The 100,745-nt window shown below is 62.1% G+C and carries 94 protein-coding genes and 1 tRNA gene; 52 read left to right on the forward strand and 43 right to left on the reverse strand.

Annotated elements, in window-relative coordinates:
- The 3 genes from FQ668_RS00070 to FQ668_RS00080 all read left to right on the forward strand — a co-directional run.
- Positions 1-4,509, forward strand: a 4,509-nt coding sequence (locus FQ668_RS00070; RefSeq protein ID WP_144179813.1) for an immunoglobulin-like domain-containing protein, incomplete at its 5' end; no start/stop codon positions are given.
- Between the two features lie 145 nt (positions 4,510-4,654).
- A complete protein-coding gene (locus FQ668_RS00075; protein WP_003255921.1) occupies positions 4,655-4,996 on the forward strand; it encodes a hypothetical protein in 342 nt (113 codons plus the stop codon).
- Between the two features lie 31 nt (positions 4,997-5,027).
- Positions 5,028-5,189, forward strand: a complete 162-nt coding sequence (locus FQ668_RS00080) for a hypothetical protein (protein ID WP_019439221.1) — start codon at positions 5,028-5,030, stop codon at positions 5,187-5,189.
- Between the two features lie 187 nt (positions 5,190-5,376).
- On the opposite strand, the gene FQ668_RS00085 is transcribed toward FQ668_RS00080, so the two are convergent.
- Together FQ668_RS00085 and FQ668_RS00090 are read right to left on the reverse strand one after the other, a co-directional pair.
- Positions 5,377-6,321, reverse strand: a complete 945-nt coding sequence (locus tag FQ668_RS00085; protein ID WP_019439222.1) for an RHS repeat-associated core domain-containing protein — start codon at positions 6,319-6,321, stop codon at positions 5,377-5,379.
- Between the two features lie 300 nt (positions 6,322-6,621).
- Positions 6,622-7,182, reverse strand: a complete 561-nt coding sequence (locus FQ668_RS00090; protein ID WP_003255912.1) for a WYL domain-containing protein — start codon at positions 7,180-7,182, stop codon at positions 6,622-6,624.
- 207 nt (positions 7,183-7,389) lie between these two features.
- On the opposite strand from FQ668_RS00090, the gene FQ668_RS00095 reads away from it, so the two are divergent.
- The 7 genes from FQ668_RS00095 to FQ668_RS00125 all read left to right on the forward strand — a co-directional run bounded on the left by FQ668_RS00095 (position 7,390) and on the right by FQ668_RS00125 (position 15,404).
- Positions 7,390-8,184 (forward strand): tetratricopeptide repeat protein, encoded by a 795-nt coding sequence (locus tag FQ668_RS00095; protein ID WP_014589291.1) that lies wholly within the window; start codon positions 7,390-7,392, stop codon positions 8,182-8,184.
- 133 nt (positions 8,185-8,317) lie between these two features.
- On the forward strand, positions 8,318-8,770 hold the full coding sequence (locus FQ668_RS00100) for a MarR family winged helix-turn-helix transcriptional regulator (RefSeq protein WP_026031987.1): 453 nt from the start codon (positions 8,318-8,320) through the stop codon (positions 8,768-8,770).
- A complete protein-coding gene (locus FQ668_RS00105) occupies positions 8,767-10,854 on the forward strand; it encodes an FUSC family protein (protein ID WP_023389980.1) in 2,088 nt (695 codons plus the stop codon). Before FQ668_RS00100 ends, FQ668_RS00105 begins: the two co-directional genes overlap by 4 nt.
- On the forward strand, positions 10,851-11,063 hold the full coding sequence (locus FQ668_RS00110) for a DUF1656 domain-containing protein (protein WP_003255905.1): 213 nt from the start codon (positions 10,851-10,853) through the stop codon (positions 11,061-11,063). The genes FQ668_RS00105 and FQ668_RS00110 overlap by 4 nt, the downstream gene beginning before the upstream one ends.
- Positions 11,060-11,935, forward strand: coding sequence for an HlyD family secretion protein (locus FQ668_RS00115; RefSeq protein ID WP_010951565.1), 876 nt, complete (start codon positions 11,060-11,062; stop codon positions 11,933-11,935). Before FQ668_RS00110 ends, FQ668_RS00115 begins: the two co-directional genes overlap by 4 nt.
- Complete coding sequence (locus tag FQ668_RS00120; protein ID WP_010951566.1) at positions 11,932-13,350, forward strand: efflux transporter outer membrane subunit; 1,419 nt, start codon at positions 11,932-11,934, stop codon at positions 13,348-13,350. The genes FQ668_RS00115 and FQ668_RS00120 overlap by 4 nt, the downstream gene beginning before the upstream one ends.
- Before the next feature lie 110 nt (positions 13,351-13,460).
- The gene (locus tag FQ668_RS00125) at positions 13,461-15,404 is read left to right on the forward strand and encodes an FTR1 family protein (protein WP_119714237.1); all 1,944 of its coding nucleotides are present in this window, start codon (positions 13,461-13,463) and stop codon (positions 15,402-15,404) included.
- Between the two features lie 62 nt (positions 15,405-15,466).
- Here FQ668_RS00125 and FQ668_RS00130 read toward each other — a convergent pair whose 3' ends face one another.
- Together FQ668_RS00130 and FQ668_RS00135 are read right to left on the reverse strand one after the other, a co-directional pair.
- Positions 15,467-15,712, reverse strand: a complete 246-nt coding sequence (locus FQ668_RS00130) for a TIGR02647 family protein (RefSeq protein ID WP_003255900.1) — start codon at positions 15,710-15,712, stop codon at positions 15,467-15,469.
- A gap of 69 nt (positions 15,713-15,781) precedes the next feature.
- Positions 15,782-16,084 (reverse strand): hypothetical protein, encoded by a 303-nt coding sequence (locus tag FQ668_RS00135; RefSeq protein WP_010951568.1) that lies wholly within the window; start codon positions 16,082-16,084, stop codon positions 15,782-15,784.
- Between the two features lie 148 nt (positions 16,085-16,232).
- On the opposite strand from FQ668_RS00135, the gene FQ668_RS00140 reads away from it, so the two are divergent.
- A complete protein-coding gene (locus FQ668_RS00140; protein ID WP_019439226.1) occupies positions 16,233-16,895 on the forward strand; it encodes a glutathione S-transferase in 663 nt (220 codons plus the stop codon).
- Between the two features lie 124 nt (positions 16,896-17,019).
- Here the strand turns inward: FQ668_RS00140 and argH are convergent, their stop codons facing one another.
- Complete coding sequence (gene argH / locus FQ668_RS00145; protein WP_014589296.1) at positions 17,020-18,414, reverse strand: argininosuccinate lyase; 1,395 nt, start codon at positions 18,412-18,414, stop codon at positions 17,020-17,022.
- Between the two features lie 297 nt (positions 18,415-18,711).
- On the opposite strand from argH, the gene FQ668_RS00150 reads away from it, so the two are divergent.
- From FQ668_RS00150 to FQ668_RS00180, 7 genes are all read left to right on the forward strand, one after another.
- Positions 18,712-19,455, forward strand: coding sequence for a LytTR family DNA-binding domain-containing protein (locus tag FQ668_RS00150; RefSeq protein WP_010951571.1), 744 nt, complete (start codon positions 18,712-18,714; stop codon positions 19,453-19,455).
- Between the two features lie 119 nt (positions 19,456-19,574).
- The gene (gene hemC / locus FQ668_RS00155; protein WP_014589297.1) at positions 19,575-20,516 is read left to right on the forward strand and encodes a hydroxymethylbilane synthase; all 942 of its coding nucleotides are present in this window, start codon (positions 19,575-19,577) and stop codon (positions 20,514-20,516) included.
- On the forward strand, positions 20,513-21,280 hold the full coding sequence (locus FQ668_RS00160) for a uroporphyrinogen-III synthase (RefSeq protein WP_144179815.1): 768 nt from the start codon (positions 20,513-20,515) through the stop codon (positions 21,278-21,280). Before hemC ends, FQ668_RS00160 begins: the two co-directional genes overlap by 4 nt.
- 45 nt (positions 21,281-21,325) lie before the next feature.
- Positions 21,326-22,426, forward strand: a complete 1,101-nt coding sequence (locus FQ668_RS00165) for a uroporphyrinogen-III C-methyltransferase (protein WP_003255892.1) — start codon at positions 21,326-21,328, stop codon at positions 22,424-22,426.
- Positions 22,423-23,661 carry a heme biosynthesis protein HemY gene (locus FQ668_RS00170; protein ID WP_014589299.1) on the forward strand — a complete coding sequence of 413 codons (1,239 nt, stop codon included), beginning with the start codon at positions 22,423-22,425 and terminating at the stop codon, positions 23,659-23,661. Before FQ668_RS00165 ends, FQ668_RS00170 begins: the two co-directional genes overlap by 4 nt.
- A 222-nt stretch (positions 23,662-23,883) precedes the next feature.
- The gene (locus FQ668_RS00175) at positions 23,884-24,390 is read left to right on the forward strand and encodes a disulfide bond formation protein B (RefSeq protein ID WP_014589300.1); all 507 of its coding nucleotides are present in this window, start codon (positions 23,884-23,886) and stop codon (positions 24,388-24,390) included.
- A 231-nt stretch (positions 24,391-24,621) separates the two neighbouring features.
- The gene (locus FQ668_RS00180; protein ID WP_014589301.1) at positions 24,622-25,092 is read left to right on the forward strand and encodes an Rsd/AlgQ family anti-sigma factor; all 471 of its coding nucleotides are present in this window, start codon (positions 24,622-24,624) and stop codon (positions 25,090-25,092) included.
- An 8-nt stretch (positions 25,093-25,100) separates the two neighbouring features.
- Here FQ668_RS00180 and FQ668_RS00185 read toward each other — a convergent pair whose 3' ends face one another.
- The gene (locus FQ668_RS00185; protein ID WP_041166816.1) at positions 25,101-25,739 is read right to left on the reverse strand and encodes an FKBP-type peptidyl-prolyl cis-trans isomerase; all 639 of its coding nucleotides are present in this window, start codon (positions 25,737-25,739) and stop codon (positions 25,101-25,103) included.
- A 178-nt stretch (positions 25,740-25,917) separates the two neighbouring features.
- Here FQ668_RS00185 and FQ668_RS00190 point away from each other — a divergent pair, with 178 nt between their 5' ends.
- Positions 25,918-26,853, forward strand: coding sequence for an AlgP family protein (locus FQ668_RS00190; protein WP_144179817.1), 936 nt, complete (start codon positions 25,918-25,920; stop codon positions 26,851-26,853).
- Here FQ668_RS00190 and FQ668_RS00195 read toward each other — a convergent pair.
- On the reverse strand, positions 26,832-27,311 hold the full coding sequence (locus FQ668_RS00195) for a TIGR02444 family protein (RefSeq protein WP_070383348.1): 480 nt from the start codon (positions 27,309-27,311) through the stop codon (positions 26,832-26,834). The two genes, FQ668_RS00190 and FQ668_RS00195, sit on opposite strands and share 22 nt — an antisense overlap.
- A gap of 50 nt (positions 27,312-27,361) precedes the next feature.
- Here FQ668_RS00195 and FQ668_RS00200 point away from each other — a divergent pair, with 50 nt between their 5' ends.
- From FQ668_RS00200 to FQ668_RS00215, 3 genes are all read left to right on the forward strand, one after another.
- On the forward strand, positions 27,362-29,272 hold the full coding sequence (locus tag FQ668_RS00200) for an ATP-binding cassette domain-containing protein (protein WP_023389966.1): 1,911 nt from the start codon (positions 27,362-27,364) through the stop codon (positions 29,270-29,272).
- A complete protein-coding gene (locus tag FQ668_RS00205; protein WP_014589306.1) occupies positions 29,272-29,859 on the forward strand; it encodes a mechanosensitive ion channel family protein in 588 nt (195 codons plus the stop codon). Before FQ668_RS00200 ends, FQ668_RS00205 begins: the two co-directional genes overlap by 1 nt.
- Positions 29,860-30,057: 198 nt before the next feature.
- Positions 30,058-30,690, forward strand: coding sequence for a LysE family transporter (locus FQ668_RS00215; RefSeq protein ID WP_010951582.1), 633 nt, complete (start codon positions 30,058-30,060; stop codon positions 30,688-30,690).
- Positions 30,691-30,738: 48 nt separating this feature from the next.
- Here the strand turns inward: FQ668_RS00215 and FQ668_RS00220 are convergent, their stop codons facing one another.
- Together FQ668_RS00220 and FQ668_RS00225 are read right to left on the reverse strand one after the other, a co-directional pair.
- Positions 30,739-31,491 (reverse strand): slipin family protein, encoded by a 753-nt coding sequence (locus FQ668_RS00220; RefSeq protein ID WP_014589307.1) that lies wholly within the window; start codon positions 31,489-31,491, stop codon positions 30,739-30,741.
- 2 nt (positions 31,492-31,493) lie between these two features.
- Positions 31,494-32,840 (reverse strand): nodulation protein NfeD, encoded by a 1,347-nt coding sequence (locus tag FQ668_RS00225; RefSeq protein ID WP_014589308.1) that lies wholly within the window; start codon positions 32,838-32,840, stop codon positions 31,494-31,496.
- Positions 32,841-32,938: 98 nt separating this feature from the next.
- On the opposite strand from FQ668_RS00225, the gene FQ668_RS00230 reads away from it, so the two are divergent.
- The 3 genes from FQ668_RS00230 (at position 32,939) to FQ668_RS00240 (ending at position 34,409) form a co-directional block, all read left to right on the forward strand.
- Positions 32,939-33,397, forward strand: coding sequence for an aminoacyl-tRNA deacylase (locus FQ668_RS00230; RefSeq protein ID WP_003255874.1), 459 nt, complete (start codon positions 32,939-32,941; stop codon positions 33,395-33,397).
- 61 nt (positions 33,398-33,458) lie between these two features.
- Positions 33,459-33,701, forward strand: coding sequence for a DUF2789 domain-containing protein (locus FQ668_RS00235; protein ID WP_014589309.1), 243 nt, complete (start codon positions 33,459-33,461; stop codon positions 33,699-33,701).
- Positions 33,702-33,770: 69 nt separating this feature from the next.
- On the forward strand, positions 33,771-34,409 hold the full coding sequence (locus FQ668_RS00240) for a hypothetical protein (protein ID WP_003255871.1): 639 nt from the start codon (positions 33,771-33,773) through the stop codon (positions 34,407-34,409).
- A 6-nt stretch (positions 34,410-34,415) separates the two neighbouring features.
- Here FQ668_RS00240 and FQ668_RS00245 read toward each other — a convergent pair whose 3' ends face one another.
- From FQ668_RS00245 to FQ668_RS00255, 3 genes are all read right to left on the reverse strand, one after another.
- Entirely contained in the window at positions 34,416-34,853 is a 438-nt protein-coding gene (locus FQ668_RS00245) for a CBS domain-containing protein (protein WP_014589311.1), read from the reverse strand.
- A gap of 169 nt (positions 34,854-35,022) precedes the next feature.
- Positions 35,023-36,753, reverse strand: coding sequence for a dipeptidase (locus FQ668_RS00250; protein WP_019439231.1), 1,731 nt, complete (start codon positions 36,751-36,753; stop codon positions 35,023-35,025).
- A 162-nt stretch (positions 36,754-36,915) separates the two neighbouring features.
- Positions 36,916-36,992, reverse strand: a tRNA-Arg gene (locus tag FQ668_RS00255).
- A gap of 120 nt (positions 36,993-37,112) precedes the next feature.
- Between FQ668_RS00255 and FQ668_RS00260 the strand changes: the two genes are divergently transcribed.
- The 4 genes from FQ668_RS00260 (at position 37,113) to FQ668_RS00275 (ending at position 41,767) form a co-directional block, all read left to right on the forward strand.
- Positions 37,113-37,238 carry an aryl-sulfate sulfotransferase gene (locus tag FQ668_RS00260; protein WP_014589313.1) on the forward strand — a complete coding sequence of 42 codons (126 nt, stop codon included), beginning with the start codon at positions 37,113-37,115 and terminating at the stop codon, positions 37,236-37,238.
- A 229-nt stretch (positions 37,239-37,467) separates the two neighbouring features.
- Positions 37,468-38,910, forward strand: coding sequence for an NADP-dependent succinate-semialdehyde dehydrogenase (gene gabD / locus FQ668_RS00265; RefSeq protein WP_003255867.1), 1,443 nt, complete (start codon positions 37,468-37,470; stop codon positions 38,908-38,910).
- Between the two features lie 182 nt (positions 38,911-39,092).
- Positions 39,093-40,370, forward strand: coding sequence for a 4-aminobutyrate--2-oxoglutarate transaminase (gabT, locus tag FQ668_RS00270; RefSeq protein ID WP_003255866.1), 1,278 nt, complete (start codon positions 39,093-39,095; stop codon positions 40,368-40,370).
- A 137-nt stretch (positions 40,371-40,507) separates the two neighbouring features.
- The gene (locus FQ668_RS00275; RefSeq protein ID WP_014589314.1) at positions 40,508-41,767 is read left to right on the forward strand and encodes a response regulator; all 1,260 of its coding nucleotides are present in this window, start codon (positions 40,508-40,510) and stop codon (positions 41,765-41,767) included.
- A 90-nt stretch (positions 41,768-41,857) separates the two neighbouring features.
- On the opposite strand, the gene FQ668_RS00280 is transcribed toward FQ668_RS00275, so the two are convergent.
- Together FQ668_RS00280 and desA are read right to left on the reverse strand one after the other, a co-directional pair.
- Positions 41,858-42,886, reverse strand: coding sequence for a sensor domain-containing diguanylate cyclase (locus FQ668_RS00280; protein WP_014589315.1), 1,029 nt, complete (start codon positions 42,884-42,886; stop codon positions 41,858-41,860).
- 99 nt (positions 42,887-42,985) lie between these two features.
- Positions 42,986-44,170: a delta-9 fatty acid desaturase DesA gene (gene desA / locus FQ668_RS00285; protein ID WP_014589316.1), complete on the reverse strand. Its 1,185-nt coding sequence runs from the start codon at positions 44,168-44,170 to the stop codon at positions 42,986-42,988.
- Positions 44,171-44,316: 146 nt separating this feature from the next.
- Between desA and dibA the strand changes: the two genes are divergently transcribed.
- Complete coding sequence (gene dibA, locus FQ668_RS00290; RefSeq protein WP_144179819.1) at positions 44,317-46,212, forward strand: phosphodiesterase DibA; 1,896 nt, start codon at positions 44,317-44,319, stop codon at positions 46,210-46,212.
- 27 nt (positions 46,213-46,239) lie between these two features.
- On the opposite strand, the gene FQ668_RS00295 is transcribed toward dibA, so the two are convergent.
- From FQ668_RS00295 to tcyJ, 9 genes are all read right to left on the reverse strand, one after another.
- Positions 46,240-46,884, reverse strand: a complete 645-nt coding sequence (locus tag FQ668_RS00295; protein WP_014589318.1) for a methionine ABC transporter permease — start codon at positions 46,882-46,884, stop codon at positions 46,240-46,242.
- Positions 46,874-47,983 carry a methionine ABC transporter ATP-binding protein gene (locus FQ668_RS00300; RefSeq protein WP_023389970.1) on the reverse strand — a complete coding sequence of 370 codons (1,110 nt, stop codon included), beginning with the start codon at positions 47,981-47,983 and terminating at the stop codon, positions 46,874-46,876. The genes FQ668_RS00295 and FQ668_RS00300 overlap by 11 nt, the downstream gene beginning before the upstream one ends.
- Position 47,984: 1 nt before the next feature.
- Positions 47,985-48,785, reverse strand: coding sequence for a MetQ/NlpA family ABC transporter substrate-binding protein (locus FQ668_RS00305; RefSeq protein WP_014589320.1), 801 nt, complete (start codon positions 48,783-48,785; stop codon positions 47,985-47,987).
- The gene (locus FQ668_RS00310; RefSeq protein WP_014589321.1) at positions 48,778-50,163 is read right to left on the reverse strand and encodes an LLM class flavin-dependent oxidoreductase; all 1,386 of its coding nucleotides are present in this window, start codon (positions 50,161-50,163) and stop codon (positions 48,778-48,780) included. The genes FQ668_RS00305 and FQ668_RS00310 overlap by 8 nt, the downstream gene beginning before the upstream one ends.
- Complete coding sequence (locus FQ668_RS00315) at positions 50,163-51,344, reverse strand: SfnB family sulfur acquisition oxidoreductase (protein ID WP_011953204.1); 1,182 nt, start codon at positions 51,342-51,344, stop codon at positions 50,163-50,165. The genes FQ668_RS00310 and FQ668_RS00315 overlap by 1 nt, the downstream gene beginning before the upstream one ends.
- A gap of 142 nt (positions 51,345-51,486) precedes the next feature.
- Positions 51,487-52,728 (reverse strand): SfnB family sulfur acquisition oxidoreductase, encoded by a 1,242-nt coding sequence (locus tag FQ668_RS00320; protein WP_019439234.1) that lies wholly within the window; start codon positions 52,726-52,728, stop codon positions 51,487-51,489.
- Positions 52,729-53,041: 313 nt separating this feature from the next.
- The gene (tcyN, locus tag FQ668_RS00325) at positions 53,042-53,800 is read right to left on the reverse strand and encodes an L-cystine ABC transporter ATP-binding protein TcyN (RefSeq protein ID WP_003255850.1); all 759 of its coding nucleotides are present in this window, start codon (positions 53,798-53,800) and stop codon (positions 53,042-53,044) included.
- Positions 53,801-53,802: 2 nt separating this feature from the next.
- A complete protein-coding gene (gene tcyL, locus FQ668_RS00330; protein WP_003255849.1) occupies positions 53,803-54,471 on the reverse strand; it encodes a cystine ABC transporter permease in 669 nt (222 codons plus the stop codon).
- Positions 54,468-55,262, reverse strand: a complete 795-nt coding sequence (tcyJ, locus tag FQ668_RS00335; RefSeq protein WP_014589324.1) for a cystine ABC transporter substrate-binding protein — start codon at positions 55,260-55,262, stop codon at positions 54,468-54,470. The genes tcyL and tcyJ overlap by 4 nt, the downstream gene beginning before the upstream one ends.
- Positions 55,263-55,571: 309 nt before the next feature.
- Here tcyJ and epsC point away from each other — a divergent pair, with 309 nt between their 5' ends.
- Together epsC and betT are read left to right on the forward strand one after the other, a co-directional pair.
- A complete protein-coding gene (epsC, locus tag FQ668_RS00340) occupies positions 55,572-56,504 on the forward strand; it encodes a serine O-acetyltransferase EpsC (RefSeq protein WP_003255846.1) in 933 nt (310 codons plus the stop codon).
- A 270-nt stretch (positions 56,505-56,774) separates the two neighbouring features.
- Positions 56,775-58,778, forward strand: coding sequence for a choline transporter BetT (gene betT, locus FQ668_RS00345; protein ID WP_003255844.1), 2,004 nt, complete (start codon positions 56,775-56,777; stop codon positions 58,776-58,778).
- A 124-nt stretch (positions 58,779-58,902) separates the two neighbouring features.
- On the opposite strand, the gene tauD is transcribed toward betT, so the two are convergent.
- The 4 genes from tauD to tauA are packed head-to-tail and all read right to left on the reverse strand — an operon-like array spanning position 58,903 to position 62,394.
- Positions 58,903-59,736, reverse strand: coding sequence for a taurine dioxygenase (gene tauD, locus FQ668_RS00350; protein ID WP_014589327.1), 834 nt, complete (start codon positions 59,734-59,736; stop codon positions 58,903-58,905).
- Positions 59,737-59,784: 48 nt separating this feature from the next.
- Positions 59,785-60,624 (reverse strand): taurine ABC transporter permease TauC, encoded by an 840-nt coding sequence (tauC, locus tag FQ668_RS00355; RefSeq protein WP_019438892.1) that lies wholly within the window; start codon positions 60,622-60,624, stop codon positions 59,785-59,787.
- Positions 60,621-61,409, reverse strand: a complete 789-nt coding sequence (gene tauB, locus FQ668_RS00360) for a taurine ABC transporter ATP-binding subunit (protein WP_019438891.1) — start codon at positions 61,407-61,409, stop codon at positions 60,621-60,623. The genes tauC and tauB overlap by 4 nt, the downstream gene beginning before the upstream one ends.
- A 13-nt stretch (positions 61,410-61,422) precedes the next feature.
- A complete protein-coding gene (gene tauA / locus FQ668_RS00365; protein WP_020191047.1) occupies positions 61,423-62,394 on the reverse strand; it encodes a taurine ABC transporter substrate-binding protein in 972 nt (323 codons plus the stop codon).
- A 474-nt stretch (positions 62,395-62,868) separates the two neighbouring features.
- On the opposite strand from tauA, the gene FQ668_RS00370 reads away from it, so the two are divergent.
- The 8 genes from FQ668_RS00370 to FQ668_RS00405 all read left to right on the forward strand — a co-directional run bounded on the left by FQ668_RS00370 (position 62,869) and on the right by FQ668_RS00405 (position 69,945).
- A complete protein-coding gene (locus tag FQ668_RS00370; protein ID WP_014589330.1) occupies positions 62,869-64,209 on the forward strand; it encodes an OprD family porin in 1,341 nt (446 codons plus the stop codon).
- A gap of 165 nt (positions 64,210-64,374) precedes the next feature.
- Positions 64,375-65,013 carry a peroxiredoxin gene (locus tag FQ668_RS00375; RefSeq protein WP_003255836.1) on the forward strand — a complete coding sequence of 213 codons (639 nt, stop codon included), beginning with the start codon at positions 64,375-64,377 and terminating at the stop codon, positions 65,011-65,013.
- Between the two features lie 219 nt (positions 65,014-65,232).
- The gene (ssuE, locus tag FQ668_RS00380; protein ID WP_019438890.1) at positions 65,233-65,826 is read left to right on the forward strand and encodes an NADPH-dependent FMN reductase; all 594 of its coding nucleotides are present in this window, start codon (positions 65,233-65,235) and stop codon (positions 65,824-65,826) included.
- A gap of 85 nt (positions 65,827-65,911) precedes the next feature.
- Entirely contained in the window at positions 65,912-66,877 is a 966-nt protein-coding gene (locus FQ668_RS00385; protein WP_019438889.1) for a sulfonate ABC transporter substrate-binding protein, read from the forward strand.
- A 59-nt stretch (positions 66,878-66,936) separates the two neighbouring features.
- Positions 66,937-68,085 (forward strand): FMNH2-dependent alkanesulfonate monooxygenase, encoded by a 1,149-nt coding sequence (gene ssuD / locus FQ668_RS00390; protein ID WP_014589332.1) that lies wholly within the window; start codon positions 66,937-66,939, stop codon positions 68,083-68,085.
- Positions 68,086-68,095: 10 nt separating this feature from the next.
- Positions 68,096-68,893 (forward strand): aliphatic sulfonate ABC transporter permease SsuC, encoded by a 798-nt coding sequence (gene ssuC / locus FQ668_RS00395; protein WP_019438888.1) that lies wholly within the window; start codon positions 68,096-68,098, stop codon positions 68,891-68,893.
- A complete protein-coding gene (gene ssuB / locus FQ668_RS00400) occupies positions 68,890-69,702 on the forward strand; it encodes an aliphatic sulfonates ABC transporter ATP-binding protein (protein ID WP_019438887.1) in 813 nt (270 codons plus the stop codon). Before ssuC ends, ssuB begins: the two co-directional genes overlap by 4 nt.
- A 27-nt stretch (positions 69,703-69,729) precedes the next feature.
- Positions 69,730-69,945 carry a molybdopterin-binding protein gene (locus FQ668_RS00405; protein ID WP_003255829.1) on the forward strand — a complete coding sequence of 72 codons (216 nt, stop codon included), beginning with the start codon at positions 69,730-69,732 and terminating at the stop codon, positions 69,943-69,945.
- A gap of 142 nt (positions 69,946-70,087) precedes the next feature.
- On the opposite strand, the gene FQ668_RS00410 is transcribed toward FQ668_RS00405, so the two are convergent.
- From FQ668_RS00410 to FQ668_RS00425, 4 genes are all read right to left on the reverse strand, one after another.
- Complete coding sequence (locus tag FQ668_RS00410; RefSeq protein WP_010951618.1) at positions 70,088-70,720, reverse strand: TetR/AcrR family transcriptional regulator; 633 nt, start codon at positions 70,718-70,720, stop codon at positions 70,088-70,090.
- Positions 70,720-72,312 carry a glutamate--cysteine ligase gene (gene gshA / locus FQ668_RS00415; RefSeq protein ID WP_144179821.1) on the reverse strand — a complete coding sequence of 531 codons (1,593 nt, stop codon included), beginning with the start codon at positions 72,310-72,312 and terminating at the stop codon, positions 70,720-70,722. The genes FQ668_RS00410 and gshA overlap by 1 nt, the downstream gene beginning before the upstream one ends.
- A gap of 138 nt (positions 72,313-72,450) precedes the next feature.
- On the reverse strand, positions 72,451-72,834 hold the full coding sequence (locus tag FQ668_RS00420; protein ID WP_010951620.1) for a PaaI family thioesterase: 384 nt from the start codon (positions 72,832-72,834) through the stop codon (positions 72,451-72,453).
- The gene (locus FQ668_RS00425) at positions 72,834-75,158 is read right to left on the reverse strand and encodes a Tex family protein (RefSeq protein WP_014589335.1); all 2,325 of its coding nucleotides are present in this window, start codon (positions 75,156-75,158) and stop codon (positions 72,834-72,836) included. Before FQ668_RS00425 ends, FQ668_RS00420 begins: the two co-directional genes overlap by 1 nt.
- Before the next feature lie 217 nt (positions 75,159-75,375).
- Here FQ668_RS00425 and ompR point away from each other — a divergent pair, with 217 nt between their 5' ends.
- Entirely contained in the window at positions 75,376-76,116 is a 741-nt protein-coding gene (gene ompR / locus FQ668_RS00430) for a two-component system response regulator OmpR (protein WP_012270052.1), read from the forward strand.
- Between the two features lie 13 nt (positions 76,117-76,129).
- Positions 76,130-77,443 carry an ATP-binding protein gene (locus FQ668_RS00435; protein ID WP_014589336.1) on the forward strand — a complete coding sequence of 438 codons (1,314 nt, stop codon included), beginning with the start codon at positions 76,130-76,132 and terminating at the stop codon, positions 77,441-77,443.
- Between the two features lie 97 nt (positions 77,444-77,540).
- On the opposite strand, the gene rimK is transcribed toward FQ668_RS00435, so the two are convergent.
- Together rimK and FQ668_RS00445 are read right to left on the reverse strand one after the other, a co-directional pair.
- Entirely contained in the window at positions 77,541-78,446 is a 906-nt protein-coding gene (rimK, locus tag FQ668_RS00440; RefSeq protein WP_003255817.1) for a 30S ribosomal protein S6--L-glutamate ligase, read from the reverse strand.
- Positions 78,443-78,925 carry an ATP-dependent zinc protease gene (locus FQ668_RS00445; protein ID WP_004576370.1) on the reverse strand — a complete coding sequence of 161 codons (483 nt, stop codon included), beginning with the start codon at positions 78,923-78,925 and terminating at the stop codon, positions 78,443-78,445. The genes rimK and FQ668_RS00445 overlap by 4 nt, the downstream gene beginning before the upstream one ends.
- Before the next feature lie 109 nt (positions 78,926-79,034).
- Between FQ668_RS00445 and FQ668_RS00450 the strand changes: the two genes are divergently transcribed.
- Positions 79,035-79,436, forward strand: a complete 402-nt coding sequence (locus FQ668_RS00450) for an RNA-binding S4 domain-containing protein (protein ID WP_003255812.1) — start codon at positions 79,035-79,037, stop codon at positions 79,434-79,436.
- A 27-nt stretch (positions 79,437-79,463) separates the two neighbouring features.
- On the opposite strand, the gene FQ668_RS00455 is transcribed toward FQ668_RS00450, so the two are convergent.
- Positions 79,464-80,258 carry a phosphatase PAP2 family protein gene (locus tag FQ668_RS00455; protein ID WP_019438884.1) on the reverse strand — a complete coding sequence of 265 codons (795 nt, stop codon included), beginning with the start codon at positions 80,256-80,258 and terminating at the stop codon, positions 79,464-79,466.
- Positions 80,259-80,378: 120 nt separating this feature from the next.
- Here FQ668_RS00455 and hslO point away from each other — a divergent pair, with 120 nt between their 5' ends.
- From hslO to FQ668_RS00475, 3 genes are all read left to right on the forward strand, one after another.
- Positions 80,379-81,278 carry an Hsp33 family molecular chaperone HslO gene (hslO, locus tag FQ668_RS00460; RefSeq protein ID WP_019438883.1) on the forward strand — a complete coding sequence of 300 codons (900 nt, stop codon included), beginning with the start codon at positions 80,379-80,381 and terminating at the stop codon, positions 81,276-81,278.
- A gap of 179 nt (positions 81,279-81,457) precedes the next feature.
- Positions 81,458-82,999, forward strand: coding sequence for a phosphoenolpyruvate carboxykinase (locus tag FQ668_RS00470; protein ID WP_019438882.1), 1,542 nt, complete (start codon positions 81,458-81,460; stop codon positions 82,997-82,999).
- A 281-nt stretch (positions 83,000-83,280) separates the two neighbouring features.
- Positions 83,281-83,721 (forward strand): thioesterase family protein, encoded by a 441-nt coding sequence (locus tag FQ668_RS00475; protein ID WP_014589341.1) that lies wholly within the window; start codon positions 83,281-83,283, stop codon positions 83,719-83,721.
- A 56-nt stretch (positions 83,722-83,777) separates the two neighbouring features.
- Here the strand turns inward: FQ668_RS00475 and FQ668_RS00480 are convergent, their stop codons facing one another.
- The 3 genes from FQ668_RS00480 to fdhD form a co-directional block, all read right to left on the reverse strand.
- Complete coding sequence (locus tag FQ668_RS00480; protein ID WP_010951626.1) at positions 83,778-84,260, reverse strand: glycine zipper domain-containing protein; 483 nt, start codon at positions 84,258-84,260, stop codon at positions 83,778-83,780.
- A 196-nt stretch (positions 84,261-84,456) separates the two neighbouring features.
- Positions 84,457-86,802, reverse strand: coding sequence for an FdhF/YdeP family oxidoreductase (locus FQ668_RS00485; RefSeq protein ID WP_019438881.1), 2,346 nt, complete (start codon positions 86,800-86,802; stop codon positions 84,457-84,459).
- A 5-nt stretch (positions 86,803-86,807) separates the two neighbouring features.
- Entirely contained in the window at positions 86,808-87,638 is an 831-nt protein-coding gene (fdhD, locus tag FQ668_RS00490) for a formate dehydrogenase accessory sulfurtransferase FdhD (protein WP_019438880.1), read from the reverse strand.
- 175 nt (positions 87,639-87,813) lie between these two features.
- Here fdhD and lysM point away from each other — a divergent pair, with 175 nt between their 5' ends.
- A complete protein-coding gene (gene lysM / locus FQ668_RS00495) occupies positions 87,814-88,254 on the forward strand; it encodes a peptidoglycan-binding protein LysM (protein WP_014589344.1) in 441 nt (146 codons plus the stop codon).
- A gap of 111 nt (positions 88,255-88,365) precedes the next feature.
- On the opposite strand, the gene yrfG is transcribed toward lysM, so the two are convergent.
- Positions 88,366-89,028, reverse strand: coding sequence for a GMP/IMP nucleotidase (gene yrfG, locus FQ668_RS00500; protein WP_003255795.1), 663 nt, complete (start codon positions 89,026-89,028; stop codon positions 88,366-88,368).
- 64 nt (positions 89,029-89,092) lie between these two features.
- Here yrfG and nudE point away from each other — a divergent pair, with 64 nt between their 5' ends.
- Positions 89,093-89,659, forward strand: a complete 567-nt coding sequence (gene nudE / locus FQ668_RS00505) for an ADP compounds hydrolase NudE (protein ID WP_003255794.1) — start codon at positions 89,093-89,095, stop codon at positions 89,657-89,659.
- A complete protein-coding gene (gene cysQ, locus FQ668_RS00510; RefSeq protein ID WP_019438879.1) occupies positions 89,656-90,474 on the forward strand; it encodes a 3'(2'),5'-bisphosphate nucleotidase CysQ in 819 nt (272 codons plus the stop codon). The genes nudE and cysQ overlap by 4 nt, the downstream gene beginning before the upstream one ends.
- Positions 90,475-90,634: 160 nt before the next feature.
- Here the strand turns inward: cysQ and FQ668_RS00515 are convergent, their stop codons facing one another.
- From FQ668_RS00515 to rfbC, 4 genes are read right to left on the reverse strand one after another with little or no spacing between them, the layout of a single operon-like run.
- Complete coding sequence (locus FQ668_RS00515; protein ID WP_019438878.1) at positions 90,635-91,090, reverse strand: YiiD C-terminal domain-containing protein; 456 nt, start codon at positions 91,088-91,090, stop codon at positions 90,635-90,637.
- Positions 91,090-92,496, reverse strand: a complete 1,407-nt coding sequence (locus FQ668_RS00520) for a sigma-54 dependent transcriptional regulator (protein ID WP_014589347.1) — start codon at positions 92,494-92,496, stop codon at positions 91,090-91,092. Before FQ668_RS00520 ends, FQ668_RS00515 begins: the two co-directional genes overlap by 1 nt.
- The gene (locus FQ668_RS00525) at positions 92,493-94,307 is read right to left on the reverse strand and encodes an ATP-binding protein (protein WP_019438877.1); all 1,815 of its coding nucleotides are present in this window, start codon (positions 94,305-94,307) and stop codon (positions 92,493-92,495) included. Before FQ668_RS00525 ends, FQ668_RS00520 begins: the two co-directional genes overlap by 4 nt.
- A 42-nt stretch (positions 94,308-94,349) precedes the next feature.
- Complete coding sequence (rfbC, locus tag FQ668_RS00530; RefSeq protein ID WP_014589349.1) at positions 94,350-94,895, reverse strand: dTDP-4-dehydrorhamnose 3,5-epimerase; 546 nt, start codon at positions 94,893-94,895, stop codon at positions 94,350-94,352.
- A gap of 277 nt (positions 94,896-95,172) precedes the next feature.
- Here rfbC and aguA point away from each other — a divergent pair, with 277 nt between their 5' ends.
- Both aguA and FQ668_RS28940 read left to right on the forward strand, forming a co-directional pair.
- Positions 95,173-96,279 (forward strand): agmatine deiminase, encoded by a 1,107-nt coding sequence (gene aguA / locus FQ668_RS00540; protein WP_019438876.1) that lies wholly within the window; start codon positions 95,173-95,175, stop codon positions 96,277-96,279.
- Between the two features lie 192 nt (positions 96,280-96,471).
- Positions 96,472-96,669 (forward strand): hypothetical protein, encoded by a 198-nt coding sequence (locus FQ668_RS28940; RefSeq protein ID WP_011953221.1) that lies wholly within the window; start codon positions 96,472-96,474, stop codon positions 96,667-96,669.
- A gap of 66 nt (positions 96,670-96,735) precedes the next feature.
- Here the strand turns inward: FQ668_RS28940 and FQ668_RS00550 are convergent, their stop codons facing one another.
- Positions 96,736-98,805: a TonB-dependent siderophore receptor gene (locus FQ668_RS00550; protein WP_014589351.1), complete on the reverse strand. Its 2,070-nt coding sequence runs from the start codon at positions 98,803-98,805 to the stop codon at positions 96,736-96,738.
- A 473-nt stretch (positions 98,806-99,278) separates the two neighbouring features.
- On the opposite strand from FQ668_RS00550, the gene FQ668_RS00555 reads away from it, so the two are divergent.
- Positions 99,279-100,598: an OprD family porin gene (locus FQ668_RS00555; protein WP_003255784.1), complete on the forward strand. Its 1,320-nt coding sequence runs from the start codon at positions 99,279-99,281 to the stop codon at positions 100,596-100,598.
- The last annotated feature ends 147 nt before the right edge of the window (positions 100,599-100,745 follow it).

Here is a 100,745-nt window from a genome sequence, read left to right on the forward strand (position 1 = left end):
GGCATCAGCTCGGCGGTAGACGCCACTGGTGCGACCTTCGAGAACCTGCAACTGGGCGGCAACGCTTCGGTTCAAGTGACCGACACCACCGACGAAGTGGTGGCCAAGTTGACCGCGACCCCGTCGGTGACCGAAGGCGGCGAGATCACCTACACCATCACGCTGACCAACAAAGACGGTCTGCCGATCGACAAGCATGCGGCGCTGACCTTTACCCTGGACGATGGCAAAACCACCATCACCATCCCGGCTAACGGTACAACCGGCACTGCCACCGTCGCTGCCCCGGACAACGTCTACGTCGGTAGCAACGACCCTGTGATCAAATCGATCGCAACCGTTGAAGGTGCGGATGTCGGCAAGTTCGAGCAACTGACCCTCGACAAGACCCCGGTCAGCACGTCGGTCACCGACGAGCCGGGCACCCCANATGTCGGCAAGTTCGAGCAACTGACCCTCGACAAGACCCCGGTCAGCACGTCGGTCACCGACGAGCCGGGCACCCCAGGCAACGAAGGCGACCTGGTCAAGGTCACCATCACGGCCGACCAGACTTCGGTGGCCGAGAACGTCAAACCGACCTTCACCGTGCACGTCAACCAGCCGCTGGCCCACGACCTGGTCGTGACCCTGAGCAACAATGCCCAGGTCACCATCAAGGCCGGCGAAACCAGCGCGCCGTACACCCACGACGCACAGGGCGATGACGTCTACAACGATGCTGGCCAGATCAGCCTTGGTATCAATTCGGCGGTAGACGCCACCGGCGCAACGTTCGAGAACCTGCAGCTGGGCGGTGCGGCTACTGTCCAAGTGACCGACACCACCGACGAAGTAGTGGCCAAGCTGACCGCGACCCCGTCGGTCACCGAAGGCGGCGAGATCACTTACACCATCACGCTGACCAACAAAGATGGTCTGCCGATCAACAACCACAGTGCATTGACCTTCACGCTGAGCGACGGCAAAACCGTCATAACCGTGCCGGCCAATGGCACCGTGGGCACTGCCACCGTGGCTGCCCCGGACAACGTCTACGTCGGTACCAACGACTCTGTGATCAAATCGATCGCAACCGTTGAAGGTGCGGATGTCGGCAAGTTCGAGCAGCTGACACTGGACAAGACCCCGGTAAGCACCGCCGTGACCGACGAACCCGGTACGGGAACTCCGGGCACCGGCAACCAGGGTGATGTCACTACCGTCGGTATTACCGGCACGACTTCTCTGACCGAGGGTGAAACCGGCCAGTACACCCTGACGCTGAGCAACGCGGCCAAGTCCGAAGTCACTATCACCCTTAGCTACAGCGGTACCGCCAATAACGGTGAGGACTTCACCGGTATCGCGACGGTGAAGATTCCGGCCAACAGCACAGGCACGACCTTCAACATCGCTACCCTCAACGACAAACTGGTCGAAGGTACCGAGAACTTCGTCGTGAAGATCGAAACCGCCACGGGTGGTAACTTCGAGAATCTGCAGGTCGATAGCAGCAAATCGAGCGTGACGACCACCATTCTCGACAATGACCACCTGCCGGTTTCGCCTGGCGGCGCGGTATTTGGCGTGGAGGACACCGATTACGTGTTTGCCTGGAGTGATTTCAAAGTCACTGATGCCGATGGCAACACTGATCTATCCGTGACCATTACCTCGCTCCCGGCCGCCGGCAACTTGCAGTTCTTCAACGGTACTGCATGGGTAAATGTGGCCGTTGGCCAGGTGGTCAGCCAGGCTGATATCACTGCCAAGAACCTGAAGTTCGTCCCGGCCCTCAACCAGTCGGGTGCGGACAACTACGGTGGTAATGGCGTGGGTAACCAGAAGGCTGACTACGCCCAGTTCAAGTTCAAGCCGAACGATGGCACCAACCTGGGCAGCGAAGTGACCATGAAGGTCGATATCAGCCCGGTTGCCGATAAACCGACCCTGAGCTTCGGCAGCGCCGATATCGAGTCCAAAGGGCTGACCAAGGAAGTCTGGGCCAGCCTCAAAGGCCTGGGTACTGGCGGCAACGGCATTACCGGCGAGGATCTGAAGACGGTCTTTGCCAACTCCGGCAGCGCGAACTCCAGCAGCACCACGACCAACGTGCAGTCCGATGGCAGCGTCACCGCTGGCACTGGTTCGAAAACGTCGGGCCTGATCTACCTGGAAGCCGGCAAGGTCTATACCTTCAGCGGTTCGGCCGACGACAGCTTCGTGGTCACCATCGGTGGCAAGACTGTAGTCACGGCCACCTGGGGAGCCGGTGGCGGGGTTTCGGGTACCTTTACCCCGAATACCAGCGGCTACTACCCGATCGAGGTCTACCATGCCAACCAGTCCGGCCCAGGCAGCTATGACCTGAACATCCAGGTAGGCTCCGGTACCGTTACCGACCTGAGCAGCTCGAACGTCAAGATGTACCAGAACGTTACCGAGATGGCGAACGCAGGCCTGGGTGTGTCCGACCTGCACACCGTGAATGGTCAGAGCTACTACGACGGCTACAAGCTCAACGAAGGGCCTGAGGGTGGTTCGGTGAAACTGGTCGGTATTTCCACCGCCCTGACCGACACCGACGGCTCTGAAAGCCTGAACGTGACACTCAGCGGTATCCCGAAAGGTACCGTGTTGAGCGATGGTGCAGGCCACACGGTCACGGTCGGTACTGCCCCGGTCGATGTGACAGGCTGGAAACTCAGCAGCCTGACGCTGACCCCGCCGGCCTATTACAAAGGCTCGTTCGACATCACGGTCACCTCGACTTCCACGGAAAGCCTGGGCGGCTCGGCCATCACCACCGGCAAAATCCCGGTGACGGTGTACGCTGCGACCTACAAGGCCAGTGTGGGTACCTCGGGCAATGACACGATGACCGGTAGTGAAGGCAACGACATCATCGTCGCTGACGTATCCGGGCTGAACGTGGTTCAGGGCAAGAACTACAACATCGCCTTCATGGTCGACAGCTCGGGCAGTATGAGCGACAAGTCGATTGCCGACGCCAAGACGCAGTTGGCCTCGGTGTTCAACACGCTCAAGGCCAGCCTGGGCTCGGACACTTCGGGTACCGTAAACATCTTCCTGGTCGACTTCGATACCCACGTAAACAAGAACGTGGCAGTGAACCTTGCCGACCCGGATGCTTTGAGCAAGTTGCAAGCGGTATTGAACTCGATGGTGGGCGGCTACTACGGTGGCGGTACCAACTATGAAGACGCGTTCAAGACCACGTCCAACTTCTTCAACAGCACCATGGCCACCAGCAACAAAGGTGCGGAGAACCTGACTTACTTCATTACCGACGGTAAGCCAACCTATTATCAGAGCGATGAGTCCACCAACCCTAGCCTGTGGAAGAATGGCAAGAGCCTGGATGATGTAGTCAACGTCAACAACTACAAGATGGGTGACACGTTCAGTGCCTGGGCCGACGCGACTCACAAGGTCGAGATCAGCAGCAATGGGGTGGTCAAAGTGCTGACCTATACCGAGAACCGCCGAGGTGAGTTGGTGCTTGACTCCACCAAGACGGTCGGCACCCTTCATGCGCAAGGTGATGGAACCTATGAGCTCTCCAGCCTGGGCGGTACCGGCTACGCGGATTACTGGAACTTCGTCTACTCGGCCGCAGGTTCTACTGAAAGTTTCGCAGTATTGGGCGGCACCAATGGCTTGAGCAAAGTCCAGGCTATCGGCCTGAACAGCGATGTCACGCTGAACGATCTGAAACCGTACGACAGTGCCGGCAAGCCACAGACCAATATCGACCCGTCCGATTTGGCCAAGGCGATTCTCGGTCACTCCGAAGCAACGGTGCCAGGTGCCGACACCATTGATAGTGGTAATGGCAACGACATCATCTTCGGTGACCTGATCACCCTCAACGGTGTCGTCAGCGAGGGCTACCAGGCCCTGCAGACGTACGTTGCACAGAAGAGCGGTGTTGAAGTCAGTGCGGTAACCACCAGCAATGTTCACCAGTACGTCACCGAGCACTACACCGAGTTCGATATCTCCGGTGCCAAAGACGGCAATGACATCCTGTCGGGCGGCAATGGCAATGACATCCTCTTCGGCCAAGGTGGCAGCGACACGCTCGATGGTGGCAAAGGTAACGACATCCTGCTGGGCGGTACTGGCAATGACACCCTGATCGGTGGCCAGGGCGACGATATCCTGATCGGTGGCAGCGGTGCCGACACCTTCGTATGGAAGGCTGGCGATATCGGTAACGACGTGATCAAGGACTTCAACAAGGCCGAGGGTGACCGTATCGACCTGAAGGACCTGCTGCAGGGCGAGAAGGGCAGCACCATCGACAACTACCTGAAGCTCACCACGGTGGAGGGTACGACCACGTTGCAAGTCAGCAGCGAAGGCAAGCTCAACGCCGAAGGTGGTATCGCCAACGCCGACGTGACCATCAAGCTGGAAGGCGTCAACTGGTCCAACCAGACGATCAACTCGTTGATCAGCGGTGCCGATCCGACCATCATCATCCACAACAAGGACAGCTGACAGACCACCGGGGCCGCACAGCGGCCCCGGCTCTTTCCTGCCACCCGCCAACAGCGCATACTCTGGCGCCGGGCCTGCGCGCCCGGCGATCTTTGCCTATGCTGCTGTCTACCAACAAGGAAACAACGTGACGAGGGACATCGCCATGTTCTACGTGCAACGCAACGCCGCCGGCCAGTTGCTGCGGGTGGAAGCAGCCGCGTTTGATCAGTTCACCGAAATGCTCCCTTCAGACCATGCCGATATCCAGGAATGGTTTGCCGATGATGTCGTGGAAAACAGCCTCAACCAGCTCAAACAAAGCGACCTGGACATGATCCGCGTGCTTGAGGACCTGATCGACGTGCTGACCGCCAAGGGCGTGTTCAAGATCACCGACCTGCCCGCCGGTGCGCAGGCCAAGCTGCTCAACCGTTCCACGGCGCGCAAGGCGCTCAGCAGCCTCAACAACCTGATTGACGAAGAAGAGCAGGGCGGGCTGATCTGACTGCAGGCGGTCCCCGCCGCAGGACAGTTATATGGTTGTACTTCAAGGGAATCTGGTGCTTGCGGCCTTGCCGTCAATCAAGCTGTGTGCCGGGTTGGCGGTGTTGATCCTGATCGGTCTTCTGGCGGAAGGGCTGGTGTTCAATAACCTGGAGGGGTTGACCGTGCTGCGTTGGGAGACGCCGCGTGGATGACCCGCACAAGCACCGAAGCGGTAAATCAAACTTATCAATATACGCCAGCCCCTCGCGCAGGTCCCCGCCACGGAGCAAAAGGTTGAGCTGGTTACATACGTATGCTGAAGCCGTCATCTTCAGAAACATTGAAAATGGATTCTTAAATGCAGCTGTCTAAACTTTATGTGCAAGGATAAGGAAAGATTCATGGCTCTTGCCGGATAACACTTACATTAAATTCGTCGTAATGCATAGAGTCGTGTATGCCAGTCATGTTTTTAATGGTATTTATTGGGGCTTCATTTAGATCGCCTGCCAATTTTTTTATGTGATTAGCATAGGCGGATCTGGACGGTATGCCCGTAACGGTTGTTGTGCCTAAATCGTGTTTGATTGCCATTGCCCACATTGATGCGGCTACAAGGTCTATGTAGTCATTTTGATTTTCTAGCATGCTGTTCTGAATCGAAGTGATTAGCTTTTTATGAGAGTTTATTTGGTTTACGACAGGTTGAAGGTTTGGATATGGCGGGGTGTCAATCGCTTCTGTATTGATCCCTTTTCTTTGTGCGGCAGTCTTTGCTTCGAGGCGGGCCTTCCGTTCATTGTAAGTCTTGAGCTTGTCAGTATCTTTTTTAAGTAATTTTAGTGTGGGGCTAGAGGGACGAGCGCTTTTGTTAGAAACTTTACCGTGCCCGCTCGGGTCCGAGTGGTTTAGTGGGTCATTTTCACAATAAGCGTAGGCATTGAGACCGCCAGCGCCAAAGGGGCTCCAGACATCAGGAGTGAAAAAACGCATTAAAGACGAGCTGAACAATCTGTAACTGCCCAGCAAATAGCAGTTCATCGAGGCTTCGGGCAACTGCCCATTAAATCGCAATCGACCACTGCTCTGAAATCGTTCTTTAGTGTAACCATATGGCGTATAGGCTAGGTTCACTAACGCGTTGGCATTTTTTGTGCAGATGACACTCCCGCTTGAGTCATCACCCGGTAAAATGGCGTAAGGTTCCCTCCCTGGCGGGAGGAGCTGTTCGCTGATGAGCTTTCTGTTGGCACGCAATGCCATCCAGGCTTCGTCTTGCGTCAACAATGTGCACAGCTGTTGGCCTTGATAGAAACGCCTGAGAATCTGGTCGCGACGTGACATTGTTAATCTCCTGTGATTCGGTAGGGCTGTAAAGACAGCATGGATGCAGACGCCATTTCGAACAACTGGTAAAAATACCAGTTTCAATGCGCAGGAGAGTAAAGCTCTTGGTGAGAGTGAATTGCTGCCGAACTTAGATTGTTTGCAGTCTTGTGCTCAAAATATTGAGCAGCTGAAATACGGTAAGATGTAGAGCTAATTTGTAATCCTGTTTACACCTCTTCGTGGGAAAGCCCGCGTCTATAAGAATAGGATCAACTTGTGTAGGCGCGGGTTTACTGGCGAAGAGGCCGGTACAGGCTACAAATTCTGGTACTGAGCTGCCGCATTGCTCAGAATCCTGCCAATCTCTTCCCGCAAGCCGGCAGGCTGCTCTACCACCACCCTGTCCCCATGGCTCAACAGCCACCAGCGTAATGGCCAACCGTCACTTACCGTGCCGCGTAATCGATGCCCATGCTCCAGCGCCGTCAGTTGCATGTCGCTGCTCAACGGCGCATCCCGCAACTGCCGCGCCAGTGCATCGCTGATTCGCGCCACCAGCTCCACGCCCTCACCCTGCGATGGCTGCAATGCATCCCCTCGCAGATGTGTCAGCAAGTCGAAATTGCCGCGCAATTCGCCCACAGCACTGGCCGACCAGTGCCAACCGAACGGAATGCTCTTGTCATTGCGCTCCAGCGGGAATATCAGCGAAAGCTCGTTGAGGTCACGCTCGACAGTGCGTTTGCTGACCGTGAAGCCCACGTCACGCAGGCGCCAGACCAGCTCGGCGCTGGTTATGCCTGGGGAACGGCTGGGCAACTGGCGCAGCAGCGCCCACTGTCGGCTGAGGGTGGCGCGAGTGGTGGCGAACGGCAAAAGATAACGTCCTTGTCTAGGCTTGCCGCAATAGGATGGCGGCATGCGAGGGGCATGGCAATTGGCCACAGCCTGCTCAGATCAAGGAAGTCGCATTTGGTTGCCTCGTGCCGAATCGTTCGCGACAGGTTTTGACGTGACATCACGCAGAATCACGCCTCATCACAGCCGAAGGTTGGGGTTGTGCGTCGTTCAATGAGGATGAACATGTCTGTTGCCAGCAATATCCATTCGCTACTTGCCCGCCTTCTGCCCGAGCGGGTCATCGCCCCTCCTGCCCCGGCAGGAAGGCGACAGCGGCTGTTTTCCGGTGTGGGCTTGCCCAGCCAGCGGTCGCTGCTGGTCAACCGCCTGGATGAGGCCAACGACCTGCAGGCGGTGTATGTCGACCTGCGTCGCCAGGCATTGCAAGGCAGCGTGTCCGCATTGAACGACCTCGGCTGGATCTGGCTCAACGGCAAGTACTGGCGGGCCGATACCGTGCTGGCCGGGCACCTGTTGCGCATGGCGGCCCTGCAGGGCAATGCTGCTGCCTGGTTCAACCTTGGCCAGCAGCACTACTTCGGCAAAGGCATCGACCCTTCCTATGTGCAGGCGGCGGAGTGTTACCGGCAGGCCTTCGACCGCGGCATGCTGCATGCCGCCGCCGCACTGGGTGACCTGTACGAGGAGGAGGTGTGCGACGGTGACCTGGAATGGCAGGTTGACCTGGTGCAAGCCTATCAGTGGTTCTTGCGTGGCGCCGAACAGGGCGAGGCGCGTTGTCGTTTTGAAGTGGGCTACCGGTTGATGCATGGGCTGCACGTAGAGGCCAACCTCAAGGCAGCGCTGTACTGGCTTGAGCTGGCGGCAGCGGCGGGGGTGGTGCAAGCGGCAGAGGAGCTGGCGGTGCATTTCAGCAGCCGTGATGCGGTGCGGTATCAGGAGTGGCGGGACCGGGCGGTGCAGATGGGCAGCACATTGGCCTTGACCATGAAGCTGGAAGACCAGATCCATCCCTGAGTATGTCTCTTCAGTGCTGACTGAAAAATGAACAACATTTAACCCAGGCTATCCGTCGCCCCCTGTTGACGACAGGGGGATGTCGGGGCGTATATTGATAGTTAGCAAACTATGAATATATTTGGTTTTCTTCATGTCCCTTGATTTCCTGCGCCTGCAAGTCAGCAGTGGCCTGGTAGTCGCTGCTCGCCACTGGCGGCGCATCTGTCATACCGCCTTGACCGGCTACGGCATTTCCGAGGCCTGCGCTGCACCGCTGCTGATGATCGTGCGCCTGGGCGACGGCGTGCACCAGGTGGCTGTTGCCCAGGCCGCCGGGCTGGAAAGCCCGTCGCTGGTACGCCTGCTTGACCAATTGTGCAAAGCTGGCCTGGTGTGCCGCAGCGAGGACCCACTGGATCGCCGCGCCAAGGCACTAAGCCTGACCGCCGAAGGCCGTGCCCTGGCCGAAGCCATCGAAGCCGAACTGGTGCGCTTGCGCCGCGATGTGCTCGGCGGTATCGATCAGGCCGACCTGGAAGCTGCCTTGCGCGTGCTTCATGCCTTTGAGGCTGCCGGCCTGGGCAGTGCAGGCGGGGTGGCATGAACGGCTTCTTCAGCTCCGTCCCTCCGGCCCGTGACTGGTTCTACGGCGTGCGCACCTTCGGCGCGTCCATGATTGCCCTGTACATTGCTTTGCTCATGCAGCTGCCGCGCCCCTACTGGGCCATGGCGACGGTGTACATCGTCTCCAGCCCCTTCGTCGGCCCGACCAGCTCCAAGGCGTTGTACCGTGCCGTCGGCACGTTGCTCGGCGCTGGCGGGGCAATCTTCCTGGTGCCGCCGCTGGTGCAGTCACCGTTGCTGCTGAGCATCGCCATTGCCCTGTGGACCGGCACCTTGCTGTTCCTTTCGCTGAACCTGCGCACGGCCAACAATTACGTGCTGATGCTGGCCGGTTATACCCTGCCGATGATTGCCTTGGCTGTGGTGGATAATCCGCTGGCAGTGTTCGATGTGGCTTCTTCTCGCGCGCAGGAAATCTGTTTGGGAATCGTCTGCGCGGCAGTCGTCGGGGCTATCTTCTGGCCACGTCGGCTGGCGCCGGTGGTAGTCGGTGCCACCGGAAACTGGTTCACCGAGGCGATTCGCTACAGCGACACATACCTGGCCCGCGATGCCAGCGCCGACAAGGTCGGCGGTATGCGCGGAGCGATGGTCACCACCTTCAACTCGCTGGAGCTGATGATCGGTCAGCTCGCCCACGAAGGTGCTGGCCCGCATACCCTGAAGAACGCCCGCGAATTGCGCGGGCGGATGATCCATCTGCTGCCGGTGATCGACGCCCTCGGCGACGCACTGGTAGCCCTGGAAGGCCGCGCCCCGGCCCAGTTCGCCCAGCTTCAACCCGTGCTTGAAGCCGCTCGTGAATGGCTCAAAGGCACTGCCGACAGCGCTTCGGTAGCGCACTGGGTTGCGTTGCACGAGCAGATCGGCCGCCTGCAGCCCGCTACAGCCGCCCTCGATCAGCGCGCCGAGCTGCTGTTGTCCAACGCCCTGTACCGCCTGACCGAATGGGCCGACCTGTGGCAGGACTGCTGCACCCTGCAGCACGCCCTGCGTACCGATGATGCCAAGCCTTGGCGTGCGGTGTATCGCCACTGGCGGCTGGGCCGCCTCACAGCGTTTTTCGACCGTGGCCTGATGCTGTACTCGGTAGCCTCCACGGTCCTGGCGATCGTGGTCGCCTGCGGCCTGTGGATCGGCCTGGGCTGGAACGACGGCGCCAGTGCGGTAATCCTCGCGGCAGTTGCGTGCAGCTTCTTCGCCGCCATGGACGACCCGGCACCGCAGATCTACCGGTTCTTTTTCTGGACGCTGATGTCGGTCATCTTCTCCAGTCTGTACCTGTTTTTGGTACTGCCCAACCTGCACGACTTCCCGATGCTGGTACTGGCCTTTGCCGTGCCGTTCATCTGCATAGGTACCCTGACCGTGCAGCCGCGCTTCTACTTGGGCACCTTGCTGACCATCGTCAACACGTCGACCTTCATCAGCATCCAGGGCGCCTACGACGCCGACTTCTTCACCTTCCTCAACTCCAACCTTGCCGGCCCCGCGGGCCTTCTGTTCGCCTTTATCTGGACCCTGGTGATGCGCCCGTTCGGCGTGGAGCTGGCGGCCAAGCGCATGACCCGCTTCGCCTGGCGCGACATCGTCGAAATGACCGAGCCTGCGACCTTGGCCGAACACCGCCAGGTTGGCGTACAGATGCTCGACCGCCTGATGCAGCACCTGCCACGTCTGTCGCAAACCGGCCAGGACAGTGGTGTGGCACTGCGCGACCTGCGCGTGGGGTTGAACCTGCTCGACCTGCTGGCGTACATGCCGCGCGCCGGCCAGCAGGCTCGCGAGCGCCTGAACACTGTGGTCGAGGAAGTCGGTGCGCACTATGCCGCCTGCCTGCGTGCTGGCGAACGCCTGCATGCCCCGGCCGCACTGCTGCGCAACATGGAACGCGCTCGCCTGGCGCTGAACCTGGATGAGCTGTACGAGCGCGGCGATGCCCGCACCCACCTGCTGCATGCCCTGAGCGGCCTGCGCCTGGCGCTACTGCCGGGGGTGGAGGTGATGCTCGAACCCGCCGAACAACCGCAACTGCCCCCCGGGCTCGACGGAGCGCCCTTGTGATTGGTGAACTGGATATCAGCGGGGTGTTCCTGCCCACGCTGCTGGTGATGATGTTTGGCACCTACCTGCTGTTCCTGGGGGTGCACGCGGTGCTGGTGCGCCTGCATTTCTACCGCCTGGTCTGGCACCGGGCGTTATTCAACGTTGCCCTGTATGCCGTGCTGCTCGGCGCGGTGGACCACTTTTGTCGAAACCTGATGCTGCCATGAAAAAACCTTTGCTGACCTTGGGCCGTGTGGTCCTGACCTTGCTGGTAGTGACCTTCGCCGCCGTGCTCGTGTGGCAGATGGTGGTCTACTACATGTTTGCCCCCTGGACCCGTGACGGCCATATCCGCGCTGACGTGATCCAGATCGCCCCCGATGTGTCGGGATTGATCCAGAAGGTCGAGGTGCGCGACAACCAGACCGTCAAACGTGGCGACGTGCTGTTCACCATCGACCAGGACCGCTTCACGCTGGCCCTGCGTCAAGCCAAGGCAACCCTTGGCGAGCGCCAGGAGACCCTGGCCCAGGCTTCCCGCGAAGCACAGCGCAACCGCAAGCTGGGCAACCTGGTGGCCGCCGAGCAACTGGAGGAAAGCCAGTCCCGCGAGGCCCGTGCCCGTTCGGCCGTCAGCGAGGCGCAAGTGGCGGTCGATACCGCCCAGCTCAACCTTGACCGCTCGGTGGTGCGCAGCCCGGTAGACGGCTACCTCAACGACCGCGCGCCGCGTAACCACGAGTTCGTCACCGCTGGCCGCCCGGTGCTTTCGGTGGTCGACAGTGCCTCCTACCACGTCGACGGCTACTTCGAGGAAACCAAGCTGGGGGGTATCCATATTGGTGACGCCGTGGATATCCGCGTGATGGGCGACAATACCCGCCTGCGCGGCCATGTGCAGAGCTTCGCCGCTGGCATCGAAGACCGCGACCGCAGCAGTGGCGCCAACCTGCTGCCCAACGTCAACCCAGCGTTCAGCTGGGTACGCCTGGCCCAGCGCATTCCGGTGCGCATCGCCTTTGACGAAGTGCCGCAAGACTTCCGCATGATCGCCGGGCGTACTGCGACGGTGTCGATCATCGAGGGCCAGCGCCCATGAAACAGCTGATCCTGGCTGGCCTGTGCCTGTCGCTGGGGGCCTGCATGATGGTGGGGCCCGACTATGAGGTGCCTGGGGATGCGGCCGTGCAACGCAATGACCTGAACGGCCCGCTGCGCCAGGATGCCGACAGCGTCGTGTCGGCGCCGGTCCCCGAGGACTGGTGGCAGCTGTATCAGGATCAGCGGCTGAACGAGCTGGTGCGTCAGGCGCTGAGTGCCAACACCGAACTGCGCGTGGCGGCAGCCAACATCGCCAAAGCTCGCGCTCAGGTGGAGGTGGCTGAATCGCAAGGCGGCTTCAACGGTGGCGTCAAACTCGGCGCTCAGCGGTTGCAGGAGTCGGGCGAAGCCTTCCTGCAGCCTGAGAAGGTGCCGGTAGCCAACATCGGTGAGGCCATCATCAGTGCCTCGTACCAGTTCGACCTGTGGGGCACCTTCAAGCGTGGTACCGAGGCTGCCAAGGCAAATGCCGACGCGGTGCAGGCCGCTGCCGACACGGCCCGCATCACGCTTGTGGCGGACGTGGTCAAGGCGTATACCCAGGTGTGCTCGGCCAACGAGGAATACCACATTGCCCGCGAGTCCCTCGATTTGCAGGAGCAAAGCGTGAAACTCAACCAGCGCCTGCGCGATGCTGGGCGTGGCGATGAAACCCAGGTCACCCGCTCGCAGACCCAGTTCAAATCCTTGCGTGCCGAACTGCCACGCTTCAAGGCCGAACGCGAGACGGGCATGTACACCCTGGCCGCGCTGCTGGCCAAGCCGGTCGACCAACTGCCCGCCGGAACCGCCGATTGTGCCGAGTTGCCGCACCTGAACCAGCTGGTTCCTGTGGGCGATGGCGCGGCGCTGCTCAAGCGCCGCCCCGACGTGCGCCAGGCCGAACGCCAGCTGGCTGCCGCCACCGCCTATATTGGCGTGGCTACCGGCGCGTTGTACCCGGACATCAGCATTGGCGCCCAGGTTGGCACCATCGGTATCCTGGAGAACCTTGGCGAGCCTTCGACCAACCGCTGGGGCTTTGGCCCGCAGATCAGCTGGAGCATCCCCACCAACGGCACCCGTGCCCGTATTCGCATGGCCGAGGCCTCGACCCAGGCGGCCCTGGCGCACTTCGATGGCGTGGTGCTGAACGCCATTCGCGAGACCCAGACCCGGCTGGCACAGTACAGCGCCTTGCTCGATCGGCGCGATGCGCTGGCCGAGGCGGAGAAGTCGGCGAAGGAAGCCGCGGACCAGACGCACCGGTATTATCAGGCAGGGCGTGAGTCGTTCCTGGCGGATTTGCAGGCCACGCGGACCTATACCGATATGCGTGCGCAGTTGGCTGCAGCCAATAGTCAAGTGGCGCAGGGACAAATTGCCGTGTTCCTGGCGTTGGGTGGTGGTTGGAAGGGCACCGCCAAGCCCTGATGCGATCCTTGAGGGCTGGTCCTCTATGCCCTCCACTTCATCTGATTTGTAGCAAGATTTTTCATGAAATCTGCCCAGCACCCTTGAGTGAAGCAAAGTGGAAGTGAACAATGTTCTCTTTCGCATTTCCTTCGAGACTGGCCATGAAAACCCGTTCCCGTCTGCTTGCCTGGCTGCCGGCTGCATTGCTCGGCCCGGTGCTGGCGCTGTGCAGCACCTTGGCGCTGGCCGAGTCCCCCGCCAATGCTGCCAAAGCCCAGCACCTGCTGGACTACATTGGCGCCGACTACCCGCCGACCGTGCAGGACGGCAAGGTGATCGACGAGGGCGAATACCGCGAGCAACAGGAGTTCAGCGCGGTATTGGCTGACCTGGTCAAAGGCCTGCCCGCAAATACTGAACAAGCGGCTTTGGAACAGGGCGTCCAGGCGCTGCGCCAGGCCATCGACCAGCGTCAGGAAGGTACTGCGGTCGCCAAACAGGCCCGGCAGTTGGGTGCGCGACTGGCGGTGGCCTACGAGGTCAGCCAGGCCCCGGTGATTACCCCGGACCCCGCCCGCGGCGCTGCGCTGTACGCACAGAACTGCTCGATCTGCCACGGCGACACCGGCGCCGGCGATGGCCCGGCTGGCGTGGGCCTGGAGCCTGCACCCGCCAACCTGCGCGATGTCTCGCGCCTGGATCAGTTAAGCCTGTTCGACCTCTATAACACCCTGGCCCTGGGTATAGACGGCACCGAAATGCCGTCGTTTGCCGACCAGCTGGACGACCGCCAACGCTGGGATGTGGCCGCGTATATCGCCAGCTTCACCGCCAAGCCGGAAGCGGGCAAAGGTGACAAGACCTGGAGCCTCGCCGACCTGGCTCGCCAAACCCCGGCCGAAGTCGCCGTCAACGAAGGCACTGCGGCCGTCGAGGCATTCCGCGCCCAGCGTGCCCAGCCGCCGCAGGTAAAGCGCGGCCCGGCGCAATTGCTCGAATACACTGCCAGCACACTGGACAAGAGCCTGGCGGCCTACCGCGCAGGCGACCACGATCAGGCCTATGACCTGTCAGTGGCGGCCTACCTGGAGGGTTTCGAGCTGGTGGAAAGCTCGCTGGACAACATCGACACCCAGGCGCGCAAGGACACCGAAAAATCGCTGATGGCCTACCGTCAGTCCCTGCAGGACGGCCTGCCCGAGGCCCAGGCCGAACAGCGTCTGGCCGACGCCAAAACCAAGCTCGAGCAGGCGGCCAAGCTGCTGGGCAGCGATGGCCTGAGCTGGACGCTGAGCTATATCTCCGGTTTGCTGATCCTGCTGCGTGAAGGCCTCGAGGCGATTCTGGTGCTGGCGGCGATCCTGGCCTTCCTGCGCAATACCGGGCAGCAGTCGGCAGTACGCAGCGTAAACATCGGTTGGGGTCTGGCGCTGGTTGCCGGCTTCGCCACCTGGGCGCTGGCGGCCTATGTGATCGATGTGGGGGGCGCTCAGCGCGAACTTCTGGAAGGCTGCACGGCGCTGTTCGCCGCGGTAATGGTGCTGTGGCTTGGCGTGTGGATGCATGACCGCCGCCACGCTGCCGCCTGGAAGGACTACATCAAGAGCAGCCTGGTCAGCGGTGGCGGGCGCTTCGGCTTTGCCGTGCTGGCATTCTTCTCGGTATACCGCGAATTGTTCGAAGTGATCCTGTTCTACGAGACCCTGTGGCTGCAGGCAGGCCCCGCCGGGCATCAGGCGGTGCTGGCGGGTGGCGCGACGGCACTGGTGCTGCTGGTGGGCCTGGCCTGGGTGATTCTGCGGGGTTCGGCCAAGCTGCCGCTATCGCTGTTCTTCAGCATCAACGCCGCGCTGCTGTGCGCGCTGTCGGTAGTATTCGCCGGGCATGGCGTGAAGGCGCTGCAAGAGGCCGGTGTGCTGGGCACACGGCCAGTGGCGTTCTTTGAGTTTGACTGGCTGGGGATTCATGCCGATGCCTACTCGCTGTCGGCGCAAGCGGTAGCCTTGCTGGCCATCGTGTTCCTTTACGGCCGCTCGTGGCTGGCGGAAAAGCGCAGTGCTGCGGTCAACTGACTGGAGCCTTCGCGGTCCCACAGGGACCGCGCAGGGTCTCAGATCTTGCGCAAGCCTGATGCTCAGGCCGGCTGTGGCGCCTTGAGAATGTTCTGTAGCAATTGGACACTTTCAACGGCGTCATGACCCAGGCTGGTCAGGTAGCCGCCATCCGGCTGATCGGTCAGCCCCTTCTCATGCAGGCGTTGCGCAGCCGCGATCAGGGCAGGGGATGCGGTGCTGGTTATCTTGATGCCTTCCTGGCTGCTGTCGTGTTTGAACAGCGCGAGTACTTCCATTTCGTCGATCAAATCGGGGGTAAAAGGCATGGCGACTCCTGACTTCCAGACAAGGATTGCGGCACTTTCTACGGTGCCTGATCTTCGAGTGTAGCCGGGTTATTCGTCGTCGCCTTGATCCATCTCAGGCGGCAGCTCCGGCAGTGCCCGCAGAGCGTTCTCATACCACTCGCCGTTGAACGCACGATCCTCTACCAGCATGTTGTCGATTTCGAAGGCCAGCACATGGGCCATCAGGTTCAGAATGTCTTCACGCTCATAGCCGACCAGCGTCAGCTTGTTGAACGTGGCCTTGGCCGCAGGCGGCTCGCCGCTTTCGATCTGGTTTTCGATGGCCTGGGTCAGCGTTGCCTCGGCGAAGGCTTCGTCGTCGTCATTGTCGATGTCGGTGGGCTCGCTCATCGCGGTACTCCTAGGATGGGATGCAACAGTGTGCCATGCCTGTGGCGGCAATGCCCGAGCATTGACGGAGTGCATGACGCTGGTCAGTGGCAGGTGTTCGGTCTATAAAGGCCACGCCAACCCCTTACGGCCTGGAGGCTGTTTCGTCATGCTCAAGCTTTATGGATTCTCGGTCAGCAACTACTACAACATGGTCAAGCTGGCCCTGCTCGAAAAAGGCCTGCCATTCGAAGAAGTCACCTTCTATGGCGGCCAGGCGCCACAGGCGCTGGAAGTGAGCCCGCGGGGCAAGGTGCCGGTGCTTGAAACCGAGCATGGCTTCCTCAGCGAAACCAGTGTGATCCTCGACTATATCGAGCAGACCCAGGGCGGCAAGGCGCTGCTGCCAGCCGACCCGTTCGGCCAAGCCAAGGTGCGGGAGCTGCTCAAGGAAATCGAGTTGTACATCGAGCTGCCTGCGCGTACCTGTTATGCCGAGTCGTTCTTTGGCATGTCGGTCGACCCGCTGATCAAAGAGAAAGCGCGTGCTGACCTGCTGGCCGGGTTTGCCACGCTCAAGCGCAACGGGCGCTTTGCACCTTATGTTGCGGGCGAGCAACTGACACTGGCAGACCTGATGTTCTGCTTCTCGGTCGACCTGGCCAACGCGGTGGGCAAGAAGGTGCTGGACATCGACTTCCTGGCGGACTTCCCGCAGGCCAAGGCGTTGCTGCAACTGATGGGGGAGAACCCGCACATGCCGCGGATCTTGGCGGACAAGGAAGCGTCGATGCCGGCCTTCATGGAGATGATCCGCAGCGGCAAGCGCTGAGTCTGGTGTTGAGCCCTTCGCGGGCATGCCCGCTCCCACAGGTCTGCACCGTTTTTGAAACTTGTGCAATACCTGTGGGAGCGGGCGTGCCCGCGAACGAGGGCGAAGCCCTCGCCTTGGGGGGTTAGCGAGACGCCAACAGGGCCTTGCCACGCACTACGGCAGCACGCACCTGCGCCGGCGCCGTACCACCAATGTGGTCACGCGCATTCACCGAGCCTTCCAGAGTCAGCACGGCAAACACGTCCTGCTCGATCTGGTCGCTGAACTGGCGCAGTTCGTCCAGGCTCATCTCGGCCAGGTCCTTGCCAGTGTCCACACCATACTTCACCGCGTGGCCAACGATCTCGTGGCAGTCACGGAAAGGCAGGCCGCGGCGAACCAGGTAGTCGGCCAGGTCGGTAGCGGTGGAGAAACCGCGCAGGGCCGCTTCACGCATGATGGCGTGCTTGGGCTTGATCGCCGGGATCATGTCAGCGAAGGCCCGCAGCGAGTCGCGCAGGGTATCGGCGGCGTCGAACAGCGGTTCCTTGTCTTCCTGGTTGTCCTTGTTGTAGGCCAGTGGTTGGCCTTTCATCAGGGTCAGCAGACCGGTCAGGGCGCCGAACACGCGGCCGCTCTTGCCACGTACCAGCTCTGGCACGTCCGGGTTCTTTTTCTGCGGCATGATCGAGCTGCCGGTGCAGAAGCGGTCCGGAAGGTCGATGAACTGGAACTGCGCGCTGGTCCACAGCACCAGCTCTTCAGAGAAGCGCGAAAGGTGCATCATCGCCACGCTGGCAGCGGCGCAGAATTCGATGGCGAAATCACGGTCCGACACGCCATCCAGCGAGTTGCCGGCCACGGCTTCAAAGCCCAGCAGCTTGCAGGTCAGTTCACGGTCGATCGGGTAGGTGGTGCCGGCCAGCGCGGCGCTGCCCAGTGGCATGCGGTTGGTGCGCTTGCGGCAGTCGACCAGGCGCTCATAGTCGCGGCTGAGCATTTCGAACCACGCCAGCAGGTGGTGGCCAAAGGTGACCGGCTGCGCCGTCTGCAGGTGGGTGAAACCAGGCATGATGGTTTCGGCTTCACGCTCTGCCTGCTCCAGCAGGCCCTGTTGCAGGCGGGTGATTTCGGCCAGGATCAGGTCGATTTCGTCGCGCAGCCAAAGGCGGATGTCGGTGGCCACCTGGTCGTTGCGGCTACGCCCGGTGTGCAGCTTCTTGCCGGTGATGCCGATGCGGTCGGTCAGGCGTGCTTCGATGTTCATGTGCACGTCTTCGAGGTCGACACGCCAGTCGAAGTTGCCGGCTTCAATCTCGCCCTGGATGGTTTTCAGGCCATCGATGATGGTGTCGCGCTCGGCGTCACTGAGCACGCCGACCTGCGCCAGCATGGTGGCATGGGCAATCGAACCCATGATGTCGTGACGGTACAGGCGCTTGTCGAAATCTACCGAGGCGGTGAAACGGGCGACGAAGGCGTCGACGGGCTCACTGAAGCGGCCGCCCCAGGACTGATTGGTCTTCTCGGTGCTCATGGATTCACTCATTGCAGGCGTGAACGAAAAAGTGGCGTCGATGATAGCAGGGTTGGGCTGGCTGCCGCAGGGCGCCGGTCGAGAGAAATGCCCGGAAAATCGCAGAGAAGGATTTCAAGGAATGAACGGCAGTGTTCCACGGACCGTCTACAGTTGGACAAAGGACTGGCAGTGAATCTGCCGGGCCGAGTGAATCTTTGGCCATCGCACCGGTCTAGAGCGTGACCGCAGTGTCGCTCGAACCACACCTGTCTACGCTATACCTGTGCGAGACTCATTCAGGAATCCAGCGCAATTATGAATGTCCTGATCGTTGATGACGAACCCCAAGGCCGTGAACGCCTCACCCGGCTGCTCGGCGAACTGGAGGGTTACACTGTGCTGGAGCCCAGCGCCACCAACGGCGATGAGGCCTTGGCGCTGATTGAAAGCCTCAAGCCCGATGTGGTCCTGCTGGACATCGGCATGCCAGGCCTGGATGGCCTGCAGGTTGCCGCTCGCCTGTGCGAACGCGAGGCGCCGCCCGCGGTGGTGTTTTGCTCCGGGGATGATGAATACGGTGCAGAGGCATTCAAGGACAGTACCCTCAGCCATGTGACCAAGCCCTTCCAGGCCCACGCCTTGCGTGATGCCCTGCGCAAGGCCGAAAAACCCAACCGCGCCCAATTGGCGGCGCTTACCCGGCCGGCCAATGAAGGCGGCGGCCCACGCAGCCATATCAGCGCCCGCACGCGCAAAGGCATCGAACTGATCCCGTTACCCCAGGTGATCTATTTCATTGCCGACCACAAGTATGTGACCTTGCGTCACGAAGCCGGTGAAGTGCTGCTTGACGAGCCACTAAAAGCCCTGGAAGACGAATTTGGCGAACGCTTCGTGCGCATCCACCGCAATGCGTTGGTCGCCCGCGAGCGCATCGAACGCTTGCAGCGCACCCCACTGGGTCACTTTCAGCTGTATCTGAAAGGCCTGGACGGCGATGCCTTGACCGTCAGCCGTCGCCATGTGGCCGGTGTGCGCAAGATGATGCAGACCCTCTGAGGCCCTTGGACTCGGCCCGCACCTGCACCTGAACTGCGTATGAGCTGTTGATCCGTATCTGCAAGCGATACCGGCGATGCTGTTATGATCGACGGTATTTCTCTGGATCGGGGCGTTTCATGTCCACTCGCGAAATCCGCATTGCCACCCGTAAAAGTGCTTTGGCCCTGTGGCAGGCCGAATACGTCAAGGCCCGCCTCGAGCAGGCTCACACCGGTCTGCAGGTGACCCTGGTACCCATGGTCAGCCGCGGTGACAAGTTGCTCGACGCGCCGCTGGCAAAAATCGGCGGTAAGGGGCTGTTCGTCAAGGAACTGGAAACCGCGCTGCTGGACAACGAAGCCGACATCGCCGTGCATTCGATGAAGGACGTGCCCATGGACTTCCCCGAGGGCCTGGGCCTTTACTGCATCTGCGAGCGTGAAGACCCGCGTGATGCCTTCGTTTCCAATACCTTTGACAGCCTCGAAGCGCTGCCCGCCGGCAGTATCGTCGGCACCTCGAGCCTGCGCCGTCAGGCCCAGTTACTGGCGCGCCGCCCGGACCTGCAAATCCGTTTTCTGCGCGGCAACGTCAACACCCGCCTGGCGAAGCTGGATGCCGGCGAGTACGACGCCATCATCCTCGCCGCCGCGGGCCTGATCCGTCTGGGCTTCGAAGACCGCATCACCTCCACCATCAGCGTCGATGACAGCCTGCCGGCAGGTGGTCAGGGTGCGGTGGGCATCGAGTGCCGCAGTGCGGACGTTGAGATCCATGCACTGCTGGCGCCACTGCACCATGTCGACACCGCTGACCGGGTGATGGCCGAGCGCGCGCTGAACAAACGCCTGAATGGTGGCTGCCAAGTGCCGATCGCCTGCTACGCGGTCCTTGAGGGTGACCAGTTGTGGCTGCGTGGCCTGGTCGGCCAGCCTAGCGGCGGGACCTTGCTGGTGGCCGATGCCCGTGCACCCCGTGCTGCCGCCGAGGCCCTGGGCGTACAGGTGGCCGAAGACCTGCTGGGGCAGGGCGCCGAGGCCATTCTGAAGGAAGTCTACGGCGAGGCCGGTCACCCGTGAGCCAATGGCGCCTGTTGCTGACCCGGCCTGCCGAGGACTGTGCGGCGCTGGCGCAAAGCCTGGCGGCTGCGGGAGTGGGCAGCAGTTGCCTGCCACTGCTGGAAATTGAACCTATTACCGTGCAAGCCCCACAGCGACTGTCGCTGGAGGGCTTGCATGACTTCCAGGCGATCATTGTGGTCAGCAAGCCGGCCGCCCGGCTGTTGCTTGAGCATCTGGCCGAGACCAGCATCCAGCCTCCGCAGCGAGGCTGGTTCACCGTGGGTGAGGCAACCGCCGGGGTGCTGCAGGGTGCTGGGCTGGAGGTTAGCTTTCCGCCGCGTGGCGATGACAGCGAAGCCTTGCTGGCACTGCCGGCCCTGCGCCAGGCACTTACCGAGCTGGCACCGCGTGTCTTGATCGTTCGCGGCGTCGGAGGTCGCGAACTGCTGGCAGAGCGTCTTGCAGAGCAAGGTGCTAGTGTCGATTATCTGGAACTGTATCGTCGCTGCCTGCCGGCCTACCCGGCGGGTACGCTGATGCGCCGCATTGAAGCGGAACGCCTCAATGGCCTGGTGGTCAGCAGTGGGCAGGGTTTTGAACATTTGCAGCAGATGGCCGGTGCCGATTGGCTGCGGTTGGCCCAGTTGCCGCTGTTCGTGCCCAGCCCGCGGGTCGCCGAGCAGGCCAAGGCCGCCGGGGCCCAACAGGTTGTGGATTGCCGTGGCGCCAGTGCCACGGCCTTGCTGGCAGCCGTGCAGCGTAGCGCTGCACCTGCCTCTTAAGGCGCTAAGCTGAATGCGGTGCGCCCCCATGCAAAGGATGGATACGTGAGCGAGACTGTCTTGTCCAATAACGATCAACCGTCGGCGCAGGCGCCTGCGGAACCCGTTACCACCCCACCTGCCAAGCGCTCCGGCAGTGGCCTGGCAGCGCTGGCCTTGCTGCTTGGAGCGGCCGGGGTGGCGGTAGGTGGCTGGGGTGTCTGGCAGGTGCGTCAACTGCAGGGCAGTGAGTTCAACCAGGGCCAGCACATCGAGGCGCTGACCCAGCGCGCCGAGGCGCTGCAGCAACGTGAACAGCAGATCAGTGCGCAACTGGCCAGTCTGCCAGCCGCCAGCGAGCTGGAAGACCGCCGGCGTTTGGTAGCCCAACTGCAGGGCGACCAGCAGCGTCTCAGCCAGCGCCTGGAAACCGTGCTGGGAGAAAGCCGCAAAGAGTGGCGTCTGGCCGAAGCCGAGCACCTCCTGCGGCTGGCTACCCTGCGCCTTTCGGCGTTGCAGGACATCACCAGTGCCAAAGCCCTGGTCGAAGGCGCCGACGAGATCCTGCGCGAGCAGAGCGACCCGGGTGCCTTCGCCGCCCGCGAGCAACTGGCCCGCAGCCTGGCCACGCTCAACAGCACTCAGCAACCGGACCGTACTGGCCTGTTCTTGAAACTGGCTGCACAGCGTGAGCTGGTACAGCAGCTGAGCGCCCAGTCCCCCGAGTTCGACAGTAACGCCGATGCGCTTGGCGCCCTGACCGCCGACGGTGATGGTGCCAGCAGGCTGTCGCAGTGGTGGGCAGAAATATCCAAGTACTTCCAGATCGACTTCAATGCCGATGAAAACGTGCGTCCGTTGCTGGCCGGGCAGCAACTGAACCAGCTGCGTCTGGCCCTGAGCCTTACTATCGAGCAGGCCCAGTGGGCGGCGCTCAATGGTGATGCCAAGGTTTACACGCAGGCGCTGGACGACGCCCGCAGCGTACTGCTGGCCAACTTCAACGCAGACAACCCGCAAAGCAAGGCCATGCTCGACAGCCTCAATGCCCTGGCCGATCAGCCGGTGTCGGTGGTTACCCCTGACCTTAGTGAAAGCCTGGCGGCAGTGCAGGCCTATATTCAGCGCCGTCACCTGCCGGCCGAGGCTGAAGGGGGCAAGCCATGAAGCGTGTCTACTTGTTGGCCGTGCTTGCGATCGTGGTTGCTGCGGCACTGGGCATCGCGGTCGCCAAGCACAGCGGCTATGTACTGATTTCCTATGGTGGCTTCCGTTATCAGTCGGGGCTGTGGGCAGCCTTGGCGGGTATTTTGGCGGTCGTCCTGCTGCTGTGGTTGCTGCGCTATCTGGTCGGCCTGGTGCTGACTTCCAGTGGTGTGGTCAACCCGTGGTCACGGCGTAACCGCAGCCGACGTATCCGCCTGGCGATCGAACAGGGCCAGCTCGATCTTGCCGAAGGCCGCTGGGCCAGTGCCCAACGGCACTTGCACCGTGCCGCCGAGGCTGAGCGCCAACCGTTGCTGTACTACCTTGGTGCCGCGCGTGCTGCCAACGAACAAGGCCGTACCGAAGACAGCGACAACTTGCTGGAGCGTGCCCTGGAGCGCCAGCCGCAAGCGGAGCTGGCCATTGCCCTGACCCATGCCCAGTTGCAAATGGATCGTGGCGAAAACGATGGGGCGCTGGAAACCCTGCTGGCAATGCAGGAACGCCACCCGCACAACGGCCAGGTGCTGCGCTTGCTACAACGCCTTTACGTGGAGCGCGGCGACTGGTCTGCGCTGATCCGCCTGCTGCCCGACCTGCGCAAGGGCAAGGTGCTGCCGGCCGCCGAGTTGGCTGCTCTGGAGCAACGCGCCTGGGGCCAGAACCTGAGCCTGGCGACCACCCGTGGCGAAGATGCGCTCAGTGCACGTCAATCCTTGGAGCGCGCTTGGCAGCAGCTGACCGCAGCCCAGCGCCAGGAGCCACAACTGGTGCTGGCGTACGCCGAGCAACTGCGCCAGGTAGGTGCCCAGAACGAAGCCGAACAAGTACTGCGCACGGCCCTCAAGCGCGACTACGAAAGCCACCTGGCCCGCCTTTACGGCCTGGTGCGTGGTGATGACCCGGTGCGTCAGCTGCAAACCGCCGAAGGTTGGCTCAAGGCTCACCCGCAAGACGCCAGCCTGCTGCTGACATTGGGCCGTCTGAGCCTGCAAAACCGCTTGTGGGGCAAGGCGCGTGACTACCTGGAAAGCAGCCTGCGCATGGAGCGCAACCCCGAGGCCTGTGCTGAGCTGGCCCGCCTGCTCGCGGGGCTGGGCGAGACCGAGCGCAGCAACCAGCTGTTCCAGGAGGGCCTTGGCCTGCTGGACGAGCGCCTGCTGGCGCTGCCTTTGCCAGAAGGCGTGCGCGCCTGACCTACCCCAAGGCCCGCGCAAAGGTGCGGGCATTGGGGGCAGGTAATTTATCTTCCGCTGTCAGTTTGATCTGAAGTCTATTTCTTCCGTCGCCTCCTACGGCATATCTGGAAATTTCCTACGCGTTTCAGTGACTTGTCGTTGCTGTCGTGCCTTGAAACAAAGCGTGTCTTTCCTCTACCGTTTCAAGCCACTACTTTTTCCCCGGGACCTTCACCGCCCATGCTGCCGGCCCGTTTGCGCACCTTTTTTCTTCCTGCCTGCCTGGTCGCACTGGCAGTACTGGTTGCGTCTTTCCGTCTGGAAAACACAGTGGGGCTGATGCCGTGCCCATTGTGCCTCAGCCAACGGTTGCTGCTTGGCGGGTACGCGCTCCTGTGTTTCGCAGCCGTGCTGCAGGCACCGGGCACGCGGGGCATCCTTCGTTATGCTCGGCTGGCGCTGGGCTGCTCGCTGGCCGGCGCATTGCTGGCAGCACGGCATGTCTGGTTGCAGGGGGCTGAGGGGGTCAATGAGGTATGCCCGGTGCCGATCGGGCGAGTGTTCGAACAATCCTGGGGTGAGGCGGCACGGCAACTGTTGCTGGGTGGCCCGGATTGTCGTTCGCTTGCCTGGAGTTTTCTCGATCTGACACTGCCGGAATGGAGCCTGTTAGCCTTCCTGCTGCTGGCGGTGCTGCCCTTGAGTTGCCTGCTGGCGTATCGTTTCCGCACCCTGGCAAGAGCATGACCTGGCGCAAGGTTGTGCCATTAGCGCGACCAATGGTGATGTAACAGGGTATTAAACACTTGTATGAACTTTGTGTGCTGCGTACCTTGAAGGGCAGCACGCGCGGGAATAATCTCCCAGCACGCATACCGGAAAAACAACTGCTCGATGCCGTCCTGCTGATGTCACCTTTGTGCTGCGCGGTCGTGGTGCGAGGTGCAGCGGCATCTACCCAGAAGGGAAGAGATCGCCATGCTCGATAGTTGTCAGAACGCCCAGGAACGCTGGGGTGGGGTTCACAAGCTGATCGACCGTTGGCTGGAGGAGCGCCAGGAACTGGTGCAGGCTTTTCGCGCCCTGCGCGATGTGAGGCCAGCCTTCGCCGACAAGGACACCAACGGGGACTTTTGCGCCCTTCTGGTCGACTACGTTTCGGCGTGGCACTTCGAAGTCTGCGAGCAACTGGTCAGCGAGGCCAAGGCGTTCGGAGACGAGAAGGCGCTGAAGCTGGCCGAAGAGATCAACCCGCGGATCAACGACAGTACTCAGATCGCACTGGCCTTCAACGACCATTGCGCCAAGGGGGAGTGCAAGGACACCGAACGCTTTGCCGAGAAGCTGGCCAAGTTGGGCGGGTTGTTGCATGAGCGCTTCGAGCTTGAAGACTGCCTGATCGAAGTGCTGCACAACGCACACAAGGAAGAGGGTGCAGTGCAGGCCTGAGGTTGGCGTCAGTCACCAACCGCCAGCAGTTCGATCTCGAATATCAAGGGGGTATAGGGTGCAATCAGGTCTCCCGCCCCCTCGGCGCCATAGGCTTGCGCTGAAGGAATTACCAAGCGCCATTTGGCGCCGGTGTGCATTTTCGGCAACGCGACCTGCCAGCCTTCGATAACCGAATCCAGGTTGAACCATTGGGGGGTTTGGTTTTGGTCGAATATTGAGCCATCCGGCAATCTGCCCACATAACGCACCTGCACTTTGCCGCCCGCTTTTGGCTGTGCGCCCGTGCCTGCCTGCAATTCGCTGTACAGCACACCTTCCGTTAGTTCGTGCACGCCATAACGCCCACGTTCATTAGCCATGAAGCGCGTTTCGGCGGCCTGCAGCTTTTGCGTAGCGGCGTCACCTTCCTGGGCTTCAAGCTGCTGCAGCACTGCCTGCATGCGTGTCTTGTCGAGCTTGAGGGGTTGCCCCTGATAGGACTGTTTCAGGCCTTCGACCAGTGCATCCAGTTGCAAGCCCGGCATCTCCTGGCGCAGGCGTTCACCCAGGCTGGCACCCAGGCTGTAGGCCAAATCGTGGTCGTCGTTGTCGGCCAAGGCGAGGGGTGCCATCAGGCATAAACCCAAAACAAGATTTCGAGGCAACGCCTGACTCCCAAATACCAGCAATGATTAATTCAGCAACTACACTTTCACGCAGCTGCAAGATAACAACTTTGCCCAGGCATGCAACGCGGCGTAAACATTACGGTCAACATGCCCTAGCGGCGGTAGCAGCAGAAGCATAGTATGAGCCGCAATCTCGTCAGCCAGGAGGTAAACCATGTCGGCCAAAAAGAAGCCAGTAAGTACGCCGTTACACCTGCTCCAGCAACTTTCGGGCAGCTTGCTCGAACACTTGGAAGAGGCCTGCTCGCAAGCGCTGGCTGATGCGGAAAAACTGCTGGCGAAGTTGGAAAAGCAGCGTGGCAAGGCGCAGGAAAAACTGCACAACGGTCGCCTGAAACTGCAGGACGCGGCCAAGGCAGGTAAAGCCAAGGCGCAAAGCAAGGCGCAAAAAGCCATCGGTGAACTTGAAGAACTGCTCGAGTCTCTCAAGGAACGTCAAACCCAGACGCGCTCTTACATTCAGCAACTCAAACGCGATGCTCAGGACAGCCTCAAGCTGGCTCAGGGTGTAGGTAAAGTACGCGAAGCTGCAGGCAAGGCCCTTGATCAACGTGCGGCCAAACCGGCTGCCAAGGCAACCGCTGCTGCCAAGCCTGCGGCCAAACCAGCTGCCAGGGCGATCGCTGCCGCCAAGCCTGCGGCCAAACCGGCTGCCAAGACGACCGCTGCCGCCAAGCCTGCGGCCAAACCAGCTGCCAAGGCGACCGCTGCCGCCAAGCCTGCGGCCAAACCAGCTGCCAAGACGACCGCTGCCGCCAAGCCTGCGGCCAAACCAGCTGCCAAGGCGACCGCTGCCGCTAAGCCTGCGGCCAAACCGGCTGCCAGGGCGACCGCTGCGGCCAAACCGGCTGCCAAGGCGACTGCGGCAGCCAAACCTGCGGCCAAGCCAGCTGCCAAAGCCCCTGCTGCCAAGCCGGCCGCAAAACCAGCTGCCGCCAAGGCACCAGCACCCACGGCCGCCAAACCCGCCGCCAAACCTGCTGAAGCCAAACCCGCTACACCGGCCGCCGCAACCAACTCGGTGAGCCCGGCTGCTGCAGCACCGTCGGCACCTGTGAGCACGCCGTCTCAGGCACCTTCGGCGTCCTGAAGCGCAGCCGCTGCGACGCGCAACTGAACTAGCGCGTCATGATGCAGAGCCTGGTCCGGTGCCAGCCGGGCCAGCCAGTCGTCCGCGGGCTCATGGGAGCCCACGGGCCACTGTTGCGAACGTTCCTGCAAGCGCTCCAGCAAGGCTTTTTCTGCCTGTAACTCCAACCCCTTCACTTGTTCACGCAATGCGGCCAATTGTGCATCACCCGATGCTGGGGTTTGCCATTGCTGGCGCAGGCTGCGCAGCGGGGCGACCACGTCACGCTGCCAAGGCTCGGCAAGTTCTTGCAGTGCTTGCGCACGTTCGCCTAGTACGGCCACACCACGTGCTTGCAGCCAGGTCGCGCACAGCAGCAGGCAGACATCGCCACCCAGTGCCTGCAGTTCAAGGCAGGCGGCTTCCACGCCGGGCCTGGCATACAGGGCCAGGGCGTAATTCCACAGGTCGGTGTGCATGGTTCCACTCGCGCTATGGGCCGAGGAAGCTGGTAGACTCCGCGACCATCATGATCAGACTATCCAACCTCACTTTACAGCGTGGTCCGCAGCGCTTGCTAGAAGGCGCCGAGATGACCCTGCACGCCGGTCACAAGGCCGGCCTGATCGGCGCCAACGGCGCCGGAAAATCCAGCCTGTTCGCCTTGCTGCGCGGTGAGCTGTCGCCCGATGCCGGTGACTGCCAACTGCCCGGCGACTGGCGCATCGCCCACATGCGCCAAGAGGTCGACACCCTCGACCGCCTGGCTGTGGACTATGTGCTTGATGGCGACGTGCGCCTGCGCAAGGTCCAGGCCGAACTGGCCGCGGCCGAGCAGGCCCACGACGGCACCGCCCTGGCGCGCCTGCACAGTGAGCTGGAAAGCGCCGACGGCTATACCGCCGACGCCCGTGCGCGCAAGTTGCTGGCTGGGCTGGGCTTCACCAACGACCAGATGGACCGCCGTGTCGGCGATTTCTCTGGTGGCTGGCGGATGCGCCTGAACCTGGCCCAGGCACTGATGTGCCCGTCCGACCTGTTGCTGCTCGACGAGCCCACCAACCACCTCGACCTCGACGCTATCCTGTGGCTGGAAGACTGGCTCAAGGGCTACCCCGGCACATTGTTGCTGATCTCCCACGACCGTGACTTCCTCGATGCCGTGGTCGACCATGTGCTGCACGTCGAGCAGCGCAAGCTCAACTTGTACAAAGGCGGCTACACCGCCTTTGAGCGCACCCGTGCCGAGCGCCTGGCGCAGCAGCAGCAAGCCTACGAGAAGCAGCAGGCGCAGCGCGCGCACATGGAAAAGTACATTGCCCGCTTCAAGGCGCAAGCCACCAAGGCCCGTCAGGCGCAAAGCCGGATCAAGGCCCTGGAGCGCATGGAAGAGCTGTCGGCGGCGCATGTCGACTCGCCGTTCGACTTTGTCTTCCGTGAATCGCAGAAAATTTCCAGCCCGTTGCTTAGCCTTTCCGAAGGTCGCCTGGGTTATGGCGACAAGGCCATCCTCGACAAGGTCAAGCTGCAGCTGACCCCGGGTGCTCGTATTGGTCTGCTCGGGCCCAATGGCGCCGGCAAGTCGACCCTGATCAAGAACCTTGCAGGTGAGCTGGAGCCGTTGTCGGGCCGCCTGGTTCGTGGCGAGAACCTGGCTGTAGGCTACTTTGCCCAGCACCAGCTGGACTCGCTGGACGACAAGGCCAGCCCGCTGCTGCACCTGCAGCGCATCGCTCCTACCGAGCGTGAGCAGACGCTGCGCGACTTCCTCGGCGGCTTCGACTTCCACGGTGCCCGTTGCGACGAGCCGGTGGTGAACTTCTCCGGTGGCGAAAAGGCCCGCCTGGCACTCGCGCTGATTGCCTGGGAGCGGCCAAACCTGCTGCTGCTCGACGAACCGACCAACCACCTCGATCTGGAAATGCGTCTGGCGCTGACCATGGCCTTGCAGGAGTTTGCCGGTGCAGTGGTGGTGGTGTCCCACGACCGTCATTTGCTCAAGAGCACCACGGACGACTTCCTGCTGGTGGCCGACGGCAAGGTCGACACCTTCGACGGTGACCTGGAGGACTACAGCCGCTGGCTGGTCGAGTACCGCCAGCGCAGTGCGCCGGCCAGTACTGCACCGGTCAACCCGGACAAGACCGACAAGAAAGCCCAGCGCCAGGCTGCCGCAGCCTTGCGTCAGCAGTTGGCGCCGCACAAGAAGGCTGCCGACAAGCTGGAAACCGAGCTCAACCAGGTGCACGCGCAATTGGCCGAGATCGAGACCGCGCTGGGTGATGGTGGCCTTTACGATGCGGCGCGCAAGGACGAGTTGCGCGACCTGCTGGCGCGCCAGACCCGGCTCAAGCAACGCGAAGGCGAGCTGGAAGAGGCCTGGATGGAAGCGCTGGAAACCCTGGAAAGCATGCAGGCCGAACTCGAGGCGTTGTCCTGATGGAGGAACTGCGTTCGCTGCTGCCAGGGCAATGGATGGACACCTTCTGGCTGGGTTTGCAGATCCTCCTGATCCTGGCAGCGGCGTTCATCCTGCAACGTATCGTCGCCCGCGGGCTGAGCCGTCTGGGCCAGCGTTACCCGTTACCGCCGGAGCTGCTGGTGCCCGTGCGCGGTGGCCTGCGCTGGCTGATCATGGGCAGCGCGCTGCTGTTCGTGCTGGAGCGCATGGGTGTTTCGGCAACCGTGTTGTGGACAGCACTTTCCGGCTTCGTAGCGGTAGCGGCGGTGGCCTTCTTCGCCATGTGGAGCGTGCTGTCCAACCTGTTGTGCGCGGTGTTGATCTTCACGGTCGGGCCGTTTCGCATCGGCGATGTGGTCGAGCTGGTCGACACCCTCGACAAGCCAGGCGTGAAAGGCCGGGTGATTGCTATCAACCTGCTTTTTACCACCCTGCTGGAAGTGCCCGAAGCGGGCGGAGCGCTGGTGCAGGTGCCCAATAGTCAGTTCTTCCAGAAGTCGGTGCGGCGCTGGCGCGGGGCCGAGGTACAGGCCCTGCACAAAGACACAGCTGCCGAAGCTGACTGAGCCTGTTCTGGCCCCTTCGCGGGCACGCCCGCTCCCGCAGGTATTCCACAGCGTCTGAAAATGCACTGTAGGTGTGGGAGCGGGCGTGCCCGCGAAGAGGCCAGGTCAGGCCACACAAATCCATCAGAAATCACTGGTTATTTTTTCGCCAAAACCTTAGCTTAACGTTTTGCAACATATGTTCGAGCGAGGTGTGTGATGTCGATGGAAGTATGGTTAGGCTTTTTTGCCGCCTGCTGGGTGATCAGCCTTTCACCCGGTGCCGGGGCGATTGCCTCGATGTCCAGCGGCCTGCAATACGGCTTCTGGCGTGGTTACTGGAACGCCCTGGGCCTGCAGCTGGGCCTGATCATGCAGATCGCCATCATCGCCGCCGGCGTCGGTGCCGTGCTGGCTGCCTCGGCCACGGCGTTCCAGGTCATCAAGTGGTTTGGCGTCGGCTACCTTGTGTACCTGGCCTATAAGCAGTGGCGTGCCCTGCCGATGGACATGAGCGATGAATCAGGCGTGCGCCCGATCGGCAAGCCGCTGAGCCTGGTGTTCCGTGGTTTCCTGGTCAACATCAGTAACCCCAAGGCGCTGGTGTTCATGCTGGCGGTGCTGCCGCAGTTTCTCAATCCCCATGCGCCGCTGCTGCCGCAATATGTGGCGATCACCGTGACCATGGTCACTGTCGACCTGCTGGTGATGGCGGGGTACACCGGGTTGGCTTCGCATGTGTTGCGCATGTTGCGCACGCCCAAACAGCAGAAGCGTTTGAACCGCACCTTTGCCGGGTTGTTCATTGGTGCAGCCACCTTCCTGGCGACCTTGCGCCGCGCGCCCGTCTGACAGAGCGCATACAAGCCATTCGCGGGAAAACCCGCGATTGGCCCATCACTATTTCTCCTTGTCCACCAACCCCTTCAGCAGATCTATCGGCAGCGGGAAGACGATGGTCGAGCTCTTGTCCCCGGCAATCATCCCCAGCGTCTGCATATAGCGCAACTGCATCGCCCCTGGCTCCTTGCTCAGCATTTGCGCGGCTTGCATCAGTTTCTCCGACGCCTGCAGTTCACCTTCTGCATGAATCACCTTGGCCCGACGTTCGCGCTCGGCCTCGGCCTGGCGGGCGATGGCGCGTACCATCGACTCGTTCAGATCCACGTGCTTGATCTCGACGTTGGCCACCTTGATGCCCCAGGCATCCGTCTGAGCATCCAGCACCTGACGGATGTCCAGATTCAGTTGCTCGCGTTCTGCCAACAGCTCATCCAGTTCGTGCTTGCCCAGCACCGCACGCAGGGTCGTCTGGGCCAGCTGGCTGGTCGCCACCAGAAAATCCTCGACCTGAATGATCGCTTTCTGCGGGTCGAGCACGCGAAAGTACAACACTGCGTTGACCTTGACCGAAACGTTGTCGCGGGTGATCACATCCTGCGGTGGTACATCCAGTACCACTGTACGCAGGTCGACCCGTACCATTTGCTGGATCACCGGGATCAACAGGATCAGCCCCGGCCCTTTGACCTGCCAGAAGCGCCCCAGCTGGAACACCACGCCCCGCTCGTATTCGCGCAGGATGCGAAACGCCGACAGAACCAGCATGGCCAGCACGATCAGCACAGCGCCGAAACCGAATTGCATGAACATGCTCATTCTCCTTGCGTCGCAGGGGCGGCGGCGCTCACTTCCAGCATCACGCCATGGCGCGCGGTCACCCGCACGTTCTGGCCAGTTTGCAGCGGCGTTGCGCACCGTGCTTGCCATGGCTCGCCCTGAGCCAGCACGACACCACAGAAGGGGTCGCTTGCCATCACCTGGGTGACGGTGACCAGGCTGCCGACCAGGCCGGCGTCGCCACTGACCAGCGCCCGTTGCCGGGCCTTGAGGGCCATGCCCAGCACGCCACCGATCAGGAGTGCCGAGAGCAGCGCCAAGGTGCCGATCAAGGCCAGCGGGATGCCGAAACCGGGGGCGTCGGTGTCGATCAGGATCAATGCGCCGACCACAAAGGCAACGATGCCGCCGAAGCCGACCACGCCGAAACTGGGCAAGAAGGCTTCGGCGATCATGAAGGTGATGCCAAGCAGGATCAGCGCCACCCCGGCGAAACTCACCGGCAACAGCTGCAGCGCATACAGCGCCAGCAGCAGGCAGATACCACCGACCACACCGCCCACCGCAGAACCGGGGTTCATGAATTCGAACAACAGGCCGTAAACGCCGATCATGATCAGGATCAGCGCTACGCTGGGGTTGGTGATGACCGCCAGAACCCGTGTGCGCCAGTCTGGCAGGTGCTCGACCACGCTGGCGCCTGCGGTCTGCAACTGGCGTGGCTGGCCGGCCACCTGGAGCGTTTTGCCGTCGAGCTTGCGCAGCAGGTCAGACAGGTCATCGGCCACCTGATCGATCACGTTCAACCGCAAGGCCTCGCTGGCGGACAGGCTGACCGCCTCGCGCACGGCCTGCTCCGCCCAGTCGGCGTTGCGGCCGCGCATCTGCGCCAGGCCACGGATGTAGGCGGCGGCGTCGTTGACCTGTTTGCGAGCGAGAGTTTCATCGTCGCCGCCTTTGGCTTTGTCGTCACTGGGCGTGCCAGGCGCACCGCCGATCCGCACCGGCGTGGCAGCTCCCAGATTGGTTCCGGGCGCCATCGCCGCGACATGGCTGGCGTAGAGAATATAGGTGCCGGCGCTGGCGGCGCGGGCTCCGCTGGGGGCAACGTAGCTGGCGACCGGTACAGGGCTGGCGAGAATTGCCTTGATCATCTGGCGCATGGCGCTGTCCAGCCCGCCCGGGGTATCCATGCGGATAACCACCAGTTGCGCGCCTTGCGCCTGGGCCTGGCTGAGGCTGCGCACCAGGTAGTCGGCGCTGGCCGGGCCGATGGCGTCGTCGATGTTCAGCACCCATACCGCGCCGGGCGCTGCCTGGCCACCTGGCGTGATGCCAAGCAATAACAGCAGCAACAGCAAACGCCAGCAGCGGGCGATCACCTGTCGTCACCTCATTTGCGCGTATTACACAAGTTTAGCCCCGCCCACCCGTACCCGGCCTAAAATTGGAGATTGGGGGGGGAAACCGGAGGTGCATCATGCGTATGGCAAAGACCCTGCAGGCCCGCCTGGACAAGGCCAACTGCGACTACGACATTATTCCCCACCCACATTCGGCCACCAGCCTGGAGTCGGCCCGAACGGCCGGCGTGCCCGCCGAGCGGGTCGCCAAGTCGGTGATGCTCGATGACCGTCATGGCAACTACATCATGGCCGTGCTACCGGCCAACCGGCACTTGGACATGACCAAGGTGCGTATGTCCGGGGCGTGGCATCTGACCCGTGAAAGCGGTCTGCCGAGCCTGTTCAACGACTGCGAGCGCGGTGCCGTGCCGGCCCTTGGCGATGCCTACCAGATAAAAATGCTGCTCGACCCGAGTCTTACCCGCCAAGGCGATGTCTACCTGGAGGCGGGTGACCACGATCACCTGATTCACATGAGCATGGAGCAGTACATGAAACTGGTGCCGCACGCCGAAGTGCGCGAGCTGTGCTGATGTCTTCAAACCAATGCCAGGCGGGCGTCGTGGACGGCTTGCCTGGCGCTCAGGAGGAACCATGGAAGCGCCGATCCATCCCTTTGCCGACCTGTTCAAGCAGCTGGGCTTGCCCGACGATCCCACGAGTATCGATCAGTTCATCACCAGCCATTCCCCGCTGAAGAACGAAATCAAGCTGGTGGACGCGCCGTTCTGGAACGACTCTCAGCGGGCATTTCTCAAGGACAGCATCATTGAAGATTCCGATTGGGCCGTGCCCTTCGATCAACTCAACGAAGCGTTGCGCCGCCCCCGAAAATAAAGCGCCGAGCGGCACCTGACGAGTGATCGGCCGTTGCTATGCTCAGGAAAACAATAAGGGGATAGCGCGATGAAAGATCCCTACGCACCAGGTTTCTGGTGTTCCGTGACGATCCTGGGCACCCTGACGGCCAGTTACTTCTATGGCATCAGACAGACGCAACAGATGAACCAGGCCGTGCATTTCCTGTACGCCGCTGCCGCAGTCACTGTAGCGGTTGCACTGGTGGCGCTGACATGGATCGCCTGGCAGCAGCTGCGCCTGAACAAGCGCGAAGTGGTGCAGGGGCGAACGCTGCTGACCATCTGGAACACCAAGGTTGCGCTACGCCGCGTCGAGACGGTCTTCGACCGTTATTTCTGGGGCAGCTACTGGCATTCGGGGCGTACCTTCGAAGAGGTCATGGGCGAGCTCAGGGGCACTCCGCTGGAGCAGAGCCTGGATGCGCTGAAGCGCCAGTGCCGGGTGCTCGACCGCGAAATCCATGACCGTCATCACCACTGGCTGGCCAACGCTCGCGATCTGTCCAGCGTGGCCCAGGCGATGGCCCGCGAACGCTACCAGCTGGACCTCGGCGAGCCCACGCACAGCGGCCACGGCAATACGGCAGTACTCAACCGTGACCTGGAAGTGCTGGTGTACACCTGGTCGGCGCGCTTGCGTAGCTTCGACCATCAGCTGGACGAACTGGAGCGCGCCTACCATTGAGGCGCTTCATTCGCCGCGGATGTACTGCTCCATTTGCTTGATCAGGCTCGCCTGTTCGTCAATGGTTTCCTTGACCAGGTCGCCGATCGACAGCAGGCCGAGCAATCTGCCGTTGTCGACCACCGGCAGGTGACGCAGGTGCCGGTCGGTCATCAGGTTCATGCAGAAATCGAGCTTTTGCTTGGGCTCCACGGTGACCACCGGTGCGCTCATGATTTCGCGTACCGGCGTGGCGGCGGAAGAGCGGCCCTTGAGGACCAGTTTTCGCGCATAGTCCCGTTCACTGACGATACCCACCACCTGGCCACCCTCGACCACGGGCAGTGCACCGACGTTTTTCTCCGCCAGCAGTTTCAGGGCGTCGAGCACCGAGTCATCCGGGCCGATGGTGTACACGGTCTGGTGCTGGGACTTGGTCTTGAGGATTTGTTCGACGTTCTTCATACGGGCCTCTGCGGGTGAAAAAACGCTGTCTCGGTTTAACTAAAGCATCCGGTACGGCGCTCTGCACGGCAATGCAGGAAACGGCATGGAGGCGATTGAAAAACGTCATGGGTGGTTGCTTGTGCCGGCCTCTTCTCGGCTTTACCCGCGAAGAGGCCGGTGCAGCCAATCAGAGTTTTGGCATCTGCCCGATCCGCGCCACCATCTCGCTCACTACCTGCAGGTCCAGCATGAACTGTTCCACGGTCTTGAACTCGTTGTCGTTGTGCCCGGTGTACTTCACGTCCGGCATGGCCAGGCCAAATTGCACACCGTTGGGAAGATCGTGCACCGAGGTCGCGCCGGCCGAGGTACCAAACTCATGCTTCATGCCCAGGTTTTCCGTGGCCACAGCGAGCAGGGCCTTGACCCATTCGCCTTCGGGGTTGCGGTACATCGGCTCGTCCAGGCTGTAATCGAACGCCACCGAGGTGTTGCTTTGCCGGGTCCATTTGCCCAGTTTGTCGGCCAGTTCGTCCTTGATCGTGGCGATCGGCTTCCCCTTGGGAATGCGCAGGTTTACCGCCAGTTTCAAGCCTTTGTCATCCACCCCGACAAAGGTCAGCGAGGTGGTCAGCGGGCCCATGAACGGGTCCTTGAAGGCAACGCCGAGCTTGTTGCCCAGGTAGTCCAGGCCCCAGTTGTCGGCGGCGTAGCGGGCAGCGTCGGTAAAGTGGTTGTGCTTGAGCGGCACCTGCTGGCCGAGGCCATTGATGAAGTCGAGCATACGCGCCACCGGGTTGATGCCGGATTCCGGCTCCGAAGAGTGTGCGGAAACACCGGTAACGGTGAGCAACACCTGCTTGCCGTCGGCCTTGGCGTCGATGCTGAAGTCGCTTCCATGCTGCTTCACGTATTTGGCGCCGGCTTGCTGCAGGTGCTTGGTCAGCTGTGCCGGGTTGTCAGAAATCAGGGTCGCTACCGAAGTTGTCGGGATCTGGTTGGTAGCCAGGCCACCGGTCAGGTTGACGATCTCGGCACCTTTGCCGCTGGCTGGGCGCTTATTGAAGCTGGCCATGACCGTGCCGTAGCCTTTCTCGGCAATCACTACCGGGTAGCCGCCGTCGAGGGCCAGGTTGTATTCGGGCGTAGGGTTGCGCTCGAAGTAGTAGGGGATGGCATCACCGCTGGTTTCTTCGGTGGTGTCGATCAGCAGTTTGAACTGCCGGGCGAGCGGCAGGTTTTCATCCTTGGCCACTTTCAGCGCGTACATCGCCACCACGATGCCGTTCTTGTCGTCCTCGGTGCCGCGGCCGTACATGCGGTCACCCACCAGGGTGACCTTGAACGGGTCCAGGCGCGTACCATCGGCCAGCTTCCAGTTGTCCGGGTTGACCGGCACGACGTCAGCGTGGGCATGGATGCCGATCACTTCCTTCCCGCTGCCCAGCGAGATCTCGTACACCCGGTTGTCGATGTTGCGGAAGGCCAGGCCGAAGCTGTCGGCCAAGGCCTTGATCCTGTCGGCGATCTTGAGGAATTCAGGGTTTTCGTACTGCGGCATACCCTCGACGTTGAAGGTGGGGATGGCTACCAGTTCACGCAGGGTTTCTGTAGCGGCCTTGCCATACTTGATGCGGGTATACAGGCCGAGCAGGCGGTTGATCTCGTCTTGTTGCCCGGCGGCCAGTGGCTTGTTGGCCAGGTAGGCGTCGACGGTTGCCTCGAGGTTGTCGGCCTTGCCCAGGTCGCTGCCTTTGAGCTTGCCGAGGAATTGCTTGAAGTCGCTTGGGTCACTGCCGTCGAAGGCTTTGACGATAGCTGCGGACTGCTGCTGGGTGAGGTTGGCCTGGGCAGGCTGGGTGAACAGGCCGATGCTGGCCAGCAACAGGGTGGTGGCGGTGAGTTTTTTCAACTGCATGGTTGTGCGCATTCCTTCGCCAATCATTGTTATGGGTTACCCGTTCGGAGAACGGGAAGACGCCCACGCTAACATCAATGACCCGTGGCACGGGAGTACCAGAAAGGTGACATGGCGCACAAACGAAAAAGCCCCGGGCTCAGGCCCAGGGCTTTCTTGATATGGCGCACTCGGCGGGATTCGAACCCACGACCCCTGCCTTCGGAGGGCAGTACTCTATCCAGCTGAGCTACGAGTGCAACGCGCACGCATGATACCCATCTGTGTCGTTGACGTCCATCGCCTTGATCTGTAGCTGTTTTTACCGTGTTGGCTGTGCAGATCCCTGTGGGACGGATACACGACAATACAGATCGGAAATGAACAACGGTTGGTCGGGAGGTACCGGCCGGAACTGGGCGCACGTCAATGCCATCGATTACGGCGCCGATAACGACAGCATCATCGTTTCAGCCCAGCATCAGGGCGGAGTAAATTGGCCATGACAAGCAATGAAACGAATTTTGGCTTCGCCCCGCGTCCGGCCGCAGCATCGTCTACCCTTCAGCGGCCATTCTGCGGGCGATTTCAGATGGGCTGTTCAACCATTCGTTCTTTTTTTCGAACAGCCTATTGTCCAACACCCCAGCAGCCGCTTAGCATTCGTTTGAGATTTCAAACGCTCGATGCCCTGCCTTGGGCGCTTTTCAACAATCAACAATTCGGGAAGCCGACATGCAGCTCAAAGACGCTCAGTTGTTCCGCCAGCAAGCCTATATCAATGGTGAGTGGCTGGATGCGGACAACGGCCAGACCATCAAGGTGACCAACCCGGCCACCGGCGAAGTCATCGGTACCGTGCCGAAGATGGGCACTGCGGAAACCCGCCGCGCCATCGAAGCCGCCGACAAGGCCCTGCCGGCATGGCGTGCCCTGACTGCGAAAGAGCGCTCGGCCAAGCTGCGTCGCTGGTTCGAACTGATGATCGAGAACCAGGACGACCTGGCTCGCCTGATGACCACCGAACAGGGCAAGCCGCTGGCCGAAGCCAAGGGCGAAATCGCCTACGCTGCCTCGTTCATCGAGTGGTTCGCCGAAGAAGCCAAGCGCATCTACGGTGACACCATCCCGGGCCACCAGCCAGACAAGCGCCTGATTGTCATCAAGCAGCCAATCGGCGTTACCGCGGCCATCACCCCGTGGAACTTCCCGGCCGCCATGATCACCCGTAAAGCCGGCCCGGCCCTGGCCGCTGGCTGCACCATGGTCCTCAAGCCGGCTTCGCAAACCCCATACTCCGCTCTGGCGCTGGTCGAGCTGGCCCACCGTGCCGGCATCCCGGCTGGCGTGCTGAGTGTGGTTACCGGCAGCGCCGGCGAAGTTGGCGGCGAACTGACCGGCAACTCCCTGGTACGCAAGCTGTCCTTCACCGGCTCGACCGAAATCGGTCGCCAGCTGATGGAAGAATGCGCCAAGGACATCAAGAAGGTTTCCCTGGAGCTGGGTGGCAACGCCCCGTTCATCGTGTTCGACGACGCCGACCTGGACAAGGCGGTCGAGGGCGCGATCATCTCCAAGTACCGTAACAACGGCCAGACCTGCGTCTGCGCCAACCGTATCTACGTGCAGGACGGCGTCTACGACGCGTTCGCCCAGAAGCTGGCCGCTGCAGTTGCCAAGCTGAAGATCGGTAACGGCCTGGAAGAAGGCACCACCACTGGCCCGCTGATCGATGGCAAGGCTGTCGCCAAGGTCCAGGAACACATCGAGGACGCCGTCAGCAAAGGCGCCAAAGTGCTGTCCGGTGGCAAGCTGATCGAAGGCAACTTCTTCGAGCCGACCATCCTGGTTGACGTACCGAAGACCGCTGCTGTCGCCAAGGAAGAGACGTTCGGCCCACTGGCGCCGCTCTTCCGCTTCAAAGACGAAGCCGAAGTCATCGCCATGTCCAACGACACCGAGTTCGGCCTGGCCTCGTACTTCTACGCCCGTGACATGAGCCGTGTGTTCCGTGTCGCCGAAGCCCTGGAGTACGGCATGGTGGGTATCAACACCGGCCTGATCTCCAACGAAGTGGCGCCGTTCGGTGGTATCAAGGCTTCGGGCCTGGGCCGCGAAGGTTCCAAGTACGGTATCGAGGACTACCTCGAAATCAAATACCTGTGCATCAGCGTCTGATAGCACGGTAAAGGCTTTACCTCTGCCAGCGGGGCGCGAGAGCGACGTCTCGCTGGCCTTTTTTACATTGCAGTACCTGGTGGCCAGGGCGTTCACGACAGTCGATCAACGAATACTGTTCGCGAGCACTCCCAGCCGCCCCCGAATAAAAGCGCCATTCCTGTCGGCGCAATGAGGGCATTATGAGCAAAACCAACGAATCCTTGATGCAACGTCGTGTAGCTGCCGTCCCACGTGGCGTCGGCCAGATCCACCCGATCTTCGTCGACACCGCGAAGAACTCGACCGTGATCGACGTTGAAGGCCGCGAACTGATCGACTTCGCTGGCGGCATCGCAGTACTGAACACCGGCCACCTGCACCCGAAAGTGGTTGCAGCCGTGCAAGAGCAGCTGACCAAGGTCAGCCACACCTGCTTCCAGGTGCTGGCTTACGAACCCTACGTAGAGCTGTGCGAAAAGATCAACAAGCTGGTCCCAGGCGACTTCGACAAGAAGACCCTGCTGGTCACCACCGGCTCCGAAGCCGTTGAAAACGCCGTCAAGATCGCCCGTGCTGCCACTGGCCGCGCTGGCGTCATCGCCTTCACCGGCGGTTATCACGGCCGTACCATGATGACCCTGGGCCTGACCGGCAAGGTCGTGCCGTACTCCGCTGGCATGGGCCTGATGCCAGGCGGCATCTTCCGCGCCCTGTTCCCGAGCGAACTGCACGGTATCAGCGTTGACGACGCCATCGCCTCGGTCGAGCGCATTTTCAAGAACGACGCCGAGCCGCGCGACATCGCCGCAATCATCCTCGAGCCAGTGCAAGGCGAAGGCGGCTTCCTGCCAGCGCCGAAAGAGCTGATGAAACGCCTGCGCGCCCTGTGCGACCAGCACGGCATCCTGCTGATCGCCGACGAAGTACAAACCGGCGCTGGCCGTACCGGCACCTTCTTCGCCATGGAACAGATGGGCGTTGCGCCTGACCTGACCACCTTCGCCAAATCCATCGCTGGCGGCTTCCCGCTGGCCGGTGTGTGCGGCAAGGCCGAATACATGGACGCCATCGCTCCTGGCGGCCTGGGCGGTACCTACGCGGGTTCGCCGATCGCTTGCGCCGCGGCCCTGGCCGTGATCGAAGTGTTCGAGGAAGAAAAACTGCTGGACCGCAGCAAGGCTGTGGGTGAGCGCCTGACCGCTGGCCTGCGCGAAATCCAGAAGAAGTACCCGATCATCGGCGACGTCCGTGGTCTGGGCTCGATGATTGCCGTCGAAGTCTTCGAGAAGGGCACTCACACCCCGAACGCTGCTGCTGTTGGCCAGGTTGTCGCCAAGGCTCGTGAAAAGGGTCTGATCCTGCTGTCTTGCGGCACCTACGGCAACGTCCTGCGTATCCTGGTTCCGCTGACCGCCGAAGACGCGCTGCTGGACAAGGGCCTGGCCATCATCGAAGAGTGCTTCGCTGAAATCGCCTGATGTGACGCGCTTCAGAAAAAACCCGCCTAGGCGGGTTTTTTTATGCCCAGATAAGCCATGTGGCGCTATGGTTATCGGAGGACTGGCTTTGGAAGCTGCGACGGACTGTGTGTCAGGCTATTCAGGAGTAGTTGGCGATGAGCGCTGCAGCCCCCACCCCACCAAGCGTACTGATTGTCGAAGGCGATCCTTGGGTACGGGACATGCTCAGCGAGATGCTGCTCAGCGTGCGCTGTGACGCCCGCCTGCAGGTATGCGCGGATGGCTCGCAGGCACTCAGTGCCTTGTCCAGCAAGCCTGACCTGATCATCGCTGCCCGCGAGCTGGCCGGTGTCGACGGCCTCGACCTGCTGCGCAAGGTGCGCGCCAAAGGGCCAGGGGTGCCGTTCATTCTCATGAGTAACCGCAATGACAGCGCCAGTGTGCGCGAAGCGCTGCCCCTGCACCCCACGGCTTACCTGAGCAAGCCGCTGAACCTGGATAACCTGCGCAAGCGCCTGCAAGAGTTGCTGCTGGCCGTTGGCGAGGAGATTGCCTGCCCGATACCGGCGTTGCAGGCGGGAGCCAGCCTGCCAGCCTATCTTGAGCAGCGCCGCGCTACCGCCGATGGCGGGCCGCTGTTGGCCGATGTGCAGGTAGCGATCAATCGAGCGCTGAACCCCCAGGGCCTGAACCTCAGGGTGCTCGAAGAGGAAGTGCGTAACGACCCGCAAGTCACGGCGGTGCTGATCGCTGCCGCCAATAGTGCGGCATTGCACCGTGATGCCCCGGTGCAGACGTTGCTGCAGGCCCTGAACAAGCTTGGCAGTACCCAAAGCATGAACCTGATCCTGGGCATGACCCTCAAGCGCAGCGCACGCCTCAGTGACCCACTGTTGGCGGAGCACGCGACCCGTTACTGGGACCTGTCACTGCACACTGCCGAATATGGCCGCACCTTGGCGCGTATGCTCGAGCTGGACGAGGGACGTTGTTATTGCGCTGGCTTGCTGCATTGCCTGGGCGACCTGGCGGTGTTGCGCTGCCTGCAAGAGTGGCGCTTGGCCGGGGGAGATCTGGACGAGCGCAATGTGCAGCAATCGCTGGAAGAGTTTGGTGCGGCGTTCGGCTCGGCGCTGCGTACTCGCTGGCGTTTGCCGCTGGCACTGCGCGAGTTGATCGCTGCGATATACCAGTTGGGCGGTGGCGTTTACTCGCGGGAGATCCTGGCCATGAACCTGGCTGGGCAGTTGTCGCGGCTGCCGGCTGAGCAGGGGCTGGAGAAGGTGGCCAGCGGCAAGACGGCGCGCCTGCTCAAGCTTGGCCTGCCGGAGCTGAGGCGGTTGCGCAAGGTGGAGAACCCGGAAGTAAAGCCGCAGGAAGATCCGCCGGTGGCAGGGGCCGAGGTTTCCAGCTGAGATTCTGGGGCCGTCGTGGGCTTGCCCGCTTGTATGGCGCCGGCCCCGCGAATACCGGCCAACGCCGGAGTCCTGCCCCGTGCCGCCTGATCAGCCGCGGACTATCTGGTTCTTGCCCTGCCGCTTGGCCTGGTACATTGCCGCATCGGCCCGCGCATACAGGCTGTCCAGCGCCACATCCTCATCGGTCAGCCCGGTCAACCCCTGGCTCACCGTCACCCCGTACGTCTGCTGGCCATGGCTGAAGCTCAAGTGCTGAATCTGCCGTTGCAAGCGCTCGGCAATCTGCTCCGCGACCTGGGCGTTGCAGCCCGGAAACACCGCCGCAAATTCTTCGCCGCCAATGCGTCCGAACAGGTCGCCCCGGCGTAGCACGGCCTTGCCGCTGTCGGCGATGTGTTGCAGCACCTGGTCGCCTTCCTGGTGGCCATAGCTGTCATTGATGCGTTTGAAGTCGTCGATATCCAACAGCAGGAAAGCCAGCGGTGTACCGTCCGCGCGTGCACTGTCGAAGGCTTGCTGAGCACATTCGAAAAAGTGCCTGCGGTTACTGCTCTGGGTCAGCACGTCGGTGGTGGCCAGGCGCTGCAGTTCGCCTTCAAGCTGCTTCTTCTCGGTGATGTCTTCGGCGATACCGACAATGATTACCCGGTCGCCATCGTGCTGCTGGTTGATGTAGCACTTGTCGCTCAGCCAGCGCAGTTGCCCATCGGCATTGAGGATGCGGTACTCGCGGTCTTCCACCGCGCCCTTGAGCAGTACCTGGGCCAGGCTACGTTCGGCGAACTCGAGGTCGTCGGGGTAGATGCTGTCACGCCATTCGTTGTAGTCAGCCAGCACCAGGCTGACCGGGCGGCCGAAGATGCGCTCGTAGGCTGGGCTCACGTACAGCACCTGACGGGTTTCCCAGTCGAAGGCCCAGAGCACTGCGTTGACGCTGTCGAGCAACGAGCTGAACAGCTGATCACGCTCACTCAGGCGGGCAACCTCACCTTGGGCGTGGAGTAACGCCAGTAAAGTCTGGGCGGCTTCGGGAGGAGGGGTGCCGGGGAAAATCGTGGGAATGTTCTTGGCCATGTGCACGGAGCAGGTCTCAACGTGAAAGCGTGCGGCCAGCATCCGGCCCGCCACGCAGGCGATATTCCGGATTCGAGTGGAGAGGTGAGGGCGAAGTTCCGAATGGCACGCCCCGCTGGGGGGCGTGCCGATCAACGGCGGTCAGGCGCCGGTCGGGCGCAGCGAGTAAGTCTTGAGTTGTGCCGCGAAGTCGCGCAGTGCCTGGATGCCGCTGGTTTCGGCCTCATGTACCCAGTCTTTCATGGCTGCCAGCATGTCGTGGCCGTTAGCACTGGTGCGCGCCCAGATCTGCTGCAGGGCCAGGCGCTTTTCGTAGATGGTTTTCAGTGCCTGGCTATGCGCGAGCATGGACTCGATGCGCACGTGGTGGCGGTCTTCCAGGAGGCTGGTTTCGCGAGACAGCAGCCGCTTGGCACGGCGGAAGCGGTGGCGCACCGACGCATCGACACGGGCCAGTTCCTGTTTCACCAGCGGGCCGATCACCAGCTTGCGGTACTGGGCCATGATCTGGAAGCGGTTGTTGAGGATGGCCATGGCGGTGTCCATGTCCAGGCTGGCCTTGCCGGCCACCCGGTGGGCGATGGGCGCCACGCGCTGCACCTTGGCCAGACGCAGCAGGCAGAACAGGCGGATCCACGCCCAGCCCATGTCGAACTCCCAGCGTTTGACCGAGAGCTTGGCCGAGTTGGGGTAGGTGTGGTGGTTGTTGTGCAGTTCTTCACCGCCGATGACGATGCCCCAGGGCACCAGGTTGGTGGCGGCGTCGCGGCATTCGAAGTTGCGATAGCCCAGGGCATGGCCCAGGCCGTTGACCACCCCGGCGGCCCAGAACGGAATCCACATCATCTGCACCGCCCAGATGGTGATGCCCAGGGTGCCGAACAGCAGCAGGTCGATCACCGCCATCAGTGCGATACCGCCCAGTTTGTAACGCGAGTACAGGTTGCGCTCGATCCAGTCATCCGGGCAGTTCTTGCCATAGATGCGCAAGGTTTCGGGGTTGCGCGCCTCTTCACGGTACAGCTCGGCACCTTTGCGCAGCACTGTGCCCAGGCCCTTGTACACCGGGCTGTGCGGGTCGTCGGGGGTTTCGCACTTGGCGTGGTGCTTGCGGTGGACGGCGGTCCACTCACGGGTGTTCTGCGCCGTGGTCAGCCACAGCCAGAAGCGGAAGAAGTGCTTGAGCGCGCCGTTGAGCTCCAGGGCCCGGTGCGCGGAGTAGCGATGCAGGTAGACCGTGACGCTGACAATGGTCACGTGGGTCATCAACAGAGTGATGCCGACCAGTTGCCAGGCCGACAGGTCGAGCAGGCCGTTATACCACATAGGTGCAAATACCCTCGAAATGCAGGGGGAAGGGCTGATTATCCCTTGGCGGGGAAATAAAACCAGTCAACCGTTGAGATAGGAGGTCACGACATGTTTCAGCCTTTATAATGCCCACTCCTTTTTGATGGCCTTTCCCACCCGACATGTCTGTTTCCGTTCGCGACGCCTTGCGCATGGCTGCGCTATATGTGGTGCTCTCGATCCTCTGGCTTGCGCTGGCGGAGGTGATGCTGCACAGCATGACTGACGATCCCTTGGCACTGACCGTGGGGCGGCAGATCAACGTGGTGGTCTGGGTGCTGCTCAGTGCCTTGCTGATCTATGTGTCGCGCGTGCGCCTGCTCAATTTCATCGGCCATGGCGCGCGTTTGCGTTGTGAAGACCGTGAACGGCTGCGCATGGCTGCCGCGGTGTTCGACAGTACCCTCGAAGGTGTGCTGGTGACCGACCGCCAAGGCCTGATCGTGCACGTCAATCGTGCCTTCATGCGCATCACCGGCTACCAGCAGGATGAGGTCATCGGCCAGCGCCCGAGCAAGTTCAAGTCCGGCCACCATGGCCTGGCCTTCTACCAGGAGGTTTTCGCCACCCTGGCCGAGAAGGGCGAGTGGAGCGGTGAAATCTGGAATCGGCGCAAAAGCGGCGAGATCTACCCGCAGTGGCAGACTATTTGCGCCATTCGCGACGACGAAGGTGAGCTCAGCCATTACGTGGCGGTGTTCAGTGACATCAGCGCCATCAAGCATTCGGAACAGGAACTTGCCTATCTGGCCCACCACGACCCGCTGACTGGCCTGCCCAACCGCCTGCTGTTTACCGACCGGGTGGAGCAGGCATTGGCGGCGGCGCAGGCCAACAAGCGCGGTTGCGCCTTGTTGCTGCTGGACCTGGATCACTTCCAGAGCATAAACGACGGCCTGGGCCATACCATTGGCGACCAGTTGCTGAAGCTGGTGGGCGAGCGTCTGGGGGAGGTGTTGGGTAACGGTTTGACCCTTGCGCGTCTGGGCGGCGACGAATTCGGCGTGCTGGTCGAGAACTGCCAGCAGGTCGGCCAGGCGGGCAAGCTGGCGCAGTGCATCATCGAGCGTATGCGTGAGCCGTTTCAGTTCGAGGGCAACCGTCTGTTCATCAGCGCCAGCGTCGGAATCAGCCTTTACCCCAGCGATGCCTTGGGTGCCGAGCAATTGCTGCGCAATGCCGACTCGGCGTTGTACAAGGCCAAAAGCAACGGGCGGGCCTGCTATGCGCTGTACACCGAAGAGCTGACCGCCCATGCACAGCATCGGGTCGAGACCGCCGCTGAATTGCGTCGGGCCCTGGAGCAGGATGAACTGCGGGTGTACTTCCAGCCGGTACACGACCTGGCGTCAGGCCGACAGGTCGGGGTCGAGACGCTGGTGCGCTGGCAGCACCCCAGGCGCGGCCTGGTACCGCCGGGCGAGTTCATCCCGATTGCCGAACGCACCGGCCTGATTGCCGAGATCGATGCCTGGGTGCTGCAACAGGCCTGTCGGCAAATGGTGCAGTGGCAGGCTCAAGGCCGGCAGCTGACATTTGTGGGGGTGAACATCTCCAGTCGCCTGTTTGGCCAGCATGAGCTGTATCGGCAGGTAGCCGAAGTGCTGCACGACACCGGCCTCGCCCCGGCCTTGCTGGAGCTGGAAGTGACCGAAAGCGCGGTGATGGAAGACCCTGAGGTGGCGCTGGAGCAACTGCACCGCTTGCGCGAACTGGGGGTGACCCTGGCCATCGACGACTTTGGCACCGGGTATTCGTCACTGCTGCGGCTCAAGCGTTTGCCGGTGCAGAAGCTGAAAATCGACCAAGGATTTGTGGCTGGGTTGCCAGTGGATGAAGACGACATCGCCATCGTGCGGGTGATCATCGCCTTGGCCCGTAGCATGGGTATGCAGGTGCATGCCGAGGGCATCGAGCAGGCGGAGCAGGCCAGCTTCCTGTTGCAGGAGGAGTGCCAGTTGGGTCAAGGGTACTGGTTCGGGCGGCCAGTGCCGGCTGAGGATCTTCGCTGGGATTGAGAGCGGGCTGCAACGCAGCCCTGGATTTCAGCGCTTGTTCAAACCCTTCGCCAGGCGGTCCCCGCCCAGTTGGATCAACGCCACTAACGCTACCAGCATGGCGATCACGGTCAGCATGATCTGGCTGTCGAAACGCTGGTAGCCATACCGATAGGCGATATCCCCAAGCCCGCCGGCACCAATCGCCCCGGCCATCGCCGACGAGTTGATCAAGGTCACCAAGGTAATGGTGAAGCCCCCGACGATCCCCGGCAGCGCCTCGGGCAACAGTACGTGCCAGATGATGTGCCTGCGCCGGCAGCCCATGGCCTGTGCGGCTTCCACCAGACCATGGTCGACTTCACGCAGGCTGACCTCGGCAATCCGCGCAAAGAACGGTGTGGCGGCAATGGTCAGCGGCACCACGGCCGCCCACACACCATAAGTGGTACCCACCACCAGGCGGGTGAAAGGAATCAGCGCAACCATCAGGATCAGAAACGGAATCGAGCGGAACAGGTTGACGAAGGCGCCCAGCACCCGGTTCAGCAGCCGCGCCTCGAAGATCCCGCCCTTGTCGCTGGTGACCAGCAGCACCGCCATGGGTACACCCACCAGCAGGGCGATCAGTGACGAAACCCCAACCATCAGCAGCGTATCCAGCAAGCCTTCCAGCAGGCGATCAATCCACATGGCCCAATACCTCCACGTCCTCGGCCCAACGGCGGGCACGTTCCAGCAATTGATGGGTGTCGTGCGGCGAGTGTTGCACCGAGAGGATGAGTTGCCCCAAGGCATGTTCGCCGATGGTTTCCACGCCGCCCTGCAGCAGACGCACACGCCCGCCCAGGTCGTTGAACAGGGCAGACAGCTCTGGCTCGCCGAGCACCGTCAGTTTCAGCACTACGGCGCTGTTGCCGCTCGCCGGGCGGGCCTGGAGGCTGGCTTGCAGTGCGGCGGGTAGCTTGGCCTGCAAATGGGCGAGCAGGGTGCGGGTAACCTCGTGACGGGGTGAGCCAAACACCCGCCAGACCTCGCCCTGCTCGACCACTGCGCCGCGTTCCAGCACCACTACCCGGTGACAGATGTCGCGAATCACCGCCATTTCGTGGGTGATCAGCACGATGGTCAGGCCCAGGCGCTGGTTGATATCGCGCAGCAGCTCCAGGATTGAGGCGGTGGTTTCCGGGTCCAGCGCCGAGGTGGCCTCGTCGCACAGCAGGATCTCGGGGTTGTGCACCAGTGCCCGGGCAATGCCCACGCGCTGTTTCTGCCCGCCGGACAGTTGCGCCGGGTACACGTGATGTTTTTCCTGCAGGCCGACCAGTTCCAGCAATTCGCGCACTTTGCGCTGGCGCTCGGCCTTGGGCACGCCGGCGACTTTCAAAGGCAATTCGACGTTCTGCCACACGGTCTTGGCCGACATCAGGTTGAAGTGCTGGAAGATCATGCCGATGCGCCGGCGCAGGGCCACAAGGTGGTCCTCATCGAAAAGCGCGATATCCACCCGGTCGATCAATACGCGGCCCTGGCTGGGTTGCTCCAGGCGGTTGATGGTGCGCAGCAGTGATGACTTACCGGCGCCGCTGCGGCCGATGATGCCGAAGATCTCGCCATGGCGGATGTTCAAGTCGATGCCTTGCAACGCCGGTTGCGCCTGGCCCGGGTAGGTCTTGCCCAGGCCGATGAAGCGCACGTGGGCTTCATTGACCTCGGGGCGCAGGGCCTGTTCTCTGGCCATTGGCGGCAGTGCTTGGGGTGTGGGCGCCCTGAGCGCGTTGGCCTGGCTCATTTCAGCCTTCCCAGCCGGCTTGGTAGAGCTTGCCGTGAGCTTTGTTCAACGCAGCGCGCACCGCTGGCGAATGCTGGTAGATGTCGACGAACTTGGCCAGGCGTGGATCGTCCTTGCTTTGCGGGCGGATGACGAACTGGATCACGTACTCCTTGTTTTCCAGCCCGTCGAACAGCAACGCCGAGGTGGCATCGAAGGTATTGGCCAGGCGGATGTAGGCCGGGTAACCCTGCACCAGGTCTGCGTCGTCGTAGGCACGTACCAGTTGCACCGCCTCGACCTGAAGGATCTTGAGCTTTTTAGGGTTGGCGACGATGTCATCCTCGGTGGCCTTGTAGCCCACGCCGGGCTTCAGGGTGATCAACCCGGCCTTGGCCAGCAGCAGCAGGCCACGGCCGCTGTTGATCGGGTCGTTGGCGATGGCCACGCTGGCGCCTTCAGGCAGCTCGGCAAAGCTTTTGTACTTTTTTGAGTACAGGCCAACGTTGTTGATGATGCCCGGAGCGTAAGGCACGAGGTTGAAGCCTGCAGCAGCCTTGGCGTTTTCCAGGAACGGGATGTGCTGGAAGTAGTTCGCGTCGATGTCGCCGCTGTTGAGGCTGACATTGGGCGCAATCCAGTCGCTGAACTCGATCAGCTTCACTTCCAGGCCTCGCTTGTGGGCTTCTTCCACCGCGGCTTCCAGCGGAATGGCAAAGGCCGAGGTGGTACCGATCTTCAACGGCTCGGCAGCAAGGGCACCGGCGCACAGGCCGAGGGTGATGGCAATGGCCGCGACGGGCCGGAACAGTTTCTCAAGCATGGTGCAGGGCTCCAGTCGGGGCAGGGGTAAAGCGGTAAGCCGAGCCAGGATGGTCGGCGGGTAAGTGAGGGCGGTCGGCCTGGAACAGTTTTTCGCGCAGGGTGCCTTCGGTGTAGGCAGTCTTGTAACGGCCACGCTGCTGAAGTTGCGGGATGACCAGCTCGATGAAGTCCTCGAAGCTCTCCGGGGTGACGGTGCGGGTCAGGTTGAAACCGTCCAAGCCGGTTTCATCGATCCACGCGATCAACTGTTCGGCCACCTGCTCAGGCGCGCCGACCAGGGTTACGTAGCGGCCGCCCAGGGCGTGCTGTTGCAACAGGCGCCGGCGGGTCCAGGCGTTGTCTTGCAACTGGCGCGTGGCTGACTGGATGGCGTTGCCCTGGCTGAAGGCAATGGGTTGGTCCAGTTCATAGGCGGCGAAGTCGATGCCAGTGGACGCGGCGAAGTGCGCGACCCCCGCTTCGGCGCTGGCGTGGCGCAGGTACTCGGCGTGTTTGGCCTGGGCCAGTTGCTCGGTGGCCGCAACGATCACCGTGATGCCCATGAACACCTTGACCGCCTGCGGGTCGCGGCCGGCGGCCTGGGTGGCCGCGCGAACCTTGTCGACCTGGGCACGGGTGGCTGCCTTGTCCTGGCCACTGATGAACACGCATTCGGCATGGTTGCCGGCGAAGGCCAGGCCACGCTGCGAGCTGCCGGCCTGGAACAGCACCGGGGTGCGCTGCGGTGAGGGCTCGCACAGGTGGTAGCCTTCGACCTTGTAGAACTCGCCCTGATGCTGAACCTTGCGCACCTTGTCGGGCGAGGCATAGACGCGATGCTCGCGGTCGGCGACTACTGCGTCATCGGCCCAGCTGCCTTCCAGCAGCTTGTACAACACCTGCAGGTATTCATCGGCCTGGTCGTAGCGGCGATCATGCTCGGGTTGCTGCGCCAGGCCCATGGCCCGGGCGGCGCTGTCGAGGTAGCCGGTGACGATGTTCCAGCCCACCCGGCCATTGCTCAGGTGGTCGAGTGTGGAAAGGCGCCGGGCGAACAGGTACGGCGCCTCGTAGGTGAGGTTGGCGGTAAGGCCGAAACCCAGGTGACGAGTGACCGCAGCCATGGCGGAGACCAGCAGCAGCGGGTCGTTGACCGGCAGCTGGATCGACTCCTTGAGGGTGACGTCCAGTGACTGGCCGTAGATGTCGTAGGTACCGACGATGTCGGCAATGAAAAGCCCGTCGAACAGGCCGCGCTCCAGCAGGCGTGCCAGGTTGGTCCAGTAGTCCAGGGTCTTGTACTGGGTCGAAGTGTCCCGTGGGTGGGTCCACAAACCGTGGTTGATGTGCCCGATGCAGTTCATGTTGAAGGCATTGAGCAGAATCTGCTTGGCCATCAGATGGTCCCCCGGCGTGGCGGGTTGGCATCGTTGAGGTAGTAGTTGCCGATGGCGTGGTACTTCCAGCGCACCGGATCGTGCAGGGTGTGCACGCGAGCGTTGCGCCAGTGGCGGTCGAGGTTGTGTTCGGCCAATGTTGCCTGGCTGCCGCCCAGTTCGAACAGGGTGGTACCGGCGGTGAGGGAAATTTCGGTGCTGATGGCGCGTGCTTCGGCCACGGCAATGGAGGCGGCGGCCACATTGTCGGCAGTGCTGTCGTCGCGGGCGCGGTCGAGGTATTCGCCTGCGCGCTCCAGCAGGGCTTCGGCCGCGTGCAAGCGGACCGCCAGATGGCCGAAACTTTTCAGCGTCAGCGGGTCATCCGTGGCCTTGTCCAGGCCGGAGTCGACCCACGGACGGCTGCGGGTGCGCACGAAGTGCAGGGCGTCTTCATAGGCGGCGCGGGCAATGCCGGTGTCGATGGCGGCATGGAGGATCTGCGCCAGCGGGCCGACCGGGGTGGGGCGCTCGAAGGCGCTCTGGAACGGCACCACGTCCGCTGCGCTGACGTACACGTTATCGAACACCACCGAACCGCTGCCGGTGGTGCGCTGGCCGAAGCCGCTCCAGTCGTCGATCACCTGCAGCCCCTGGCTGTCGGCCGGGACGAAGGCCAACTGTTGTATACCTTGTTCATCCACGACCGAGGTTGGAATGCGCTGGGCATAGATGGCGCCTGTGGAATAGAACTTGCGCCCGTTGATGCGGAAACCGTCGCCGTCACGGCTCAGGCGGGTGGTGCGCTCGTGGGCGGTCTTGGTGCCCAGCTCGGCCAGGGCATTGCCGAAACGGCGGCCAGCCAGTACCTCGGCGTACAGGCGCTGTTGCTGTTCGGGGCTGCCGTTTACCCGCAGCACTTCCAGACCGTAGAAATGATTCTGCGGAATCTGCCCGAGCGAACCGTCGGCCTGCGCGATACGGGCGATGACCTTGGCCAGGGTGACGTTGGACACGCCGGCACCGCCGAAGGCTTTGGGCACACTGATGGCCCACAGGCCGGAGCGGGTGAACAGCTCGAGTTCGGCCAGCGGCAGGCGGCGCTCGCGGTCGCGCAGGGCGCTGTCGCGGCGCAGTTGCTGGGCGATGTCTTCGGCGACGGCCAGGGCTTGGGCGTCGCTGGTGATGATAGCGATTGTCATGGAGTTCTCCGGGGGGCCGCTTCGTGGCCCTTCGCGGGCTTGCCCGCTCCCACAGGTGAGGTGATGCCAGTTCAGGCGGTGGCAATCCTGTGGCAGCGGGCAAGCCCGCGAAGGGCTGCGCAGCAGCCCCAAAGGCAGCAAATCAGATCCAGGAATGCCGTGCAGGCAAGGTGCCGTTGAGGTGGTAAGCGCCCACCGCGTGGTACTTCCAGCGCACCGGGTCGTGCAGAGTGTGCACCCGGGCATTTCGCCAGTGGCGGTCGAGGTTGAACTCGGCAAGGGTGGCGCGGCTGCCGGCCAGCTCGAACAGCTTTTCGCTGGCCTGCAGGGCAATCTCGGTGGTCAGCACCTTGGCCTCCGCCACTGCGATCGAGGCCCGTGCTGCGGCGTCGGCATCGATCGGAGCGGCATTGACCTCGTCGAGCACCCGAGCAGCCTTGCGCAGCAGCGCTTCTGCCGCGTGGAGTTCAAGCTTCAGGCGGCCGATGTCAGCGATCACATAAGGGTCGTCGCTAGCCCGCTCGACATTGGCTTCGATCCACGGGCGGGACTTTTCGCGCACGAACGTGATCGCATCATCGATGGCCGCTTCGGCGATGCCGGCGTCGATCGCCGCCTGGATCAGCTGCGAAGCTGCACCCTGAATGTTGGGGATATCGCGCTGGCGCCAGTTGTCGATCACCAGTTCCGCGTCAACCGGCACCTGGTCCAGCAGCACGGTACCGCTGGCGGTGGTGCGCTGGCCGAACCCGGACCAGTCATCGACAATGCGCAACCCCGGGCTTCCCCGGCGCACGAATGCCAGGCGCTGGCGGCCTTCGTCGTCGAGGGCTTTTACCGCCACCCAATGGGCGAACAAGGCACCGGTGGAGTAGAACTTCTCGCCACTTATGCGGTAGCTGTCGCCGGCGCGCGTAATTCGGGCCTTGAGGGTGAGGGTATCCCTGGTGCCACGTTCAGGCCCGGCATTGCCGATGCGCCAGCCGTCGAGCACGCTTCGGAAGATCAGCGCTTGCTGCGCCTCGCTGGCCGTCAGGCGCAGCAGTTGCAGCATGCCGAACTGGTTCTGCGGGATCTGCCCCAGGGCGGGGTCGGCGGCGCTGATCAGGCGGAACACTTCGGCGACGGTTGCGAACGATACGTCGGGACCACCGTAGGCCTTGGGTACGCTGATGCTGCCCAGACCGCTTCGGGTAAACAGTTCGATTTCGGCCCAGGGCAGTTTGCGTTGCTGGTCGCGCTGTGCAGCTTGCTCACGGGCGACCTTGGCCAGCTCGCGGGCCGCTTGCAGGGCTTCGGCGTCGTTGCGCAGTACCTTGGCCGGCAGCAGCGGGGGCGAGCTGTCCAAATCGCTATGGAATTGGGTGTTGGCTTGGCTGGGCATCAGTGCCGCTCCTTGGCTGCACTCAATGCCCTGGCGTTCCGCACTGGGGTGATTGTGATCCTGACCATTCCTGACCTCACAAAATAGTTATGTCGCTACAGCTGATCGCGACAGACGTGTGCTGGTCCGGTGGTCCGGTATATATACCCTAATGATTTATAAAAATTTTATGAACTAACTTTTTGGAATAATTATAGAAGGGGCGATTTGTTACGGGCGTGCCGGTCTCTTCGCGGGTAAACCCGCTCCTACACATGCCTCAAGATCTGTGCACTGTAGGAGCGGGTTTACCCGCGAATGGGCCGGAACAGGTTTACTCGGAGGCCGCAGTCCCGAGGAACTTGCGCAAGAACTGCCGCGTACGCTCTTCCTTCGGCGCTGCAAACAGGGCCTTGGCCTCGCCCTGCTCCACGATCACGCCCTTGTCGAAGAAGATCACCCGGTTCGCCACGTCCCGGGCAAAGCTCATCTCGTGGGTGACGATGATCATGGTGCGCTTTTCCTCGGCCAGGCCGCGGATGGTCGCCAGTACTTCACCGACCAGCTCCGGGTCCAGCGCCGAGGTCGGTTCGTCGAACAGGATTACCTCTGGTTCCATGGCCAGGGCACGGGCGATGGCCACGCGTTGTTGCTGGCCGCCGGACAGGCGCCGTGGGTAGGCGTCTTCCTTGCCCGCCAGGCCGACTTTGGCCAGCAGGCGCCGGCCAAGCTCGATGGCCTGCTCGCGAGGCGTTTTCTTGACGATCACCGGCCCCTCGATCACGTTCTCCAGGGCGGTGCGGTGGGGGAACAGGTTGAAGTTCTGGAACACGAACCCGGCTTGCTGGCGCAAACGGCGAATCGCACCCTGCTGCCCGCCCAAAGGGCGGTTGGCATCGATGCTGATGGCGCCGATCTGGATCTGCCCGGCATCGGGGGTTTCCAGCAGGTTAAGGCAGCGCAGGAAGGTGGTTTTGCCCGAGCCACTGGGGCCGATGATGGCCACCACTTCACCGGGCTGCACGGTCAGGTCGATACCGTTGAGCACGGTCTGGCCCTTGAACCGCTTGGTCAGGCCTTTGACTTCAATCATGCTCAATGCTCCTGGTCATGCTGGTTGACCCGCGCTTCCATGCGGTTCTGGAAGTGCGCAAGGATGCTGCACAGCACCCAGTAGATGACCGCGACCGCCACGTACATGGTGAACACTTCGAACGTGCGCGCGGTAATCAGTTGGGCTTGGCGGAACAGCTCGGGCACCTGGATGGTCGCCGCCAGGGCGGTGTCCTTTACCAGCGAGATGAAGCTGTTGCCCAGCGGTGGCAACGCGGTGCGCAAGGCCTGTGGCAGGATCGCCCGGCGCATGGCTTGCACGCGGGTCATGCCGATGCTGGCGGCTGCTTCCCACTGGCCCCGGTCGATCGAGGAAATGGCTGCGCGCAGGATCTCGCAGATATAGGCCGCCATGTTCAGCGACAGGCCGATCAGCGAAGCGGGGATCGGGTCCAGCTCGATGCCGATTTGCGGCATGCCGAAATAGATGACGAACAGCTGCACCAGCAGCGGCGTGCCGCGGAAGAACGACACGTAGACCCGCGCCAGCCAGTTCAGCGGCAGAATCTTCGACAGCCGCATCAGCGCCAGGGCAAAGCCCAGCACCAGACCGAAGAACATGCCGCCGACACTGAGCAGCACCGTATAACCCGCGCCCTTCAGCAGGAAGGGCGCAGAGTCGACAACGAGTTGCAGGCTTTCAGCGATCATTTGGTGACATCGGCACCGAAGTACTTCTCGGACAGCTTGGCCAGCGTGCCGTCAGCTTTTAGCTTGTCGATGGCCTTGTTGATGGCTGCCAACAGTTCCGGCTCACCTTTGCGCATGGCCACGCCGCTTTCCAGGCGCGAGAAGGCATCGCCGGCAAGTTGGGTGTCCTTGGCTTTTTGCGCGTATTCCAGCGCCGCCAGGCGGTCGATCAGGATGGCGTCGATACGGCCGTTGCGCAGGTCAGCAAACTTGCTTGGGTCGTCTTCATAGGTGCGCACATCGGCTTGCGGCACGTCCTTCTTCACCCACTGTTCGTAGTTGGTGCCAAGGCCTACGCCGACCTTTTTGCCGGCCAGGTCCTGTGCGCCCTTGATGTTCAACTGCTCGGCTTTCTTCTTCAGGATCAGTGCCTGGATGCCGGAGACAGTGTAGGGCTCGGAGAAGTCGTACTTTTTCTTGCGCTCCTCGGAAATGGTCACCTGATTGACCACTACATCCAGGCGTTTGGATTCCAGCGCGGCGAGGATGCCGTCCCACTTGGTCGGCTGGATCTTGGCCTTGACCCCCAGCTCCTTGGCCAGCAGCTCGGACAGCTCCACTTCGAAGCCGGTCAGTTTGCCGTTTTCGTCCTGGAAGCTGAATGGCGGGTAGGTGCCCTCGAGGCCGACGTTGATGACGCCTTTTTCCTGGATGGTCTTCAATTGCTCGCCGGCGAAAGCCTGGCTGAGCAGGCCGGCACCCAGCAGGAGGGCCAGGCTGGCGTTGAGTAGCGGTTTGGCGAATTTCGACATGGCAGAGCCCCGCGCTTGTTGTCTAGGTAGTGAGGTGGCGACTATAGGGTTGGCTGATTAGGCCGGGAAATACTAAAAAATCACTTTAATATTCCCTTTTTTGATTTTTGCCAGGTGCCGGCTGCTTTGAGGGTAGGCGACGATACCCACTCCGTCATCGCGGCTTATGCCTGACTTAGCGCAGGATGGAATAAAGCGTTGTTTTTTCCAAGCCTCGGATTTGCCGTAAAGTGGATTGCATGCAGGCAGGTTCGGCCCTTTCGCGGGCCTGGCAACAAAATCAGATGGCCTATACGGCAGGAGAAAACCGTGAGCGAACAACCTTCATCCGCGCATTGGCAGTTGCAGAGCATTGTCACTGGCCTGCGCGGGGCCCGTGAGCAATGGCGCACCCGTAATGGCCGCAGTATTGGCGAGCAGGGCGGGCGCGAGCTGCCGTCGCGCGAAGCGATGCGACAGATTCTGGAGCAACTGTGCGGGGCGCTGTTCCCCATGCGCCTGGGGCCAGTCGACCTGCGCGAAGAAAGTGAAGACTTCTACGTTGGCCACACCCTGGATGCCGCGCTGACCGCCTTGCTGGCCCAGGCTCGTCTTGAACTTCGCTACGCGGCACGGCAAAGCAAGGCTGAGCTGGCTGGCGTCGACGCCCGTGCGCTGAGCCTGATCCAGGGCTTTGCAGCTGCGCTACCGGAACTGCGCGTTCTGCTCGACACTGATGTGCTGGCCGCCTACCACGGCGACCCGGCAGCGCGCAGCGTCGATGAAGTGCTGCTGTGCTACCCGGGCATCCTGGCGATCATCCACCACCGGCTGGCGCATCACCTGTACAAGGCAGGGCTGCCGCTGCTGGCGCGGATCAGTTCGGAGCTGGCGCATTCGGCCACCGGTATCGACATTCACCCGGGGGCGCAGATCGGCCCGAGCTTCTTCATCGATCATGGTACGGGTGTGGTCATTGGTGAAACCGCGATCATCGGCGAGCGCGTGCGCATCTACCAGGCGGTGACCCTGGGCGCCAAGCGTTTCCCCAGCGATGAGTCGGGTACGCTGCATAAAGGCCTGCCACGGCACCCGATCGTTGAGGACGATGTGGTGATCTATGCCGGGGCCACGGTGCTTGGGCGTATTACCATCGGTAAGGGTTCGACCATTGGCGGTAATGTGTGGCTGACTCGCAGTGTGCCGGCTGAAAGCAACATTACTCAGGCCAACTTGCAGCTGGATTGCCAGGACAAGAACTGATCCCGCATTGCCATTGCCTGTGCCGGCCTCTTCGCGGGCAAGCCCGTGCCTACGACGGACGTACCAGATGTAGGTGCGGGTTTACCCGCGAAGAGGCCGGAACAGGACGACACCAATTGGCGCCCCAATTCGCATTGAAATCCGATCCATGTTTAACTTGAACGCTTGTTCAATGAAAAACGCTGGTCCGCTGCCGGTGTTCAACAGGAGGATTCCTTTGCTGAACCCGTTCATTCCGAACCTCACGTCATTCGACGAGGTGCACGCCCTATGAGTGCACCGAACCCTTCCGCTGCCAACGGCAAAATCCGCATGAACCCCCCGGTGTTCTACTTTGCGGCGAGTTTCATCCTCATCTTTGGCCTGGTAGTCATCTCCAACCCGCAAGCCGCAGGTGACTGGTTGCTGGCGGCGCAGAACTGGGCGGCCAACACGGTCGGCTGGTACTACATGCTGGCGATGACGCTGTACCTGGTCTTCGTGGTGGTCACCGCCTTGTCTGGCTACGGCAAGATCAAACTCGGTGCCGACCACGACGAACCCGAGTTCAGCTACCTGTCGTGGGCGGGCATGCTGTTCGCCGCTGGCATCAGCATCACGCTGTTCTTTTTCTGTGTCTCCGAACCGCTGACCCACATGCTGCAACCGCCCCAAGGCGAAGCCGGCACGGTCGAGGCCGGGCGCCAGGCGATGCAGATCCTGTTCCTGCACTGGGGCCTGCATGGGTGGGGGGTGTTCGCCTTCGTCGGCATGGCATTGGCCTATTTCGCCTACCGGCACAACCTGCCGCTGGCCCTGCGTTCGGCGTTGTACCCGCTGATTGGCAAGCGCATCAACGGCCCTATAGGTTATGCGGTGGATGGCTTCGGCATCATCGCCACGGTGTTCGGGCTGGGCGCCGACATGGGCTTTGGGGTGCTGCATCTGAACGCCGGCCTGGACTACCTGTTCGGTATCAGCCACAGCCAGTGGGTGCAAGTGATCCTCATCACCCTGATGATGGGCGCGGCTGTGGCCGTAGCCGTGGCCGGGGTGGAGAAGGGGGTGCGGGTGATGAGCGATATCAACCTGTTCCTGGCCTGTGCGCTACTGCTGTTCGTGCTGTTCGCCGGGCCTACCCAGCACCTGTTCAACACACTGATCCAGAACCTGGGCGACTACCTGGGTGCGTTGCCGCGCAAGAGCTTCGACGTGTATGCCTATGGTGAAAACCGTGGCTGGCTGGGCGGCTGGACCGTGTTCTACTGGGCCTGGTGGATTGCCTGGGCGCCGTTCGTGGGCCTGTTCATCGCCCGCATCTCCCGTGGCCGTACCATCCGCGAGTTCGTCTTTGGCGTGCTGCTGATTCCGCTGGGCTTTACCCTGGCGTGGATGTCGATATTCGGCAACAGCGCCCTGGACCAGGTGATCAACCACGGCATGACCGCACTCGGCCAGTCGGCGCTGGACAACCCGTCGATGAGCCTGTACCTGCTGCTGGAAACCTACCCCTGGAGCAAGGCAGTGATCGCCACCACGGTGTTCATCAGCTTCGTGTTCTTCGTCACCTCGGCCGACTCGGGCACCGTGGTGCTGTCGACCTTGTCGGCCAAGGGCGGTGACGCTGATGAAGATGGGCCGAACTGGCTGCGTATCTTTTGGGGGGCGATGACTGCGCTGATCACCAGTGCGCTGTTGTTCGCTGGCAGCATCGATTCGTTGAAATCGGCAGTGGTGCTGACGTCGCTGCCGTTCTCGCTCATTCTGCTGTGCATGATGTGGGGGCTGCACAAGGCGTTCTACCTGGAGTCGCAGCGGCAGATCGCGCAGATGCACTCGCTGGCCCCGTTCGCCCAGTCACGTCGCGGCCGTGGCGGCTGGCGCCAGCGCCTGAGCCAGGCAGTGCACTTCCCGTCGCGTGATGAGGTGTACCGCTTCATGGATGATGTGGTGCGCCCGGCGATTGCCGATGTGCGTGAAGTGTTCGAGCAGAAAGGCCTGGTACTGATTACCCAGGACGACCCTAGCCATGACAACGTCAGCCTGAAGATCGGCCATGGCGAGGAACAGCCGTTCATTTACCAGGTACAGATGCGTGGCTATTTCACGCCATCGTTCGCCTTGGGGGGGCTGGGTACGCAGGAGTTGAAGAACCGCCGCTATTACCGGGCGGAGGTGCACCTGAGCGAAGGCAGCCAGAACTACGACCTGGTGGGCTACAGCAAGGAGCAGATCATCAACGACATCCTCGACCAGTACGAGCGGCACATGCAGTACCTGCACCTGGTTCGCTGACCAAGGTCTCCTGTCATGGCCTCTTCGCGGGCTTGCCCGCTCCCACAGGCACGGCACCGGTTTCGAAACCTGTGTTGTACCTGTGGGAGCGGGCAAGCCCGCGAAGAGGCCAGACAGGCAACCGCTAGAAGGGTGCATCCCCAAGGATGGTCGCCCGGTGCATCACCCGCCGGTTCGGCCGGTAGTCATCCACCGCAAAATGCTGGGTCACGCGGTTGTCCCAGAACGCCACGTCATGCTCCTGCCAACGCCAGCGAATGCTGAACTCCGGTCGCGTCGCATGGGCGAACAGCAGCCTCAGCAGCGCGTCGCTTTCCAGTTCGCTCAGTTCATTGATGCGTGTAGTGAACCCTTCATTGACGAACAACGCCTTGCGCCCGCTCACCGGATGTGTGCGTACCACCGGGTGCGACAGTGGCGGGTTGTTGCGCCGGGTGGCCTCCCAGCGCGCCAAGTCTTGCGGCGTGGTGCCAAAGCGCTCCAGCGGGAACGACTTGGTGAAGTCGTGGGTAGCGGTCAGCCCGTCCAGCATTTCACGCAGCGGTGCCGACAAGGCCTCGAAGGCCGCAATGCCGCTGGCCCAAAGGGTATCGCCACCGTAAGCAGGCAATTGCTTGGCGCTGAGGACCGCGCCCAGTGCCGGGGTCGGCAAAAAGGTCACGTCGGTGTGCCACACGGCGTTGTCGCGCACATCGGTAACCGCCGTGTCGAGCACCAGCACCTGTGGGGTGTCCGGCACGTTGGGGTAAATCGGGTGGATGTGCAGGTCGCCGAAGCGTGCGGCAAAGCGCGCCTGCTGTTCGGGGTTGATCGGCTGATCACGGAGGAACAGCACCTGGTGCTGGAGCAGTGCCTGTTCGATGGCATCGCGCTCTTCTGCACTGATATCGCGGCTGAGGTCCACGCCGCTGATCTGGGCGCCAAGCGCTGGGCTTAGGGGGGTAATGGTCAGGCTCATGTCGGTCTCTTCAATCGGGCGCCAGTGTGCTGGCGTGGACAATGGAATTCAGTGAATCTGCCCATGCCAGGGCACCAGCTTGCGTTGCAGGGCACGCAGGCTCATTTCCAGAGCGAAGGCGATCAGGGCGATCAGCAGGATGCCCAGCACCACTACGTCGGTGACCAGAAACTGCGCCGCCGACTGCACCATGAAGCCCAGGCCGCTGGTGGCGGCGATCAACTCGGCGGCCACCAGGGTCGACCAGCCGACCCCCAGGCCAATGCGGATGCCGGTAAGGATGTCTGGCAATGCGCTGGGCAAAATGACGTGGCGGATCAGTTGGGCCTTGGTTGCGCCCAGCGACTGCGCCGCCCGCAGCTTGGCCGGGTCTACCGTGCGCACACCGGTGGCTGTGGCAATGGCGATGGGGGCGAAGATTGCCAGGTAGATCAGCAGCACTTTCGACAGCTCGCCGATACCGCACCAGATGACGATCAGCGGCAGGTAGGCCAGCGGCGGGATGGGCCGGTAGAACTCGATCAGCGGGTCGAGAATGCCGCGGGCCACGCGGTTGTAGCCGATGGCGATGCCGACTGGTATTGCGGTCAGGGTCGCAGCCACCAGCGCCAGGCCGATGCGGCCCAGGCTTGCGCCCAGGTGCTGCCACAGGCTGGCATCCATGTAGCCTTGGGTGAGCAAGGTCCATGCCTTGGACCGGATGTCGCCAGGCGAGGGCAGGAACAGGGGCTCTACCCAACCGGCAGCTGTCACCAGCCACCAGACCAGTAGCAGGCTGGCCAGGGTCAGGGTGCTGATCCAGCGGGTGGACAGTGGGCGGCGTAGCGTGGCGGCTGGCCGGGTTTGGGCGTCGTGTTTGCCGGCGACCGGCAGGTCCAGGCTGCTCATGCGCGCTCCTGCAGGCTTTGGCGTTGGGAAAACACCCGCGCCAGCACATGCTCGCGGGTTTCGATGAAGGCTGGATCGGACTTGATGGCCCTGGCCGATTCGCCAGCGGCATAGCGCTGGCCGAAGTTCAGCTGCAGGCGTTCCACTACGCGTCCCGGGTTGGGCGCCAGCAGTACCAGTTCGCTGGCGAGGAACACCGCTTCTTCGATGTCGTGGGTAATCAGGAACACCGGCTTGGCGGTGCGTTGCCAGACTTGCAATAGCAGCTCTTGCATTTGCTCACGGGTAAAGGCATCGAGGGCACCGAACGGTTCATCCATCAGCAGTATCCGAGGGTCGGCCGCCAGCGCCCGGGCAAGGCCCACGCGCTGCTTCTGGCCACCGGACAACTGCCAGATGCGCCGTTCGCCGAAGCCATTGAGGTCGACCAGGGTGAGCATTTCGCGGGCCTTGGCCTCACGCTGGGCGCGGGGTACGCCGGCCAGTTCGAGGCCGAAGGCGACATTGCCCAGCACGTTCTGCCATGGCAGCAGGGCATCGTCCTGGAACACCACGCCGCGTTCTGCACCGGGGCCCTGCACCGGCACACCATCGAGGGTGATGTGACCGCCACTGGGGGCGACGAAGCCGGCGATCAGGTTGAGCAGTGAGGTCTTGCCGCTGCCGGAAGGCCCCAGGGCCACCAGCAGTTGGCGTGGCCCCAGGCTCAGGTTGATGTCGGCCAGCACCGGGGTGCTGGCGCCTGGGTACTGTGCGCTGATGCGCTCCAGCTCGAGCAAGGCCATGACGGGCTCCGGATCAGTTTGGAAGGAACTTGGCGCTGACGTACGGCGAGTAGTCCGGCAGCACTGCTTCGACTTTGCCTTGCTGCTTGAGGAAGTTGGCGGTGTCCGTCAGCGCCTGGGTGGTCGGCGCGCCCAGGGCGTGGGCCTGGTCAGCGGCCAGCGGGTAGACGTTGCCCTCCAGCAGCACCGGGATGTCGCTGGCCTTGGCACCGGACAGCTTCACCAGCTTGTCTACGTTGCCCTTGTCGGCCAGCCAGGCTTTCGGGTCCTTGCGGTAGTCGGCGTAGGCATCGAGGGTGACTTTGGCAAAGGCCTTGACCACATCAGGGTGTTTCTCGGCGAAGTCCTTGCGCACGATCCAGGCATCGAAGGTAGGCGCGCCTTTCTGCGCCAGTTCGCCGGAGGTGATCAGGACCTTGCCGTTTTCCTTGGCCACGCCCAAGGCCGGGTCCCACACGTAGGTCGCATCGATGTCGCCGCGCTTCCAGGCGGCAATGATGGCCGGCGGCGCCAGGTTGAGAATCTGTACCTTGGAAGGGTCGATATTCCAGCTTTTCAGTGCGGCAAGCAGGCTGTAATGGCCGGTGGACACGAACGGGACGGCGACCTTCTTGCCGATCAGGTCTTGCGGCGACTTGATGCTGTCACGGGCCACCAACGCTTCACCCGCACCAATCTGGGTGGCGATGAGGAAGGTCTCAACCGGCAGCTTGCGGGTGGCCGCAGCGGCCAGCGGGCTGGAACCCAGGTAGCCGATTTGCACGTCGCCGCTGGCCACCGCAGTGATCACGTCTGCGCCGTTATCGAACTTGCGCCAGTCGATGCTGGCCTTGCTGGCTTTTTCGTAGTCGCCATCGACCTGCGCCACTTTGGCCGGGTCGACAGTGGTCTGGTAGGCCACTGTCAGGTCGGCTGCCTGGGCCAACCAGCTGGTGCTGGCGAGGGTCAGGGCGGCGAACAGGCGCAGCGGAGCGTGCGGGATCATGGTTGAACCTCTCGTCAGGCAAGTCGGGTTGGATGACGAGAAGGCTAAATGATCTAAGAAAATTAAAATAAATAACTTTTTTGCATTAGCTTAGGAGCCAAACGCTTTAAAGCCATGAGCCGTGGCTAAGCCAGAGTACCCTGCAAGACCCTATAGAACGATTCGGCATTAGGTTATGAGCAAACGTTTGCAAATAACCAAAGATTATTAAAAAATTATCTACTACAACGGATGGCAGTAAAGGTTCCTAATATATTCCTTAAAAGTCTTACAAATTCATAAAACAGTCATTTTGGATTTATAGGATTGTCATTATCCTGTAGCGCAGGTGGCGTCTTAGACCAAAGTCGCGAAATGTTTAGAAACGATTGACTTCACGGTCACGCTTTGGGACTAAATCGCCCATCCCGGTGAGCGGGGCATCAGACCCCTCCGCCAGAGATACACAAAAATTAGAACGTAGAGGAGCAAAACATGTACAAGTCCAGCCTGGCTCTGGCCGTGGCACTGGGGGTTCTCGCCCAACAAGCAGGCGCTGCCGGTTTCGTTGAGGACAGCAAGCTGTCGCTCAGCTCGCGCACCATGTACTTCAACAACGACAACCGTGAAGATCACGCAAAACCGGGTGCGGAGCGCCCGGACCAGCGTGAGTCGGGCCAGGGCTTCAAGCTCGACTACATCTCGGGCTTTACCCAAGGCACCGTAGGCTTTGGTGTTGATGCCCAAGCGCTGTGGGGTATTCACCTGGATGGCGGCGAGGGTTACCACAAGTCCGGCTTCTTCCCGGATGACGGCAAAGGTTCTGCAGCCCAGTGGGCTCGTTTCGGTGCCAATGCCAAGGCGCGCTTCTCCAAGACCGAAGCGCATTTTGGTAGCGCGCTCGCACCGAACCTGCCGATCCTGGTTTCCAACGATGGTCGTCTGCTGCCACAAACCTTCGAAGGTGGCACCATCCAGTCGAAGGAAATCGACAACCTGACCATTAACGCGGGTCAGCTGACCCACGCCATGGGCCGTGCTTCGAGCAACCGTACCGGTCTGTCTGTCGCCGGCTCCAATGCCGAAAGCAACAAGTTTCGCTACGGTGGCCTGGACTACAAGCTCACTCCAGACCTGACCCTGCAGTACTACTACTCGAACCTGGAAGACTTCTACAAGCAGCACTTCCTGGGCGCGACCCACGTGTTCAAGATCGCTGACGACCAGTCGTTCAAGACCGACCTGCGCTACTTCGACAGCAGCAGCGACGGCAAGAATGGCAACGACAGCGCTTACAACTTCAACAACAACGGTGGCTACGCCAAAAACACCGGCGAGATCGACAACAAGACCTGGTCCGCCATGTTCACCTATACCTTGGGTGGCCACGCGCTGATGCTCGGTCACCAGCAAGTGGGTGACGACGGTGGCTTCGTATGGTTGAACCAGGGCAGCCTGAGCAACGACAGCGGCACCTCGGAAGGTGCCGGCGGCTCCAGCTTCTACCTGTTCACCGACAGCATGATCAACCAGTTCGCCCGTGCTGGTGAAAACACCACCTTCGGTCAGTACTCCTATGACTTCGCGGCGCTGGGTGTGCCAGGCCTGAAGGCGTCGGTTGCTTACCTGCGTGGTGACGATATCCGCAACAAGTCGGGCAGCGGCACCTACAATGAATGGGAACGCGATGCGCGCATCGACTACACCCTCCAGGAAGGTGCCCTAAAAGGCTTGGGCTTCAGTCTGCGCCAAGGCGTGTACCGTGGTGCCGGCGAGAGCAGTTCCGACCAGGATCAGGCTCGCTTCATCGTGAACTACACTTACAGCTTCCTGTAAGTCGTAGCCATAAAGAAAGCCTCGCCTAGTGCGAGGCTTTTTTGTGCCTGCCAATTCGTATGAATTATGGTTATAAATAAATCGTTATTTATTCTTTTTGTTTTTAATTGAATGCAGGCACATTGAACCCATACGGTACAGAACCCAGCCCAGGAGCCGCAGCCCATGAGCCTCAAACTCGGTGATATCGCCCCCGATTTCGAACAGGATTCCAGCGAAGGCAAGATCCGCTTCCACGAGTGGCTGGGCAACAGCTGGGGGGTGTTGTTCTCCCACCCGGCCGACTTCACCCCGGTGTGCACCACCGAGTTGGGCCTGACCGCCAAGCTGAAGGACGAATTTGCCAAGCGCGGGGTCAAGGCCATCGCCCTGTCGGTGGACCCGGTCGACTCGCATCACAAGTGGATCGATGACATCAACGAAACACAGAATACCGTGGTCAACTTCCCGATCATTGCTGACGCTGACCGCAAGGTGTCCGACCTTTACGACCTGATCCACCCGAACGCCAGCGACACCCTGACCGTGCGCTCGCTGTTCATCATCGACCCGAACAAAAAGGTGCGCCTGACCATCACCTACCCGGCCAGTACCGGGCGCAACTTCAACGAAATTCTGCGGGTGATCGACTCGCTGCAACTGACCGACAACCACAAGGTCGCCACACCGGGTAATTGGCAGGACGGCGATGAAGTGGTGATCGTGCCTTCGCTCAAGGATGAGGAGGAGATCAAGCAGCGCTTCCCCAAAGGTTACCGGGCGGTCAAACCCTATCTGCGCCTGACCCCTCAGCCCAATCGTTAATGGATTCCTCGTTGCATTGCTCTTAGCCAAGCAGGGATTTTCGGGCCGTTTCGACGGCCCTTTTTTATGCCTGCAAAAAACCTGTGGGAGCGGGTGCGCCCGCGAAGAGGCCCTTGTGGGTAAAGACGATAATGGAATAAACAAATGAAAAAATATGATTTATAGATATATATGACAGCTGTTAATGTCACCTCCAACAGAACACAAGGAAGCGCAGCAATGCTGGTCGTCTCAATCGGTGGTAGCCCAAGTCTCCGTTCACGCTCCGGCGTGCTGCTCGAGCGTTCGCGCCAGTGGCTGCAGGATCGCGGCGTTGAAGTGGTGACGTTCCAGGTGCGTGACTTTCCCGCCGAAGACCTGCTGCATGCCCGTTTCGACAGCCCGCATGTACAACACTTTCAACAGCTGGTGGCCCAGGCCGATGGCCTGATCGTCTCCACCCCGGTGTACAAGGCTTCGTTTTCCGGCGCCCTGAAAACCTTGCTTGACCTGCTGCCCGAGCGCGCCCTGGCCCACAAGATCGTGTTGCCCATCGCCACTGGCGGCAGCATCGCCCACATGCTGGCGGTGGACTACGCATTGAAGCCGGTGCTGTCGGTACTCAAGGCACAAGAGACCCTGCAAGGGATCTTTGCCGACGACAGCCAGGTGGCTTACGCAGAAGGTACAAAGCCCGCGCAGTTGGTACAGGCGCTGGAAGAACGCCTGCACGACTCGCTGGAAACCTTCCACGTTGCCCTGGCCCGTCGGCCACGCCCCGTGGCCCCCGGCGTATTGAACGAACGTCTGATCAGCGCTCGCTGGAGCATCTGAACGGCATTACCCGCTTCACCACCTTACTCGCCCGTTAACGAGGCAAGCAGGTGCAACCCGAACCCCATTCGCACAGGAGAGCGCCATGCGCACAGTCTTCTTGCGTCGTGGTCTGGTCGCCCTGTTTGCGGCGGCTGTGTCCTTCGGCGCCATTACCCAAGCCCAGGCCGAGAGCCTGCGTATCGGTTACCAGAAATACGGCACCTTGGTGCTGCTCAAGGCCAAGGGCACGCTGGAGAAGCGCCTGGCCGAGCAGGGTGTACAGGTGCAATGGACCGAGTTCCCCGGCGGCCCGCAGCTGCTTGAAGGGCTGAACGTCGGTTCCATCGATTTTGGTGTCACCGGCGAGACCCCGCCTGTGTTCGCTCAGGCCGCTGGCGCCGACCTGCTCTACGTGGCCTACGAGCCGCCAGCGCCACACAGCGAAGCTATCCTGGTGCCCAAGGGCTCGCCCATCCAGTCGGTGAAGGACCTCAAGGGTAAAAAGGTCGTCCTCAACAAAGGCTCCAACGTGCACTACCTGCTGGTCCGCGCCCTGGAAGACGCCGGCCTCAAGTACAGCGACATCCAGCCTGTCTACCTGCCGCCGGCCGACGCCCGCGCCGCCTTCGAGCGCGGCAGCGTGGATGCCTGGGTGATCTGGGACCCCTACCAGGCCGCCGCCGAGCAGCAGCTGCAAGCGCGCACCCTGCGTGACGGCAAGGGCCTGGTCGACAACCACCAGTTCTACCTCGCCACCCGCAACTATGCGACACAGCACCCAGCGGTGATCAACACCGTGATCGAGGAGGTGCGCGCCGTGGGTGAATGGTCCCAGGCCAACCCGCAGGAAGTGACCGACCAGGTTGCCCCGCTGCTCGGCCTGCCTGCCGACATCACCCTGACCTCGGTCAAACGCCAAGGCTACGGCGCTGCGCCGCTGACCCCGGACGTGGTGGCCGCGCAACAGAAGATCGCCGACACCTTCCAGGCGCTCAAGCTGATACCCAAGCCGCTGAGCATCAAGGACGTGATCTGGACACCCCCGACCAAGGTCGCTAGCGCGCCTTGATTGACAGCCTGAGCCGGGGCGCTGCTCCGGCTAGAGCCACCCTTGAGGAGACGACTCCAATGAGCCTTAACATTTTCTGGTTCCTCCCCACCCACGGTGACGGCAAGTACCTCGGCACTTCCGAAGGCGCACGTGCGGTCGACCACGGTTACCTGCAGCAGATCGCGCAGGCCGCCGACCGCCTTGGTTTTGGTGGGGTGCTGATCCCGACCGGGCGCTCCTGCGAGGACTCCTGGCTGGTGGCCGCGTCGCTGATCCCCGTGACCCAGCGCCTGAAGTTCCTTGTAGCTCTGCGCCCGGGCATCATTTCGCCGACCGTGGCAGCACGCCAGGCGGCCACCCTCGATCGCTTGTCCAATGGCCGTGCGCTATTCAACCTGGTGACCGGTGGTGATCCGGACGAGCTGGCGGGTGACGGCCTGCACCTGAACCACCAAGAGCGCTACGAAGCTTCGGTCGAGTTCACCCGTATCTGGCGCAAGGTGCTGGAAGGCGAAAACGTCGATTACGACGGTAAGCACATCCAGGTAAAGGGCGCCAAGCTGCTCTACCCACCGATTCAGCAACCACGCCCACCGCTGTATTTCGGCGGCTCCTCCGAGGCCGCTCAGGACCTGGCGGCCGAACAGGTCGAGCTGTACCTGACCTGGGGCGAGCCACCGGCAGCCGTTGCCGAGAAGATCGCACAGGTGCGCAAAAAAGCGGCCGCTCAAGGGCGCGAAGTGCGCTTCGGTATCCGCCTGCACGTGATCGTGCGGGAAACCAACGAAGCGGCTTGGGCCGCCGCCGAGCGCCTGATCTCTCACCTGGACGATGACACCATCTCCCGCGCCCAGGCCTCGCTGGCGCGTTTCGACTCGGTGGGCCAGCAACGCATGGCCGCCCTGCACGGCGGCAATCGCGACAACCTGGAAGTCAGCCCCAACCTGTGGGCAGGTGTTGGCCTGGTACGGGGCGGCGCGGGTACCGCGCTGGTGGGCGACGGCCCTACCGTGGCAGCACGGGTCAAGGAATATGCCGACTTGGGCATCGATACCTTCATCTTCTCGGGTTATCCACACCTGGAAGAGTCTTACCGCGTGGCGGAGCTGCTGTTCCCGCACCTTGATGTGCAGCGCCCAGAGCAGCCGAAAACGGGTGGTTATGTAAGCCCGTTCGGCGAGATGGTGGCTAACGACATCCTGCCCAAATCTGTGTCGCAGAGCTGAGGGCCTGGCCATGAGTCGTGCAACTTCTTCCAACCTGACCCAGCGCTTGGCGCCGTGGGCGCTGCCGGTGCTGCTGTTGGCCATATGGCAACTGGCCATCAGCGCTGGCTGGCTGTCGACGCGTATCCTGCCGGCACCTAGCGCAGTGGTAAGCGCGGGCGTCGAGCTGGTGCGCAGCGGCGAAATCTGGACCCACCTGGCCATCAGCGGCTGGCGTGCAGGCCTGGGCTTTGTCATCGGCGGCAGCATCGGCCTGGTACTGGGCTTCATCACCGGCTTGTCGAATTGGGGTGAACGCCTGCTCGACAGCTCGGTACAGATGATCCGCAACGTGCCCCACCTCGCGCTGATTCCACTGGTGATTCTGTGGTTCGGTATCGACGAATCGGCAAAGATCTTTCTGGTCGCGCTGGGTACGTTGTTCCCGATCTACCTGAACACCTACCACGGCATCCGTAACGTTGACCCAGCGTTGGTGGAAATGGCGCGCAGTTACGGCTTGTCCGGTTTCGGCCTGTTCCGCCAGGTGATCCTGCCGGGGGCGCTGCCTTCGATCCTGGTGGGTGTGCGTTTCGCCTTGGGTTTCATGTGGCTGACGCTGATTGTTGCCGAAACCATTTCGGCCAACGCCGGCATCGGTTACCTGGCAATGAATGCTCGCGAATTTCTTCAGACCGACGTGGTAGTGCTGGCCATCGTGCTGTATGCCGTGCTCGGCAAGCTTGCCGACCTTGCGGCCCGAGGCCTGGAGCGTGTGTGGCTGCGTTGGCACCCGGCCTATCAAGTTGCCAGGAAGGAGGGCGCATGACCGTGCTCAAGGAACAGCCGCCACGCCTGCTGCGTGGCACCCCGCTGGCCTCCAAGGGCCTGCGCAAGACCTTTGGCCAGCGCGAAGTTTTGAAGGGTATCGACCTGCACATTCCGGCCGGCCAGTTCGTGGCCATCGTCGGCCGCAGCGGCTGCGGCAAGAGCACTTTGCTGCGGCTGCTGGCCGGGCTGGACCAACCCTCCGCCGGGCAGCTGCTGGCCGGTGCTGCGCCGCTGGAGGAGGCCTGTGAAGAAACCCGCCTGATGTTCCAGGACGCGCGGCTGCTGCCGTGGAAGAAGGTGATCGACAACGTTGGCCTTGGGCTGTCTGGCGACTGGCGCCCGCGTGCGCTGGAGGCCTTGGATGCGGTTGGCCTGGCAGACCGCGCCAACGAATGGCCGGCAGCGCTCTCGGGAGGCCAGAAACAGCGCGTGGCTTTGGCCCGAGCCTTGATTCACCAGCCCCGCCTGCTGCTGCTGGACGAGCCACTGGGGGCGCTGGATGCATTGACCCGTATCGAGATGCAGCAACTGATCGAACGCCTGTGGCGTCAGCACGGCTTCACTGTGCTGCTGGTCACCCACGACGTCAGCGAGGCGGTTGCCGTGGCGGATCGGGTGATTCTGATCGAGGACGGCGAGGTCGGGCTCGACCTCACTGTTGACCTGGCACGGCCCCGGGCGCGGGGTTCGCACCGTCTGGCCGCGCTGGAAAGCGAAGTGCTCAACCGTGTTCTGTCCACCCCGGGCACTGCGCCCGAGCCGGATCCTGTAGCCCCTCTGCCCACGCAGCTGCGTTGGGCGCATTGAATCCCAGAAGCCAAAAGGAAACAAACCATGACTATCAAAGCCATCAACGTTCGTAACCAGTTCAAAGGTACTGTGAAAGAAATCCTCGAAGGCCCGGTACTGTCGGAAATCGACGTGCAGACGGCTTCGGGTATCGTCACTTCGGTGATTACCACCCGTTCCGTGCGGGAGCTGGAGTTGCAGGTGGGCAGTGAAGTGATTGCCTTTGTGAAGTCGACTGAAGTGTCTATCGCCAAGCTGTGATGCGGCGGCTTGATATTGGGGCTGCTTTGCAGCCCTTCGCGGGCACGCCCGCTCCCACAGATACTTCGCAAGCTCCAGGGTGCGCGCGGGCTCTGTGGGAGCGGGCTTCCCCGCGAAGGGCCGCCAAGCGGCCCCAGATTTCTCAGCTGGAACGCTTGGCCAGAAACGGCGGCAGATACAACCCCAGATACGCTTCGAACACCCGCTTGCCTTCCTCGGCCATGCGCGGGGTGATCGCCTCGTGCAGCTGCACCGACCGTGCATACACCCGGTCGCTCAACTCCATGGCCAGGGCAAACACATCCACATCCGGTGGCATCACCGGCAGGTGAAAATGCTGGTCGAACAACTTGTGCATCAAGTCGCCCAGTTCCATGTCGTGCTGCCGGTCGGCCTGCACTACCTCGCTCAGGCCATGCTGCGCCAGGATCAACTGCCGCGCCGCCGCATCCTCGTGATAGATATCAAGCATGCGTTGTTCGATCAGCCGTGACAGTTCGTGCCAGGTACTGAACGCGCTGCTGTCGATAGGAGCGCTCAGGGCTTCGCGAAACGCCCGGTGCACATCTGCAGTAAGTGCCTCCAGCAAGGCCGGCACGCTGGCGAAGAAGTGGTACACCGACGAAGGCGGAATCTGCGCCCGCTCGGCCACGCTGTAGATAGAAAGTGCTGCCACCCCTTGTTCGGCCAACAGCTCACGCGCAGCCGCCAGGATCGCCTCGATCCTGGCCTGGCTGCTGGCGCGCGGCTTGCGCGGGGTGGTGGTGCGGTTCATCAACTGCTGATTGCCAGGATGCTGGCCTGGTAGGCGCCGACGAACAGGTCGAAGTCACCGACTTCGTCTTGCTCCAGCTCGGACTGCCTGGCGAGCGACTCGCGGGCCAGCGTCTCGAATGCTTGCTGCTTTTCGTTGCTCAGCGGTTGCTCGCGGAAAGTCTCGGCGTGCACACGGCTCTGGCGCAGCGAGAACTGGACGAAGCTCTCGTCATGCTCGGTCATGCGTGCCAGCACCTGGGCCGACGGGGTCAGCGAGGTGTCGTCGACCTTGGCCTGCTGCGCATCCAGGGCCTTGGCGTGCTCATCAGTGCCTTGCGCCTGGTCGAGCAGATTGGCCAATTGGCGGATACGCTCGATCAGCTCGCTGGCCCAGTCTTTCAGGCTGATCGGCTGGCCATTGCGGTGCAACTCCAGGCCCGGACGACGACCTTCCTTGACCACGGTCAGGAAGTTGCTGGTGCACTGGCCGCACTCGCCGTTGTCCAGTTGCGGGCTGTCTTCCAAGGCGCAGAACAGCAGGAATGCGTCGAGGAAGCGCGCCTCGGTCAGGTCGATACCGACCGGCAGGAACGGGTTGATGTCCAGGCAGCGCACTTCCACATACTGCACACCCCGCGAGGTCAGGGCCTGGATCGGCCGCTCGCCGGTGTAGGTGACACGCTTGGGGCGGATGTTCGAGTAGTACTCGTTTTCGATCTGCAGAATGTTGGTGTTCAGCTGAACCCACTCACCATCCACATGCGTGCCGATTTCAACGTAAGGCGGGTAGGGCGTGCCAACGGCCTTGCGCAGGCTGTCGGTGTAGCTGGCCAGGTTGTTGTAGCAGGGTGTAAGACCGGCCTGGGCGTTGCTTTGGTAACCCAGGTCGCTCATGCGCAGGCTGGTGGCATAAGGCAGGAACAGGGTTTCGGCATCCAGCTCTTCGAGCTGGTGCGGGCGGCCACGCAGGAAGCCTTTGTCCAGGGCCGGCGAGGCGCCGAACAGGTACATCAGCAGCCAGCTGTGGCGGCGGAAGTTACGAATCAGCGCGATGTAGGCCGACGACTGGTAGTCGCGGTCATTTTCCGTGCTGCCTTCGGCTTCGCGCAGCAGTGGCCAAAGCGCTTCGGGCAGCGAGAAATTGTAATGAATACCGGCGATGCACTGCATGGTGCGGCCGTAACGCAGGGCCAGGCCCTTGCGGTAGACGTGTTTGAGCTTGCCGATGTTCGAGCTGCCGTACTCGGCGATCGGGATATCCTCCTCGGCCGGCAGCGTGCACGGCATCGACGGGCTCCACAGGTATTCGTCGCCCAGCTTGCTGTAGACGAAACGGTGGGTCTCTTCGAGGTTTTCGAGCACCTTGGCCGGGTCGGCCAGCGCTGGGGTGATGAACTCCAGCAGCGACTCGGAATAATCGGTGGTGATCTGCTCGTTGGTCAGCGCCGATCCCAGTGCTTCCGGATGCGGGGTCTGGGCCAGGCGACCTTCATCGGTCACGCGCAGGCATTCGCGCTCAATACCGTGCAGGCACTGCTTGAGCAGGGGGAGATTGGCGCCGAGCAGGCTCAGGCGGCGGTTGAGGAGTTCGCTCAAGATGTATTCCTTCACGCGTCAGTCGCCCCAATATGGGGGTAGAGATAACGGTCTACAAGGGTAGGAAGAAAGGAACTGGCGTTGTCGCCTGGTTTACGCGGTTCCAGCAGTGCCAGCGCACTGCTGAAAATACCGCAGATACTGCTTGGTGAGCTAGAGAACCGCGAAGGTTCCTTGCGCTTTGGCCACCAGCTTGTCGCCCTGAACTACGTCGGCGTCGACCACCAGGGTGCGCCGCCCAGCGTGCAGCACGCGGGCGGTGCACAGCACTTCGCCGTCGCTGACGGCACGCATGTAGTTGATCTTGCACTCGATGGTGACGCTTTGCTGGTCAAAGCCATGGCTGGCCGAGCAGGCCAGGCCCATGGCGATGTCCACCAGGCTGAATATCGCCCCGCCGTGCAGCTTCTGGCCACGGTTGCGCAACTGTGGCTCGAGCGCCAGGGCTACCTCGGCAACACCGCTGTCCAGGTGTTGCAGGCGGCAGCCCAGCAGCTGGCTGAAGGCGCTTTCGACGTATTCGCGAGGTACGTCCATTACTTCTTCTTCAGTTGCTTGGCGTTGGCGAACAGCGAGGCCATGGCATTGTTGGCCGGCGCAGCCGTGGCGGTTTCACGCTGGCGCGGTGCCTGCGGCTGGCGATTGCCGCCATTGCCACGATTACCACCGCGGTTGCCTTCGACCTTCTCGCCCGGGGTGTCGCTCATGCGCATGGACAGGCCGACGCGTTTGCGCGGGATGTCCACTTCCATGACCTTGACCTTGACCACATCGCCGGCCTTGACCGCTTCACGCGGGTCTTTGACGAACTTCTCCGACAGCGCCGAGATATGCACCAGGCCGTCCTGGTGCACGCCGATGTCGACGAAGGCGCCGAAGTTGGTAACGTTGGTCACCACGCCTTCGAGGATCATGCCCGGTTCCAGGTCCTTGAGGTCTTCGACGCCGTCCTGGAAGGTGGCGGTCTTGAACTCCGGACGCGGGTCGCGGCCGGGCTTGTCCAGCTCTTGCAGGATGTCGGTGACGGTTGGCAGGCCGAAGGTTTCGTCGGTGAACTTTTTCGGGTCCAGGCGCTTGAGGAAGCTGCTGTCACCAATCAGCGAGCGGATATCGCGGTCGGTATCGGCAGCAATGCGCTGCACCAGCGGGTAAGCCTCAGGGTGCACCGCAGAGGCGTCCAGCGGGTTGTCGCCGTTCATCACGCGCAGGAAGCCGGCGGCCTGCTCGAAAGTTTTCTCACCCAGGCGGCTGACCTTTTTCAGTGCTGCCCGGGTGGCAAACGGACCATTGGCATCGCGGTGGGCGACGATGTTCTGTGCCAGGGTGGCATTGAGGCCGGAGATGCGCGTCAGCAGCGCCACCGAAGCGGTGTTCACGTCCACGCCCACGGCGTTCACACAATCCTCGACCACCGCGTCCAGGCCACGTGCCAGTTTCAGCTGGGACACGTCGTGCTGGTACTGGCCGACACCGATGGATTTCGGATCGATCTTCACCAGTTCGGCCAGCGGATCCTGCAGGCGGCGGGCGATCGACACGGCGCCGCGGATCGACACGTCCAGGTCTGGGAACTCGCGGGCGGCCAGTTCCGATGCCGAGTACACCGAAGCACCGGCTTCGGAGACCATGATCTTGGTGATTTTCAGGGCTGGATATTTCTTGACCAGCTCGGCCACCAGCTTGTCGCTTTCGCGGCTGGCGGTACCGTTGCCGATGGCGATCAGCTCCACCGAGTGTTTGGCGCACAGTGCGGCCATGATGGAAATGGTGCGGTCCCAGTCGTTCTTCGGCGCGTGCGGGTAGACCGTGGTGTGGTCCAGCAGTTTGCCGGTTGCGTCGACCACGGCGATCTTGCAGCCGGTGCGCAGGCCCGGGTCGAAGCCCAGGGTGGCGCGCGGGCCGGCCGGGGCGGCCAGCAGCAGATCGTGCAGGTTGTGGGCGAACACGTTGATCGCCTCGCCTTCGGCATTGTCACGCAGCTCGCCGAACAGGTCGGTCTCCAGGTGGGTGTACAGCTTGACCTTCCAGGTCCAGCGCACCACTTCACCCAGCCACTTGTCGGCCGGCCGGCTGCGGTTCTCGATGCCGACGTGGTTGCCGATCATCAGCTCGCACGGATGCAGGGTGCCGGGCAGTTCTTCGCCGACCTTCAGCGAGACGCTCAACACGCCTTCGTTGCGCCCGCGGAAGATCGCCAGGGCACGGTGCGATGGCGCAGTACGCAGCAGCTCGTCATGAGCGAAATAGTCGCGGAACTTGGCGCCTTCTTCTTCCTTGCCGGCCACGACGCGGGCGCTGAGCACGGCTTCCTGCTTGAGGTAGCTGCGCAGCTTGTCGAGCAGGGCGGCGTCTTCGGCAAAGCGTTCCATCAGGATGTACTTGGCGCCTTCCAGCGCGGCCTTGACGTCGGCCACGCCCTTTTCGGCGTTGACGAAGCGTGCGGCTTCGCTTTCCGGGGCCAGGGTCGGGTCGTTGAACAGGCCATCGGCCAGTTCGCCAAGGCCGGCTTCCAGGGCGATCTGGCCCTTGGTGCGGCGCTTCTGCTTGTACGGCAGGTACAGGTCTTCGAGGCGGGTCTTGGTGTCGGCCAGCTTGATCTCGCGGGCCAGTTCCGGGGTCAGCTTGCCCTGTTCCTCGATGCTGGAAAGGATGCTGGCGCGGCGCTCGTCGAGTTCGCGCAGGTAGCGCAGGCGCTCTTCCAGGTGGCGCAACTGAGTGTCGTCAAGGCTACCGGTCACTTCCTTGCGGTAGCGAGCGATGAAGGGCACGGTCGAGCCTTCGTCCAACAGGCTCACGGCCGCCTCGACCTGCTGCGGGCGTACGCCCAGTTCCTCGGCGATACGGCTGTTGATGCTGTCCATGTAAACCACCTGACATTTGTGAATACGGGGGTCGCCTGTGGGCTTTTTGCCCGGCGGCGCTGGATGAAAGCCGCGCATTATACCCATCGCAAACGGCTTGCGGTGATGGCGCCCGGCCAGCCGGAACTGGCGCCGGGGGAAAAATCTGCTAACAATGCTCACGCAACGTGCAGCAATGGCTACGCCATAATGCGCGGCGATATCAGAGGAGTTATTCATGACCGGCACGCCAAACACCGCTGAAGGTGACAAGATTCTCATCGTCGACGACGATCCGGGGCTTAGCAGCCTGCTGGAACGTTTCTTCACCAGCAAAGGCTACCGTGCCCGTGCGGTGCCCAACACCGAGCAGATGGATCGCCTGCTGCAACGCGAGGTGTTCAACCTGGTGGTGCTCGACCTGATGCTGCCTGGCGAGGATGGCCTGTCCGCCTGCAAGCGCCTGCGCCAGCAGAACAACCAGATCCCGATCATCATGCTGACCGCCAAGGGCGACGAGCTCAGCCGCATCAAGGGCCTGGAGCTGGGCGCCGACGACTACCTGGGCAAGCCTTTCAACCCGGACGAACTGATGGCCCGAGTCAAGGCAGTGCTGCGTCGCCAGGCGCCGAGCGTGCCGGGAGCGCCGGGCAGCGAGGACGAGTCGGTCACCTTCGGCGACTATGAGCTGTCGCTGGCCACCCGCGAGCTCAAGCGTGGCGACGAAGTGCACATGCTCACCACCGGCGAGTTCGCAGTGCTCAAGGCCCTGGTGATGCACGCCCGCGAGCCGTTGACCCGCGACAAGCTGATGAACCTGGCGCGCGGCCGCGAATGGGATGCGCTGGAGCGCTCCATCGATGTGCAGATCTCACGCCTGCGTCGCATGATCGAGCCGGACCCGTCCAAGCCGCGTTACATCCAGACCGTCTGGGGCGTGGGCTACGTGTTCGTACCGGACGGAAACGCCGGAAAATGATGCCTGGACGTCGATGAAAACACCGCTCTGGTTTCCGCAAAGTTTCTTCGCCCGCACCCTGTGGCTGGTGTTGATCGTCGTTCTGTTCTCCAAGGCGCTGACCCTGGTCTACCTGCTGATGAACGAGGACGTGCTGGTCGACCGTCAGTACAGCCATGGTGTAGCGCTGACCTTGCGCGCCTATTGGGCCGCCGACGAAGAAAACCGCGACAAGATCGCCGAGGCGGCAGGTCTTATCCGGGTGACCGGCTCGGGTGTGCCCGAAGGCGAGCAGCATTGGCCCTACAGTGAAATCTACCAACGGCAGATGCAGGCCGAACTGGGTGACGACACCGAAGTGCGGCTGCGCATTCATGCACCGCCCGCGTTGTGGGTCAATGCGCCAAGCCTGGGTCCGGGTTGGCTGAAAGTGCCGCTGTACCCGCATCCATTGCGCGGGCAGAAGATCTGGAACGTGCTGGGCTGGTTCCTGGCCATTGGCTTGTTGTCCACAGCATCGGCGTGGATTTTTGTACGTCAACTCAACCAGCCGCTCAAACGCTTGGTGTTCGCTGCCCGCCAGCTTGGCCAGGGGCGCAGTGTGCGCTTGCCAATCAGCGATACCCCCAGCGAGATGACCGAGGTGTACAAGGCGTTCAACCAGATGGCCGAGGATGTCGAGCAGGCCGGGCGCGAGCGTGAGTTGATGCTGGCCGGGGTTTCCCACGACTTGCGCACGCCACTGACGCGTCTGCGTCTGTCGCTGTCTTTGCTGAACAGCGACAACGAGCTGAGCGATGACATGGTTCGCGATATCGAGGACATGGACGCGATTCTCGATCAGTTCCTGGCCTTCATCCGCGATGGCCGTGACGAGCCGGTGGAAGAGGTCGACCTTGCTGACCTGGTGCGTGAGGTGGTGGCTCCGTACAACCAGCCGGTAGAGCGTGTGCGCCTGTGCCTGGAGCCGATTCCACCGTTCCCGCTGCGCCGGGTTTCGCTCAAGCGCATGCTGGGCAACCTGATCGGCAACGCCCTGCACCATGCTGGCAAGGGGGTCGAGGTGGCTGCCTATGTGTCAGGTGACGAGAGTGCGCCGTATGTGGTGCTCAGTGTGCTGGACCGGGGCACCGGTATTGACGAGTCGGAGCTGGAAACCATCTTCAACCCGTTCATTCGCGGTGACCGGGCACGGGGCGGCAAGGGCACCGGGCTGGGGCTGGCGATCGTCAAGCGGATTGCTGCGCAACATGGCGGGAACGTGGAGTTGCGTAACCGGTCTGGCGGCGGGATCGAGGCGCGGGTCAGGTTGCCGCTGGGGTTGCTGCTGCCGCGTAATGCTGTGTGAGGCTCACTGGCCTCTTCACGGCTAAAGCCGCACCTACAGGGATTGTGCAGTACCTGTGGCAGCGGCTTAGCCGCGAAGCGGCGGGTACAGCCTTGAATCAGCCTTTGCCCTTGGTCCGGGTCTGATTGGGCCCGCCATTCTTCTCCAGGTGCTCGATGATCATCCCGGCGACGTTCTTGCCGGTGGTGACTTCGATGCCCTCCAGCCCTGGCGACGAGTTTACCTCCATCACCAACGGCCCGTGGTTGGAGCGCAGGATATCCACACCCGCCACGCTCAACCCCATCACCTTGGCCGCCCGAATGGCGGTGATGCGCTCTTCAGGGGTGATTTTTATCAGGCTGGCGACGCCACCCCGGTGCAGGTTGGAGCGGAACTCGCCCGGTTTGGCCTGACGCTTCATCGAGGCAATTACTTTGTCGCCTACCACGAAGCACCGGATATCTGCGCCACCGGCCTCCTTGATGTACTCCTGCACCATGATGTTCTGCTTGAGGCCCATGAACGCTTCGATCACCGACTCGGCCGCCTGGGGGGTTTCGCACAGCACCACGCCAATGCCCTGGGTGCCTTCCAGTACCTTGATCACCAGCGGGGCACCGTTGACCATCTGGATCAGATCGGGGATGTCGTCCGGCGAGTGGGCGAAACCAGTGATCGGCAGGCCTATACCGCGGCGCGACAACAGTTGCAACGAGCGCAGCTTGTCGCGCGAGCGGGCAATGGCTACCGACTCGTTGAGCGGGTATACGCCCATCATTTCGAATTGGCGCAGCACCGCGCAGCCATAGAACGTAACCGAAGCACCTATGCGCGGGATCACGGCATCGAAGCCTTCCAGCGGCTTTCCGCGGTAGTGGATCTGCGGCTTGTGGCTGGCAATGTTCATGTAGGCCCGCAGGGTATCGATCACCACCATTTCGTGGCCACGCTGGGTACCGGCTTCGACCAGGCGGCGGGTGGAATACAGACGCGGATTGCGCGACAGCACAGCGATCTTCATGCAGCACCTGTGACAGGGGAAAGGGTGGCCGGGAAGGCCGGTTTGTCTTGTACGTATTTCAGGCCTGGGTTCACTACCAGCTGGCCGTGTATCAGGGCCTTGGAGCCAAGCAACAGCCGGTAGCGCATGTTCTTGCGGCAGGCCAGTGTGAACTCCACCTCCCACACACCATCACCCAGCGCCAGTGACGTGCGGATGACGTAGCGGGTCTGGGCGTGGCCGTTGGAGCTCTTGATGGTTTTCATCGTCACCAACGGTGCCTCGCAGCGGCGGTGGCGCAACTGCACCACCGAGCCCAGGTGCGCAGTGAAGCGAACCCAGGGCTGGCCGTCGCGCTCGAAGGGTTCCACTTCGGTGGCATGCAGGCTCGACGTGCTGGCACCGGTGTCGATCTTGGCGCGCAGCCCGGCCACGCCGAGGTCAGGCAGGGCGACCCACTCGCGCAGGCCGATCACAGTCAAATGGTCAAATGTCTTCACGAAGCGCACCCTGCGAATAAGGTGGTGAACTTTAAGCACGGCGGGGACTTTTTGCATCCGTATGTGAAGGTAGTACAGTTCGATGAAAGACAGAATCCGAGGTAACGGGATGGCACAAAAAGCCGAAGACGACGACAAGGTTCGCCTGGACAAATGGCTGTGGGCGGCGCGCTTTTACAAGACGCGAGCGCTGGCCAAGGCGGCGATCGAGAGTGGCAAGGTGCATTGCCGGGGCGAGCGTTGCAAGCCGGGCAAGGAGCCGCGGGTGGGCGACGAGTTCGTGCTGCGTACGGGCTTCGATGAGCGCACGGTGGTGGTGAAGGCGCTGTCGGTGGTGCGTCGTGGTGCCCCAGAGGCGCAGGCGTTGTACGAGGAAACTGAAGAAAGTGTGCGTCGCCGTGAACAGGCGGCTGAGATGCGTAAGGCCGGGGCCATGGGCGTGACCACCGATGGCCGGCCGACCAAGAAGCAGCGGCGGCAGATTCACCAGTTGCATGGAAGTTACGATTGAATGGGGCTGCTGCGCAGCCCCAAAAATCTAGCGCAACACCGCCATTCTTCCGACCAACGGTAACGTGGACAGTAGCTTGAACAACGGCGCTGTCCAGCGCATCAACGCCTCGCTGCCTTTGGCCGCCAGCGGCGTGTAGTAGCTCCAGCCCAGTGCCAGTACGGCCATCAGCAAGCCGCCGATGTAGTCGTCCTGCCCCCAGTGGGCACCGGCCACCAGGCGCGGCAGCATGAACAGCGCTGCGAGCCCCCAGACCACCAGGTATTGCGCAAGACCGCGGCTGAACACGCTCATGAACAGCGCCCAGATCAGCAGCACCGAGGCGTGATCACCCGGGAAACTCTTGCTGGAGCGGTCCTTGAGTTCCCAGGCAGCCTCCAGGTTCGGGTAATAGTCACTCAGGTGCACGACGTCGTCGAAGATCATCGATGGACTCTTGTGTTGCCACCCGGCTGCATCCACCCACTTGGAAAACAGCGCACGAATCACCACTAAGAGGAGTAGCGTGACCAGAAAACCGAAAAATGCCTGGCGAACCTGAGCAGCCTTGAACACCCAGTCACCACGAATGAGCACCGCCAGCAGGATCAGGCCGACGACGATGTCGAACGGGCGTAGGCTGCCGATGGTCCAGATGTAGCGCCAGGTGGTGCTATCGGCCAGCGGCGCGTTCAGGCTGCGGAACAGCCACTCGTCGAAAGTCAGGCACAGGATCTGGCCAATAGGCCATAACCAGAAACACAGTAGAGCGATGGGAAGCAGCGTACAGGCTGCCAATGGCCCCCAGGACCACCTTGCTTGGAACAGTGGTCGATTGTCCATAAAATACCTCTATTGCAAACAGGAATCGGAGCGCCTTGTGAGCGCTCTGTCACGGGTTCTCGCCGGTTTTCGACAACCCTTGTAACCATTTTGTCATCATTTTTTAGATAGCCGAAACCTATGAGCGATTTGCCTGATACCGATTTCACCCAACGTTTCATCTTCGACGAGCGCGATGTGCGCGGCGAGTGGGTGTCTCTCGATGACAGCTACGCCGCGGTGTTGGCGCGTCATGAGTACCCCCAGCCGGTCAAGGTGCTGCTCGGCGAGTTGATGGCCGCCACCGCCTTGCTGGTGGGTGCGATGAAGTTCGATGGCCTGCTGATTCTGCAGGCGCGTTCGGCCGGGCCGATTCCGCTGCTGATGGTGGAATGTTCCAGTGAGCGCGAGATTCGTGGCATGGCCCGCTACGAAGCGGACCAGATTCCGGCTGGTGCCACCCTGTCGCAGCTGATGCCCGACGGCCACCTGACCCTGACCATCGACCCGGTCAAGGGCCAGCGCTACCAGGGGACCGTCGACCTCGATGGCGCCAACCTGTCTGAATGTTTCACCAACTACTTCGTCCAGTCGCAGCAGCTCAATACCCGTTTCTGGCTCAATGCCGCAGGCGGCAAGGCCCGTGGGCTATTGCTGCAGCAACTTCCGCGTGATCGCCAGCCGGATGATGAAGAGCGCGAAGACAGCTGGCAGCATGTGGTCGCCCTGGCCAAGACGCTCAAGCCTGAAGAGTGGAAAGAGGGCAACGAAACCCTGCTGCACCGCCTGTATCACGAAGACGCCGTGCGCCTGTTCGATATCCAGCCACTGCGCTTCAATTGCAGCTGTTCGCGGGAACGCTCCGGCAATGCGCTGGTCAGTCTGGGCGAGCACGACGCCAAGGCGCTGGTGGACGAATGTGGCGGGACGGTAGAGATCGATTGCCAGTTCTGCAACGAGCGCTACTTCTTCGATGCCAGCGATGTGGCGCAATTGTTTGCGGGTGGCGGTACTGACGTGGCCTCAGAAACTCGTCACTGAAACGTTAAATCACAGGATAATCTCCTGTCGAATTGCGCAAAAGCGCAGTTCTGACAGGAGGGGCCTACTTTTTTTGGGCGTTTCTGGCATAATCCGGCCACTTTTTTCGCTGTAGTAGTTTTTTCAAGACAACTACAAAACGTTTGGAGCACTCGGCCTCGGGCCGGATGGGGTATCTCATGACGCAAGCCAACAACACCGTGTACACCGACCTGAGCGTCGATGAGCTGGTAAAAGAAGCGCTGCAACGCGGTGAAGGCGTACTAGCCGATACTGGCGCACTGGTCGTGGAGACTGGTCACCGTACCGGCCGTTCGCCGGCTGACCGTTTCATCGTCGAAGAACCTTCCACCCAGGACGCCATTGCCTGGGGCCCGATCAACCGCAAGTTCCCGGCCGACAAGTTCGATGCCCTGTGGGACCGCGTCGAGGCGTTCAACAACGCCCAGGATCACTTTGTTTCCTACGTTCACGTAGGGGCGGCCGCCGAGCACTACCTGCCGGTGAAGATGACCACCCAGACCGCCTGGCAGAACCTGTTCGGTCGTTGCCTGTTCATTAACCCGGAGCAGTACAACCCGGCTGGCCGTGGCGAGTGGCAGGTCCTCAACGTTGCCAACTTCGTGTGCGAACCTGAGCGTGATGGCACCAACTCCGACGGTTGCGTGATCATCAACTTCGCCCAGAAGAAAGTGCTGATCGCTGGCATGCGCTACGCCGGCGAAATGAAGAAAGCCATGTTCTCGGTGCAGAACTTCCTGCTGCCGGCTGCCGACGTACTGCCTATGCACTGCGCGGCCAACATCGGTGAAGAAGGCGATGTAACCTTGTTCTTCGGCCTGTCCGGCACTGGCAAGACCACCCTGTCGGCTGACGAAAGCCGTTACCTGATCGGTGATGACGAGCACGGTTGGGGTGAAGGCGTTGTCTTCAACATGGAAGGCGGCTGCTACGCCAAGTGCATCGACCTGTCCGAGAAGAACGAGCCGGTCATCTGGAAAGCCATCAAGCACGGCGCGGTACTGGAAAACGTCGTTCTCGACGCCAACAAGCACGCCGACTACACCGATGTCAGCCTGACCCAGAACAGCCGTGCGGCCTACCCGCTGGAGCACGTTGCCAAGCGTTCGGAAGCGAACCTGGGTGGCGAGCCTAATGCAGTGATCTTCCTCACCTGCGACCTGACAGGTGTTCTGCCTCCGGTTTCGATCCTGAACAACGAGCAGGCGGCCTACCACTTCCTGTCCGGCTACACCGCGCTGGTCGGTTCCACTGAAATGGGCTCGGGCGGCGGCATCAAGTCGACCTTCTCCACCTGCTTCGGCGCACCGTTCTTCCCGCGTCCGGCTGGCGAGTACGCTGAGCTGCTGATCAAGCGTATCAACGGTTTCAACTCCAAGGTCTACCTGGTCAACACCGGCTGGACTGGTGGTGGCTACGGCGTTGGCAAGCGCTTCAGCATCCCCACCACCCGTGCCGTGATCGCTGCTATCCAGAGCGGCGCACTGGTCGGTGCCGAAACCGAGCACCTGGACATCATCAACCTGGACGTGCCGAAGGCCGTTCCGGGCGTTGAAACCGAACTGCTCAACCCGCGCACCAACTGGGCTGACAAAGCGGCCTACGACGAGGCTGCCAAAGGTCTGGCCAAGCTGTTCATCGAAAACTTCAAGAAGTTCGAAGTTTCCGACGCCATCAAGGCCGCTGGCCCGCAGCTGTAAGCCGAGCTCAGCCGCAACGAGAAAGCCGCCCCCAGGGGCGGCTTTTTTGTGGGTGCGGGCTTGCCCGCGAAAGGGCCGGGCCTGCTGGCCAATTTCCACCCGCGATTCACCGTCGCAGCCGCCATCGTATTCGCGGGTAAACCCGCTCCTACACATTGATCGGTGGTGGGCGCAGGCCGTCGTAGGAGCGGGCTTGCCCGCGAAGGGGCCCGCATAGGCAGCGAAAGTCTGGTTTTTCTGTTTCACTGTCAGCATCCATTGCGAAGACAAGAGCCAGCCAGATGACCGAAGCCCTTCAGCGAATTGCCTTCTCCCACTTCCACCCGATCCTCACCCGCCCCCAGGACAACGACCTGAACGGACACATCGCCGGTGCAACGGTGCACAGTTTTTTTGAAACCGCGATACAGGCGTTTCTCGTCGAACAGGCCGAACTGGACCTGCGGCACGGTGAACTGGCCGCCTTCGTGGTCAGTTCGGCTGCGGATTTCTACGCGCTACCGGGCTTCCCGGATTTGTTGGAAGTGGGGTTGGGAGTGACGCGTCTGGCGGGCAGCACGGTAGAGTACCGGCTGGCGCTGTATCGCCCGGGCGAACCGGAGGCGTGCGCAGCAGGCACGGTAGTGCAGGTGTTCATCGAGCGCGACAGTGGCCGGCCTGTGGCGTTGCCAGAGGCGCTGCAGGTTATCCTGTCCGGCCTCGTGCTGGAGCGGCAGGCATAAAAAAGCCCCGCTGGCAGGGGCGGGGCTTTTGTTGCCGGGGGCAGGGCCCTCAGGCGTTAGTCGCGCCAGTGGCGCTTGTGCTTGCGGTGACCATAGTGGTGACCACGGTCCCAGTGACGACGGTCGTCGTCGTAGCCGCGACGATAGCGGCGGCCATCGCGGTAATCGTCTTTGTCGGCCTCTTTGCCCAGGTAGTTACCCAGCGCACCACCGGCACCACCGCCGGCTGCCGCGCCAATGTAGCTACCCGTGGTGCCGCCCACGGAGCGACCGACCACGTTACCACCTGCAGCGCCCAGCGCGCCGCCGATAGCGGCCTCACCACGCTGGCGTTTGTCTGCGCCCAGGGCGCCACCTGCCGCACCGCCCAGACCGGCACCAATGGCGCCGCCGGTGCTGCCACCGATGGAGTTGCCCACGACTGAGCCCAGTACCCCACCCAATGCGCCGCCAATGCCGGCTTCGGTGGTGCCGCCTGCCATGGCAACGCCGCTGAGCAAGCTGAAAGACAACAACAGAATCGAGGAGTACTTCTTCATCAAGAGAGCCTCATAGGGATGACGAGGCGAATTTGAGGCTAAGAGGCGTGGCTGGCAACGGAAATCCGACGAGTAACACGAGTTGTACACAATTCTCTAACTTGCTGTATTTACTATGAAACTTTATCGTTTTTAGGCTGTCTGAGACCTTTATGACAAAGCCCTGAGCCGCCACGGAACAGGGCTTTTTTCGTTTTTACAGGATACGCCTGTCCTCGCTCGCACGCTCCAGCTTGATGGCAATGAACTTCGATGTCGGCGTATGGCTACCAACGCCAATGCTCTCCAGCGGCACCAGCGGGTTCACCTCCGGGTAATACGCCGCCGCCTGCCCGGCAGGTATGTCGAAGGCCAGCAGGGTAAAGCCTTGCACCCGGCGCACATGTTCATCCCCCCACAGCGAAACGATGTCGACCTTCTGCCCCGGCTGGAAGCCCAGGCGGATGATGTCGGCTTCGTTGGCGAACAGCACCTCGCGCTGGCCGCGCACACCGCGGTAGCGGTCGTCCAGGCCGTAGATAGTGGTGTTGTACTGATCGTGCGAGCGCATCGATTGCATGATCAAGTCTGGCAACTGGCCGCTGGCGCGTACGCGTTCGTCAAGCAGCGTGTCGGGCAGCAGGTTGGCTTTGAAGTTGGCGCGGCCGGTGCTGGTCGCCCATTCGCGGCTGGCCGCGCTGTTGCCCAGATAGAAGCCACCCGGGTGACGCAGGCGCTGGTTGAAGCCGCTGAAACCGGCAATGGTGTCGCCGATCAGGTCGCGGATACGGTCGTAGTCGGCCACCAGCCAGTGCCAGTCCACCGGTTGCTTGCCCAGCGTGGCGGCGGCGATGCCAGCGATCACCGCAGGCTCCGAGCGCATTTGCGTCGACAGCGGCTTGAGCTGGCCGTTGGAGGCGTGGACCATGCTGAACGAGTCTTCCACCGTGACTGCCTGCGGCCCTTCGGCCTGCAGGTCGATGTCGGTGCGGCCCAGGCATGGCAGGATCAGTGCCTGCTTGCCATGGACCAAGTGGCTACGGTTGAGCTTGGTGCTGATGTGCACGGTCAGTTCGCAGTTGCGCAGCGCCTGGGCGGTACGCTCGGTGTCGGGTGTGGCTTGGGCGAAGTTGCCGCCCAAGCCGATGAAAACCTTGGCCCGGCCATCGAGCATCGCATGAATGGCTTCGACGGTGTTATGGCCATTGCGCCGTGGCACAGGGAAGCCAAAGCGCTTTTCGATGGCATCCAGCAGCGCCTCTGGCGGGCGCTCGTTGATGCCCATGGTGCGGTCACCCTGCACGTTGCTGTGGCCACGCACCGGGCACAGGCCGGCACCGGGCACGCCGATGTTGCCACGCAGCATCTGCAGGTTGACGATTTCCTGAATGGTCGGCACCGAATGACGGTGTTGGGTGATGCCCATCGCCCAGCACATGATCACCCGCTTGCCCCGGCAGTACATGCGCGCGGCCAGTTCGATATCGGCCAGGGACAAGCCGGACTGTGCCTGGATGTGCGACCACGGCGTGGCGTCCACCACGGCCAGGTATTCATCGACGCCATGGCCATGTTCGGCGATGAAGGCGTGGTCGAACACGGCCGGTTCGCCGTTGGCCTGGGCTTCGCGTTCCCATTGCAGGACGAACTTGGCCATGCCGCGCAGCATCGCCATGTCGCCACCCAGGGCCGGGCGGAAGAAGGCGGTGTTGGTCGGACGGTCACTGTTGGTCAGCATTTCCAGTGGGTTCTGGGGGTGCTGGAAGCGTTCCAGACCACGCTCCTTGAGCGGGTTGATGCACACCACCTGGGCGCCACGCTTTACCGCATCACGCAGTGGGTCGAGCATGCGCGGGTGATTGGTGCCGGGGTTCTGGCCCCAGACAAAAATGGCGTCGGCGTGCTCGAAGTCGTCGAAAGTGACTGTACCTTTGCCGACCCCGACGCTTTGCCCCAATGCCACACCGCTGGCTTCATGGCACATGTTCGAGCAGTCAGGGAAGTTGTTGGTGCCGTAGGCGCGCACGAACAGTTGGTACAGGTACGCCGCTTCGTTGCTGGCACGTCCCGAGGTATAGAATTCGGCCTGGTCAGGGTTGGCCAGCTTGTTCAGTTCGCGAGCGATCAGGGCGAAGGCGGCATCCCAGCTGATCGGCAGGTAACGGTCGCTGGGTGCGTCGTAGACCATCGGTTCGGTCAGACGCCCTTGGTACTCCAGCCAGTAGTCGCTTTGCTGCAGCAGCGAGGTGACGCTGTAACGGGCGAAGAAGGCAGCATCGACACGGCGCTTGGTGGCTTCCCAGTTCACCGCCTTGGCGCCGTTCTCGCAGAACTTGACCATGCCGCTTTCCGGCGAATCCCCCCAGGCGCAGCCGGGGCAGTCGAAACCGCCGTTCTGGTTGGTCTTGAGCAGGGCGCGAATGTTCTTCAGCGCGTTATCGCTGCCGGCCCATGCCTTGGCCACGCTACGCAGTGCGCCCCAACCGCCGGCGGGGCCGTGGTAGGGCTTGTAGCGAGGGGGGGAGGCTGGGGTGTTGTCCGGAAATTGTTGGTACGAGGTCACGACTGTTACGACTCCGCCGCTGGGCTGTAGACCCGCGGTGCGCTGTGCTTGGGCAAGTGGATAAGGTTGAGGTTGTGCTTGCGCGCCCATTGCAGGGCAAGGCCGGTGGGCGCCGACAGGCTGACCAGGGTCTGGATGCCGGCACGCAGTACTTTCTGGATCAGCTCCAGGCTGCAGCGGCTGGTGACGATGGCCAGGCCACCCTGGGTGTCGATGCGTTGCCGCAGCAGGGCGCCGATCAGTTTGTCGAGGGCGTTGTGCCGGCCGATGTCTTCGCGGCCGAGCAGCAATTGGCCTTGGCGGTCCATGAACAGTGCTGCATGCACGGCACCGCAATGCTGGCCCAGTGGCTGGAAGGCGTCGATGCGCTCGCGCAGGCCGACCAGCCACTGGGCCGGGGGTAGGGGCGCACCCGGCAACACGGCCAGATCCGGTAGTGCCTGCTCCAGGGCCTCGACCCCACACAGGCCGCAACCACTGGTGCCGGCCAGTTGGCGGCGCTGGTTTTTCAGGTTCCAGAACGCCCGGCTGGAGATTTCCAGGTCGGCGTACATTGCCGAGCCGCTGCCGGAGAGCTTGAGGTCGTAGATTTCTGCGGTGCCTTCGACAATGCCGCTGCCGACGCTGAAACCGACGGCGAAGTCTTCCAGATCGGTAGGGCTGACCAGCATCACCGCCTGGTTGAGGCCGTTATAGACAATGGCCAGGGCCACTTCCTCGGCCAGCGGGGTGCTGTCGCGTTTGGCGTCGCTGAGCTGGACGTAATCGTAGGTGTTGCTGGCGGCGGGCATGGACAAGGGCGATGAGGCCGCGCAGACCGGAGGCTTGCTGTTCATCGGGGCGCTGAATACCGGCGGCTTTCTGATAGCACAAGCCTAGGCGCGTGGGCCGGCGGCGTCTAATCGCTAGGGTCTATGCCTTGATAGACCGCGTCGATTGGTCGCGCAGGGCGGAAGTGGTAAAGCTGACCTAGACTCCTGTGTCCAAGGTTTCGTCAACAAGGAGAGCGCAATGAGCCTGTTCAGTTTCGTGAAGGAAGCCGGCGAGAAGTTGATCGACCTGCTGACCCCTGGCAACGCCAATGCCGACGAGCAGCTTAAGAAACACGTGGAAGCTGTTGGCCTGGGCAACCCCAACATCACCGCCACTGTAGAAGGAGACAAGATCATCCTCAAGGGTGAAGTGGCCAGCCAGGAAGAGAAGGAGAAGATCATTCTTGCAGCCGGCAACATCAATGGTGTGGCCTGCGTGGATGACCAGATCACTGTGACAGGGCCAGTGGTCAAGGCGGCCCGGTTCGTTACGGTGAAAAAGGGCGACACGCTATCGGCCATTTCAGTCGTGGTTTATGGCAACGCCAACCAGTACAACAAGATTTTCGAGGCCAACAAGCCGATGCTGTCGCACCCGGACAAGATTTATCCGGGGCAGGTGCTGCGTATTCCTGAATGATCTCTGAAACCTGTACCGGCCTCTTCGCGGGCGCGCCCGCTCCCACAGGTTGAGCGCCCTCTCACGGCTGGCGCAGTAACTGTAGGAGCGGGTTCACCCGCGAAGAGGGCCTCATAGGCCTACCAGTAACTCCCGGTAATCCTCGACCGCCGCAAACTCTTCAGTATCCCGCGGCCCTGCTTTGCTATCCGGCTGGCGCACCGCCAGCAAGTGCCCCACACCAAACCGCCGTGCACTGCGCAGAATTGCCAGCGTGTCATCAATGAACAGGCTGCGTTCCGGTTCGAAGCCGATATCCGCCTGCAGGGCATCCCAGAACTGCGGGCTCTCCTTCGGGTAGCCATAGTCGTGCGAGCTGATCAGCCGCTCAAAGTACGGTGCCAGCTCCACCCGTTCCAGCTTCAGCGACAGCGAGTCACGGTGGGCATTGGTGATCATCACGACACGCTTGCCGGCCTGGCGAATCGCCGCCAGGAAGGTATCGGCATCCGGGCGCAGGGCAATCAGGTCGGCAATTTCCCGCTTCAGCTCGCGAATGGGCAGGCGTAGCTCGCGGCTCCAGAAGTCCAGGCAGTACCAGTTCAATGTGCCGGCATTGCGTTCGAACAGCGGTTGCAGCTCCATTTCCGCCATGGCCCGGCTTACACCGTGCAGCTCGGCATAGCGCTGGGGCAGGTGGTCCAGCCAGAAGCGGTTGTCGTAATGCAGGTCGAGCAGGGTGCCATCCATGTCCAGCAGGACGGTATCGATGGCAGACCAGGGAAGAACAGGCATGGGAAACTCTCGATCAGTCGGCAAGCCACGGTATAGTAACCCGTTCACGCCAAGGAGCCGCCCCATGCGCCAGAAACCCACCGTACTCAGCCGCGAAATTGTCGCCAGTAGCCGCCTGTTCCGCGTCGAAGCCGTACAGCTGCGCTTCAGCAATGGCGCCGAGCGCACCTATGAGCGCCTGGTGGGACGGGGTAACGGCTACGGCGCGGTGATGATCGTGGCCATGCTCGATGCCGAGCACGCCGTGCTGGTGGAAGAATACTGCGGTGGCACCGATGAATACGAGCTGTCGTTGCCCAAGGGTCTGATCGAGCCGGGCGAAGACGTGCTGGCGGCAGCCGACCGGGAGCTCAAGGAAGAAGCCGGTTTTGGCGCACGCCAGCTGGAGCACCTGACGGAACTGTCGCTGTCGCCGGGCTACATGAGCCAGAAGATTCAGGTGGTGCTGGCCAGCGACCTGTACGAAGAGCGCCTGGAAGGCGACGAGCCTGAGCCGATGCGGGTCGACAAGGTCAACCTGCGTGAGTTGTCGGCCTTGGCCATGCACCCGCAGTTCACCGAGGGCCGCGCCCTGGCGGCGCTGTACCTGGCCCGTGACCTGCTGATTCAGCGGGGGCTGTTGGAGCTATGAACGACCTGCAACTGATGCACGAAGTGGTCAAGCTGGCGCTGACGGCAGGCGAGGCGATCCTGCCATTCTGGCGCGCCGATGTCGCGGTGACCAACAAGGCCGACGATTCGCCGGTTACCGCCGCCGACCTGGCGGCGCACCGGGTAATTGCCGATGGCCTGCTGGCGCTGGCGCCGCAGATCCCGGTGCTGTCCGAAGAGGACTGCAATATTGCGCTGGCCGAGCGGCAAAGTTGGAGCCGCTGGTGGCTGGTCGATCCGCTGGATGGCACCAAGGAGTTCATTGCCGGCAGTGAAGAGTTCACGGTCAACATCGCCCTGATCGAGAACGGCGACGTGGTGTTTGGCGTGGTGTCGATGCCGACCAATGGACGCTGCTACTTCGGTGGGCGCGGGATGGGGGCCTGGCGTGCAGATGCCGGTGAGGCACCCCAGCTGATCCAAGTACGCAACGCACCTGCGCAGGGCGAGCGTTTTACCGTGGTGGCCAGCCGTCGGCATTCCAGCCCGGAGCAGGAAGCGCTGTTGGCCGGCCTTGGGGCTGCGGTGGGTGAGCTGGAGCTGGCCAATATCGGCAGTTCGTTGAAGTTCTGCCTGCTGGCTGAGGGCAGCGCAGACTGCTATCCGCGCCTGGCGCCGACTTCGCAGTGGGACACTGCTGCGGCGCAGGGTGTGGTGGAGGGGGCCGGTGGCGAAGTGATCGGGCTGGATGGCTTGCCGTTCCGGTATCCGCCACGCGAGTCGCTGCTCAATCCGCATTTCCTGGCATTGCCTGCCAATGCTGCATGGCGCCAGGCCTTCCTGAACCTGATTTGACGGAGTATCACCCTACCCTGTGGGAGCGGGCGAGCCCGCGAAGCAGGCACCGCGGTGCGGGGCACCGGCTTCGCCGGTGTTCGCGGGCCTGCCCGCTCCCACAGGTTTTGCGCCAGCCTTTGGGTTTTGTGCAGCGCAGTTGCTTTCAGCGGCTGCTGGGCTAGCGGTGCAAGACGTACTGGCCGCTGAATTTCACTGCAGGCTCGTCACTTCCGGCATTGCTCACGGTGGTTTCCAACCGCAACCGCGCCCGCCCACGGCGCTGGTACATGGCCAGGAATCGCTCCCAGGTCTTTTTGTCGGGCGCGGTACAACGCGCCACTGCCGTGCCGGTCACTGGCAACGGGTAGCTGATCTGCCCTTCCTGGATGACGATATGCCCGTCATCGATCCCCAGTTCACGCAGGCGCAGGTGCAGCCAGCCCCAACCCACCAGCACTGCTGCGCAGTACAGGCTGCCGCCGAACATGGTGCTTTTGTGGTTGACGTTGGCCGCCAGCGGCAGTTGCAGGCGCAGGGTGTGCTGCTGCCAATCGATCACTTCCAGGCCCATTTCGCGGGTCAGGGGGATGTCGCTGTGCAGTACGGACTGCAGGTACTGGCTATCGGTGCTCATTAACGGTTGTCCTCTTGATCGTCATGCCCTCCGCTGCCGCCGTCGAAGTTCAAGCCATGCTTGCGCAGCTTGTCGTGCAGGGTTTTGCGGGGGATACCCAGTGCTTCGGCCAGGCTTCGCATGGAGCCGTGTGGCTGGGCCAGTTCGGCGGCGATCAGCGAGCGTTCGAATTGCTCGACCTGCTCGCTGAGGTTGCCGCTGAGCATGGGCGCTGCCGGTGCTGCTGCCGAGGGCGCCTGGCCATCCAGTGCCAGTTCCAGGCCAAGGGCGAAACGCTCGGCGGCGTTCTGTAGCTCGCGGACGTTGCCTGGCCAGTCATGACGCAGCAGCAGGGCGCGTTGCGCGGGTTGCAGCGCATGCGGCGACAGGCCATGACGTTGGCTGGCAGCATCGGCGAAATGCTGGAACAACACCAATATGTCGTCGCCGCGTTCACGCAGTGGCGGAATACGCAGCGGCGCCACGTTCAGGCGGTAATACAAGTCCGCGCGGAAACGCCCTTGGTCGGCAGCCTGACGCAGGTCTTCCTTGGTGGCGGCTATGATGCGGATGTCCAGCGGGATCAACTGGTTGCCGCCCAGGCGTTCGACCACTCGCTCTTGCAGCATGCGCAGCAACTTCACCTGTACATCCAGGCTCATGCTCTCGATTTCGTCGAGGAACAGTGTACCGCCGTTGGCAAATTCGAACTTGCCGATACGGCGTTTCTGCGCGCCGGTGAACGCACCGGGCTCGTGGCCGAACAGTTCGCTTTCGACCACCGATTCGGCCAGCGCGCCGGCGTTGATCGCCACGAACGGCCCTTCGCTGCGGCTGGACAAGTCGTGCAGCGCGCGGGCCACCACCTCTTTGCCAGCGCCGGTTTCGCCCAGAATCAACACGTCGGCGCGGGTGCCGGCCAAGGCGCCGATCTGTTCGCGCAGGCGCAGCATCGCCGGTGAATGGCCGACCAGGCGGGTTGCCAGTTGCTGGCGGTCGCTCAGTGCCAGACGCAGGCTACGGTTGTCCAGCACCAGCCGGCGCAAAGCCAGGGCGCGGCGCACGCTGTCGAGCAGGGCGTCTGTGGCAAAGGGTTTTTCCAGGAAGTCATAAGCCCCGGCGCGCATCGCCTGCACCGCCAGCGGCACATCGCCATGGCCGGTAATCAGCAGCACCGGCAGTTCGCTGTCGCGGCCGTGCAGTTGTTCCAGCAACTGCAGGCCATCGATGCCCGGCATGCGGATGTCGCTGACCACCACGCCGGGCCAGTCGGCCTCGATGCGCTCGGCCAGGCCTTGGGCTTCGGCCAGGGCGACTACCTTGAGCCCGGCCAGGTCCAGGGTCTGGCTCAAGGCTTGGCGCAGGTGGGGGTCATCGTCGACCAGGATGACCTGGGCTCGGCTGTCGATCAGTGTCTCGGTGGTCATGCCGAGGGGTCCTCCGAATTGGGCAAAGTAGCGCCAGATGCGGCCACACGCAGCTGGAGGGTCAGCATTGCGCCACCTTCCGGGTGGTTGGCCAGCAGCAGTTCACCGCCCAGGGCGCGCATCAGGCTTTCACAGATGGCCAGGCCCAGGCCCAGGCCCTGGGTGCGGGTCTTGGTGGTGAAGAAAGGCTCCTTGGCGTGCTCCAGGGCCTGGCGGCTGAAACCGGGGCCGTTGTCACGGATGTACAGGTAGACGCAGTCATCACGCTGCTCGGCACTTAGCCACAGGCGGCGCGGGTTGGCCTTTTCGGTCAGGGCGTCGAGGGCATTGGCCAGCAGGTTGCCTAGCACTTGGCGCAGGCGGGTTTCGCCGGCCTGTACCCACAAGGTGGCTTCCGGCAGGTCGCGGATCAGCTCTACGGCCATCGCCCGGCGGCGCTTGGCCAGTAGCGCCAGGGCATCGTCCAGGGCCGGCTGCAGGGCCACGCTCTCCGGGGCATGGCGGTCACGACGGGCGAAGGCACGCAGGTGGGCAATGATCGAGGCCATGCGCCCGGTCAGCTCGCCGATCAGCTTGAGGTTGCCGCGGGCGTCTTCGGTACGTTGGTGGTCGAGCAGGATCTCGGCGTTTTCTGCGTAGCTGCGGATGGCGGCCAGGGGCTGGTTCAACTCATGGCTGATACTGGCCGACATGGTGCCGAGCACCGACAGCTTGCCGGCCTGCACCAGTTCGTCCTGTGCGCGCACTGCCTCCTGCTGAGCGTTTTCGCGCTCCAGCACGGCATTTTTCAGGCGGGTGTTCAGGCCTTCAAGGTCGGCGGTACGTTCGGCCACGCGCTTTTCCAGTTCCTGGCGGCCACGGGCTTCGAAGTCGATGCGGTCGATGTAATGGCGCCGCCGTTGCATCACCAGGCCTGCCAGCAACATCAGTACCAGCAGCGTACCGGCACCGATGGCCATTACCGTCTGCACCGAGCGATCAACCAGCGTGCGCGGGGCAAGGATGCTGACTTGCCAACCAGTTTCCTTGATGTCGCGGGTCTGGGTGATCCAGGCCTGCGGGTTGAGAACCAGCGGCTGTGGGGCCTGGGTCGGATAGGGCTGGATGGCGATGATGGCCTGGCGCTCGGCGTCGGTCAGCGTGCGGGTAGCACGGAAGCGCCAGTCGGGACGCGAAGTCAGGATGACCACGCCATTGTGATCGGTCAGCAACAGCTGCTCGGGCGTGCGGCCCCACAGGGTTTCGGTGTGGTCGAGATCGACTTTGACCACCAGCACGCCGACGATCCGCTCGCGGTCGCGCACGGCCGCGGCAAAGAAGTAGCCGCGCTTGGCCGAGGTGGTGCCCTGGCCGAAGAAGCGGCCCAGGCGGCCGGCCATGGCTTCGTTGAAGTAGGGGCGGAAGGCGAAGTTTCGGCCGACAAAACTGTCGTGCTTGTCCCAGTTTGAGGCGGCCAAGGTGTTGCCGCTGACGTCCATCAGGTACATCACCTCGGCACCGGTCTGCTGCACGATATCCTTGAGCAGGCGGTTGGCGTTGGTCACCGCTTCCAGGCGGAAAGGGTCGGCCAGCACGCCACGCAGCGCCGGCAAGTCGCCGAGAATTTGCGGCAAGGTCTCGTAGCGGTGCAGGGTGCCGAGCAGGTTGGCCACATACAGGTCGAGGGTCTGGCGGTTCTGCGAGGCCAGTTCTTCCTGGTAATAGCGTTCGGCCAAGTGATGCAGGGGCCACAGTAATGGGGCCAAGATCAGCGCCAGCAGGGCCAGGCTGCGCCAGCGGGGACGGCGTGGGGGCGTGGGCTTTGCAATCATCAGGTAAATGCGCCAGAAAAGTCTGACGCAATTATGCGCTAGTTAAGGCAGCAGTTCCGCCTCTGCCAATGGCAGGCCTACCTTGTCCTTGTCCGACAACAGCGGTGGCTGCTGCAGCCCCCAGTCGATGTCCAGTTGCGGGTCGTCCCAGCGGATACAGCGGTCGGCGCCCGGGTTGTAGTAGTCGGTGGTCTTGTAGAGGAACTCGGCCGATTCACTCATCACCGCAAAACCGTGGGCGAAGCCGGGTGGAATCCACAGCTGGCGATGGTTGTCGGCCGACAGGTGTACCGCGACCCATTTGCCGAATGTTGGTGAGCTTTTGCGCACGTCCACGGCGATATCGCGGATCTCCCCGTGCACCACGCGCACCAGCTTGCCCTGGGTGTTTGCCACCTGGTAGTGCAGCCCACGGAGCACGCCCTTGATGGAGCGCGAGTGGTTGTCCTGGACGAACGCCACGTTAACGCCGGTTTGCTGTGAGAACTCACGGGCGTTGAATGCCTCGAAGAAAAAACCACGGCTGTCAGCGAACACCTTTGGCTCGATGATCAGTACTTCAGGGATTGCTGTAGGGATGATGTTCATAGCGGCTCGCTGGCCCGTCGCTCAAGTATTGACCCTAGTCGGCCTTGCCGGAAATTTCCGCGCGTAGCTGTAACAGGATGCATAAGGTGTGGCTATGGTAGACAGCAGGCCGTTCCTTTCACCAGACCAGCGCTGACGCGTGTCGATTGTTATCGATTTAAATTCGCCGAGTGGCGCTGTATTCTTCAATTTTCAGGCTTCAAATATCGATATATATCGGTTATAAATTGACAAACGCCCCAGCATACCCGGCTCAGGGCCATCACAGAGGTCACCCATGAAAACCCTCAACTCCACGCCCCGTGCCGATGGTTTCCACATGCCCGCCGAGTGGGCCCCGCAAACTCAGGTATGGATGGTCTGGCCGGAGCGCCCGGACAACTGGCGCCTGGGCGGCAAGCCGGCGCAGGCTGCCCACGTAACCCTGGCCAAGGCCATTGCCCGTTTCGAACCTGTGACCGTCGCGGCTTCCGCCGGCCAGTACGAGAACGCCCGTCGCCAACTCGACCAGCCGAACATTCGTGTGGTTGAAATCAGCAACGACGATGCCTGGGTGCGTGACACCGGCCCGACCTTCGTCATCAACGACCATGGCGAAGTACGCGGCGTAGATTGGGGCTTCAATGCCTGGGGCGGCTTCGATGGCGGCCTGTACGCACCTTGGAACCGCGACGAGGAACTGGCCGCCAAGGTGCTGGAAATGGAGCGCTGCCAGCGCTACCAGACCGAAGGTTTTGTGCTGGAAGGTGGTTCGATCCACGTAGACGGTGAAGGCACGGTCATCACCACTGAGGAATGCCTGCTCAACCGCAACCGCAATCCGCACCTGAGCCGCGAGCAGATCGAAGCGGTGCTGCGCGATCACTTGGCGGTCGACACCGTGGTATGGCTGCCCGATGGCCTGTACAACGACGAAACCGACGGTCACGTCGACAACTTCTGCTGTTACGTGCGCCCGGGTGAAGTGTTACTGGCCTGGACCGATGATTCCAACGACCCCAACTATGCGCGCTGCCACGCGGCCATGGATGTGCTGAAGAACACCCGCGACGCCAAGGGCCGCGAATTCATCGTGCACAAGATGCCGATCCCGGGCCCGCTGTTCGCCACTGCCGAAGAGTGCGCCGGTGTCGACCAGGTAGCCGGCAGCCAGGAGCGTGACCCGTCGGTGCGCCTGGCGGGTTCGTACGTGAACTTCCTGATCGTCAACGGTGGCATCATTGCCCCAAGCTTCGACGACCCGGCAGATGCTGAAGCCAGAGCGATCCTGGCAAGGATCTTCCCCGACCATGAGGTGGTGATGATCCCGGGCCGCGAGCTGCTCTTGGGTGGCGGCAACATTCACTGCCTGACCCAGCAGCAGCCGGCGCCGGTCAAGCGCTGAGCCCGTAATGAATGAGAGGCCCGTCATGTGACGGGCCTCTTTTTTGCGCGGGCGACGCCCGGAGGCCGAGCTGGCATACGTTTTGTATTGTTTTTCAAGCAGATAGCGAGATGGCACGGTCAGGCCGCGCCTCTGATCTGTAACAATACCTACGTAAATTAGCCGCTCACGGGCCAGGGAGTACGTGTGGACATGAACGCAGCAAGTGAGTCGGCTTTGCGCCCATCGGCAGTTGATCGCCAATCGCTCAGGCTTTTGGCGAAGCGGTTGAAACACCATGGAAGCATCAGGGTCAGGACGACCGACCCACGACGTCTGCTTGCCGGGCGATACCCCCAAGGGTTGATCAGCGAAGCAGAGATGCAGGCGCTGATGGCGGTGTGGCACTGATCGATTGCACCTGTACCTGCCTCTTCGCGGGCATGCCCGCGAAGAGGCAGGTACAGGCAACTAAGATCAGAAACTGTAGCTACCCGTCACCACAAGGCTACGTGGATCGCCCACCTGGATCTGCGCCGCACTGGTCGCCGAGCTGTAGTAGGTCTTGTCAGCAATGTTGCTCAATGCCGCCCGCACATCCCAGTCATGGGTCCGATACCCCGCCAGTGCATCCCAACGGCCATACCCTGGCAATACTGTGGTGTTCTGGTTGTCCGCATAACGTTCGCCCACCAGTGTCAGTCCGGTTTCGGCGTACCACCCCAATTCTGGCTTCCAGGTCACGAACAGGCTGCCATTGCGCTTGGCCACGTCATTGATGCGGTTGCCTTCCTGGCCGTTATTGTCCTTGACGATGATCGCATCCTGCAGGCCAATGCCGCCGCGTACATACCAGTTGCCGACGATGTTGCCGGTGGCCGTCAGTTCGATGCCGCGCGAACGCTGCATGCCGCTGAGCAAGATGATGTTCGGGTCGTTCGGGTCGCGGGTGCGGCGGTTGTAAAGCTCCAGCTCGTAGATGGCCAGGGTGGTGGTCAGGCGCTGGTCGAGCCAGTCACTTTTCACCCCGATTTCCTTCTGCCGGGTCTCTTCCGGGTCGGTTTTATTGGTGTTGCCCGGCGCCCCCGGGGTGATGCCGATCAAGCCGCCACCCACCGGTGAGAAAGTCTTGCTCCACGAGGCGTAGAACGAATGGTCGCGCCATGGTGTGTAGACCACGCCCAGGCGTGGGCTGGTACTGTTGCTGTCCTGCGGTTCGCGCACGCCATCCTTGTTGGTGGTTTCCACTTCGAACTGGTCAAAGCGCACGCCGGCGAGAACCTGCCACTGATCGTTCAGGCGAATCTGGTCCTGCAGATAAACCCCGCGGCTGTCGACCACGGTGTGGTTGTTGCTCGATACCGCCAACGTACCATTGTGCGGCTGGCTGGGTTTTCCCAGGCCTGGCAGGCTCTGGCTGCCGGCGCTGTATAGCAGCGGATCGCGCCGCTGGTTGCCGAACTCCAGGCCCAGCAGCAGCTTGTGTTCAAGGCCCAAGGTGTCGAAGTCGCCCTCGGCCTCCAGGTTGTTGAACAGGTTGCGGGTGTTCAGGTCCTGCTGCCAGCGTTGGCGGGTCAAGGTATTGGTGCCGGCGTTGTAGCCCGTGACATAGGTGTTGTCGAACTCGCTGTCGAGTTTGAACAGGCCCAGGGTGTGGCGCAGCTGCCAGGTTTCGTTCAACTGGTAGTTCAGGCGCGAGCGCAGCGACTGGGCGCGGTCGTCAATGTAGTCGCGATTGTCGCCGTAGGTGGCGCTGCGGCTGACGTCTGCCGGGCGGCCGTTGACACTCGGGATGCCCCGGTCTGGTGTGCGGTTGTAGCGGCTGTATTCGTACTGCACCAGCCAGTTCAGGTCGGGGGTGATCTGCCAGCTGATCGACGGGGCGAACAGTTGGCGGCTGCCGTCGATACCATCGCGGAAGCTGTTGTTGTCCTGGTTGCCCATGTTCAGGCGCAGGCTGACCGTGTCGCTGGGGTCGGCGCTGAGGTCGGCATACAGGCTGCGCAGGTCTTCGCTGCCGGCCTGCGCTTCGATGGTCGAGCGGCGACCCGGCTCCGGTGCCTTGCTGACCCTGTTGACGATGCCGCCCTGGCTGCCACGGCCATACAGTACCGCTGCAGGCCCCTTCAGCACTTCGACCCGCTCGATGTTGTGCAGGTCGCGGATGTACTGGCTGTCGTCGCGGATACCGTCCAGGTAGAAGTCGTTGCTGGCCTCGAAGCCGCGGATGCGTACGCTGTCAAAACGGGTGTCGGCGCCGCTGCTGACGTTGGGGATACCCTCCAGCGCCTTGCCCAGCGTGTTGCTGCCGTAATCCAGCACATTGGCGGTTTTCACCGTATCGATGGCCTGCGGCACATAACGCACGGGCGTCGAGGTGCGGGTTGCGGTGCTCACCTCCTTGACCCGCGGGTTGTCCTTCTCGCGTTCGCTGTCGGCGGTAACCGACGACTCCGGCAGTGTGGTGGTGGCGGCACTGGCCAGGCTGGCGCTGAAAAGCAGCGACAGGCCAAGCGTCAGGGGTGAAAGACGGCAGGGTACAAGCATGGGCACATTCAAACCGGCAGTTGAAAATTAGGTGCGAATGGTAATGCTTGCTATTTACTCCTGCTTGGGTATTTGTAAAGGCTTGTCTTTACATATGTGTCCGTTTGTAACAGCCTCTGCGGCCACGCTCTGCCTGCTCCCAGGAAATTGTCCGTTCGATCAAATGGCAAATTCCTACACAAGATAAATTGTCCGCTGATAGCGCAAACCTGCATGGAAATGCACCAGACAGGCCGGTAATTTCGGTTATATCAACCTGCATTTCACGACTTTTTGACATTTGTAATCGCACACGGCTAGGATTCGGCCAACGCCTGCTGGCCATGGTATTGGCCAAGCTGCTGCCAAGGGCCGCCGTGAAATTACCGGTCGGCCCACCCGGCTGGATCCGCATAGCGTCGAACCTACGAAGGGGCGTTGGTTCCTGGCGTCATTTTGCAGCGCGTTTTTGATTAAGAAATAAGGAAAACAACATGTTGAAAACCAGGATCAGCCTGGTCGCCCTGGCGATGATCGCCGCGACCCAGGCTCAGGCCAATGACCAGGCTGACAGCAAGGGCTTCATCGAGGACAGTCACGCCAACGTCCTTCTGCGCAACGCCTACATCAACCGTGACAAGAAGCATGGCACCGACGACCAGATCGAATGGGGCCAGGCGTTCATCGCCAACTTCTCCTCCGGTTTCACCCAAGGCACCGTTGGCGTCGGTGTTGACGCATTCGGCCTGTACGCCGTGCGCCTGGATGGCGGCAAAGGCCACAACGGTGGTGGCGGTGTAGACTTCTTCAAACCGCACGAAACCACCAATGCCGAAGGCAACGCCAGCTCGCCGCACAACCTGGCGCGTGGTGGTGCTGCTGTGAAATTCCGCATTTCCAACACCGTGCTGAAGTACGGTGACCAGATGCCAGCACTGCCAGTGCTGCAGTACGACGATGCACGTCTGCTGCCAGAAAGCTTCACCGGCACCCTGATCACCTCCAAAGAGATCCAGGGCCTGGAACTGAACGCCGGCCGCTTCACCCAGGAAGCGCGCAAGAGCGCCGAGCGCCGTGATGGTGGGGGCCTGAAGTCGATCAACGTCTTAGGTGGCAGCTACAAGTTCACCGACAACTTCACCGCTTCGCTGTACACCGCCGACAACGAAGATGTGATGAAGAAGCACTACCTGGGCTTGAACTACGTCTTCCCGATCGCCAGCGACCAGTCCCTGACCCTGGACTTCAACGGCTACAAGTCGGACATCAACAACAAGTACGTAAAAGCCGCAGGCCTGAACGGCGACTCCAACACCATCTGGAGCCTTGCTGCCACCTACGCGTACGGTGCGCACTCGTTCACCCTCGCTCACCAGCGCAGCACCGGCAGCACTGGCTACAACTACGGCTTCTACCAGAACGCCGGCGGCGTGGGTGACGGTGGTTCCACCATCTACCTGGCCAACTCGTACTGGTCCGACTTCAACGCCGAAGACGAGCGCTCCTGGCAGTTGGGCTACGGCCTGGACTTTGGTGCCTACGGCATTCCGGGCCTGACCTACAAGCTGGCTTACGTGGTGGGTGACAACATCAACACCCGTAACGTCGCCAACCCGCAAGGCTTCGGCGAAGGTAAAGAGCGCGAGATCTTCAACCAGATCCGTTACGTGGTGCAGGACGGCCCGGCCAAGGACCTGTCGATCAAGCTGCGTAGCTCGTTCTTGCGTACCAACAACGCTGTGCAGCAGAACGGTTACAACGACGACGGCAACGAAGTCCGCGTATTCGTCGAGTACCCGATCAGCATCTTCTGATCTGCGGTTGCTTGCATGAATGCTGGGGCCGCGCTGCGGCCCTTCGCGGGCTTGCCCGCTCCCACAGGTATGGACTGCCCCCCAAAAGTTGGACAGTTTTAAGCTGCAGCCTGAGCCCTGTATTCCACAGGGCTCAGGCCATTGAGT

The organism is Pseudomonas sp. Kh14 (genome assembly GCF_900291005.1).
GTDB lineage: Bacteria > Pseudomonadota > Gammaproteobacteria > Pseudomonadales > Pseudomonadaceae > Aquipseudomonas > Aquipseudomonas alloputida.

Coding starts and splice junctions, on each gene's coding strand:
- FQ668_RS00075 (WP_003255921.1), top strand. CDS start 4,655: ATGTTCTACGTGCAACGCAACGCCGCCGGCCAGTTGCTGCGGGTGGAA.
- FQ668_RS00080 (WP_019439221.1), top strand. CDS start 5,028: ATGGTTGTACTTCAAGGGAATCTGGTGCTTGCGGCCTTGCCGTCAATC.
- FQ668_RS00085 (WP_019439222.1), bottom strand. CDS start 6,321: ATGTCACGTCGCGACCAGATTCTCAGGCGTTTCTATCAAGGCCAACAG.
- FQ668_RS00095 (WP_014589291.1), top strand. CDS start 7,390: ATGTCTGTTGCCAGCAATATCCATTCGCTACTTGCCCGCCTTCTGCCC.
- FQ668_RS00100 (WP_026031987.1), top strand. CDS start 8,318: ATGTCCCTTGATTTCCTGCGCCTGCAAGTCAGCAGTGGCCTGGTAGTC.
- FQ668_RS00105 (WP_023389980.1), top strand. CDS start 8,767: ATGAACGGCTTCTTCAGCTCCGTCCCTCCGGCCCGTGACTGGTTCTAC.
- FQ668_RS00115 (WP_010951565.1), top strand. CDS start 11,060: ATGAAAAAACCTTTGCTGACCTTGGGCCGTGTGGTCCTGACCTTGCTG.
- FQ668_RS00120 (WP_010951566.1), top strand. CDS start 11,932: ATGAAACAGCTGATCCTGGCTGGCCTGTGCCTGTCGCTGGGGGCCTGC.
- FQ668_RS00125 (WP_119714237.1), top strand. CDS start 13,461: ATGTTCTCTTTCGCATTTCCTTCGAGACTGGCCATGAAAACCCGTTCC.
- FQ668_RS00130 (WP_003255900.1), bottom strand. CDS start 15,712: ATGCCTTTTACCCCCGATTTGATCGACGAAATGGAAGTACTCGCGCTG.
- FQ668_RS00135 (WP_010951568.1), bottom strand. CDS start 16,084: ATGAGCGAGCCCACCGACATCGACAATGACGACGACGAAGCCTTCGCC.
- FQ668_RS00140 (WP_019439226.1), top strand. CDS start 16,233: ATGCTCAAGCTTTATGGATTCTCGGTCAGCAACTACTACAACATGGTC.
- argH (WP_014589296.1), bottom strand. CDS start 18,414: ATGAGCACCGAGAAGACCAATCAGTCCTGGGGCGGCCGCTTCAGTGAG.
- FQ668_RS00150 (WP_010951571.1), top strand. CDS start 18,712: ATGAATGTCCTGATCGTTGATGACGAACCCCAAGGCCGTGAACGCCTC.
- hemC (WP_014589297.1), top strand. CDS start 19,575: ATGTCCACTCGCGAAATCCGCATTGCCACCCGTAAAAGTGCTTTGGCC.
- FQ668_RS00170 (WP_014589299.1), top strand. CDS start 22,423: ATGAAGCGTGTCTACTTGTTGGCCGTGCTTGCGATCGTGGTTGCTGCG.
- FQ668_RS00175 (WP_014589300.1), top strand. CDS start 23,884: ATGCTGCCGGCCCGTTTGCGCACCTTTTTTCTTCCTGCCTGCCTGGTC.
- FQ668_RS00180 (WP_014589301.1), top strand. CDS start 24,622: ATGCTCGATAGTTGTCAGAACGCCCAGGAACGCTGGGGTGGGGTTCAC.
- FQ668_RS00190 (WP_144179817.1), top strand. CDS start 25,918: ATGTCGGCCAAAAAGAAGCCAGTAAGTACGCCGTTACACCTGCTCCAG.
- FQ668_RS00195 (WP_070383348.1), bottom strand. CDS start 27,311: ATGCACACCGACCTGTGGAATTACGCCCTGGCCCTGTATGCCAGGCCC.
- FQ668_RS00200 (WP_023389966.1), top strand. CDS start 27,362: ATGATCAGACTATCCAACCTCACTTTACAGCGTGGTCCGCAGCGCTTG.
- FQ668_RS00205 (WP_014589306.1), top strand. CDS start 29,272: ATGGAGGAACTGCGTTCGCTGCTGCCAGGGCAATGGATGGACACCTTC.
- FQ668_RS00215 (WP_010951582.1), top strand. CDS start 30,058: ATGTCGATGGAAGTATGGTTAGGCTTTTTTGCCGCCTGCTGGGTGATC.
- FQ668_RS00220 (WP_014589307.1), bottom strand. CDS start 31,491: ATGTTCATGCAATTCGGTTTCGGCGCTGTGCTGATCGTGCTGGCCATG.
- FQ668_RS00230 (WP_003255874.1), top strand. CDS start 32,939: ATGCGTATGGCAAAGACCCTGCAGGCCCGCCTGGACAAGGCCAACTGC.
- FQ668_RS00235 (WP_014589309.1), top strand. CDS start 33,459: ATGGAAGCGCCGATCCATCCCTTTGCCGACCTGTTCAAGCAGCTGGGC.
- FQ668_RS00240 (WP_003255871.1), top strand. CDS start 33,771: ATGAAAGATCCCTACGCACCAGGTTTCTGGTGTTCCGTGACGATCCTG.
- FQ668_RS00245 (WP_014589311.1), bottom strand. CDS start 34,853: ATGAAGAACGTCGAACAAATCCTCAAGACCAAGTCCCAGCACCAGACC.
- FQ668_RS00250 (WP_019439231.1), bottom strand. CDS start 36,753: ATGCAGTTGAAAAAACTCACCGCCACCACCCTGTTGCTGGCCAGCATC.
- FQ668_RS00260 (WP_014589313.1), top strand. CDS start 37,113: ATGAACAACGGTTGGTCGGGAGGTACCGGCCGGAACTGGGCGCACGTC.
- gabD (WP_003255867.1), top strand. CDS start 37,468: ATGCAGCTCAAAGACGCTCAGTTGTTCCGCCAGCAAGCCTATATCAAT.
- gabT (WP_003255866.1), top strand. CDS start 39,093: ATGAGCAAAACCAACGAATCCTTGATGCAACGTCGTGTAGCTGCCGTC.
- FQ668_RS00275 (WP_014589314.1), top strand. CDS start 40,508: ATGAGCGCTGCAGCCCCCACCCCACCAAGCGTACTGATTGTCGAAGGC.
- FQ668_RS00280 (WP_014589315.1), bottom strand. CDS start 42,886: ATGCTGGCCGCACGCTTTCACGTTGAGACCTGCTCCGTGCACATGGCC.
- desA (WP_014589316.1), bottom strand. CDS start 44,170: ATGTGGTATAACGGCCTGCTCGACCTGTCGGCCTGGCAACTGGTCGGC.
- dibA (WP_144179819.1), top strand. CDS start 44,317: ATGTCTGTTTCCGTTCGCGACGCCTTGCGCATGGCTGCGCTATATGTG.
- FQ668_RS00295 (WP_014589318.1), bottom strand. CDS start 46,884: ATGTGGATTGATCGCCTGCTGGAAGGCTTGCTGGATACGCTGCTGATG.
- FQ668_RS00300 (WP_023389970.1), bottom strand. CDS start 47,983: ATGAGCCAGGCCAACGCGCTCAGGGCGCCCACACCCCAAGCACTGCCG.
- FQ668_RS00305 (WP_014589320.1), bottom strand. CDS start 48,785: ATGCTTGAGAAACTGTTCCGGCCCGTCGCGGCCATTGCCATCACCCTC.
- FQ668_RS00310 (WP_014589321.1), bottom strand. CDS start 50,163: ATGGCCAAGCAGATTCTGCTCAATGCCTTCAACATGAACTGCATCGGG.
- FQ668_RS00315 (WP_011953204.1), bottom strand. CDS start 51,344: ATGACAATCGCTATCATCACCAGCGACGCCCAAGCCCTGGCCGTCGCC.
- FQ668_RS00320 (WP_019439234.1), bottom strand. CDS start 52,728: ATGCCCAGCCAAGCCAACACCCAATTCCATAGCGATTTGGACAGCTCG.
- tcyN (WP_003255850.1), bottom strand. CDS start 53,800: ATGATTGAAGTCAAAGGCCTGACCAAGCGGTTCAAGGGCCAGACCGTG.
- tcyL (WP_003255849.1), bottom strand. CDS start 54,471: ATGATCGCTGAAAGCCTGCAACTCGTTGTCGACTCTGCGCCCTTCCTG.
- tcyJ (WP_014589324.1), bottom strand. CDS start 55,262: ATGTCGAAATTCGCCAAACCGCTACTCAACGCCAGCCTGGCCCTCCTG.
- betT (WP_003255844.1), top strand. CDS start 56,775: ATGAGTGCACCGAACCCTTCCGCTGCCAACGGCAAAATCCGCATGAAC.
- tauD (WP_014589327.1), bottom strand. CDS start 59,736: ATGAGCCTGACCATTACCCCCCTAAGCCCAGCGCTTGGCGCCCAGATC.
- tauC (WP_019438892.1), bottom strand. CDS start 60,624: ATGAGCAGCCTGGACCTGCCGGTCGCCGGCAAACACGACGCCCAAACC.
- tauB (WP_019438891.1), bottom strand. CDS start 61,409: ATGGCCTTGCTCGAGCTGGAGCGCATCAGCGCACAGTACCCAGGCGCC.
- tauA (WP_020191047.1), bottom strand. CDS start 62,394: ATGATCCCGCACGCTCCGCTGCGCCTGTTCGCCGCCCTGACCCTCGCC.
- FQ668_RS00370 (WP_014589330.1), top strand. CDS start 62,869: ATGTACAAGTCCAGCCTGGCTCTGGCCGTGGCACTGGGGGTTCTCGCC.
- FQ668_RS00375 (WP_003255836.1), top strand. CDS start 64,375: ATGAGCCTCAAACTCGGTGATATCGCCCCCGATTTCGAACAGGATTCC.
- ssuE (WP_019438890.1), top strand. CDS start 65,233: ATGCTGGTCGTCTCAATCGGTGGTAGCCCAAGTCTCCGTTCACGCTCC.
- FQ668_RS00385 (WP_019438889.1), top strand. CDS start 65,912: ATGCGCACAGTCTTCTTGCGTCGTGGTCTGGTCGCCCTGTTTGCGGCG.
- ssuD (WP_014589332.1), top strand. CDS start 66,937: ATGAGCCTTAACATTTTCTGGTTCCTCCCCACCCACGGTGACGGCAAG.
- ssuC (WP_019438888.1), top strand. CDS start 68,096: ATGAGTCGTGCAACTTCTTCCAACCTGACCCAGCGCTTGGCGCCGTGG.
- ssuB (WP_019438887.1), top strand. CDS start 68,890: ATGACCGTGCTCAAGGAACAGCCGCCACGCCTGCTGCGTGGCACCCCG.
- FQ668_RS00405 (WP_003255829.1), top strand. CDS start 69,730: ATGACTATCAAAGCCATCAACGTTCGTAACCAGTTCAAAGGTACTGTG.
- FQ668_RS00410 (WP_010951618.1), bottom strand. CDS start 70,720: ATGAACCGCACCACCACCCCGCGCAAGCCGCGCGCCAGCAGCCAGGCC.
- FQ668_RS00420 (WP_010951620.1), bottom strand. CDS start 72,834: ATGGACGTACCTCGCGAATACGTCGAAAGCGCCTTCAGCCAGCTGCTG.
- FQ668_RS00425 (WP_014589335.1), bottom strand. CDS start 75,158: ATGGACAGCATCAACAGCCGTATCGCCGAGGAACTGGGCGTACGCCCG.
- ompR (WP_012270052.1), top strand. CDS start 75,376: ATGACCGGCACGCCAAACACCGCTGAAGGTGACAAGATTCTCATCGTC.
- FQ668_RS00435 (WP_014589336.1), top strand. CDS start 76,130: ATGAAAACACCGCTCTGGTTTCCGCAAAGTTTCTTCGCCCGCACCCTG.
- rimK (WP_003255817.1), bottom strand. CDS start 78,446: ATGAAGATCGCTGTGCTGTCGCGCAATCCGCGTCTGTATTCCACCCGC.
- FQ668_RS00450 (WP_003255812.1), top strand. CDS start 79,035: ATGGCACAAAAAGCCGAAGACGACGACAAGGTTCGCCTGGACAAATGG.
- FQ668_RS00455 (WP_019438884.1), bottom strand. CDS start 80,258: ATGGACAATCGACCACTGTTCCAAGCAAGGTGGTCCTGGGGGCCATTG.
- hslO (WP_019438883.1), top strand. CDS start 80,379: ATGAGCGATTTGCCTGATACCGATTTCACCCAACGTTTCATCTTCGAC.
- FQ668_RS00470 (WP_019438882.1), top strand. CDS start 81,458: ATGACGCAAGCCAACAACACCGTGTACACCGACCTGAGCGTCGATGAG.
- FQ668_RS00475 (WP_014589341.1), top strand. CDS start 83,281: ATGACCGAAGCCCTTCAGCGAATTGCCTTCTCCCACTTCCACCCGATC.
- FQ668_RS00480 (WP_010951626.1), bottom strand. CDS start 84,260: ATGAAGAAGTACTCCTCGATTCTGTTGTTGTCTTTCAGCTTGCTCAGC.
- fdhD (WP_019438880.1), bottom strand. CDS start 87,638: ATGAACAGCAAGCCTCCGGTCTGCGCGGCCTCATCGCCCTTGTCCATG.
- lysM (WP_014589344.1), top strand. CDS start 87,814: ATGAGCCTGTTCAGTTTCGTGAAGGAAGCCGGCGAGAAGTTGATCGAC.
- yrfG (WP_003255795.1), bottom strand. CDS start 89,028: ATGCCTGTTCTTCCCTGGTCTGCCATCGATACCGTCCTGCTGGACATG.
- nudE (WP_003255794.1), top strand. CDS start 89,093: ATGCGCCAGAAACCCACCGTACTCAGCCGCGAAATTGTCGCCAGTAGC.
- cysQ (WP_019438879.1), top strand. CDS start 89,656: ATGAACGACCTGCAACTGATGCACGAAGTGGTCAAGCTGGCGCTGACG.
- FQ668_RS00515 (WP_019438878.1), bottom strand. CDS start 91,090: ATGAGCACCGATAGCCAGTACCTGCAGTCCGTACTGCACAGCGACATC.
- FQ668_RS00520 (WP_014589347.1), bottom strand. CDS start 92,496: ATGACCACCGAGACACTGATCGACAGCCGAGCCCAGGTCATCCTGGTC.
- FQ668_RS00525 (WP_019438877.1), bottom strand. CDS start 94,307: ATGATTGCAAAGCCCACGCCCCCACGCCGTCCCCGCTGGCGCAGCCTG.
- rfbC (WP_014589349.1), bottom strand. CDS start 94,895: ATGAACATCATCCCTACAGCAATCCCTGAAGTACTGATCATCGAGCCA.
- aguA (WP_019438876.1), top strand. CDS start 95,173: ATGAAAACCCTCAACTCCACGCCCCGTGCCGATGGTTTCCACATGCCC.
- FQ668_RS28940 (WP_011953221.1), top strand. CDS start 96,472: ATGAACGCAGCAAGTGAGTCGGCTTTGCGCCCATCGGCAGTTGATCGC.
- FQ668_RS00550 (WP_014589351.1), bottom strand. CDS start 98,805: ATGCTTGTACCCTGCCGTCTTTCACCCCTGACGCTTGGCCTGTCGCTG.
- FQ668_RS00555 (WP_003255784.1), top strand. CDS start 99,279: ATGTTGAAAACCAGGATCAGCCTGGTCGCCCTGGCGATGATCGCCGCG.